The following is a 113648-nucleotide window of genomic DNA, read 5'->3' on the forward strand; positions in this document are numbered from 1 at the left end:
CGTCGGAACAGATCGTGATGTTTCGGTCTTGTTCTGGTGGCGAAACCCTTGTGTTGCAGGGCTTTCGCGTTCAGGCACTCCCTTGGTAAGGGAGAGGTCGAGAGTTCAATCCTCTCTCGCAGCACCAGTTTCCTTACATTTCGCAGGCGTTTGGCACCCGAGCTGGGGATGGCTGCGGCGACGGGATCGCCTATTGCTCGATGGGCGCGGCTCTGCGCTGCCCGTGCCGCGGCACGCAATGCGTTTCCGGCGCGTCGGCGCCGATCGGCGGGCTCCGATCGGGCCACCGCAACTCTTCGGGCCGGGGCGCTGATCGCCAGGGGTGAAGCGGGGGTCTTCGCTCGGGCGCGGAACGAAGCCAGATGGCCAAGCCGAGCCGACAGACAGGTCTGCTGAGAACGATCAACGTCGATGTCGAGTAGCGCGGGCCCGGCTGATCGTCGGCCGATGCGGCTGCGGCGAACTCTCCAGATTAGCCGGGCATGCGTTCTAGGCTACAGTTTCATTTCCGTCCAAACAGGTATTCTGTAAGCCGCGGGAAAGTCTCGTTCCGCATTCTGGGTACGCCAACTAACCTTAGCGTGAAGCCTTCGAGGTCTCGCGCACTATGCGGTGACTCCTCGTGCGGTTCTCCATCAAGACAAAGCTTGCCGGCTCTTTCGGCGGCGTTCTCGTTCTTCTCGCGGTATCCGGCATCCTTGGGGTGTCGAGCCTATCCCAGACCAGCGCGATGCTCACGCAATTCGCCGACGGTCCGTTCAAGCAGGTCGAACTCGCCAAGTCGTTGCAGGAAACCGTCACGGACGCCCGGCGGGCGACGCTGCGGCTCCTCCTCGGATCGTCTTCGGAGGCGGGCTTGCAGGCCAAGGCCGACCTCAAGGCGGACTGGCAGGCCATCGATCAGCTGGTCGACCAGCTTTTCAGCATGATGTCCGAGGCCGACAGGCAGGCCTCCGGCGACATCGAAGCGATGATGGCCGACCTCAAGGCAGCCGGCGCGGAAACGGCGGCCCTGGCCGAATCGGCGAACCCGACGGCCGGCAACGTCGCCATGAGCGCGACCAAGCCCGGCTCCGACGCGTTCCTGTCCGCTTCGGCCGAGCTGCGCGGCGCCATCCTCGATCAGGGCGGGGCTGAGGCCCTCGCCGCGCTCGCGCTCCTGTCGGAGATCCAGACGGACGTCCTTCGCAGCCGGACCTCGGCCATCGCGTCCGTCGTGCGAACCGATCCGGAACAGATCCAGCGGATCAAGGACGATCTCGGCGAGCTCTTCGCCACGGTCGACGCGCGGTTCGAACAGTTGGCCCGCCTGCCGGCGGTCCAGCGCAGCCGCGATCTCGTGGAAACGACGCGGGCGGCCTGGGCACAGCTGCAGGCCGCCGAGGCCGAGCAGCTCGCCTACGGCGTCAACAACTATTTCGGACGCGCGCTCGAAGCCAACGCGACGAAGTTCGCGCCCTTGTCGGCCAAGCTCAACGAGCGCCTGGAGGCCGTCAACAAGCGGGCCGCCGAGATCGCCGACGAGTTCCTTGCAAAGGCCGAGAGCAGCTACGCCTCGACGCGCAACCTCATGGTCGCGCTCGCGCTCGCCGCCCTGGTGGCGGGCGCGTCGGCCGCGGCCTGGCTGTCGCTCTCGATCGGCCGGGGCTTGAACCGTGCGGTGCGGCTGGCCGACGCCATCGGCTCGGGCGACGTGTCCGAGCGCGTCGAGGCCAAGGGCAGCGACGAGATCGGCGATCTCCTCCGCTCCATCAACGCCATGAGCGAGAAGCTGTCGCACATCGTCTCGGGCGTGCTCGGCTCGGCGGCGCAGGTCGCCTCGGGCTCGCGCCAGTCGGCGGCGACGGCCGAGCAGCTCTCGTCAGGCTCCACGGAGCAGGCCGCCGCCTCCGAGGAAACCTCGGCCGCCGTCGAGGAGATGACGGCGAACATCAAGCAGAACGCCGAGAACTCGGCGCAGGCCGAGAAGATCGCCGCGCTTTCGGCCGAGAGCGCCGATCGCAGCCGGCAGGCCATCTCGGGTTCGCTGGAGGCCATGCGATCCATCGCGGAGCGGGTGCGGGTCGTCCAGGAGATCGCCCGCCAGACCGATCTCCTGGCCCTCAACGCCGCCATCGAGGCGGCGCGCGCGGGCGCCCACGGCAAGGGCTTCGCGGTCGTCGCTTCGGAAGTGAGGAAGCTGGCCGAGCGTTCGCAGGCCGCCGCGGCCGAGATCGGCGACTTGTCCGTCGAGACCCTGCAGGCGGCCGAAGAGGCCGGGCGCATGTTCGACAGCCTCCTGCCCGACATCCGGCGCACCGCCGAGCTCGTCTCGGAAATCTCCGCCGCCTGCCGCGAACAGTCGATCGGCATCGAGCAGATCAACCAGGCCGTGGTCCAGCTCGACCAGGTGACGCAGGCCAATGCCGGTGCGGCCAACGAGATGACCGCGACGGCCGAGGCGCTGTCGGGCGAGGCGATGAGCCTCAATGAGCGCGCCGGCTTCTTCAAGCTCGACGGAGCGCCGCAGGTCAGCGCGCCTCGCACCGCGTCGGTTGCGAGCCAGGACTTCCCGTCCGCGGCGGTTCGCTCCGGCGACGCCCGAGCGCTTCAGGCACAGGCGGCGCGCTTTGCCGGCGGCCGCTCCGCGGCGGCCGAGCCGAGGCAGCCCGCGAAGGCCGCAGCGGTGAGGGGTGTCAGCCTCGATCTCGACGATGCGGGCTTCGAGCGCATGAGCGGCTGAGACGGCCACCCGGTCTTTCTCACCCGGACACCGGGACAATGGCCGGGCGTCCCGGATCGGGCGCCCGGCCGAGTTGGCTCCGTAATTTGCGGCCTCACGGTCGGGAACTGGGATCCCGCCACGGTCTTTCTCTTGGGGCACCGATCTCAAGGGAGGTCACGATGAAACCGATCATCACGGCGGCTCTCGCCGCCGCCGCCTGCTTCGCGTTCCAGGGCGCCGCGTCCGCGGCTTGCTCGAACGAGACCACCGCCTCGATCGCGGGCGGTACCGGGGAGGCGATATCCAAGGACGGCCAGCACACGCCGCTGGAAACGGATGCGAACGCGCCCGGCGTGACGCAGTCGCAAGGCGGCACCACCACCAACATGGAGCAGGCCGAAGCCAGCGCGTCCGGCGCCGTATCTAAGGACGGCTCGACCATGCCGCTCGCCGAAACCAAGGGCGGCGGCGACGTGGCCGTGGCCATGTCCGACCAGGATGTCGCGGCTCAGCAGAACGGCGACCCGACCGCCGCCGCCACCGCGCAGCAGGAAACCTGCACGAACTGAGGTCGATCGCGCCGCCGGCGACGATGCGCACCACACTGTCCGGCCCACCCGCCGGGCAGTGTTTGTGTGCCCGCCTGCGAGCCGATGCCCGTTCTGCTCGTTCGGGCGGATCGACGACTCCCCTGCGCGTTGTGTCGCATGCCCTCTCCCGCCCATCGACGGAACACCCCTGATTGATATGTCTCCCTTCGCGTCAACTCGGCGCGGGGGTTGCTCAAGGGGGAGTGCGATGACCAGGTGGCTCTTGATCGGCGCCTCGCTCGCCGCGATCGGATCGGCGGGGCTCTCGACGCTGGCCGCTTCGGCGCAGACGCCGGTGACGCTGACCTTCGCGGCCCATTACAACGACGCGCAGATGGCGCCGCTCACCGCCTGCTTCCGCGCCTACGAGGCGCAGAATCCGAACGTGACGATCGTCTACCAGCAATCCAAGATCGAGGACTTCCTCCAGACGCTGCAGACCGCGCGCATCGCCGGCAGCGCGCCCGACATCTACAACGTTTATTCCATCTGGGGCGCCAAGCTCGTCGGCGACGGCATCCTCGCCGAGCCGCCGGAGGACATGGTCCGCTTCGTGGAGGACAACTACGAGCCGACGACGGTGCGCTCGGCGACGGTCGAGGACGCCGTCTGGGGCGTGCCAGCGGAAGTCAGCCTCTACCTCCTCGTCTACAACAAGAAGCTGTTCGCAGAGGCCGGCATCGACGAGCCGCCCCGCGACTGGGCCGGGGTCCTCGCCGCGGCCGAGAAGATCGCCAGGCGCGACGACCTCGGCAAGGTGACGACGGCCGGCTACGCCTTCGGGCCGACGGTCGCCAACGCCACGCACCCCTTCCGCACCCTTCTCCTGTCGAAGGGCGTGCCGCTGTTCAACGACGACCTGACCGGCACCAACCTCGCCGACCCCGCCGCGGCCGAGATCCTGTCGGGCGAGGCGGAGCTGTTCAAGCGCGGCCTCACCAGCGCCTCCAACGTGGTGCGCGACTTCCCCTCGGGATCGGTCGGCATGATGATCGCCGCCAACTGGTTCGAGCAGACGCTTCGCGAGGGCCTGGGCGAGGCCTTCGACGACACCGTCGGCGTCGCGCCCATTCCCGGCGGGCCGGACTGGAAGACCTACCAGTACTCCTTCTACCAGGCGGTGGACGCGCAGAGCCCGAACGCGGACGAAGCCTGGAAGCTGATCCGCTGGCTGAACGAGCCGCGCGAGGCGAACAAGCGCTCCTGCACCGGCGACATGCTGATCGCGCTGGGCTCGCTGACCGCCAACCGCGCCGACATCGCGGCCTCGAACGCCGAGCTCGGCGACGCCTTCTCCACCCCTTACGTCGAGGCCCTGTCGAGCGGGCGCGCCGTGCCGGACCCGAACATCCGCCAGACCGCGGAGGCCGACAAGGTGCTGCGCACCGCCATCGAAGAGGTCTGGCTCGGCCGCATGGACGCGCCGACCGCGCTGGAGCAAGCCGACGAGGCGATCTCGGCCCTCCTCGCCGAACCGTTCTGAGAGCGCGCCCCGACGCGGACGCCGCTCCATGATCCTGTCCCGGCGCGCGACGCCCTACCTCCTCCTGGCGCCGGTGCTCCTCTTCGCGGCGGTGTTCTTCCTCGTTCCCGTCCTCTTCTCGCTGGGCCTGTCCTTCTTCTCCTGGAACTCGCTCGGGCGCCCGCGCTTCGTGGGCGCCGCCAACTACGCCTATCTTTTGACCCGCGATCCCCTGTTCTGGACGACGCTGCGCAACACCGCGCTCTTCGTCGGGGGCACGATCCTCGTCGGCGTGCCGCTCGCCATGGCGCTCGCGGTCGCGGTCCGGCGCAGCCGCAGGCGGGCCGTCTGGCGCTCGCTCTACTGGTTGCCGGGCGTCACCAACGTCGCGGCCGTCGCCTATGTCTGGCAGTCGGTGCTGGCCGACCCCTACGGCCTCCTCAACCGGACGCTGGCGCTGGCAGGCATTCCCGGTCCCGCCTGGTTGTTCGATCCGGGCACGGCGATGCTCGCCACGATCCTCGTCTTCGTCTGGTTCCATGTCGGGCAGGACATGCTGCTGCTGTCGGCCGCGCTCGACCAGGTGGACGAGGACTGCGAGGACGCCGCGCGCATCGATGGGGCAAGCCCCTGGGAGGTGTTCCGCCACGTGACGCTGCCGCTCCTCAAGCCCGCGCTCCTCTTCGTCACGCTGTCCAACCTCGTGAAGGGCGTCGGCTACTTCGCGCTGATGCTGGTCCTGACCGGCGGCGGGCCGGTCAACACGACCAACGTCGCGGCCCTCCACATCTACGACCTCGCCTTCGGCCAGCTGAAGCTCGGGCTCGCCGCGGCGGCCGCCTGGCTCCTCCTCGTCGCGGTCGCGCTGGTCGCCTTCGCGCAGCTCGCCTTCATGCGTCGCGGCGGGCTGGAGGCCTACGGATGACGCTCTCGACGCTGGCCGAGGAAGCCGTGCCCTCGCGAAGCGCCGCGGCCGACGCGTTCCGCGCCCGGCCCGGCGTCCGGCCGCGGCCGTGGCTGCGGGCCGGGCGCTTCACGGCGCTCTCGCTCGGCGGCGCGATCATGGTCGCGCCCTTCATCGACATGATCCTGGGCGCCCTGCGCTCGCCGGCCGAACGCCTGGCGCGCCCGCCGGTCTACGTGCCGGCGGACCCGCAATGGGAGAACTTCGCCGCCGTCTTCCGCGATTTTCCGCTCGGGCTCTGGCTGTTCAACAGCTTCGCTGTCACAATCGCGATCACCTGCCTTCAGCTCGCCACCAGCACCACCGCGGCCTACGCGCTGGCGAAGTTCCGCTTCCGCGGGCGCGACCTGATCCTGAAGTTCGTCGTGGTGGCGCAGGTCTTCCCCTTCTTTCTCCTGATCATCCCGCTCTTCATCGTGCTGCGCTACTTTCCGCTCGCCGGCGGCAACGACCTTCTCGGCCAGGGCGGCACCGGGCTCCTCGACAGCTATGCCGCGCTGATCCTGCCCTTCGCCGTCTCCTGGTACGGCGTGTTTCTCATGCGCCAGTTCATGATCTCGGTGCCGGACGAGCTGATCGACGCCGCGCGCATCGACGGGGCGGGGGAGCTGCGCATCCTCTGGTCGGTGGTGCTGCCGCTGGTGCGCCCGGCGCTTCTGACGCTCGGCATCTTCGTCTTCATCTACCACTGGAACGAGGTGGTCTGGACGCTGACGGTGACGCGCACCTCGCCCGGCCTCCAGACCGGCCCGGTCGGCATCCACCTCATGCGCGGCGCCTTCGATTCCGAGCGCGACCTGTCGCTCCAGCAGGCGGCGATCGCCGTCACCGTCCTGCCGGTGATCGTCCTCTTCCTCGCCCTCCAGCGCTTCTACGCGCGAACCTCGGGGATGAAGGCCTGACGCCTCATCCCGCGAGAACGTGCGCGACGTGGTGCGCTTCCGGCTCGCGATAGAGCGGGTAGAGCGGCCCCACCGCCCACGCGACCGCCGCGACGTCGAGCATCGGCACGCGGCCGCCGAAGCGCTCGATCGCCTCCGGCGTCAGGCGCACGGGGCGGAGCGTTTTGCTTTCCTCGCCGAAGCGGACGAGATCGCTGCCCATCTCCAGGAGCTTGCGCGCGCCGCGCTCGCCGATGCGGTTGTAGCTCATGGTCTCGACCTCCAGGCCCGGCACGATGACCTTGGCGACGCCGACGCCCGATCCAGGCGCGCCGTCGATCGCGAGGATGTCGAAACCCTCCCGCTCCAGGCGCTGGCGCGCGACGCGGCCGCGCTCGCGGGTGGTGGCGAGGTTCGCCTCCGGCAGCTCGGTGAAGCGCTTCGTCGTCCGGCGCGAGAAGACGCTGTCGGACAGCGCCGCCTTCAGCCCCTCCGGCGGCATGGTGGCCCAGGCGGTCATCGCCTCCAGCGCCCGGTTCTCGCCGGAAACGAGGCTCGGCATGGCGGCTTCGAGGAAGCGATCGAGGAAGCCGTCGGGCGCGACGCGCCGCGCTTCTTCGATGGGCCCATGTGCGTAGGTCTTCCTCACCCGCGCCGAGCAGAATTCGAGGATGGCTTTCCGCAGCGCGACGTTGCGGTCGGGATCACAGGCCTCGCCGCAGGCGGACAGCATGATCGGCACGCGCGGACCCGAGCCCTCGCGGTCGAAGCCGACGACGTAGAGGTTGGCGAGGCCGAACTGGTCGCTGGCGAACTTCGCCATGACCTCGATGCCGAGGGCGTCGAGGCGCGCGAGGAGGCTTGCCACGTCCGGCGCCAGCCCGTCCGACAGGTCCAGCACCACGCCGCGATCGAGGGCGCGGAAGACGAGGCCGTTGCCGTCGCGCTGGAGGAGTTCGAGGAGGCCGTGGCCGATCGCCCAGTCGAGGTCCGGCCCCGCGCCGAGGCCGTTGGTGATCAGCGGCGTGAAGGGCTCGTAGTTCGCCGGCAGCTCGAAGGAGTCGGTCGCGCCGAGATCCGCCGGCACCAGCACCGGCTCGCCGGTCGATACGCGCCGCGCCTCGATCCAGGCGAGGGGCGTGTCGCGGCCGACCGGGCTGCCGGCCGGCAGGCAGAGGGTGAGGGGATCGGCGATGCCGCTCGTGCCCACCCTGCCGACGAGGTCGGCATAGCTGCCCATGCGCTTGTCCGTCTTCATCAGCGTCAGCGTCGGCAGGATCGCCTCGGCGATCTCCGCGAGCGCCCCGATGATCGCCGTGCCCTCGTCCGCCCCGTAGCCGTAGCCGGAGGGCATGTTGCCGGGCATCGTGGGGTCGTCGAGGAAGAGCGACACCTTCCAGGCCGGCACACCCGTTCTGTCGAGCCCCTGCAGCGGAAAGCCGACGAGGCGGCCGGGCGGCAGCGCCTCGACATAGGCGCGCGCGGCGTCGGGCAGGTCGGCCGGAAGATCGTGGGTCGAGGCTTGCATGAGGGGGCAGGGTCTCCGGGGCGGAATGGGTTCGAACGCCCCTGCAACTAGCGCCCGCCGCCATCCGAACCGCGCCATGCGACGCAACACCGCTGCGAGAGCGGCCTTGGTGCGGGAAGGGGCCGCGCGGTGCGGCCCGTTCCTCTTTTCTCGGCGGGTCGGGCTCGAAGGCCCGCCGCCCGCTCGATCAGCGCGAGGCCTTGTAGAGTTTCTGCGCGATCTCGAACATTTCCTCCGGCGCGTAGTCCGGCGTGAAGGCGGAAGGCACGCCGGTCAGCTGGTGGATCTTGCCGCCCTCCGGCATGCCGTCGACGACCTCCAGCTCGCCGGGCGGATCGTCGGGCAGGGCCACCTCGCCGTTACCCCAGATGCCGGCCATTTCCTTGTAGTCGCTCGGGCTGAACGTATAGAGGCGGCGGTGCGAGCCCTCGTCGAGGTACTTCTGGCACTCCGGGATCTTCGACAGCGGGATGTTCGGGGTGGGCAGGAACTTGTCGAGGTCGACGCCGGTGATCTTCTTCAGCGCCAGTGCGTAGGCATGCGCGTGGACCGAGCCGCGCACCAGGAGATAGCCGCAGACCTCGCGGCCGGTCGGGTCGGTCAGCGTTTCGTAGACGCGCAGCTTGTGGAGGCGCGCGCCGCATTCGAGGTGGAAGTTGTGGAGGAGGTCGACGACGACGTTGCCCGTCGTCGTGACGAAGTCGTTGTTCCACGACGCGCCGTTGGAGTTCACCGGCATCGCGCCGCCGCCGCCCGACAGGAAGGCCGCGGCGAGGCGCATGTCCTTCATGTCCTCGAAGGGCGCGCCCGAGATGTCGCCGCCGTCCTTCTCGTCGCCACCGGGCTTGTCCGGTCCGTTGGCGAGCATGGCGACGCCGTTGGAGACCAGTTCGACGTGGCCGAGTTCTTCCGCCGTGATCGAGGCGACCAGGCTGTAGAACGGCTTCAGCTTCTCCTTGGATCGGAAATTGAAGCTCTGGAACATGTAGTTGCCCAGAGTGGACATCTCGCCGTACTTGCCTCCGAGCAGCTCCTGAAGAGCCGCGGCGGCATTGGGGTCGGCTCGCTTGGGTGCCGGCAGTTCTGCCTGCAACTTGTCGACGCGCATGAACATGGATACATCCTTCCATTGTGAGCGTGCCGACCCTTAGCTAGATGCAGGCTCTCCACCCAACAGGCGCAGCCGTCCGCTCATTCATTGGCTGAATGACGAAGTCGCCGGCAACCAAGCGCGCGGTCCCGCTGCGCCGGGCTCGGGATGTGCGGCGGGCTCCAGGGATCGGGCGTCGCCATGTCCGGCCTTTTCAGGGAACGTCCGGATGCTCCTTGATCGGCATGTCGTCGGTGGGCGTCACCGTCTGGCGCTCGATCATGCGGTGGACGCGCGGCCGGCCGGGGCCGCGATGGAGTGACAACAAGCGTTCGTTGATCTCGGCGTCGGCCTTGGTGCGGCGCATGTTGTGGCGCACGTACTCGACCCAGGTCGGCACGTGATAGGTCTCGGTCCAGGTGCCGGGATTCTCGAGGTCGCGCAGCAGCGCCCATTGCCGCGCCCCGTCGCGGATGCGCACGCGCCGCCGGTCGGCCATCACGGCGAGGAAGGCCGGCACGTCGGCCTGGTCGATCTCGTAGTCCACCATGACCATGATCGGGCCGCTGCGCGAGCGCAGCTCCAGGCGCACCTCCGGCTCGCGGAACTGGTCGAGCGGATCGAGATCGAGCGCGAGAAGCGGCGGAATGGCGAAGCGCAGGCCGACCAAGGCCCCGACGGTCAGGAAGCCGCCCGCGACGATCAGCGCCCGGCTCGGATCGTAGGCGTCGGCGAGAAGGCCCCAGATCCAGCTTCCCGCGGCCATGCCGCCGAAGGTCGCGGTCTGGTAGATCGAGAGCGCCCGCCCCACCACCCAGCGCGGCGTCGAGAGCTGGACGGTAACGTTGAAGAGCGACAGCGCCAGCACCCAGGACGCGCCCGCCGGCAGGAGCGCGAGGCAGGTGAGCCAGGTCTGCCGGCTGTTGCTGACGAGAACCGCGCTGAGCGCGAAGGCGACGAAGGCGCCGCGCGCGATGACCTCGCTCGTGTACCGCTCGCGCAGGCGCGTGTTCATGAACGCCCCGCCGATGGCGCCGACGCCGAAGCTGCCGAGAAGGATGCCGAAGGTCGCAGCGCCCCCGGAAACGAGGTCGCGCGCGACGAGCGGCAGGAGCGCGAGGATCGAGATCGCGCCGAGCCCGAACAGGAAGGCGCGCCCGATCACCGTCACGAGGTTGGGCGACATGGCGACGAAGCGGATGCCCGCCGACATGGCCAGCTGAAAGCTTTCCCGCGGCAGGGGGCTCGGGGCGCGCCGCCGCGTCCAGCGGGTGAGCGCGAGGATGAGCGGCGCGTAGCTCACCGCGTTCAGCGCGAAGGCGCCGGCCGCCCCGACCGAGGCGACGATGAAGCCGCCCACCGCCGGCCCGATGCTGCGCATCAGGTTGAAGGCCATGCTGTTCAGCGTCACCGCGGACGGGATGTCCGAGCGCGGCACGAGGTCGCCCATGGACGCCTGCCAGGACGGATTGTGAAGCGCCGTGCCGCAGCCGATCAGGAAGGTGAAGAGGAGGAGGAGCCAGGGCGTGATCCAGCCCTGGATCGCGAGAACGGCGAGGGCGACGGAGGCCGTCATCATCAGCGACTGGGCCACCAGCATCACCGTGCGCCGGTCGAAGCTGTCGGCGAGCGCCCCGGCGGCGAGCGAGAAGATCATGATGGGCAGCGTCGTCGCGGTCTGGACGAGCGCCACCATGTCGTCGGAATCGGCGATGCTCGCCATCATCCAGCCGGCGCCGACGGCCTGGATCAGGCCGCCGAGGTTGGACACGAGGACCGCGGACCAGAGGAGGCGGAAGTCGGCGCTGCGAAAGGGCTGAAAGAGCGAGGATCGTTGGGACAAGTCGCGATGCTGGGGCAGTGGCACTGAAGAAGCACCGATTCTAGGGCGCAAAGCCCGGCGCTGCCGCCCATCCGCGCAAAGAATCGCCTGGCGTGAGCAGCATGCCGCTCCGGGGCCCGGTCCGGTCGCGGCTCTCGACCTTGCGGGCGCGGCGAGGAACGCCTGCTTCCTCCGGCCAGTTACGCAGCTTGCCATCCATTCGGGACCCAAGCCATGTCAGACGACGACAGCGAGCCGCAGACGATCGTCGATCCGCGCGACGCGGCGGAAAGCGTCGGGCTCGTCTACGTGTCCGACGAAGAGCCCGGCATCCGGCGCCGCAAGGCCGGCAAGGGCTTTACCTACGTCAAACCCGACGGGGCGAAGGTGAGCGACGAGAAGACGCTCGCGCGCATCCGCTCGCTGGCGATCCCGCCGGCCTATACCGACGTCTGGATCTGCGCCGACGAGAACGGCCACGTCCAGGCGACCGGCCGGGACGCCAAGGGGCGCAAGCAGTACCGCTACCATCCGAAGTTCCGCGACGTGCGCGAGGGCGTGAAGTTCGAGCACGTCATGGACTTCGCCCGCAGCCTGCCGGCCATCCGCAAGCGGGTTTCGGAGCATATGGCGCTGCGCGGCCTGCCGCGCGAGAAGGTGCTGGCGACCACCGTGCATCTCCTGGAAACCACGCTGATCCGCGTCGGCAACGACGGCTACGCCAAGGAGAACAAGAGCTACGGCCTGACGACGCTGCGCGACGGCCACGTCAAGGTCGAGGGGGCGGAGCTGCGCTTCCGCTTCAAGGGCAAGAGCGGCAAGGCCTGGAACCTCAAGGTCAACGACCGGCGCGTGGCCAAGATCGTCAAGGCCTGCCAGGAGCTGCCGGGCCAGGAGCTCCTGCAATATGTCGACGAGGCGGGTCAGACGCGCGACGTGACCTCGGCGGACGTCAACGCCTATCTGAAGGAGATCACGGGCAAGGACATCACGGCCAAGGATTTCCGCACCTGGGCGGGAACGGTGCTCGCGGCCATGGTGCTGCGCGAGTTCGAGGCCTTCGACAGCGCCGCCAAGGCCAAGAAGAACGTGCGCGCCGCCATCGAGAAGGTCTCGGCGCGCCTCGGCAACACGCCGACCGTCTGCCGCAAGTGCTACGTCCACCCGGAGATCCTCAGCACCTATCTCGACGGCTCCCTGCTCCTGGAGATCAAGGAGGAGGTCGAGGAGGAGTTGCGCGGCGACATCAGCGGCCTCAAGCCGGAGGAGGCGGCGGTGGTCGGTCTCCTGCGCGCCCGGCTCGCCGCGGAAGTGCCCGAGGCGAAGGCCGCCTGAGGCGCCCGGCGCTTCAGCGCGCGGCGACAGGCTGCAGCAGCAGGGCGACGAGAGTGGTCCAGCCGGTCTGGTGCGAGGCGCCGAGCCCGAGCCCGGTCTCGCCGTGGAAGAACTCGTGGAAGACGATCAGCTCCTCGTTCTCCGGACCGCCGCGCGGTGCCGGCCCCCCGAGCGCCTGCCGGATGCCGGCCGCGTCCTTCAGGAAGAGGGCGCACAAGCGCCGCGACACCTCGTCCGCGACCGCGCCCAAGCTCGCCATGCGCCCCGAGCCGGTCGGGCACTCGACCTCGACGGCGTCGCCGTAGAAGCGCTCGAACTCGCGAAGCGCCTCGACGATCATGACGTTGATCGGCATCCAGACCGGCCCGCGCCAGTTGGAATTGCCGCCGAAGATGCCCGACGTCGAACAGCCCGGCTCGTAGCCGACCTCGAAGCGCGTTCCGTCGCGCTCCAGGACGAAGGGCGCGGTTCCGTGCGCCTTGGACAGGGAGCGCAGGCCGAAGGGCGACAGGAACTCGGCCTCGTCCAGCATCCGCGTCAGGAGCGCCGTCATGCGGTGGCGTCGCAGGAGCGACAGGAGGAGGCGCGCGTTTTTGCCCGGTTCCTCGTAGCGCGACACCTGGCCCGTCAGGTCCGGACGGTGCGCGAGCATCCAGCCGAGGCGGCGGGCGAAGCCCGGATGGCGCGTCGCCGCCTCCGGGTCGAGCACCTCCACGGCGCAGAGCGGGATGAGGCCGACGAGCGAGCGGAGCCGGAGCGTGTCCTCGCTGCCGTCCGGCAGGACCAGCGCGTCGTAGAAGAAGCCGTCCTCCTCGTCCCACAGGCCTCGCCCGCGGTCGGTCGCCGTGCCCTTCTCCGATTCCGGTGTGCCGACATGCGTCATGGCCGAGGCGATGACGAGGAAGTGCTCGAAGAACTTCGTCGCGACGTCCTCGTAGACCGCGTTTCGCCGGGCCAGCTCCAGGGCCATGCGCATGAGGTTCAGCGCGTACATGGCCATCCAGGCCGTGCCGTCCGCCTGCTCCAGGAAGCCGCCGCCGGGAATGGGCGCCGAGCGGTCGAAGACGCCGATGTTGTCGAGCCCGAGAAAGCCGCCCTGGAAGAGGTCGCGACCGGCCGAATCCTTGCGGTTCACCCACCAGGTGAAGTTGATCGCCAGCTTGTGGAAGAGCCGCTCCAGGAAGTCGTGGTCCGGCTCGCCGGTCATGGCGGCGTCCATCCGGAACACGCGGAGTGCGGCGAAGGCCTGGATCGGCGGGTTGGCGTCGGCGAAGTTCCACTCGTAGGCCGGCAGCTGCCCGCTCGGATGCATGTACCATTCGCGGGTGAGGAGCAGGAGCTGCGCCTTGGCGAAGGCGGGGTCGATCGCTGCCGCCGCCATGGCGTGGAAGGCGAGATCCCAGGACGCGTACCAGGGATATTCCCAGGTGTCGGGCATCAGGATCACATCGGCATTGTTGAGGTGGGTCCAGTCGGCGTTGCGGCCGCGCCGGCGCTCGGGCGGCGGCCGGGGCTCGGCCGGGTCGCCGTCGAGCCAGTGCTTCACGTTGTAGCGGTAGACCTGCTTCGACCAGAGGAGACCGGCGAGCGCCCGGCGCTGCACGAGGCGCGCGTCTGGATCGGCAATGTCGCGCTGAAGCGCCGCGAAGAACGCGTCCGCCTCGCTTCGCCGCTCGGCGACGAGGCGGTCGAAGGCCGCCGTGTCCCGAGCCGGCGCGTCGGCCGGCGCCAGGCGGTAGCGCAGGACGAGCCGTTCACCGGGCGCGAGCGCGTGGACGGACAGCGCCGCGCACTTGGTGCCGCTCGCCGGCAGGGGCGTCGCTCCGCCGCCGACGATGTGGTCGTTGATCGCGTCCTTGAAGGCGCCTTCGGGTCCGGTGCCGAACAGCCGCCGGGCATTGGTCTCGTTCTCGCAGAACAGGAACCGCGCCGCCTGGAGCGCCTCGAAGCGCAGCTCGGGCATGGCGGGGTGGACGGCGCGAACCGCGCGCTCGCCGTCGGACGCGATCCGGGGCTTGGCCGCGCCGTCGCGCCAGCTCCAGGTGTTGCGGGCGACGAGCTGGGGCAGGACGTGGAGCTGCGCCGCCTCCGGACCGCGATTGACGACGGTGATCCGCATGAGGATCTCGTCGGGCGAGGCCTTGGCATAGTCGACCGAGACGTCGAAGAACCGGTCCTCGGCAAGGATGCCGGTATCCTCCAGCTCGTATTCCGGAGCGTCCGTCCCGCGCCGGCGGGCATTCTCGGCGACGAGGTCGTCGTAGGGGAAGGGCTTGTGCGGATAGCGGTAGAGCATCCGCTGCCAGGCGTGGCTCGGCACCGCGTCGAGGTGCCACCAGAGCTCCTTGGCGTCCTCGCCGTGGTTGCCCTCGGTGTTGGACAGGCCGAACAGGCGTTCCTTGACGATCGGGTCGGCGCCGTTCCAAAGTGCGAGCGACAGGCACCAGTGCTGGTTCTCGTCGCAGAAGCCGGCGATGCCGTCCTCGCCCCAGCGATAAGCGCGGGAGCGGGCGTGATCGTGGGGAAGATAGGTCCAGGCGTCCCCACCGGGGCTGTAGTCCTCGCGCACCGTTCCCCATTGACGCTCGGCGAGGTACGGGCCCCAGCGCCGCCAGCCGTCCTCGTCCGCCCGAAGCAGCCGGCCGCCCTCGACCGTCTCGAAGATGGGCGCGCGCCCGCCGGCAGGGATCAAGCTCGGTCCTCCTCGGCCCTTGTCGGCCGGAGGGGCCGCGACACGGTTGCTTCGCCGCGGACCACCGATCGCCACGGCGATGCACGCGGCGCGATCATGCATTGCCCCGCGCGCGTTTCAAGCGTCGGCGCCCCGTTCGTCGGGCGGCTCCGGCAGTCGGACCCTCAGCCCGCCGTGCCGGCCGCCCCGGGCCTGATCGCCTCGATGCGGATCGTGTCGAGGGTGAAGCTTCCGTCGGCCTCGACGGCGAAGTGGCGCCGGCCTTCCTCCGACAGCTGGTGCTGAAGGAAGCGGATGGCGTTCGCCGCCACCTCGGGCGTGCGCATCCGCGCGATCCAGACGGGGAAGTCCATGCGCAGCCGGTGGAGCGACAGGTGCCGCAGCTCCAGCCCGGCAACCTCCACCATCGCCGCCCATTCGCGCGCGCCGTAATCGCGAACGTGCGAGGGATCGCGCAGCAGCTCGACGGCCTGGAGATGCGTGTCGAGGAGGGGCACGCCCGGCGAGGAAACGTCGGAGGCGAGAAACAGGCCTCCGGGCGCCAGCACCCGCGCGGCCTCGCGCAGGCCCGCGGCGGCGTCGCTCCAGTGATGGGTGCTGAAGCGCGTGGCGACCACGTCGAAGGATCCCGCCTCGAAGGGCAGCGCCTCGGCCCGCGCCTGGCGCGTCTCGATGGTGCGAAGGTCCCGGCGCTCCGCTTCCGCCGCCACGGCCGCCAGCATGTCGGCGGACAGGTCGCAGGCGACGACCCGCCCCGCGTGAGGCCCGGCGCGGTAGCTGACATGGCCGCCGCCGCAGCCGAGGTCGAGCGCGGAGGCCGGACGAACGGCCGCCAGCCGCGCCTCGATCCAGTCGAGGTCCTCGCCCGCGGCATGCACCGCGCTCGTCACATAGGCCGCGGCCTGCGCGCCGAACTGGCGCCGCACCACGCTCGAATGGGTCTCGCTCATCGCCACGTCTCCATTGGTCGTTTCGGACGAGTCGTCCGCGTCTCGGTCGAGCGCCAGGGCGGCGCCGATGTCTTGTTTTCGCGTCTCATCGCAGTCCCCGCGAGGCCATATCGAGCCCGAGAAGCAGGAGGCCAAGGAGGAAGGCGCGGCGAAAGGCGATCAGGCTGACCCGGGCGCGGATCCTCTGCCCCGCGGCCATGCCGAGAAGGGCCGGCATGATCGCCAGGAGCGAGGCGGACCAGTTCCCGCCGGCGAGGCTCCCGTGCCAGGCGAGTCCCAGCGCCAGCGCCAGGGTCGAGACCGTGAACGACAGGCCGAGCGCCTGGACGAGGTCGTCCCTGCCGAGGCCGAGCGACTGGAGATAGGGCACCGCGGGCATGACGAAGACGCCCGTCGCGCCGGTGACGATCCCCGTCGTCAGGCCGACGACCGGCGAGGCGACCGGTTCCCAGGCCTCGGGCAGCCGGAAGGGGCGGACAATCAGCGTGACGGCGGCGTAGAGGACGAGCGCGATCCCGAGCGCCCGCGTCGTCAACGCCGGTTCGCCGCCCGCGAGCAGCGCCGAGCCGGCAAGCGTCCCGAGCGTGATCGCCGCCATCATCGGCCAGAGCCGCCGCGCCAGGGTGCCGAGACGCGGACCCGCCAGCAACTGCCAGAGATTGGTGACGAGCGAGGGCGCGAGCAGGAGACCGGCCGCGGCGAGCGGCGACAGGAGAGCGCCGAGGATGCCCATCGCGACCGTGGGCAGGCCCATGCCCGTCACGCCCTTGACGATGCCGGCGAGAAAGAAGGTGGCGCCGACGATGGCGAGGAGGGGCAGGGATAGGGACAGGTCCATGAGGTCACTTCGACCGACCGAGCGCTCGCGCGCAATTCGGAAAGAACGGCCTCAGGCTTCGGCTGGTCCGAAGGCTCGTTCCGTGCGAGCGTTTCCTTCATGCGCTTCGACCTGCCTGATCTTCGCTTGTTTCTCGCCGTCGTGGATGCCGGCAGCATCACCCACGGTGCCGCGGCCGCCAACCTGTCGCTCGCGGCCGCGAGCGAGCGGCTGCGCGACATGGATCTCGCCGCCGGCGTGCCGCTTCTCCTGCGCGGCCGCCGCGGCGTGTCGCCGACCCGCGCGGGCGACGCGCTCGTTCATCATGCGCGCCTCGTCCTGCGCCAGGTCGGCGCCATGCAGGCCGAACTGTCGGACCATGCGCGCGGCTTCCGGGGCTCCGTCCGGCTCCTGGCGAACTCGGCGGCGGTGGCGGGCTTCCTGCCCGAGCGGCTCGGCTCCTTTCTCGTGCGCCATCCCGGCGCGGACATCGACCTTTCCGAGCGGCCGAGCACGGAGATCGTCAAGGCCGTGGCCGGAGGCCTGGCCGAGATCGGCATCGTGTCGGACTCGGTCGAAACCGGAAGCCTGTCGGCGCAGTTCTTCGCCACCGACCGCCTCGCCGTCGTCATGGCGCGCGACCATCCGCTGGCTGGCGGGCGCCGGATCGCCTTCGCGCAGGTCGCGGGCGAGCCGATGATCGGCTTCGACGGCGCCCTTCAGGTCCATATCCGCGAGCAGGGGGAGCGCATCGGCTGCCGCGTGCGCCCGCGGATCACCCTGCGGACCTTCGACGGCGTCTGCCGACTGGCCGCCGACGGGGCGGGGATCGGCATCGTGCCGGAGACCGCCGCCCGGCGCGCCCGGCGCAGCATGCCCTTGGCCGCCGTGCGGCTGACCGACCTTTGGGCGACGCGGCGGCTGATGCTGTGCTCGGCCTCGCCGGACGGGCTCGAGCCGCTGCCTCTCGCTCTCCTTCGCCATCTGGCGGGGCGCAACGGCGACGCGCGCCCACCCGCCGGCGCCACCCCGGACGCCGCACGATCCTCCATCTGAACTGGAGGATCGTGCCGGAAACATTCCGAAACAGAACAACACCATAAGACATGGATGTTCCGGATCTGTTCATCCGAAGTTCACCCGTCCGGCGTCATTGTCGATGTCAAGGACGAGGCCGAAGAAGAAGTCGGCACCGGTCCGGGAAAGACTGATGGAGTTCAAGATGCGGAAGATCGTACTTGCCGGTTTCGCGCTGCTGTTCGCAGCCTCGCCCGTTCTGACCGCGGTGGATGCTTCGGCGCAGAGCCGCTGGCACACCGAGCGCCAGCTGCGCGAGGAGCGCCGCGAGCTTCGCGACGCCCGCCGCGACGTGCGGCGTCTGGAGCGCCAGCTGGACCGCCGCGACGACCGGCGCCATGCCCGGCCGGCCTGGGTGCGCAAGGGCGGCCGCTATGCCGGCGGCGGCGTGGTGGTCCGCGACTACCGGCGCTACGGTCTCCACGCGCCGGGCCGCGGCCAGCATTGGGTGCGCGTCAACAACGACTACCTGCTCGTCGCCGCGGTCGGCGGACTGATCGGTGCGATCATCGCCGGCCGCTGATCAGGCGGGAACGGGCGCCGTGCGGGCGGTCTCGGGATCGAGGCCGCCCATCTCGCAGATCCGCGTGAACTCGGCTTCCATCACCGGCTGGACGGACAGGCGCGAATTGTTGACGAGCACCATCTCCCCGAGCGCCGGCTCGGCCTTGATCGCTTCGAGCGTCACCGGTTTCGGCACGGCGCAGACCGCGGCGATATCGACGCACTCCCAGGCCGTGCCCGGCGCCGTGGAATCGGGATGGGCGGGGGCCGAGACCGCCACGATCCCGACCACCGCCTTGCCCTCGTTGGAATGATAGAAGAAGCCGCGGTCGCCGACGCGCATCTCGCGCATGAAGTTGCGGGCGCCGTAGTTGCGCACGCCCGTCCATTCCGTGCCCTTGGCGCCCTCGGCGACCTGCTGTTCGAAGGACCAGGTCGAGGGCTCGGACTTGAAGAGCCAGAAGCGCATCGGGCCGCTCACGCCTTCGGGTTCTTGAGAGCCCAGTTCCAGCGGCGCACGCTCACCGCGGCGAAGAGGCCGGCCTTGGCATAGGGGTCGTTTGCGGCGATCGCGCGGGCGGCCTCCTCGCTCTCCGCCTCGACGACGACCATGCTGCCGACCGGGTCGCCCGCCTCGTTCAGGAAGGGGCCGGCGAAGGCGAGGCCCTCGCCGAGGCTGGCGAGGTAGTCGAGATGGGCGGCGCGCGTGTCCTTGCGCAGCGCCAGGGCGCCGGGCTTGTCGTCGCAGAGAAGGGCGAAGAGCATCGAGAGGTCCTTTGAGGCTGGCGGAAAAGGGTCAGTCGGTTTCGCGCTTCAGCGGCCGGGCGAGAAGCGCGCGCGCCGCCTCGTCGACGGTGAGGCGGTTGTCGAGGATCGCCGCGACCGTTTCGACGATCGGCGCCTCGATGCCGGCCTCGCGGGCGAGACGGGCGGCGATGCCGGCGGAATAAACGCCCTCGGCGAGCTTCAGGCCGGACAGGTCGTCGCCGCGCCCGAGCGCAGCGCCGTAGGCGAAGTTGCGCGATTGCGGCCCGGAGCAGGTCAGCACGAGGTCGCCGAGGCCGGACAGGCCCATCAGCGTTTCCGGCCGCCCGCCGAGCGCCTGGCCGAGGCGGCGCAGCTCGACGAAGCCGCGCGTGACGATCGCGGCGAGCGCCGAGGCGCCGAGGCCGCGGCCCGACACGATTCCGGCGGCGAGCGCCAGAACGTTCTTCAGGGCGCCGCCCGCCTCGACGCCGCGGATGTCGGCGGAGGCGTAGCAGCGAAATCCCTCGGCCGAGAGCCATCGCGCCGCCTCGTCGGCGAGCGGCTCGGTGCCGGCGGCCACCGTGACGGCCGTCGGCAGGCCGCGCGCGACGTCGTCGGCGAAGCTCGGCCCGGACAGGACCGCCACCCGCGCATCCGGAAGCTCCTCGGCGACGATGTCGGAGGCGAAGCGGCCGGTCTCGCGCTCGATGCCCTTGGAGCAGACGACGGCGAGGACGCCGGGGGCGAGGCTCGCACCGCGCGCCCCGCGAAGGGCGGCGCGCAGCGCCTGCGCCGGAACCACGAGAAGGAGGATGCCGGCCGCGGTGGCCGCGCCGGCAAGCTCGCCGGAGACCGCGAGGTCGGGCGACAAGCGGATGCCGGGCAGGTAGCGCTCGTTCGCCTGCGCTTCGCGGATGCGCGCCGCGGCCGCGCCGTCGCGTGCGACGAGCGTCACCGTTCGGCCGTCGCGGGCGTAGAGGTTGGCGAGCGCCGTGCCCCAGGCGCCGGCGCCGAGAACGGCGATCGACGGAGCGGGGGCCGCGTCGCTCATGCCTTGGCTCCGCGCTTGCCCGAGCCGACGAGGGGCGCGGCGGCGGCGTCGAGCGGCCAGCGCGAGCGCACGGCCACGTCGAGCGGATCCGTCATCCCGGCCTCCAGCCGCTCCAGCCCGGCATAGGCGATCATCGCGCCGTTGTCGGTGCACAGCGACAGCGGCGGGGCGATCAGCCGCATGCCGGCGCGTGCCGCCTCGGCCTCCAGGCTCGCGCGGATCGAGCGGTTCGCCGCGACGCCGCCGGCGACCGCGATGACCGGTTCGGCAAGGTCCGGAAAGGCCTCGCGGAAGCGGCGGCAGGCACGGCCGACCCGATCGGCGAGGACGTCGACGGCGGCGGCCTGGAAGCTCGCGCAAAGGTCCGAAACGTCCCGCTCGCTCAAGGGCGCGGCCGCGCTCGCCGCCTGGCGCAGCGCCGTCTTGAGGCCGGAGAACGAGAAGTCGAGCCGCGCCTCGCCCTTCAGCGGGCGGGGCAGGGGAAAGCGGCGCGGATCGCCCCCTTCGGCCGCCCGCTCCACGTTGGGGCCGCCGGGATGGGGCAGCGACAGGAGCTTGGCCGCCTTGTCGAAGGCTTCCCCCAGCGCATCGTCGATCGTCGTGCCCCAGCGGTGATAGCGCCCGAGTCCCTCGACGAGGAGGATCTGCGTGTGGCCGCCCGAGACGAGAAGGAGAAGAAACGGATAGTCGACCGCGTCGGTAAGTCGGGGCGTCAGCGCGTGGCCTTCGAGGTGGTTGACCCCGACGAAGGGGCGGCCGAGCCCCAGCGCCATCGCCTTGCCCGTCGATGCGCCGACGAGAAGGCCGCCGACGAGGCCGGGCCCGATCGTCGCCGTGATCGCCGACAGGTCGCGGGGGGCGATGCCGGCCTCGCCGAGCGCCGCCGCGACGATCGCGTCGATCGCCTCGACGTGGGCGCGCGCGGCGAGCTCTGGCACGACGCCGCCATAGGCCGCGTGCTCGTCGACCTGCGAGCGCACGACGTTCGACAGGATGCGCGCGCGGCCCGCCGCGTCCCGGCCGATCACGGCCGCGGCGGTCTCGTCGCAGCTCGTCTCGATGCCGAGGATGAGGGTGTCCGTCACGGGCGGGCTCGAACTCGAAGAAGTCGTCGGTGTGATGGGGCGGACATAGCGAGCCGCGGCACGCCGCGCCAGCCCGGGCGGCACGGCGGGGCAGAAAACCGGCCCTCGCGGGTTCCGCCGGACGCCGCGGGGGATTAAATGGGCGATCACAGCACTCGCATTCGAAAGGCAGGCCCGCCACGATGGCCGCAGGATCGTCCGACCTCATCCGCATCGGCACGCGCGGCAGCCGCCTCGCGCTCGCCCAGGCCCACGAGGTGCGCGACCGCCTCGCCCGCGCGCACGGCTTGAGCGAAGCGGACTTCGAGATCGTCGTGATGTCGACGGCCGGCGACCGCATCCAGGACCGGCCGCTTTCCGAGGTCGGCGGCAAGGGCCTCTTCACCCGCGAGATCGAGGACGCGCTTCTGACAAACCGCATCGACCTCGCCGTGCATTCGGCCAAGGACGTCGCGACCATCCTGCCGGACGGGCTCGTCCTGTCGGCCTTCCTGCCGCGCGAGGACGTTCGCGACGTGTTCGTCGGGCGCGCCGCGCGCCGCCTCGCCGACCTTCCCCACGGGGCCGTCGTCGGATCGGCCTCGCTGCGGCGCCAGGCGCAGGTGAAGCGGTTGCGCCCGGATCTGAAGCTCGTGATCTTCCGCGGCAACGTCCAGACGCGCCTCGCCAAGCTCGAGGCCGGAGAGGTCGACGGCACGCTTCTGGCGCTCGCGGGCCTCAACCGGCTGGGCCTTGCCGAGGTCGCGACGGAAATCCTCGACACCGCCGATTTCCCCCCCGCACCCGGCCAGGGCGCCATCGCCGTCGAGAGCCGGGCGGGCGACGCCCGGACCGCAGCGCTCGTCGCCCCGATCCACCACGCGGAAACGGGCACGGCGCTGACGGCCGAGCGCGCCTTTCTCGCGACGCTCGATGGCTCCTGCCGCACCCCGATCGCCGCCCATGTCCGCCTCGACGGAGCCGGCCGGCTCGACTTCCGCGGCTTGATCCTGACGCCCGACGGCGCCACGGTCTTCGAGACGCGGGAGGAAGGGCCGGCGGCCGAGGCCGAGGCGATCGGGCGCCGCGCCGGCGAAAGCCTCCTCGCCGAGGCCGGGCCGGACTTCTTCGCCGGATGGGCGGCCGGCGCGATCCGGCCGATCTGAACGATCGTGGGCGCGACCGTTCTCGTTCTGCGCGAGGAAGACAGCGCCCGGCGCACCGCCGACCTCCTGCGCCGGCGCGGCCACGCGCCCGTGTGCCTGCCGCTGGAGCGGATCGAGGCGACCGGCGAGCCGCCGCCGCCGGGAGCGTGGAGCGGCTTCTGCATCACCAGCGCCCACGCGGTCGCGCCATTGGCCGGGCGCTTCGCGTCGGATCCACGCCCCGTCTTCGCCGTCGGAGAGGCGAGCGCGAAGGCCGCGCTGGACGCGGGGTTTCCGGCCGTTCTCGCCGGACGCGGCGCGGCGGAGGATCTCGGCGCCGATGTTCTCGCGCATCTCGGCGCGGGGGGCGGACCGCTCCTCTACGCCGCCGGCGAGCCGCGCACCGGCACCCTGGAAGCGGGCCTTCAGGCCGCCGGCCTCGGCTTTCGCGCCTGGGATGTTTACCGGACGGTCGCGCTCGAACCTAGAGCCGAGGCCTTCGCCGCTTCGGGCGCAGCGCGGGCGAACGCGGTCCTCGTCCTGTCCGTCGGACAGGCCACCGGCCTCCTGCGCCTGTTTCATCGCCTGCCCGGCACCGGTCCCGGCGCCCTGCTCTTTCTGTGCCTGTCGCCCCGCATCGCCGCTGCGCTCGGGCCCCTCGGCGCAGGCCGGACGCGCGTTCCGGCAGCGCCCCGGCTCGACGCGCTTCTCGACCTCGTCGATGCTTGAGCGCGACGAGCCCGTTCGCACCTGTTCAAGGCGCTCCTCAGGCTCTAGTTCTGGGGTCCTGCGGCGCGGCGGCGGCGCGCGAACGTTCTGCGATTCGCGCGCCGCCGCGTCGAACCGACCCATCCGAGCGCGGCTTCGCTTGAACAACGGGAGGACTCCGGGATGAACGATCGAGAGCGCCGCTCCCGGCCCAAGCGCACGCCCGCGACGATCGACCTCGTAGCGGAGAAGAAGGATCCCGTGGCGAAGACACCGGAACAAAAGTCGGGCGGCGCCGAAGGCGCGGGCCGCGGCACGGCAGGCCCGGCCAAGCCGGCCGATGATCGGTCGGCAAGCGCCGTGAAGTACAGCTCCGCCACGATCGGCGACGCGAAGTCCGGCAGCGCGCCTGCCGCGCCGCAGGCTTCCGCACCGCCGTCGACCACGGCGACGGCATCGGCATCGGCATCGGCCGCCAAGCCGGCGGCGCCGGCCAAGCCGGGTGCGGCTCCCGCCTCGCCGCCCGCCTCCGGGGCCAAGGCGAGCCCGCAGGCTGCCTTCGCGGCCGAGGAAGGGCTGAGCCCGTCGTCCAAGCCGGCGACGCCCGTCGCCGGTTCGCCATCCGCGACCGCAAAGCCCGCGGCGCCCTCCGCGGCCGGCAGCGCATCCGGCGCCAAGCCCGCGTCCGCATCCGCTCCGGCGTCGTCGACGGCCAGTGCTGCGCCCTCACCGGCGACCAGTGCTTCCGGCCCTGCCACGAAGGCGGGCGAGCTGCGTGCCGGCAAGCCGTCCGGTGCCGCCACCGGGGCTCCGGCCGCGACCGGCACCGGCGCCGGTGCCGCCGCTGCGGTCGCCGCCGCGGGTGCCGCGACGAGGCCGGGCCTGTCGCTCGAAACGGCGCGCTCCGGCTCGGCCGGCGGTGCGGCCATGGCCGCGCCCGGCACAACCTCGCCGTCGGCATCGCCGGGATCGACCGCAGGCGGATCGACGAGCGCGGCGGCCAAGCCCGCCGCCGCCGCGCCGCGTCCGTCGTCGACGCCCGCTTCCGCTTCGACCCCGAGCCACGGCCATTCGCACGCGCATGATCACGGCTCCGGCGGCGGTTTCGGGCGGGCGCTCGCCGGCGGCGTCATCGGCGCGGTTCTCGCGCTCGGCGGCGCGGCCGCCCTTCAATATGCCGGCGTCCTGCCGGCCGTCGCGCCCCAGGCCGCGAGCCCGGCGCCGACCGATGCCGGCGACACGGCCGGCCCTTCGCCCCAGGCGCTCGCCGACCAGATCGAGCAGCTGCGCGGCCAGATCGCCAGCATCGAGGCGGCGGGCACCGGCGGAACGCCGCAGTCGGCGACCCAGCCGGCGGTCGATCCCGCGCAGCTGACCGCGCTCGACCAGCGCCTCGCCGCGCTGGAGTCGGGCGCCAATGCGGGCCCGGAGGCGCGCAGCGCGGCCGAGGCGGCGAGCCAGGCCGCGGCCGCGGCCCAGACCACCGCGACCGAAGCGCGCGACGCGGCCGGCGCCGCGCAGCGCCAGGCGGAGGCGGCGCAGGGCGCAGCCGAGGCCGCGCAAGGGGCGGCGACGGAGGCGGGCAACACCGCCCGCGCCGCGCAGGAGCTCGCCAACGCCACGGCCGGCGCAGTGCGCAACGCGCAGGACGCGGCCAACAACGCGGGCGCCGCCGCCGGCCGTGCCCAGGAAGCGGCCGAGGGCGCGCGGGAGGAGGCGACGAGCGCGATCGCCGGGCTCGAAACGCGCGTCGCCGCCGTCGAGGAAAGCAACCGCGAGGCCGGCGTCGCGCTGGCCGCCGCCGGCCTCAAGGCCGCGGTCGACCGCGGCGGCCCCTTCATGAGCGAGCTCGAAACCTTTGCCCGCACGGGCGGGGAGGGGGCGTCCGCCGCCACCGACCGCCTTCGGGGCTTCGCTGCCGACGGCGTGCCCTCGGCGCAGGCGCTCGCCGCCCGCTGGCCGGAGGTGGAGCGCGCGATCCTCGCCTCCGAAGCACCGCCGAGCACGGCGCCGGTCTCCGAGCAGATATTCTCCGGCCTCCAGGGCCTCGTCTCCGTGCGGCCCTCCGGCGCCGCGCCGGCCGGAGAGACCGGCCTTGCCGCCAGCACGTCGCGGCTCAGCGCCGCCGTCGAGGCCGGCAACTGGCGGGGCTGGCTCACCGAATGGCAGTCGCTGCCCGAGGCCGCCAAGCAGGCCTCGGCCGACTACCAGCGCGAGGTCGAAGCGCGCGTCGCCGCCGACGAGGTGGTCGGCAACGCGCTCGGCAGCGTCCTCGGGGGCGATGGCGCGGCTCCGGCTGCGCCCGCCGCCGGCCAACAGGGTTGAGGACACCACACGATGCTTCGGATCCTCTCCTTCTTCCTGCTCGTCCTCGTCGGCGCGCTCGTCTTCTCCTGGCTGGCCGACAATCCGGGCACGGTGTCGCTGAACTGGCTCGGCAACGAAGTCCAGACCAGCGTCACGGTGTTCATCATCGTGCTCGCCCTCTTCGTTCTCGCCGTGCTTCTCGCGGTCTGGCTGATCGGGCTCCTGTTCAAGACGCCCGGCTCGGTCGGCTCGTGGTGGAGCGGGCGCAAGCGTGACCGCGGCTACGCGGCGCTGAGCCAGGGCATCATCGCGGCCGGTGCCGGCGACGCCGTGCTCGCCCGGCGCATGGCCAAGCGTTCCGAGAAGTTCCTCGGCGCCCGCCGCGAGCCGCTGGTGCGCTTCCTCGACGCGCAGACCGCGATGATCGAGGGCGATCACGCCCGCGCCCGCTCGGCCTTCGAGCAGATGGAGCGCGATCCCGAGACGCGTCTCCTGGCGCTGCGCGGCCTCTACCTCGAAGCCGAGCGCACCGGCGACTCGACCGCGGCCCGCTACTATGCCGAGCGCGCCGCGCGCGTCGCCCCGCAGCTTCCCTGGGCGGGCGGCGCGGTGCTGGAGGCCAAATCCGTCGAAGGCGACTACGAGGGCGCGCTCGCGATCCTCGAAGCCCGTCGCGAGGCGCGCCTCATCGACCGCAACGAGTCCAAGCGCATGCGCGCCGTGCTCCTCACCGGCAAGGCGATGGACCTCGCCGAGAAGGACCCGGCCGCCGCCAAGACCGCGGCGGTGGAGGCGACCAAGCTCGCGCCCGACCTCGTGCCGGCCGCGATCGCCGCGGCGCGCGCGATGTTCCGGCTGGGCGACCTGCGCGGCGGCTCGAAGATCCTGGAAACGGCCTGGACCAACTCGGCCCATCCCGAGATCGCCGACACCTACGTCAACGCCCGTCCCGGCGACAGCGTCGCCGACCGCATCAAGCGCGCCGAGCGGCTGCGCGACCTCAAGCCCGGCAACGTCGAGAGCCACATGGCGCTCGCCCATGCCGCGCTCGACGCGAGAGACTTCGCGCTCGCCCGGCGCCAGGCGCTCGCCGCCGTCGCCGCCGAGCCGCGCCAGAGCGGCTATCTTCTTCTCGCCGACATCGAGGAAGAGGAAACGGGGCAGATCGGGCGCGTGCGCGAGTGGCTCGCCCGCGCGATCCGCGCCCCGCGCGATCCCGTCTGGATGGCCGACGGCTACGTCGCCGAGCACTGGGCGCCGGTCTCGCCGGTCACCGGCCGGCTCGATGCCTTCCAATGGAAGGTGCCGCCGGAGCGGCCGAGCGGCGCGCTCGGTCCGGTGATCGAGAACGCGCCCGGCGACGAGGCCAAGACGGTGGGTGGCGGCGGCGCGATCGCGCACGAGGCCGCCCCGGCCGCCGGCACGGGCGCTGCCGCTGGCACCAACGGCGCGGCCAAGGTCGCGGTGCCCGCGCCCGACGCGCCCGACGCCAAGGCCGGCAAGTCCGCCGTCGAGGCGACGGCGGCCACCCGGACGGGAGCCGCGGCCTCCGTCCCCGCCGGCGAGCCCGCACCGGCTCGCGCCTGACGGCGAGGGTCCAACCCCGCACCGCCGATTGCTGAGCGATCGCCCCGTTCGGGGGAGATCGGACCCAGCCAGCCAACGATCGGAGGGTTCGGCGCGATCGGAGGTTTTTGCATTGCGGCGGAACTTGCGGCAGAACAGGTGAGCGGGAGCAAACGTTTCCCGCTCACCTGTTCCACGCGTCACGTTTCGGACCGACCGATGTTTGAGGCCGTCAAGGAGTTCCTGCGCACGCTGAGCGGCGAGGAGGGCGCCCGCGGCTTCGGCCGCGACGGCAACGACGACCCGCGCGTGGCGGCCGCCGCGCTGCTCCACCACGTCGCCGAGGCCGACGGCGTCGTGTCCGGACCCGAGCGCGCCCGGCTGAAGCGGATGCTCGCGGAGGCCTACGGTCTCAGCGACACCGAGGCCGCCGCCGTGACCGCCGCGGGCGAGAAGGCCGACGCCGAGGCGGTCGACCTCTACCACTTCACCTCCGTCCTCCTGCGCCGGCTCTCGGCGGAGGAGCGGCTGGCCTTCGTCCAGCTCCTGTGGCGGGTGGCCTATGTCGACGGCGGCGTCCACGAGCTCGAGGACAACATCGTCTGGCGCGTCTGCGAGCTCCTCGGCGTCTCCACCCGCGACCGGATGATCGCAAAGCGCAGCGCGGAAGACCGCCTCCGGGAACGAAGCGAAGGCGCATGACGGACTCCCCTTTCGAGCCGCCGGACCACGACGCCGGGGAGGCACCCGTCGATCCCGTGCCCGGTCCGCCCCGCTACAGCCTGGAGGATCCCGGCGACGATCGTCCGGTCCTCGTGGTGCTGCATCAGGAAAGCTCGACGCCCGGCCGCGTGGGGCAGGTGCTCGCCCGGCACGGCGTTCCGCTCGATATCCGCCGTCCGGTGCTCGGCGACGCGCTGCCCGACACCCTCGACGCGCATCGCGGCGCCGTCGTCTTCGGCGGCCCGCCGAGCGCCAACGATCCCGACGCGCATCTCCGGGCGGAGGTCGACTGGATGGCGGTGCCCTTGACGGAGAACCGTCCGTTTCTCGGCATCTGCCTCGGCGCGCAGATGCTGGTGAAGCATCTCGGCGGCACGGTCGGCCCGCGCCCCGACGGGCTCGTCGAGGTCGGCTACTACCCGATCCGCGCCACGCCGGCAGGCCGGCGCCTCGTGCCGCATTGGCCGGAGATGGTCTATCAGTGGCACCGCGAGGGCTTCGATCTGCCGCGCGGGGCGACGCTTCTCGCCGAAGGCGACTGGTACCCGAACCAGGCCTTTGCCTACGGCGACAACGCCTTCGGCATCCAGTTCCACGCCGAGCTGACGCTCGCCATGATGCACCGCTGGACCGTGCGCGGCCACGAGCGGTTGACGCTGCCGGGCGCGCAGGGGCGGCGCCAGCACTTCGACGGCCGCGCCGTCTACGACGCGCCGGTGCTGCGCTGGCTGGAGGAGTTCCTCGCGCGCATCTTCGGGCGGCGCGTGTCGTGACCCGCCGCGTCACCACGGTCGGCTTCGACGCCGACGACACGCTCTGGCAGAACCAGACGCATTTCGACGCCGCCGAGGAGCGCTTCGTCGCGGCGCTGGAGCGCCACGCGCCGGCCGATCTCGTCGCGACGCGCCTCCACGCGGCCGAGCGGCGCAACCTGCCGCTCTACGGCTTCGGGGTGAAGGGCTTCATCCTGTCGATGATCGAGACGGCGGTGGAGATCCTCGGCGAGCGCACGCCTCACGCGCTGGTGGCCGAGCTTCTCGCCACGGGCCGCTCGATGCTCGATCATCCCGTCGAGCTCCTGCCGCACGCCCGGGAGGCGGTGGAAGCGCTGCGGGGCGCCGGGGGCGTGCGCCTCCTTCTCGTCACCAAGGGCGACCTTTTCCACCAGGAGCGCAAGCTCGAAGCCTCGGGCCTCGCCGATCTGTTCGACGGCGTCGAGATCGTCAGCGACAAGACGGCGCGCACCTATGCCCGGATTTTCACCGCCCACGGCGACGGGGCGGAGCGCGCCCTCATGGTCGGCAACTCGCTGAAGTCCGACGTCCTTCCCGCGCTCGAGGCCGGCGCCTTCGCCGTCCACGTGCCGCACGAGCGGCTCTGGGCCTTCGAGGCGGCCGAGGAGCCGACCGGCCACGCCCGCTTCCGGCTGATCCCCGATCTCGGCCACCTGCCCGGCATCCTCGCCGAGATCGGCTGACCCCCTTATTCCGGCGCGGCGAGCCGCCGGACGCGGCGCAGCTGCGGGAACATCCAGGCCCAGAGTCCGGCGACGCCCATCGTCAGCGCGCCGCCCACCGCCACGGCCGGCACCACGCCGATAAAGAAGGCCATGACGCCGGCGCGGAACTCGCCCAGCTCGTTGGAGGCACCGACGAAGAGGAGGTTGACGGCGTTCACCCGCCCACGCACCTCGTCCGGCGTCCAGAGCTGGATCAGCGTTTCGCGCACATAGACCGAGATCATGTCCGTCGCGCCCATCAGCGCGAGCGCCAGGATCGACAGCCACGGCGCGGTCGACAGGCCGAACACCACCGTGAAGGCGCCGAACAGCGCGACGAAGCCGAACATCACGATCCCCGCATGGTCGCGCACGGGATGGGCCGCGAGCCAGGCCGCCATGGCGAGCGAGCCGACGCCGGGCGCCGCGCGCAGCAGTCCGAGGCCGAACTCGCCGACATGGAGGACGTCGCGCGCATAGGCCGGAAGCAGGGCCACCGCGCCGCCGAGCAGAACCGCGAAGAGGTCGAGCGTCACCGCGCCGAGCACCACCGGCTGTCGGCGGATGAAGCGGAAGCCGGCAGCGACCGTTTCCAGCGTCACCGGCTCGGGCGCGGCTCCTTCCGCGGCGACCTCCGCGTCGCGGGCCGTGCGGCCGATCATCAAGGCGAGAACGGCGCCCGCGACGAACAGGACGAAGCCGGTGGCATAGGCCGTCTCGGCGGCGTGGCCGTAGAGGAGGCCGCCCGCGACCGGCCCGACGATGGTCGCGATCTGCCAGGAGGAGGAGTTCCAGGCGACTGCGTTGGCGAGCTCGTCGCGCGTGACGAGGTTGACGACGAGCGACTGCGAGGCCGGTCCGAAGAAGGCGCGAGCGGCGCCGATCCCGACGAGCACGACGAAGACCGGCACCGGCGAAACGAGCCCGTGGATCGTCAGGAGGAGGAGCGCCAGGGCGCCGACGCCTTCCAGCGCGCTGGAGCCCGCCATGATCAGCCGGCGCGACCAGCGGTCGGCCGCCGCCCCGGTGAACAGGAACAGCGCCAGAGAGGGCAGGAACTGGCAGAGGCCGACGATGCCGAGGTCGAGCGTCGATCGCGTCAGGTCGTAGATCTGCCAGCCCACCGCCGTCACCACGATCTGGACAGCGAAGGAGGAGGCGAAGCGGGCGAGCCAATAAGCGCGGAAGCGGGGATTGCGGAAGGCTGCGAACCGGTCGTCCACCGGAACGGGCGAGGCGCCGCCGCCCGGCGCGGAGCCGGTCCGCTCGTCGATGATGTCGTTCAAGGCGAAGGAACTCCGAAGGATCGGACCGCCGCGGCGCGGCACGGGCGAGGGCGGAGCGGCGAGCACAGGCGCAGCGTGGGCCGTCGAAGTCAAGGCCGGGCGGCGGCTTGGGGGTGCCGGCCAGCCCGGCGCAAGCCGTTTGAACGATGGATGGCTACACGTGCGGCTGCGACGTGTGCCGCGGGCAACCTCCTGTTTCGAGGACCGGTTCGGATGCGCATGACCATCAAGGCGAAGCTCGCGGTGGCCTTCGCCGTCGTCCTGCTGCTCTTGGGCCTTGCCGGCTATGCCGGGACCGCCGCCTTGTCGCGGTCCAATGCCGGCATGATGGCATTCTCCCAAGGGCCCTTCGTCCAGGTCGAGAACGGCCTCTCGCTGCAGCTGCATCTCGCCGACATCCGGCGGATCCTCCTGCGCATCCTCGTCACCAGCGACCCGCAGGAAACGGCGCAGCTGAAGGACGAGATGAACGCGGCCTGGAGCGGCTTCGACAGAAGCCTCGCCGCTCTGTCCGGCCTCGTGGGCGGCCAGGATCAGGCCCTGTTCTCCGAGGTCCAGTCGCTCGCCGGCGAGGTCAAGACGGTTTTCGGCGAGGCGATGGAGCTCGCCGACAATTCGGACGCGCTCGCCGGCAGCAACGCCATGATCGCGACCGCGCCGGGCGCCGCCGCCGTCACCGACGCCGCCGGCCGGTTGCGGGCGGGCCTGGTGTCGGCTGCCGGACCCGAAGCCGCCACGGTCCTCCAGCAGCTCTCGGACGTCGAGATGGGCGCCATGATGATGCGTCTCCACGCCGTCGCCGCCGTGGTGAGCGTGACGGACACGGACATCGAGCGCGCGAATGCGCGCCTGACGGCGGCGTCGGAGAAGGCGAAGAAGAGCCTCGCCGCCTTTGCGGCCAGCGCCGTCGGGCAGCGCCGCGCCGACGGCGTCGCCGCGCTCCGGACGGCCTGGGACAAGCTGGAAGCGGAGGCGCGCGAGCAGCGCGACTACGGCCAGAACAATTATTACGGCCGGATCACGGAGATCAACCGAACGAAGCTCGGACCCCTGTCGGACGAGCTGAACGCGCGCCTCGACCAGGTGACGGCCGCCGCTCGCGAGGCCGGCTCGGCGGCGGTCGCCCAGTCGGCGACGAGCTTCGAGACGACGCGCTGGATGTTGATCGCCCTCGTTGCCGGCTCGCTCGTCTTCGGCGCGGCGGCGGCGACCTGGATCGCCCTGTCGATCGGCCGCGGCCTGACCCGCGCGGTCCGGTTCGCCGACGCGATCGGTGCGGGCGACGTGTCGCAGCGGGTGGATGCGAAGGCGCGCGACGAGATCGGCGACCTCCTGCGCTCGATGAACGCCATGAGCGGCAAGCTGTCCCAGATCGTGTCCGACGTTCTCGGCTCCGCCGCCCAGGTGGCGTCGGGCTCGCGCCAGTCGGCCCAGGCCGCCGAGCAGCTCTCCTCCGGCTCGACCGAGCAGGCGGCGGCGTCGGAAGAAACCTCGGCCGCGATCGAGGAGATGACCGCGAACGTGCGCCAGAACGCCGAGAACGCCGCCCAGGCCGAGACCGTCGCCACCCAGGCCGCGGCGAGCGCCGAGAAGAGCCGGCAGGCGATCACAGGCTCGCTGGAAGCCATGCGCTCGATCGCCGAGAAGGTGCGCGTCGTCCAGGAGATCGCCCGCCAGACCGATCTCCTGGCCCTCAACGCCGCCATCGAGGCGGCGCGGGCCGGCACCCACGGCAAGGGCTTCGCGGTCGTCGCCTCGGAGGTGAGGAAGCTCGCCGAGCGCAGCCAGCAGGCGGCGTCCGAGATCGGCGAGCTGTCCGCGACGACGCTGAGCGTCTCGGAAGAGGCCGGCCGTCAGTTCGACGCTCTCCTGCCCGACATCCGCCGGACGGCCGAGCTGGTGGGCGAGATCTCGGCGGCCTGCCGCGAGCAGTCGATCGGCATCGAGCAGATCAACCAGTCGATCGTGCAGCTCGACCAGGTGACGCAGGCGAACGCCGGCGCGGCGAACGAGATGACGGCGACGGCCGAAGCGCTCTCCGGCGAGGCCTCCAACCTCAACGAGCGCGCCGGCTTCTTCAAGCTCGACGCGGGGGCGCGGGCCCAGGCCATCGGCCGGATGGACGCGCGCGCGGCCGACGAGGCGCCCGCGGCGGCCGCTGCGCAGGATCCCGGCCTCGGCATTCGCGCCCTGCAGGCCCGGGCGCAGGGCTTTGCCGCCCGGCCGGCATCGGGCCGCCCTGCCGCCGGACAGGGTGGCACGGCCCTCGACCTCGATGGCGAAGCCGGCTTCGAGCGTCTCAGCGGCTGAGTGGGTCGCGCACCGGCGACCGCCGAATGGCCCCGCCGCGCTTCCACGTCGCGGAAGTTTCGCGCGGGTCCGTCAGGGCGGGAGAAGAATGGCTTTCCCGATCACGTCGACAGAAGGAAATGCTGTTTCTCTACTGTTCCGATAGAATGATGGAATCCTATGTCGGCTGTAACGATGCTGACGAGGATGGGCTGGATGACCGCGATTGCCGGACGGGCCGAGACCGACGCTCCCGCGTTGATCGGAGCCGTGAGAAACGCGGAGCCGGGTGCCGGCCTGCGCCTGGCCATGCGCCGCCTCGTGGGCGGCGTGTCGGTGGTGACCGCCGGCCGCGGCGACGAGCGCACGGGCGCGACGGTCACCTCGGCCCAGTCGCTGTCGCTCGATCCCGAGACCATGGTGGTCTCGATCAACAAGACCTCCTCCACCTGGCCCGTGATCGCTCGCAGCCGCGCCTTCTGCGTCAACATCCTGGCGGCCGAACAGCAGGCGGTCGCCGACCGCTTCGCCGGTCGCGGCGGCCTCAAGGGCGCCGCGCGCTACGAGGGGGCGTCCTGGTACGAGCTCGTCACCGGGTCTGCGGCGCTCCACGGCGCGCTCGCCGCCATCGACTGCGAGGTCGCGACGATCGTGGAACACGGCAGTCACGCGCTGATCCTCGGCGCGGTCCGGGCCGTGGTGCTCGGCGAGCCGGGAGCCGCCCTCGTTTATGCCGACGGGCGCTACGGCACCCACGGCTGAGCGGAGCAAGGCCGCGGGCGTGCTTCGGTCCCGCCTCCCGAGCGGCCGTCCGATGAAACCGATCGGCGCGCGTCACGCAACGCGCGCGCCATAGGCCGGAAACACCGGCCGCCTAACCCTCCGACCAACAAGGCGAATCCGCACCGTCCAAGCTCGGGCGGGCGAGAAGCACGCCAGGGCCGGAGTGTTCCGCAGTGAGTTCCTTTCCGATCGACCCCCATCTGGCGCTCGACCTCGGCGCCAGCGCCGCGCTGCTCGGCGTCGTCGCGCTGGCGCGCCGGCTCCTGGCCGTCCGCATCGCGGCGCGGGCGGGGCCTGCGGCAGGCGGCGCGCCGCTCCCGCTGATGCGCCTTCGCCTCGGCTGCGGGCTCGTTTTTCTTCTCGGCTTCGTTTTGATCTGGTTCGACGAGCTCCAGTCGCTGCTCTGGTCGTTCACCGCCGTCGCTGCAGCCTTCGTGATCGCCACGAAGGAACTGATCCAATGCGTCACGGGCGCGCTGATGCGGGCGGCGGGCGGCAGCTTCCGCGTCGGCGACGTCGTCGAGATCGACGGCGTCTACGGCCGGATCGTCGCGCACGGCCTTCTCGCGACCACGATCGCGGAGATGGAGAAGGGCTCGTCGGGCGGACGCCTGACGGGCCGGCGCATCGTCGTGCCCAACAGCCGCCTCTTCGCCGCCGACCTGCGCGTTGCCGAGGAAGCGGGCGCGGCGCTTTCGCCGCTCAGCTTCCACCTCGTGATCGACCCGCACGTCTCGACCCAGAAAACGGTCGCCTTCCTCGAAGCCGCGCTTCAGCGCTTCTGCGAGCCCTTCTCGGCCGCGCGCGAGGCGATGAACGGCGCGCCGCCCCTCGTCACCCTCGAAACGACGGAGCTTGGACGGGTGCGCCTCGACGTGAGTTGCCTCGTGCCGCCGCCGGAGGCCGTCGCCTTCGAGCGGGAGATCAAGATGGAAGTGCTGGAATGGCTCTGGGCGCAGGCCCAGGCGCGTCAGATGCGCCCGGCCGGCGAGGCGCGCTTCGTGGCCGTCAACGACCGCCCGGCTCGGGCGGCCTGAGCCGTTCGTCGCCTCGATGCGTGGGGACGCGAAACGTTCGAACCGGCGGGGCGGCCGTTGGGAGCAGCCGCTCCGCCGGTTCGAGGCGTGGACCCGGAAGACGGCGGAACCGCCACAGGCTCTTCCGCTCGCTTCGCAGCGTCAGGAGGCCACGAGAGCGACGACGGCGCATCCCCCATTCAGGGGAGGCACGAAATCGCTGACAAACAAATATTAACCAAACCGGAACTTTTGCCACCGGCCCCTCGTTTGCAACCGATCATCGAGAGGAAGGGGAACGGACTGATGCGGACGTCCGAAATCGTGCGGGCTCTCGAAGCCGGATTGATCACGGCCACCGAAGCGGTGGAACAAGCCATGGCGGACAGCCTCGACGATCTCTACGAAAGGGCCGCGAGCGAGACGCCGACCTGGGGACGGGCGGCGGATCAGGCCCGGTTGCCGCTGCGGCGCTGACGGCCGCAGGCATCAGCCTCCAGCGTCGTCGTAGCGTGCGAGGGCCGCGACTCCGGCTGCGGTGATCTCGTAGCGCCCGCGTTCGATCCGGACGAACCAGCCGTACACGTTACGCTGGAGGATCGCGGCGGCACGCGGGCTCGCGGCGGCGAGGTCGCGCGGGGCGAGCTGCCCTGCGGCCTGCAGCATGCGGGCGCAGGCGATCGCCTCCTGGCGGTAGGCCGTCATCACCGGCACGCGCGAACCTCCGCCGACCGCGGGATCGCCCCGGCGGCGGCGATGCTCGGCGACCAGCCGCGAGCGTCGGCGCGGATCGCGCCGGGGCATCGGCGCGTCGGGGCCGAGAAGAACATGGACCCGGTCCGCAGCGTCGACGCCGAGAAGGCCGAAGCCGAGGCGGCGGCAGAGCCCGCGAAAGCGCGCGTCGCTTTCGCGCCCCTTGCCGCGCGGGCTCAGCCGGGCGGCGAGCCAGACCTCGTCGCAGGCCGTCGCACGGTCGACGCCCTGAAGCACCAGCTCGAGGTTGAAGGCGCGCTTCAGCTCGCAGATCACGACCACGGGCGGCTCACCGGCCGAGAGCGCGAGAAGGTCGCAGCCCCCGACCTCGCCTTTCACCTCGAAGCCCAGCCTCTCCAGGAAGCGCTTGACCGGCGCGTAGAGGCTGGTCTCGGGCGCCACGGCAAGCGGGGGTGCCTTCATCGGCCGTCACCTGACCGAAACGTCGCGGCGGAGCGTCGCGCCCGCTCGTCCGGCGTCCTGTCCCATCCGCGATGCGCGGCGCGGACGGGGATCGGCGATGCCTTCATCGATCCGGCCGTTTCACCATTTGAAGATCAGCGCGGCCCCGCAGGCGATGAGGGCGAAGCCGGCGAGGTGGTTCCAGCCGAGCGACTCCTTGAGGAACAGGACCGAGAAGCCGGCGAAGACGACGAGGGTGATCACCTCCTGCATCGTCTTCAACTGAGCCGCGGAATAGACCTCGTGACCGATGCGGTTCGCCGGCACGGCGAGGCAGTATTCCAGGAGGGCGATGCCCCAGGACACGAGCACCACGATCCAGAGCGGCGCGGTCGGATAGCGCAGATGCCCGTACCAGGCGAAGGTCATGAAGACGTTGGACGCGATCAGCATGACCACGGGCGCGACGTAGGGCGACATGGCGGGTTCTCGAAACCAAGGACGAAAGGGGAAAAAAGACATGGGCGGCGCGCCGAGGCGAGCGCCGCCTTCAGGTCAGAGCTGGAGGTCCTGCCAGGGGACGCGGATGGTGCATTCGAGGCCGTCCGGCGCGAAGCGCAGCTCGGCGCCCCCGTCGGGCGCGTAGGACAGGCTGCGCGCGATGACGCTGCGCCCGAAGCCCCTGCGCACCGGCTCCGTGTGGATGCCGGGACCGCCGCTTTCCCGCCATTCCAGCGTCAGCTCCTCCGCCTCGCGATCGAGATGGCCGCTGACCGCGATGCTGCCGCCGAGCGTCGACAGCGCGCCGTATTTCGCGGCGTTGGTCGCCAATTCGTGCAGCACGAGGCCGAGGGCGGTCGCCGCGCGGGGCGATACCCAGATGTCGAGGCCGGTCATGGCGAGGCGGCTGTCGCCGGCCGGGACGTAGGGTGCGAGCTCGGCGGCGACGACGTCGCCGATGAGGAGGTTCGCCCAGGACTTCTCGGCGAGCAGCGTGTGGGTCGCGGCGAGCGCGTGGATGCGCCCGAGAAAGGCGCGGCGGAAGCCCTCCACCGTGTCCTCGGACGAGGCCGTGCGGGTGCAGATCGACACCACCAGCGCCAGCGTGTTCTTCACCCGGTGGTCGAGCTCCTTCATCAGAAGAAGCTGGTGGCGCTCGGCCTCCTTGCGCTGCGTGAGGTCGACGAGCGTCACGACGCAGCCGCGGATGTCGTCGCCCGAGACGATCAGGGGCGCCGCGCTGACGAGAAAGCTCCGCTGCGCCGGCGCCTCGCCGAGCGAGGCCTCGATGCCCTGGATCATGCCCCCGCCCACCGCCATGGCGATGAGGTCCTCGCCGGCCGGCAGGCCGGTCATCTCGGGCACGATCAGCGGATAGGCCTCGTCGAACATCCGGCCGACGGGCACGTCGGCGCAGAGCGCCAGGCCGGAGCGGCTGACATGGGTGATCCGTCCGTCCCGGTCGCAGACGACGACCGCCTCGCTTGCCGAGGCGATCACCGCGCGTGCGAGGCGTTCGGATTCCTCGACGGACGCGGCGCGCTGGCGCTCGGTGAAGTCGGCGGCGGTGAGGGCGAGGCCGAAGGTCGGCCCGAGCCGCAGCGGCGCGGCGGACAGGAGCAGCAGCCGCTCCTCGTCCCCGACGCCGGCGCGGAACTCGGCGGAGGCGCGCCCTTCGCGCCCGCGCCGAAGAAGCTCGCGCAGCTGGGGCTCGGCCTCCTCGCCGAGCGCCGCCGTGAGCCCGCTCTCCTGGAGGTCCTCGACGCTCCGGCCGAGCAGCGCGCAGAGCGCGGTGTTGGCGAAGAGCAGCCGGTCGCCGTCGTCGAGCGCCGCCGCGCCGATGTCCATCGCCTCCATGAAGACGCGATAGGGCTCCGGGCCGGCTTCGAGCGTGAAGACCTCGTCCGGCCGGTCGGGCCGCGAGCCGCCGATCACAAGGGCGTCGACCTCGCCCTCGCGGATGGCGCGCAGCGTTTCCTCGGCTTCTTCCAGCCGCCGGCGAAGGCTCGCCGTCTCGACGTTCATGTCGATGTCGAGGCCCGTCCCGGGCAGGGGCGCGACGCCGCTCACGCTTCGTTCACCGACAGGCTCACGAGCACCTTCTCGGTGTCCGACAGGTCGCCGATCAGCTTGCGCATGGGGGTGGGCAGCTCGCGCACGAGGGTGGGGATGGCGACGATGTTGTGCTCTCGCGCCAGGTGCGGCGCGGTGCGCAGGTCGACGACCTCCACCGCGTAGCGGCCGGGGAAGTGCTCCTCGCAGATGCGCTCGAGGTTGCGGATGGCGGCGAGCGACTTCGGCGTCTGGCCCGCCACGTAGAGGGTCAAACGGATCGGACGCTGGGGGTCCTGGCTCACGTCCTGGTGCTCCGCCGCTCGGGGATCAACGCCACCATCTCCATCATCGGCCCTTGCGTGCCTCCACCATGCCGGAGGCGTCCGAGACCGCCTGACGGACGTAATCCTCTTCGCTGCGCACCAGCGCGTCCAGCTCCGCCTCGTCGGCCTCGATCTCGGCCTGCAGGGCCTCGATCTGGCTCAGCGCGCGCCGGCGGCGGTGGTCGACATCCCGCTGTCGGCGCGCCGCCTCGTCGCGTCGCACCGCTTCGTTGCGGCGCTCGCGGTTCTCTTCGGCGCGCCGCGCCGCGCCGGTCAGCGCCACGCCTTCGCCGACATAGGGCGGCAGGAGCCGCAGGCCCGCCTCGCTCATCAGGAATTCGCGCACCTGGTTGGAATGCGCGATGCCGCGCGCCTTCAGGAGATAGAGTTCGCGGTTGAACTCGCCACTGGCTTCCCGGTTGAGGAGCAGGATCCAGGCATCCATCAGCGAGGACAGGCCCGCCTCCGTCTTGGCGAGGTCGGTGGAGGAGGCGAGATGCGTGAAGACGCCGGTGATGCCCTCGACCTTCAGGTAGTCGACGATGCGCAGGAGCATGGCCTGCACCTCGAGGGGATCGCCCGAGTCGATGAAGGCCGAGATCGGGTCGAGCACGACGAGCCGCGGCCGGCGCCGGGCGATCTCGCGCAGCATGATCGCGAGGTGCATCTCCAGGCTGTAGAAGGTCGGGCGCGTGGCGACGTGGTGGAGGAGCCCCGCCTCGATCCAGCGACCGAGATCGATGCCGATCGAGCGCATGTTGCGCACGGTCTGCTGGGCGGACTCCTCGAAGGAGAAGTAGAGCGCCGTTTCGCCGCGGGCACAGGCGGCATCGGCGAAGGCGGCGGCGATCGAGCTCTTGCCCGAGCCCGCCACGCCCGACAGGAGGATGCTGCTGGCGCGGAAGAAGCCGCCCCCTTCCAGCATGGCGTCGAGGTCGGGCACGCCCGTCGAGATGCGCTCGTCGTAGACGTGATGGTCGAGGCCGAGCCCGCTGACCGGCAGGACCGAGAAGCCGTCCTCGTCGATCAGGAACGGATACTCGTTCGTCCCGTGCGCCGTGCCGCGATACTTCACGATGCGCAGGCGCCGGGTCGAGACCTGGTTGGTGACGCGGTGGTCGAGAAGGATCACGCAGTCGGAAACGTATTCCTCCAGCCCCTGGCGCGTCAGCGTGCCGTCGCCGCGCTCGCCGGTGATGACCGCGGTGACGCCCTTGTCCTTGAGCCAGTCGAACAGGCGCCGGATCTCGGCCCGGAGGATCGCCTGGTTGGTGAAGGCCGAGAACAGGCTTTCCACCGTGTCGAGGACGATGCGCTTGGCGCCGACCTGGTCGATGGCGAGCTCCAGGCGCAGAAACAGGCCCTCGAGATCGAAGTCGCCGATCTCGGCCACCTGCGAGGCGTCGATGGCGATGTGCTCGATGAGGATCCGCCCCTCCTCGATGAGGCCGTCGAGGCCGAAGCCGAGCGAGGCGACGTTGGCGACGATCTCGGAGGGGCGCTCCTCGAAGGTGACGAAGACGCCGGGCTCGTTCTCCTCGCGCGCGCCGTGGATCAGGAAGGTGGAGGCGAAGAGCGTCTTGCCGCAGCCGGCCGAGCCGCAGACGAGGGTGGGCCGACCCGTCGGCAGGCCACCGAGCGTCAGCTCGTCGAAGCCCTCGATGCCGGTCGCAGATTTCTGGATGCCTTCGCCGGACGCCATAGCCGCTGATCCCCCGTCGTCCGGTGCCGTGTCGGAACGGGCTCTTAGAGGACGGCGCGGCCCTTGCCAATGCGCCGGAAGCGCGATCTCTCAGCCGGCCGCCCGTCGCGCTCCCACCGCGCCGAGGCAGGCGTCGGCGAAGGCGAAGGCGTCCTCGACGAGGCAGGCGGAGCAGGCGAAGCGCTCGGCCACGGCGCCGCAGCGGTGCGCGGGCCGGTCGCACTGGTGGCCCAGCGCCTCGGCGTCGGCGAAGATCTCGTCGGCTGACGCGCGATCGCGCAGGCGCACGTCGTCGAAATGGGCGAGCCATTCGCGCGCGATCTCGCCGCGCATGCGCTGGCGCAGCGCGTTGGCGACGGCATCCTGGATGTCGTCGACGTCGAAGGGGCGGATGCTGCGGTCGACCATCACGGCCCGCGTCAGCATCTGATAGGGGGTCGCCGGCGTCTTCAGGCTGTCGAGCCAGATCGTCTCGATGAGGCCGTCGACGTCCTCGGGGATGCTGCTCGCCTCCACCGTCCTCTTCTCCTGGAATGGGATCCGGGATCGCCAAGAGCCCGGCCGCACCCTTTGCGTTTACGATACGAAGCTTGGCCGACCATTGCGCCTCACCAGCCGAGGGGCGCGTCGCGCGGCGGCGCGAGCGCGGGCAGGCGCGGGCGAAGCGGTCCCGGCGGCCAGGCGAGGCCCGAATGGGGGACGACGCCGCGGTCGAGAAGGGGGCTGGCGAAGGGATCGCAGGCGAAGGCGTCCGGCCAGCGCGCCAGGAGCATCCGGCGCGCCCGCTCGGCGAGGAGGCCGGTCGCATCGAGGCGCGGCTCCTGTCCGTCCGGCCAGGACAGCCGAGCGTCGGGCGTCACCACCAGGCGGCGGCCGAGCGCCTGGAGCTTCAGGCACAGGTCGATCGCCGCCCCGTCCGCCGGGAAGAGCTGCGCGTCGAAGCCGCCGACCGCCTGGAGATCGCTGCGCCGCGCCAGGAGGCAGGACGCGCCCGTGGCCGAAGCCTGGCGCGCGACGGCGAGCCCGTCGCCGTAGCCCGCTTCGCCGAGGAGGCTGTCGCAGAAGGCGGACGCGACGCGGCCGGACGGGCGCAGAACGAAGCCGGCCTCCACCACCAGCCCGTCCGCCGCGACGATCACGGGCGCGACCGCGCCGACGTCCGGGTCGGCCATGCGACCGATCATCTCGTCGAGGAGGTCCGGCGTTTTGGCCCGCAGGCGCGCATCCAGGAGAAGGACGAGGTCGGTCTCGGCCGCGGCGCAGCCCCGGTTCAGCCGCGCGGCGAGCATCTCGCGCGGCGCCGGCTCGGCGAGAGCGATGCCGTCGAGCGCGAAGCGGCGGTTCTGCGCCGCCGATACGCCGGCCGCCACGAGGACGAGGCGGGCGCGCCGGCGCGCGCGGACGGGTTCGAGCGCCGCGATCGCGGCGTCGAGCCCCGCCTCGCCGCCGCCGAGCCGCGCCGCGTCGAGGACGATCGTCGCGCTCGTCGGCCCGGCCTCGCGCCGCAGGCGGAGGGCCGGCAGGGCGAGGTCGGGCCGCGGCTCGGTCCGCGCGGCGAGGCCGCGGGCGGTCAGAAGGCTGCGCGCGGCTTCGCCGAGGGGCGCCGTCATGGCGGACGCGTCGAGCTCCGCCATCGCCAGTCGGGCGGCGAAGCCGGGGACATGGAGATGGGAGCGGCCGCGCGGGGCCTCCTCGGCGAGGGGGGCGAGAAACAGCGAGAACAGGCTCGCCGCCCCGCGCCGCGCCGCCTTCAGCGCCGCCGTCCGGCGGATGGCGAAGGCGAACTGCGCGGAGGCCTGTTCGAGGAAGCGCTCGGCATCGAAGGCGGGAAGCGCCAGCGGCACCGTCGCTCCATCCTCCATCCCGAGAAGGAGGTCGCCATAGGCGACAACCGCCGAGGGCTCGGCCGCGAGCGCGGCGCAGAGCCGGCCCGCCGCGCCCGGCCGCAGCGCGGCGCCCGCGGCGAGGCAGAGGATCGTGCCGCAATCGGCGGCCTCGCCCTCCAGGAAGGCGAGAAGGTCGGCGGCCGCGAAGCGCGCCGGGCCGGCCTCGTCGGACAGGACGCCGCCGATCCAGGCCGCGTGCCCCGCGAGGTTGGCCGCCGCGAGCGTCTCGTCGGCCGCCTTGCCGTCGCCGACCACCATGACGGCGACGGAGCGGCCGGGCGCCGGCACGCCGGCCGAAAGCGGCATGAAGCGCGCTTCCCAGGCTTCCAGGGCCGAGAAGGGAACGGCGTCGGGACGGGCGAGATCGACGAGCCGGCCGCGCGTCGCTTCGCGCCCGAGCGGCCCGGCCCGGCCCGCGAGCTCGGCTTCCAGCCCGTCCGCGAAGGCGATCACCGTCATGGGACTGCCGGACAGCGCCCGGCCGTTCTGGCGCACCTCGACGCGGCGCGCGGTGCCGTCCGCGAACTCGCGGGGGAGGGCGATCGCGAAGCCCGCGGCGACGCGGCCGTCCGGCGCGCGCCGCCAGCCGTCCGGCCGGGCGCCGGCGACGCGCTGGCCGTCGATGACGGCGTCGACCAGGGGGACCGCGGCGCCGTCTCCCGGCCGAGGCACCCAGCCGCGCAGCACGAGCCCGCCGCTCCATTCGACGAGCCCGAGCGACGCGCCTGATCCCGAACCGGCCGGCGGGTCGGCCGCGACCTCGACGGGCGCGCAGGCGCCTTCCGGCAGATTGGCGAGCCGCACGCCGATGCGCCGGGGCGTGCCGATGCTCGCGGGGTCCAGCGCGAAGCGGAAGCCGTGGCAGCCGTCGCCGATCCCCGAGGCGAGAAGGCCGGCCTCGAAGCGGTCGGCGCGCCGAAGCTCGGTCGGCCAGTCGTCGAGCAGGAGCTCGACCACGAGCCGGCGCTCCGGATCGGCCGGGTCGAAGGCGTGGCCCTCCACGCCCGCGCCGGTGCGCACGGCCTGGAGCTGCAGGCCGTCGGGACGGGAGGGGGGAGGAAGAGGCTGCGGTTCGGCGGCGTCCAGGGGCGGGGCGGAGACGGCTGCGGCCAGCGCCAGCCGCTTACGGCGGGCAGCGACCAGCGAACCAATCGACGATCGCGAGGGCGTGTCCCGTGTCATGGGCGTTCGGTTCCGGGATGAAGAGGTCGGGATCGGTCGCATCCGCGCCGGCCGCCGCGCCGGGCAGGCCGAAGCGGCGGCAAAGGCGCGCGAAGCCCTGCGGGTCCGGTGCGCCCGGCGGCAGGACGAGGGCGCGAAGGCCGAGAAGCGCGAGGCGGAAAGCGTCGTCCGACCCGCCGTCGAGCGGCCCGGCCACGATGACGTTGCCCCGGCCGATCAGCGCGAGATCGTCGAGGAAATGGCCGAGAAGAACGAGGCGCGCGTCGGGCCGGCGGCGGCGCAGGGCGGCGGACAGGGCGGCGGCGAGAGCATCCGCCGCGCCCGAGGGGGCGGGCGACACGAGCCCGAGCGAGAGCGGCGCGTCGGGCGGGTAGGCGAGGGCCTCCGGCGCCGGCCCCGGCTCCGGTGGTTCGGGCTCCGGCAAACGGGTCGGGGCGCGCAGGGCGTCCGCGATCGCCTGCCGGGCCGAGGCGAGCGGATCGGCCGCGACGAAGGTCGCGCATTCGGTCTCGATGCCGGGAAAGCGGGTGCGCAGGACGCGCAGGTTGCGCGCGACGAGCACCGCCTTCTCCGCCCCGAAGGAGCGCGAGCCGTGATGGATGACGAAGACCGACGGGGCGCAGACGTTGCGGAAGCCGTGCTCGCGCGCCCGAAGGCACAGCTCCATGTCCTCGAAGTAGCCGCGCCCGTAGATGCCGGGCAGGCCGCCGACGGCGGCGCGGCAGTCGTGGCGCACGAAGAGGCAGAAGCCGGTGCCGGTGGGCATGTCGACGAGGCGGCCGTCATTGACCCGCGCCGCCGTCTCGTCGATCCGCGCGGCGAGCCCGGGAGAGGGCGCGTCGCTGCCCGGTGCCGGGAAGCTCGCATATTCCCCGTTGTTGGAAAGGGGCGTCACCGTGCCGATGTCCGCCTCGGCATAGGCCGCGCCCGCCAGCCGGTCGATCGCGCCGGGGGGAAGAAGGGCGTCGGCATTGAGAAGGAGGATGTCCGCCCTTCCCGCATCCTCCAGCCCGCGCCGCACCGCGCCGGCGAAGCCGAGATTGCGCGCGCTGCGCTTCAGCTCGATCATGCCGCGCCCGGCGAGCGCGTCGAGGAGGAGCTTCAGCTTGGGATCGGGCGAGGCGTCGTCGACGACGACGAGGCGGCGGTTCGGCCGCCCCTCGGTCTCGGCGACGGCTGCGCGCAGGCAGTCCTGCGTCGCCTCGAAATCGGCGAAGACCGGAACCACCACGACGAGCGGCGCGCGGGCCGGAATCTCGGACGGCGCATGGAGCGGCGCGGCAGGCGCGCGCTCGCCGCGGCGGCTGCGGGGATGAAGCGGGCAGTCCGCGACGGCGGCGTTCCCCAGCCGCAGCCGGGCTGTGCGCGCGCTCTCGGCGTCGAGCCGGGCATCGATGCGCGCGCCCGCCGACCCCGGCGGCAGGAAGGGCAGCGGGTCGGCCGCGTCGGTCGCGAGCCGCAGGCGGTCCGGACCGGCGGGGCCGTGGATCTCCAGAACGGGCGTCGACCCGTCCCCATCCGCCCAGGCGGCCCAGCCGGTGAGGCGCCCGTCGACGAGGTCGAGCCGGAGAACGCCTCGTTCGCCGGACCGGAAGAGGTGGGCGAGCGCGTCCTCGACCTGGGCGGCCTGCGCTTCGGGGCTGTCCAGGAGGCGGAGGGCGGCGGCGTGCCGATCCGCGGCCTCGCCGAGGCGCAGCAGGGCGGAACTGGCGACGGGGTCGAGCGGGTCGGCGTCGAGCGCCCGGTCGAGCTCGGCCCGCCAGAGCGGCCAGCCGCAAAGCCGGCCGGCCAGGGCCCGGATCGCCCGGTCGGCGGGACCCGGCGGCTCGGCAAGTCGGCAGCGATGATCGGCGAGTTCGAAGGCGCGCGCGGCCTGGCCCGCGCGAAGGAGCCGCGTCGCCGCCAGGACGAGCGCCTCGGCGTGGCGGCCGCGGTCGTCCAGCGGAAGATCCTGCCACGCCTCGCTGGGGGTCATGTCGTCAGAACGGTCTCCGTGAGCGCGGCATCTTCGCCCGCCTCGCTTTCCCCGACCTGATGCTCTTCACCCTTCGCTTGCCATGGCGCGAGGCTTCGCTTGCCGCTGGGCGGAGGCGCGCGCATGGTCTTGGCTGACGATCCTCGCGCCCTTCGAAGCCCATGAGCCAGACCGACGACGACACCCGATCCGACGACGGCTCCGGCACGGACGGCTCGTCCGATTCCAAGGACCGCGGCGGTTCCAACTCGAGCGCCGGCGGCGGCAACCACGCCGCCGCCGTGATGATGACCGGTGGCATGGCCGCGACTGCCTCGACGGCGTCCGCGACGGGCAGCGCCGCGGCGGCGACCACCGCCTCGAACGGGCGCGGCGGTAGCCGGAGCGAGTCCGGCGGCTCAGGCGAGGGCGCCTCCGGCGACAGCGGCTCGGACGGCGCGACGAGCGCGGGTGCGGAGGCCGGTGCCGGAGGAGCGCCGGGCGCGGCGCCGGGCGGCGGCGGAAATGCCGGTGCTGGGGGTGGCGCGGGCGGCGTCGGCGCGAGCGGACCGGGTGCCGGCGGCATTGCCGGAGCATCGGGGAGCGCTCCGGGAGGCGGCGCACCGGGCGGCGGAGCCGCGGCAGGACCGCGAGAGGGTGGCGGCTCGAACGGTTCGGGCGAGGCCGGAGGCGCCGCCGCGGCAGCCCCGTCGGGCGAGGGCGGCTCCTCCTCGGGCTCGGCGTCGGGCGAAGGCGGAGGCTCCGCCGAGGCGAGCGACCAGGCGGAGGCCGCGGGCGATGCCGGCGGATCGGGCGCGGCGTCCGGATCCGGAACCGGAGCGGGAACCAGCGCCGCCGACGCCGCGGAGGCGGCCACGAGCGGCCACACGTCCGGCGCGAGCCCCGGCGCTGCGTCGTCGAGCCCGGGCGGCATCGGCGGGAGCGAGGGCGCCGCATCCGGTTCGGGCGGCGCGTCCGGTTTCGGCGGATCGTCGTCGGCGTCTTCGTCGCTCGGCGTCGGCGGTGCCTCCGGCATCGGCGGCACGGGCGGGCCGTCCGGCAGCGGAACGGCGCCCGGCTTCGACTTCCAGGCCGGACCGGTCTGCTTTCTGCCGGGCACGCTGATCGCGACGCCGCAAGGGGAGCGTCCGGTGGAGGCGCTTCGGCCGGGCGACCTCGTTCTCACGGCCGACGGCGCGGTTCATGCCGTGCGATGGCTCGGCGTCCAGACGCTCGCGACGCGCGGCGCCGATCCCTTGCGCGTCGCGCCGATCCGCATCCGCGCGGGCGCGCTCGGATCCGGCCTTCCGGCACGCGACCTTCGCGTTTCCGCCGACCACGCGCTCGGAATCGGCGGCATCCTCGTCCATGCGGGCGCGTTGGTGAACGGGCTCACGATCCTGCGCGAAACGCAGCTGCCGCCCGCGCTTACCTTTCTCCACGTCGAGCTCGACGTTCACGCCCTGCTTCTCGCCGAAGGCATGCCGGCGGAAAGCTTCGTCGACAATCCCGAGCGCTTCGCCTTCGACGAGCGGCCCGAGCATCCGGGGCCGCCGGTTGCCGAAATGGACCGGCCGCGCGCCAAGTCCGCCCGGCAGGTGCCGCCCGCGATCCGCCGCCTCCTCGCCGAGCGCATGGAGGCTCTCGGGATTCAGCCGCTCGCCGCCTGAGCGGCCCTGTCGTCGCGCTGCGGCCGTGTCCGGCCGAAGGCGGTGCGGCTCCAGTGGCGCTCCGTCGCCTTGTAGGCGCCGAGGCAGTGGATGGCCGCGAAGGCGAGCACCTCGTGGCGGTCGAGGATGCGGCAGTCCGTGATCATCTCGGGACGCTCGGCGAGAACCTGTGCCGCCGCTCGGGTGAGGAGCCCCGGCCCGGTCGCCAGCCAGAGGATGTCGGTGTCGCCCCGGTTGACGGCCTCGACGCCGAGCGCGAGGGCGCGGGCGATCACCGGGTGGCCGGGCGCGGCGGCGAGGATGTTGTTGCCGAGCGAGCCGAGATCCTCCTGATAGGCGAGGAAGCCGTGGCCGCCGTCGAGGAGCGGCGCGACGTCCCGTAGGCACCGGTCGTCGGCATCGGCGTAGATGCCGCCCTCCTCGCGCAGCAGCGCGAGGCGGAACAGGTCCGCCTTCATCGCCGGCTCGGCCACCCGCTCGAAGGCGGCGAGCACGGGCGCCCCGCATCGCCGATCGAGAAAGGCGCGCGCCTCCGCCTCGCTCCACAGGTGGTATGGAGTGCCGGGATGATGCGCCCGCCAGCTCTCGAGGTATTCGGCGAGGTCGGCCGGGGGCGAACCCTCGTCCCAATATTGATGGATCGCGAGCGGAATCGCGCGCGGGCGCGGCGCTGCGGGCGCGGGGGCGAGGCGGCCGGCGCGTCGGTGCTCGACGAAGAAGCCGATCGCCGTCGCCGTGTTGTCGGGTCGCTCGCGCACGATCGCGGCGAGGCGCGCGAGCCGCGCGTCGACGGGGAGGGCGCGGGCCGCCGTCAGCGCCGCCACGACCTCGCCGTCCATCCGGAACTCGTCGAGGATCTGGCCGTAATGGCTCTGCGACGGGTTGGCCGACTTGCCGCGCAGCCGGTTCGCGGAGGCCTCCAGCCGGGCCAGCGCAGCGAGTTCCGCGCCCGCGCGGTCCAGGTCGAGGTCGAGCATGGCGGCGTGGACGAGGCGCTGGCGCGCCCAGCCGTCGCCCGGCAGGAGGCGGGAGGCTTGTCCGGCGGCGTCGGCCGCGGCGGAGAAGTCCCAGCGGGCGGCGTGAAGCAGGGAGCGCGCGACGAGGATGCGCCCGCGCTCGGCCTCGCTGCGTGGCCGCGCCGCGTCGAGCGCGGCCGCCGCGTGCTCGAACTGCCCGGCCTCCATGTCCGCCAGCGCGGCGGCGAGGCGCAGGCCGAGATGATGGGGATGGGCGCCGAGCGCCGCCGCGATGCGGGCGCGCGCTTCGCCCGTCCGGCCCCGGAGGCGCTCGACCTCGGCGCGGGCGAGGACGATGTCGGGACGGGCGCCGAACTCGGCCTCGGCGGCCGCGAAGCGGGCGAGCGCGGCCCCCTCGCGGCCGAGCACCGCCTCGATCCGCCCTGCCGCGAGCGCCGGCCGGAGCCGCGACGGATCGGCCGCGCGGGCGCGATCGAAGAGGGCGAGGGCGACCTCCGGCTCGTCGCGGATCAGCGCGCGGCGCGCCTCGGCCTCCAGACGCGCGGGCGCCTCGCGGCCGAGCGCCGCCGCCTCGGCGAGAAGGCGCTCCGCGTCTGCGTCCTCGCCGCTCCGGAAGCGGTCCTCGGCCGCCTCGACCAGTGCCTCGACATGCGGCGGCCAGCGGCGGGCCACGGCCTCGAAGGCCTCGGCCGCCGCGCCGAAATCGCCGGCCTCGCGATGGAGCCGGGCGGCGAGCATGGCGGCGTTGCGCGCGCGGGGGGATGACGGCGGGACCCTGGCGAGGAGCGCGCGGGCGGCCTCGACGTCGCCGCCCTCGGCAAGGTCGCGGGCGAGTTCGATCTCGGCGTGCCACTCCGCCGGATCAGCCTCGATCGCGCGCAGGAGCAGACGGCGCGACGCCTCGCCCTCGCCCCGCTCGCGGTGGATGGCAGCCTGCCCGACCAGCGCCCAGTAGAAGCCGGGCCGGGCGGCGAGGGCCCGGCCGTAAAGTTCCTCGGCCTCCTCCAGGCGGCCCGCTTCGCGCCGGAGGTCGCCGAGGATCAGGAGCGCGCGGGGATTGGCGGGGTCGATCGCGAGGGCGCGCGACAGCGCGTCTTCGGCGGCCCGCGGTCCCTCGCTGCGCCGCCGCTGGGCGCCGAGCTCGGCATGGAGCGCGGCGGTCGCCTCCGGTCGCTCGCCGATGCCGGCGTGGAGCGCCCGGGCGGCGGCGGGCTCGCCGAGCGCGAGCCATTCGGCGGCGACGGCGAGCCGCGCGGTCTCGTCGCGCGCGTCGCGGCCGGCCTGGCGCAGATGCGCCGCGGCGAGGTCCGCCCGGCCCGACAGGCGCGCGGCCTTCGCGAGGCCGAGAAGCGCCGCGCCGTGCCCGGGACGCTGGACGAGAAGGCGGGCGAAGCGCCCTTCCGCCGCTTCCAGGCGGCCGAGCGCGAGGAGCGCGTCCGCCTGGGCTGCGAGAAGGGCGGCGTCGTCCGGCGCGAGAGCGAGGGCCGCTTCGAGGTGATAAAGCGCGCGCTCGCTCTCGCCGCGCGCCATGCAGGCGGCGGCGCGGGCGCGGTGCGCGGGCAGGAAGTCCGGACGGATCGTGACGAGCGCCTCGAAGGCAGCCTCCGATTCGGCCACGCGGCCTCGCGCCGCGAGCTCGGCTGCGAGGTCGAGCGCGAACCAGGGATCGGCCGGGCGCAGGAGCGCCGCCGCGCGCAGGAGGGCGAGGGTGTCCTCGCTCCGCCCCTCGATGCGGGCGATCTGGGCGAGCGCGCGCAAGGAATGGGGCAGCGGGGTGGCCTCCGCGAGGTCGCGAAACGCTTCCGCCGCCTCCGCCGGCCGACCGAGCGCGGCGAGCTCGGTTCCCGCGTCGTGGCGGTTCCACAGGTCGCGCGCGTCGAGCGCGGCCGCCGCGCGGAAATGGCCGAGCGCCGCCTCGCGGTCTCCGGCCGCGCGAGCGGCGAGGGCGAGGGTGCGGCGGGCGGGCGCGAAGTCGGGCGCGTCCCGGGCGAGCGCTTCCGCTTCCGCGGCGGCTTCGCCCGCGCGGCCGAGCGCCACGAGCTCCAGCGCCGCGTCGTTGCGCGTCCAGCGGTTCGCCGGATCGAGGGCGAGCGCCTCGCGGAAGCGGGCGAGCGCCGCGGCGCGGTCGCCGGCCGCGCGCGCCGCGAGCCCCGCGCGCCGCGCCGCGTCGAAGGTCTGTGATGAAGCGGGCGACGACATGGCGGGAGCGGTGCGCGGGAGCGGAGTGCCGCCCAGTGTCGCGGAAAAGGGTTAAGCGTTCAGGATCGTGTCCCGGAAGCGGAGCTGCTCGACGCCGTCGATGCTGGCGCTGTAGCCGTCGCCGAAGGTGACGAGGGTGCTGGAGCCGTCGTGCGAAACGTGCGCGTCGGCGAAGGCGCGGTCGGCGAAGAGCACCGCGTCCTCGCCCCCGCCGCCCGAGATCGTGTCGTGGCCGGTGCCGAAGGCGGCGATCGAGAAGAGGTCGGAACCGTCGCCGCCCATGACGCTGTCGTTGAGGCCGAAGGTCAGGAAGTGGTCGTCGCCCGCCCCGCCGGCATAGGTCCCCCAGCCGCCCGGCGAACCCGTGATGATGTCGTTGCCCTCGCCGCCGAAGACGGAGGCGCGCCCGCTGGATACGTCGTGGAGCCCGATCGTGTCGTCGCCCGCGCCCCCCAGGATGGTGGCGTCGCCGCCATAGGCGTCGACCCGGATCGGCACGGGCGAGGCCGTCGCGTCGATCAGCGCGTGCCCGCCCGTCGCGGCGATCGTGTCGCCGAAGGCGTAGACGGTGGCGTGCTCCCCCGTTGAGTGGAGCGAGGCGAAGCCGCCGTGCAGCGTGTCGAAGCCGCCCGAGGACAGGACCGAATCGCCCGCGCCGGCCGCGACGTGGACCTCGCCCGCCGTGGGGGCGGGGGCGGGGGTGTGCGACGGGCCGGCCGATGCGCCCCAGAGCGTGTCCATCCCCAGCCCCGACGCAAGGGTGTCGCCGCCGGAGGCGAGGAGATGGCCGTCCGGCATCTCGATGCCCGACAAGGGCTCCGAAACGAGGGGATCGCTCGCGTCAGCCGGAGCCGCGGCGGGCTCCGGAGTGACGAGGCCGGTGAGACTGCCCGGCTCGGGCTGATCCGCGTCGATCGGCGCGGCGTGGCCGGGCATCGGGGCGGGATCGCTTCCGGACAGGAGAAGCGAGGCGTCGTCGCTGGGCGCCACCGGCGACCCGGTGTCGGCGGGCAGGCCGAGATCGGCGAGGAGCCGGGCGATCGCGTCGTTGGCGTCGGGCGAAAGGACCGAAAGAGCCTGCGTGTCGGCGCTGGTGTAGATCTCGGCCATGGCCCGGCCTTAGCCGCCGGCCTGGGCGGCCGGATGCGCCCAGGACGCAGCCTCCGCCGCGGGTGGTGGAGCGCGGCGGAACACGCGCAGCCGGCCGGGCGCCCGCGGGGTGGGGGCCGCTTCCGGCGCCGGGGCGGATTCGGCCGGCAGGCTGGCCGCGGGCACGAGGTCGAGGCGGAAGCCAACCAGCGGGTCGAGAAGGCAGGGGCCGGTCAGCTCGATCTCGCGTCCGGCCCGCGTCAGCGTCGGCGCGCCGAGAAAGGCCGCTTCCGCGTCGAGGGCGAGCCCCGCCGCCGCGTCGGGCCGCACGCGCAGGCGGATGCCGATCAGCGGCTGCGCCTTGCCGCGCGAGCCGGCATAGCTGCCCGCCGGGAACCAGCCCGTCCAGCCGCCGCTGCGCCCGCCGGTCGCGACCTGGTACTCGACCGGCAGGCTGCCGGCGAGCGGGCGCACCTCGATGCCTTCGATGCGCCCGGGCGCGCCGGGACCGCAGATCCAGTCGCCGCGGGCGGCCTGGAGGTCGCCGCGCAGCGAGACGTGGGCGGACAGGATGAATTCGGCGCCGCCCTCGGGCAGCGGACGGCGCGGCGCCGGCAGCTCGGCGGCGAAGGCCGGCCGCGGCGCCTCGACGCGCTTCAGCTCGATCTCGGCGGCGAGGCTGCCGCCGGGGATCGTGGCGCGCAGCGTCAGCTCGATCTGCCCGTCCGCTTCCGCCATCACGACGATGCCGGCGCCCGGTCCCGACAAGCGGCCGAAGGGCTCGCCGGGCGCGCAGACGAGAAACAGGCCGGACGAGGCGCCCGTCACGTCCGCCAGCGGCGGCGAGGGCGTGCGCAGCGCCGGGTTGGAGGTCCAGCGATAGGTCAGCGTGTGGAGGCCGCGTTCCACGCTTAGGACTGCTTTGCGTTCACCCTCGATCACGGCCGGCCTCGAACCCCTGTCCGGCGACCTTTGCGCCCTCAGGGTTCATGGCGGGTTTACGGATGGGGCGGGATCGGGGCAGGGGCGAGCCCTTCCGGTCGGATGGGTGAATCTTTGGCTAAAGAATTGTAAGATCAACTGACTATCGGCGCCGGCTTGTCCGGATCGGCGATGCTTGGTCAGCTTCGGGAAAGATTGCGCCACCCTTTCGGCTCAACCGTAAACTGACAGGCAAGGTTCGCCCGTTAGCGTTAATCAAACGCCTTTCGAGGGAAGTTGCCGAGATGATCCGGGGAAGTATCGAGCTGGTCACCAACGATATGATCCAGGGGTGGATCGTGTCCGAGGATGGCAGGATCCGGGATCGCACGCTGCTTGCCTTCCACGGCGACGACTGCGTCGGGGCGGGGCGCGTCAACACCTTCCGCGCCGACCTGGCCGATGCCGGCATGGGCGACGGCCATTTCGGCTTCGCCTTTCCGATCTCGGTGGCGGGCGAAGCCGTCGCCTCGGTCGTCCTGAAGCTCGAGGGCTCGGACGCGATCCTTCTCCAGAAGGGCGCCGTCGTCACCGCCGCGGGGGTGCCGGTCCGCGATCTCGGCCGCGGCACGGTGCGCGAGCGGCTCGGCTCGCTGAAATGGGCGCTCAAGCACGGGCGCATCTCGCAGGGCGACTTCGACTTCCTGCGCATCCTCTGGTCGACGGGCGTCTACGAGCGCGGGCTCGTACGGCGCAACGCGGCCGACGACGCCGTGGTCGACAAGCCGGCGGCGGTCGCGGCGAGCCTCCTCGAAGCCTATCTCCAGGCCGACGTCGAGATGGCCGTCGAGCGCGTGCGCAGCCCGGCCGATTTCGCCCGCGAGATCGCCCGCATCGCGGGCCGCCAGGGCGGCGCGCCGATCCTCGCCGTCCACACCCGCGAGCGCGCCGTGCTGCGCGTTCTCGAAGGCAGCCACGTCCAGGACGGGACGGCGGAGGGGAGCGGCCGCGTGTCGCACTTCGTCGATTATCCGCTTTCGCCGGAAAACCTCGTCGTCATGGACGCCCGCGTTTCGGCCGAGCTCCTCCTGCCCGAAGGCGCGGCCCTCGACCTGATGTCGGCCCTGCCGACGCCGGCCTGAGCCGGGCCGGCCGGGCCTCGCTTTCCGGCCGCGCCTGCCTGCCTTCCCGCCTGATCCATGCTCCAGCTCGCCGTTCCCGCCGATCATCACGCCGCCGACCTCGCCGGGACCCGGATCGGGCGCTGGCGCGGGGCGGTGGAGCGTTTCGAGCCCTTTCAGGGCATCGAAGGCTGGGCGCTGGCGCTCGATGCGCCGGACGAGGGGGTCGAGCTCGAATTGACCGTGGGCGAGGACGCCTTCGCGCTCGCCGTCACCTTCGAGCCGCGCCCCGACCTCGCGCCGCTTCTCGGCTTCGAGGGCGCCTTCGGCTTCCGCTTCGGTCCCGAAACCTTCGCGCGGCTTGCCAGGCTCGCTCCGCGTCGCCGCGCGCTGCCGGTCGGCGTGCGAGTGTCGGGCACGGACCTCTTCCTGCGCGCGCCGCAGAACCGGGCGCCGAGCGTCGCCGAGCTGGTGGAGACGTGGCAGAGCGCCGTCCTGGGCGCCCTGAAGCCGCCCGAGCGCCAGCTCGGACGGGGCGAGCGCCTGCTCGCGCGCCTCGCCGAACTGCGCGTCGGCGCCGAAGCCCTCGCCGCCCGCCCGCTGCGCCCGCATTCCGACCACGACGTCGGTCAGATCGATGGCGTTTATCCCGGCGCCGACGGCCAGGTCTGGCTCGTCGGCTGGATGAAGCGCGGCGTCGAGGCGGAAGCGCCCGCCGTCATCGTCGATCGTCGCAAGTTCCCCGCGGGGCTCGCCCTCCTGCGCTACGAGCGGCCGGACCTGCCGACGAGCGCGGTCGGCATCATCGGCCTCATGGACACGAACTGGCCGCCCGCCCCGGCGATGAAGGAGGGCTTCGTCTTCCTCGGACGACAGGGCACGCACCACCTGCGCATCGGCGCCCACACCCGGATCCTGCGCGGCGACGCCTTTCTCGCGGCCTATGCGCAGGTCCAGTCCGTGGCGCCGGGCGGGCCGGCCGAAGCCTTCGCCGCCATCCTCCATTCCGGCGCGAACTGGCTGCCCGGCAACGCCGCCGCGACGGGCCTTGCGGCCGAGAGCGGCGTCGACCGCCTCCTGATGCTGCCGGGCTTCGGCTGCTTCGCGGAAGGCTGGGCGGTGAGCCCGGCCAAGCGCGTCGAAACCTTCCACATGCGGCTCGGCGATTGCGTGCTCGTGGCGGAGGAGGGGGCGACCACCTTCCGGCCCCGGCCGGACCTCCAGCCCGTCTTCGGCGGCACGGCCTCGCCGGTGGCGCGCGCCGGCTTCCAGGCCGTGCTTCGCGGCGGGCTGCCGGTCGATGCCGGCGGCGCGCCGCTCCTGCGCGTCGTCCACGACGACGGCACCATGGCGGTGAGCCGCGTCGAGCCGAAGGTCCTGCGCCGGCTCGACCTCGTCGGCGACGGCGAGGAGGTGCTGCGCCTGTTTCCGGCGGTGCGCCTCGAGCCCTTCTGGCGCGCCTTCCTCGCCGCCGCGCGGCGAAGCCTCGCCGAGCGCCTGCGCGAGCCGGCGATCCAGGCGCTGGCGCCGGCATCCCGCATGCTCGTTCTGCGCCTGCCGGGCGAGCCGTCCAACCTCGCGCTCCTCTTCGACCGGCTCGCCGCGGAGGCCGACGTCCTGCCGGCGGATGCGGGCATCGCGCTTCTCGCCGATCTCGGCCGCGGGCGCGGCGAAGCGCTGCTGCGCTTCCACGACCTCAAGGCCGCCCTGCCGAACCGGCCGCTCTCGCTCCTGTTCCTCGCCCACGAGGACGACGCGCTCGGCGAGTTGCCGGACATCCTGTCGCGGCTCGGAGCCGAGCGCTTCGTGCATCTCGGCCGCGGCCTCGTGCCGACGGCCGAGGGCTGGGCGGCGATCGGCGCCGCGCTCGCCCGGCGCGGCCACGGGCTCGACTGGCTGGAGGTCGTCGACGATCTCGGCCGGCCCGACCGCGTCGACGGCGCCTTCACCGCCGCCGCCTTCGGCTGGTCGGCCGCATCCTTCCTGCAATGGAGCGTGTCGGCGCCCCGCTTCACCCGCGGCCTCCACCGCGAGAGCGGCCTGCCGCTGAACGAGGCCGGCGAGCGCCGCGCGCCCGGCGCGGCGATGCGGGTCGAGCGCCCGCGCGCGTCGCGCCTCGCCGACATGGTGGACGAGGACCTCCTCGCCGGACGGGACCGCGCGCCATGATGCTCGGCCCCGTCCTGCGCCCCGGCCAAGCGCCCGGCCTCCTGCCCCAGCGGCTCGCCGTCGTCTCCCACAGCCATCCCTCGATCTCGAAGGGCGGCGCCGAGATCGCGGCCTATGCGCTCTATCGAGGCCTGCGGGACGTCGGCGTCGACGCGATCTTCGTCGGCGCCTGCTCGGTGGCCGACCGCGGCCGCCTGGCGCTGGGCTCGGCGAACGAGTTCGCCGTCTTCGTCGAGCCGGAGCGCTACGACCACTTCTTCCATCTGGCGCCGCGCGGGGTCTCCGAGCAGCTCGTCGACATCCTCCTGCGCGAGCGGATCGGGCTCGTCAGCTTCCACCACTTCTTCAATCTCGGCCTCAACACGCTGCGCGCCGTGCGCGCGCTGCCGGGGCTCGCCGCCTTCCTGACGCTCCACGAGTTCCTCGCGATCTGCCAGAACCACGGGCAGATGATCACCCGCCAGACGCAGAGCCTCTGCGAGCGGGCCACGAACGAGAGCTGCGTCGCCTGCTTCCCCGAGCACATGCGCAGCCAGTTCACCCTGCGCCGCGACACGATGCTCGGCGCCTTCGGACGCTTCGACGGCTTCGTGTCGCCGAGCCGCTTCCTCGCCGAGCGCTTCATCGAATGGGGCCTTCCGCCCGAGCGCACCACCGTGATCGAGAACGGCCTCCTGTCGCCGCCCGAGGCGGCGCCGCCGCGAAAGGGCGAGGTGAGCCGGACCTTCGGCTTCTTCGGCCAGATCAACCCCTTCAAGGGCGTCGACGTCCTTCTCGACGCCGCCGACCTCGTCGCGCGCGATCCGGCCCTCTCGGCCAGCCTGCGGCTGCGCATCCACGGCAACCTCGTCGGCCAGTCGGAAGCCTTCACCAAGCGCTTCGAGGAGGCGCTGAAGGTCCATCCCTTCCTCAGCTATGCCGGCCCCTACAACAATGCCTCCGTCCACCGGCTGATGGGCGAGTGCGACTACGTCGTCATTCCCTCCAAGTGGTGGGAGAACTCGCCCGTCGTTATCCAGGAGGCCTATTCAGTCGGCGTGCCGGTGATCTGCACCGGCATCGGCGGCATGGCCGAGAAGGTGCGCGACGGCGTTTCGGGCCTCCACTTCCGCCTGGGCGACGCGGCCGACCTCCTGCGCGCCATGCGGATCGGCGCGGACCCGCGCAACGCCGCCCATCTGCGCGCCGGCCTGCCCGCGGCGCCCAACGCGCTCGACATGGCCGAGCGCTACCTCGCCTTCTTCGGCTCGGCGCTCGCCGGCCGCCAAGCGGCGGCGCGCGATGCCGGCATCGCCGCATGATCCGCGGCCACATCGACTTCGTGTCCCGCGCCCGCGTCGAGGGCTGGCTGTTCTCGGAGCGGCTGAATCTTGCGGGCGCCAGCGTCCTCGCCTTCGTCGACGAGGCCTGCGTCGGCGGCGGGCGGATCGAGCTCTTCCGCCAGGATCTCCTGGATGCCGGCCTCGGCGACGGGCGTGTCGGCTTCGGCTTTCCCGTCATGCTGGAGCCCTGGCAGGATCCGCGCGCCCTCGACGTCCGCCTGGACGGCGGCGCGATGCGCCTCGCGCAGGGGCAGGCCTGTCTCGTCGCGCGCGACAGCCTCGGGGAGGACCGCAGGCGCCAGGGGCGCGAGCCGGGCTCGCTGTCCTGGATGCTCGCCCGCGGCTGGCTCTCCCAGCCGCGCTACGAGACGCTGCGCATCCTCGGCGAGTTCGGCGTGCGGGTGGAGGCGCTGCGCATCGCGGCGCCGATCCGCGACCTCGACGCCGTGACGGAGGAGATCGCGCTTCTCGCCGCCGAGATCTGCGAGCTCGCCCTCCTACAGCCGGTCGAGCTGGAGATCCGCGAGAACCTCGGCGCCGGCGCGCTCGACGCCATCCGCCGCGAGGTGCGCGCGGCCTTTCCGCACGCGCCGCCGGTCGCCGGGCTCTGGTCGCCGACCTCCCAGCTCATCCAGGTGGTCGAGGGCTCGCATCGCGACGGCGCCTCGGCGCGCGGCGAGGGCGCCGTGGAATACGGCTATGGCGGCCGGCAGCTCCTGATGCTCGACCTCGACGCGCGCGCGCGCCTGCCCGAGCGCCCGAGCCCGCGCTTCACCGCCTTCGTCCCCCACCCGCCGGGAGGCGCCGCGCGATGATCGCCGAGGATCCGAGGCCCCTCGCCGGGGAGATGATGACGACCCGCATCTACTCGCCCTTCGCCTATCCGCTGCCGCGCTCCGTAGCCGTCGTGCCGGTGGCGGCGGCCGAGGGCGAGCGGCTGGCGGGAAGCTTCCCGATGGTCTGGCGGCGCGGCGCCCGGGGACCGGACCTCGTCGTGCTTCGCAGCCTCCTCGGAGAAGGCGCGGGCTTTCCGCCGGGAGCCGACCGGGCGCTGGCGCTCCTGCCGCTCGTTCTCCAGGCCTATCCCTTCGTGCGCTCGGAGGAGCCCGGCGCACGCGTCATGCTGGACGCGGCGCTGCCCGACGAGCCGACGGATGCCGGCGCCACCGTCACCGGCCCCGACGGGCGCCCCTCGCGCGGCACCGAGCTGCGGCTGCGTGCGCTCGCGCTCTTCGGCCAGGATCGCGAGCGAACCGCCGCGATGAGCCGGGCGCTCGACGCCGCCGGGCTCCTGGAGCCCTGGCCTCTACGCTTCGATCTCGGCCACGGCCGGCGCTGCGCCATCGAGGACCTCCTCGTCGTCTCGCCCAAGGCCTTCGCGACGCCGGCGCTCGGCTCCGTCCTCGCCGCCTTCGGGGTCGGGGCCGCCCGCCTTCTCGGCCAGCACCGCCTGTCCTTGTTCCGCGCCGGTGCGCTTCTCGCCGCCGCGCAAGGCGCGGTCGCCGCGGACGTCGCGCGGGGAGGGACGGCGTGAGCCTCGCCGCCCAGCCCCTGGCGCGCTTCGCGAGCGCCCGCGCCCGTGCGCCTGAGGGCTACGACTTCGCGGCGGCGGCGGGCTGGCTGCCGCTGAACGACACCGAGTTCCACCTGACGGCCCATCATCTGCCGCTCTCGGTGCGGATTCTTGCCGGCGCGCCGCGCCTCGGCTTCCTTATCGCGCGCGACTACCCCGCGATGCCCCCCGTGGACGAGGCCGGCCGGTGGCGGGCCGGCTACATGCCGATCGCGCTGCGCACCTTTCCCTTCGCCCTCGCCGCCGCCGCGCCCGGTGCACGGCCGATCGACGAGATCGAGGTCGCGCCGGAGGGCGCCCATCTCCTCGGCGCGGCAGGCGTTCCGGTCTGCCTCGATCCGGCCGCCGGCACGCTTGGGCCCGAACTCAACGCCATCCGCAACACGCTCCTGATGATGCGCGGCGGGGGGCAGCGCTTGTCGCGCGCCCTCGACCTCCTGCGCATCGCCGGGCTCCTTGCGCCGCTGCGCGGCCTTCGCGACGAGGCCGCGGCCGACCTCACCGTCGATCCCGAGCGCTTCGCCGCGCTCGACGCGGACCACGTCGCGGCGCTGGCGGCGGAGTCCTTCCTGCCGCTGGATCTGGCGACCGCGCTCCTGTTCTCGCGCCGCCACCTCCAGCCCGACCGGCTGCCGCTGCCGGGATCGGCGCGGGAAGCCCAGCATGCCGGCGTCGCCACGCCGGCCGAGGCGATCCTCGTGCCGCCGCGGGCGGAGGCCATGGACCTCGTCCTCGCCAGCCTCGAAGCGCTCGACTTCGCCTTGGATGCCAGCGACCTTTTCGACGGGGAGGGCGCGGACTGGCCGCCGCTGGACGGCGCGGAACCGTCCGCGCAAGGCGCCGCGGATAAGGAGGCTGAAGCGCCGCGCGCCGTCGCCTGACAATCCCTGCCTGCCCCGAAGGACGGTTCGTGTTTCCCGCCAGCCCGCTCAGGACCGTTCTCAACGTCGGCAGCGGCCCGGCCAACCCGCTGAAGCTCCACGCCGCCTTCCGGCGCGAGGGTTGGCGCGAGATCCGCCTCGACATCGATCCCGCCGTCGCGCCCGACATCCTCGGCTCGACCGCCGACATGCGCGGCCTCCTCGCCGACGGGAGCGTCGACGCGGTCTGGTCCTCCCACAACATCGAGCACCTCGCCGCCCACGAGGTGCCGGGCGCGCTCGCCGAGATGGTGCGGGTCCTAAAGGACGGCGGCTTCGCGCTGATCACCTGCCCCGACGTCGAGGCGGTCGCCGCGATGATCGTCGAGAAGGGCCTCGACGCGATCGCCTACCAGTCGCCCGCCGGGCCCGTGACGCCGCTCGACATGCTCTGGGGACACGGCGCCTCGATCGCGGCCGGCCACGCCCACATGGCCCACCGCACCGGCTTCACCGTCCAGCGCCTCGCCCGCCTCGCGCTCGCCGCGGGCTTTGCCGAGGTGCGCCTCGCCAAGGGCGTCCTCGACCTGTGGGCGCTCTGCCTGACGCCGGGCTGCGACCCGGCCGCCCTCGCGCCGCTCTTCGAGACCACCGCGCAGGCGAGCCTCCTCGCCGCCGGCCCGGAGGAGGCGGAGGATCCGGGGCCGCCGGCGTGAAGGTCCTCTTCGTCCACAACAACTTCCCCGCCCAGTTCCGCCACGTCGCCGCGCGGCTCGCGCGCGACCCGGCCAACGAGGTGCGCGCCATCGGCGCCGACACGGCGCGGGCGCCGCGCGGGGTCCAGCTCAGCCGCTACGCCTTCCGGCCCGCGGCGTCCGCCGAGACGCATCCCTTCGCGCGCCGCTTCGACCTCGAATGCCGCCGCGCCGAGCAGGCGCTCTACGCCGCCTCGATGCTCGGCGCCGAAGGTTTCCGGCCGGACGCGATCCTCGCCCATGGCGGCTGGGGCGAGGCCCTGCCGCTGCGCTCGGTCTGGCCCGACGCGCGCATCCTCAACTACTGCGAATATTTCTACCGCGCCCGCGGCTCGGACGTGAACTTCGACCCGGAATTCCCGAGCCTCGGCATCGACGGCCTCGCGGGCCTCTCGGCGCGCAACGCCATGAACCTCCTGGCGCTCGCCGACGCCGATCTCGGCGTCGCGCCGACGCTCTGGCAGCGCTCGACCTACCCGGCCGAGTTCGCCTCGAAGATCCGCGTCGTCCACGAGGGCGTCGACACCGAGCTCGTCGCGCCCGATCCCGCCGCCACCTGCCGGCTGGAGGACGGGCGGACCGTCGGGCGCGACGACGAGATCGTCACCTTCGTCGCGCGCAACCTCGAGCCGCTGCGCGGCTACCACGTGCTGATGCGGGCGCTGCCGGCGATCCTGAAGGCGCGGCCCGCCGCGCGCGTCCTCGTCGTCGGCGGCTTCGGCGTGTCCTACGGCCAGCGCCCGCCGGCGGGAAAGACCTGGCACCAGATCTTCCTCGACGAGGTGGCCGGCGAGATCGACGCCTCGCGCGTCCATTTTCTCGGCCACCTGCCCTATGGAAGCTACCTCGACGTCCTGCGCGTCTCGGCGGTCCATGTCTACCTCACCTATCCCTTCGTTCTCTCATGGTCGTGCCTGGAGGCGATGGCTGCGGGCTGCGTCCTCGTCGCCTCCGACACGCAGCCCGTGCGCGAGGTGATCGCCGACGGGGAGAACGGCCTCCTCGTGCCGTTCCACGCGCCGGAGCGCCTCGCCGAAACGGTGATCGGCGTGCTGTCGGAGCGCGAGCGCCACGCCCGGCTCGGCGCGGCGGCGCGGCGGACGATCGTCGAGCGCTTCGACGCCGAGAGCGTCTGCGTTCCCGCCATGATGCGGCTGATCCGCGGCGCCTCGGCACCCGGCGAGGGCGCAGAGCCCGGCACCTGGCCGATGGGCTGAGCGCGCCCGGCGCAAGCCCCGATCCGACAAGGCGATTTATCCTCGCCGCCACGACCGCAGAAGGCTCCGACGAACGATGCGCGCAGCTCTTGTCAAATATTCCGGGCGCCGCCTCAACAATCACGAGGCCGTCTGGTACGACATGCCCTTCCGCTCCACGCTGGAGGACTATTACAACACCGGCGACATCTGCGTGTACGATTCCACGCTGCGGCTGGTGAAGTACAGCGCGGGCGTCGCGCTTAACATCGACGAGCCGGTGACGGACGGCGTGCTGGAGCGCATCCGCGCGTCCTGCGACTTCATCCTCCTGCGCGGCTCGAACTACATCCACGAGCAGATGGACTGGGGCCACTTCCTGTCCTGGATCGAGGCGCTCGACCTGCCGGTCCTCGTCATCGGCGTCGGCGCGCAGGCCGAGCGCGAGCGCGCGATCGTCCTGCCCACCGAGAACCGCCGCGTCTGGCAGGCCATCGCTGACCGCGCGCCCTCCATCGGCGTGCGCGGCGCCTTCAGCGCCGAAACGCTGCACCGCAACGGCATCCACAACATCGAGATCGTCGGCTGCCCCTCGCTCTTCCGCGGCCTCGACCGGTCCTTGAAACTGCGCCATGCGCCCGACGGCCCGCGCCGCGTGACCTTCTCGCTGCGCCGCGAGGTCGGCTCGACCTACGCCCTCGACCCGGCCGCCTTCCAGGCGACGCAGAAGCGCATCATCGCCAAGCTCGCCCTCGTCAGCGACCTTTACCTCTCCTGCCACGGCGAGCCGGAGGAGAAGGCCTTCTTCTTCCGCGCCCCCCGCCACATGGACAAGGCGAGGGCCGAGCTCGTCGCGCAGGGCTGGTTCGACGAGGTGACCGGCCGCGTCCTCCAGGACCTCTACGAGCGGCGGCTCTTCTATGTCGGGGCGCCCGGCGACTACGACGTCTACGCGGCCCAGTTCGACGCGGCGCTGGGCTACCGCGTCCACGCCGTCCTGCCGGCGGTGGCCGTGGGCGTGCCGGGCGTCCTCTTCTCCTACGACACGCGCTCGCGCGAGCTCGCCGAGACCTTCGACCTGCCGATCTACTCGCCCGAGGAGTTCGAGCGCCAGACCCTTGGCGAGGCCCTCGCGCCCCAGCGCTTCGACCGCTTCCAGGCGTTGTTTCCCGAGCGCTACGACCGCATGAAGGCCTTCATCGAGAAGAACGGCGTGCCCACCCGCATGTGACGCCGCGCGGCGGCAGCCCGCGCGGCGCTTGAGCGTCTTCCGGCACCGCTTGCACCGGCCCGCGGGGTCGGTTCATAGGCGGGCCGGTACGAGTTCCGAGCGCCTGCGCGTCCAACGCGAAGTCTTTACGCATTTGGCGCAAGGTCGATCCCCGGGAGCGCGTCGCAGGGCGCCTCCCCAGAGGAGATCGGACGGAAGCGCCGCACGCCGTGAGACAGCCCGCCAGCCACGCGCCGCAGACGCGGCGCCGGTCCGCCCGGACCGGCGGTCCGGTCGGCGCGCGCTCCGGTCGGCCGGTCGGCGGGGGAGGGCGGCCGTGAACCCGGTGCTATCCTCGCCGCTCCTCGGAATCGTCCGCGGCTTCTCCTACGGCTACGCCGCGCTCTTCGCCTTCGGCTTCTTCTTTCCCTTCCTGTTCATCGCCCTCTCGCTCGTGCCGATGGGCATCATGGAGCGCGTCGGCACCAGCCGGAACCCCTCGACGCTGGTGACGCTGATCGTGATCGGCGTCGTTCTCACCGTCACCTACACGCTGCTCGAGATCGTGCGCGGCCAGGTGCTGGAGCGCATGGGCACCGTGATCGACCAGCGCCTGACGCGCGTCTGCTTCGACGCCTTCAACCGCGGCAAGGCCGGTGGCGAGGGCTCGCCCGCCCAGGCGCTCGCCGACCTCCAGACGGTGCGGCGCTTCCTGTGCGGCCCTTCGCTCTCCGCCCTCATCGACGCCTTCTGGTCGCCGCTGTTCGTGGCGGCCATGTTCGTCATCTCCGCGCCCTTCGGCTTCCTGATCCTCGGCCTCGTCGCGGTCTCGGGCCTCGCCTCGCTCGCCACCCATTACGGCGTCGCGCGCCACCTCCAGGCCGCCCAGCGCTGCGACATGGAGGCGAGCGAGTTCGGCCTCGCGGTCTCGCGCAATGCCGAAACGCTGCGCGTCATGGGCATGCTGCCCTGGCTGACCGAGCGCTGGTACGCCCTCCACAAGGACGGGCTCGGCTGGCGCAGCGCCGCCCAGACCCGGGCGGCTCGCATCAGCCTCGTGCCGCGCATGGCGCAGAACGGGCAGATGGTGATCGTCTACGGCGTCGGCGGCTTCCTGTTCCTGGAAGGGCAGATCCACATCGGCGTCCTCCTCGTGGTGCTGATGCTGATGATGCGGGCGCAGGGACCGCTCCAGCACGTCATCACCAACTGGAACTCGTTCCAGTCCTTCGCGCTCGCCTCGCGCCGGCTCGACGCGCTGCTTCGCGCCGTCGAGAGCGCGCCGCGCCACCTCCAGCTGCCGATCCCGCAAGGGGCGCTCGCCGTCACCCGCCTCATCGGCGGCCCGGGCGGCATGGAGAAGCCGGTGATCCAGGACGTGTCCTTCGTGCTGCAGCCCGGCCGCACACTGGGGATCGTCGGTCCGAGCGGCGCCGGGAAGTCCTGCCTGACCCGTCTCCTCGTCGGCATCTGGAAGCCCCGGCGCGGCACCATCGTCTTCGGCGAGCAGGACCTGTCGCACTGGAACCAGGACGATCTCGGCCGCTTCATCGGCTACGTGCCCCAGGATGTCGAATTCCTGCCCGGCACGGTGGCCGAGAACATCGCCCGCTTCGATCCCGCGGCCACGAGCGAACGCATCCTCGCCGCCGTCGAGGACGCGGGCATCCACGACATCATCCGCGGCCTGCCCAACGGCTACGCCACGCGCCTCGGCCCCGGCGGGCACACGCTGTCCGGCGGCCAGCGCCAGCGCGTCGCGCTCGCCCGCGCCCTCTACGGAAACCCGCGCCTCGTCGTCCTCGACGAGCCGAACTCCAACCTCGACGCCGGCGCCGAGCAGATGCTCGGGCGCACCATGCGGTCGCTGCGCGACCGGGGCACGGCCGTGATCGTCGTGTCCCACCGCGTCAGCCTCCTCGGCTTCTGCGACGACATCCTCGTCCTCAACGAGGGCGCGGTGCAGGCGCTGGGCACGCGCGAGCAGATCTTCGCGCGCCTGCCGCGCTTCCGCGGCCAGCCCACGGCGCCCGTGATCGAGCTCGAGCGGGCCGGGGCGAGCGCGGCTTGAGCGCGATCCTCGCCCATCCCGGCGCGGCGGCGCTCCTCGCCGCGCCCGAGCCCGCCACCGACTGGCGCGCCTCGCTCCGGCTCGGCTATCTCGTCCTGTTCCTGACGGTGGGCCTGTGCGGCGGATGGGCGGCGCTCGCCCACATCGATTCCGCCGTGGTCCTCCAGGGCAGCTTCTCCGTCGAGGCCTATCGCAAGACGGTCCAGCACCTGGAAGGCGGCATCGTGTCCGAGATCCTGGTGCGCGACGGCGACCGGGTGGAGGAGGGACAGACGCTGATCCGCCTCGATACCACGCGCTTCGAGGCCGCCGCCACCGCCGCATCCCTCGCGCTCGCCAACGCGCTCGCGACCGAGGCCCGGCTCGGCGCCCAGCGCGACATGGTCGACTACGTCGTCATGCCGGAAGAGGTGGCGAGCCTCATCGGCCCGCTCGGCGACCGCGGCGAGATCGACGACAACAACCGCGAGTTCGAGATCCGCCGCCTCGTCCTCGCCTCCTCGCTGGAGCTCCTGGAAACCCAGATCGGTCAGGCGAAGAACGACGTCGAGCAGGCCGGGCTCGACGGCGAGTCGGCCGGGCGCCAGCTCGACTCGATCCGCAAGGAGCTCGGCTCGGTGAAGCCGCTCCTCGCCAAGGGGCTCGTCGCCATGAGCCGCGTGACGGGTCTCGAGCGCCAGAAGGTGCAGTTCGAGAGCGCCGTGTCAAAGGCACGAGCCGAGGCCGAGAAGGCGCGCAACAAGATCGAGGAGCTGCGCCTGCGCATGGAGGGGATGCGCCGCGATTACCGGCAGGAGGCCTCCAAGGGCCTCGTCGACCTCGCCCGCGAGATCGCGCGCCTGCGCCAGGAGCGGCAGGTGGCGCTCGACATGCTCGGCCGCTCGGCGATCCGCTCGCCCGTCGCCGGCACCGTCCAGTCGCTGCGCGTCTTCACCGTCGGGGGTGTGATCCGCTCGGGCGAGCCGCTGCTCGACGTCGTGCCCGACACCGACCGCTTCGTGGTGAAGGGCCGCATCCCGCCCTCCGACGTCGATCGGCTGAAGAAGGGCATGGACGCCAACGTCAATCTCGGCGCCCTGATGAAGTACCGCCGCGAAACGGTGCGCGGCACGCTCACCTACGTCTCGCCCGACGCGGTGGCCGACGCCAATCCGAGCCTGCCGCCCTCCTTCGCCGTCGAGGTGACGGTGGCGCGCGAGGCCGTGCCCGAGGACATCCGCGACCGCCTTCAGGCCGGCATGGACGCCGCCGTGATCATCCCGACAAAGGGGCGCAGCGTCCTCCAATATCTCCTGGCGCCCGTCCTGGAGAACCTCGACGAATCCCTGCGCGAGCGCTGACCGGTCCTGCCCATGCGCGCGCTCGTCGTCGCCCACGGCCATCCCGACTTCGGCGCAGGGGGCGGCGAGATCGCCGCCTACGGGCTGTTTCGGGCGTTGCGCGCCCATCCCGGCGTCGAGGCGGCGGACTTCCTGGCCCGCACCGCCGAGCCGCGCTTGGTCGTGGGCGGCGTCGGGCGCTTGCGCGAGAACGAGTACCTCGTCCGACGCGACACCGCCGACTGGCTGCGCCTCGCAGCCGCGCCGGACGAAGCGCGGGCCGGCCGGCGCCTGCCCGACCTCCTCGCGGCGCTCCGGCCGGACGCCGTGTTCGTCCACCACGTCGCCCATCTCGGTCTCGGGCTTCTCGGCGAGATCCGGGCGAGCCTGCCGGCCGCCCGGATCGTCCTGACGCTTCACGACTTCCTCGGCATCTGCGCCCATCGCGGCCTGATGGTGACGGCGGGCGAGGCGCCGGCGCTCTGCGAGGCGGCCGCGCCCGAGCGCTGCCGCGCCTGCCTGCCAAGCCACCCGACCTCGGCCTTCGCCGAGCGGCGCCGCCTCGTCCTCGCCGCCTTCGCCCGCGCCGACCGCTTCGTCGCGCCCTCCCGCTTCCTCGCCGGGCGTTACCGCGACTGGGGGCTGCCGCTCGAGCGCCTCGCGGTGATCGCCAACGGCACCGAGCCCGCCGAGCCGCTCCCGCTCGGATCGGGCGAGCCTCTGCGCCTCGGCATGTTCGGCCAGCTGCGGCCGGAAAAGGGGTTGCACGTCCTTCTCGCCGCGCTCCACCACCTCGCGGGACCCGAGCGAGCGCGCCTGCGCCTCGTCGTGAGCGGCAGCCGGCTGGAGGCGCAGGACGGGATCTATCGCGAGCTGGTGCGCCGCCTCGCGGAGCCGCTGGAAGGGGAGGGCGTCCTGTCCTGGCGCGGCGCCTACGGGCGAGGCGAGCTGGCCGCCCGCATGGCGGAGATCGACCTCGTCGCGGTGCCCTCGACCTGGTGGGAGAACGCGCCGCTGGTGATCGGGGAGGCCTTCGCGCACGGCCGGCCGGTGCTGGCCATACGCCGCGGCGGCATGGCGGAGATGGTGCGCGACGGCGTCGACGGGCTGCTCGTGGACGACGGGGGCGCGCCGGCCTTCGCCGCGGCGATCCGGCGCTTTCTGGCCGATCCGGAGCTCGCCCGAGGCCTTGCCCGCGGCATCCGGCCGCCGCCGACCCCCGCCGACATGGCCGAAACCTATCTGGCCCTCGCCCGCGGCATCGCTTAGATGCGGGGCCTGAGCCGAAGGACGATGGAATGCAGCAGCTGGTGGCCGGCCGGAACGATCTGACCGACGAGGAATGGGAGGCGCTGCACCGCCTCGACCGCGGGCAGCCGGAGGCCGGCCTCGTGCCGCAGACGATGCGCGACCTCCTGGTCGGCTACGGCCTCGCCGCCAAGCGCCGCGGCGGCGCCGTCGGGGTCAGCGAGGCGGGCAAGCGCCTCATCCACAAGCACCGCGTCGAGACCTGAGCCCGGACGCGGCGGGTCCGAACAGGCCTCAGCCCTTGGCGCGCTCGACGTAGGAGCCGTCGGCGGTCATGACGACGATCTTGGTGCCGGCGCTGATGTGCGGCGGCACGAGGGTGCGCACGCCGTTGGACAGCACGGCCGGCTTGTAGGAGGACGAGGCCGTCTGGCCCTTGGTCACCGGCTCGGTCTCGGCGACCTCGAAGACGACGCGCTGCGGCAGCTCGATCGAGAGCGGCACGCCGTTGTGCTGCGAGACCTGGACCGCCATGCCCTCCTGGAGGTAGGGCGCCTGGTCGCCGACGACGTCCGGGGGCACGGCCACCTGGTCGTAGGTCTCGGGGTTCATGAAGTGGAACCCCTCGTCGTCGGAGTAGAGGAAGGTGTGCTCGCGGTCCTCGACAAAGGCGCGCTCGACCTGCTCGGTGGTGCGGTAGCGGTCCGAGACCTTCACGCCGTCGACGATGCGGCGCATGTCGAGCTGGGTCACCGGCGTGCCCTTGCCGGGATGGATGTTCTCGGCGGACAGGATGACGTAGAGCTTGCCGTCATCCCGCTCGACGACGTTGCCCTTGCGGAGCGTGCTGGCGATGACCTTCACCACGGCGTGGAACCTCGAACTGCTGATCGTTGATTTTCGCGGCGGCGCCGCGACTTGACGCTTCGCCTAAACCATCTGGCGCCGGACCGCCAGTCGGGGCTATGCCGCTCCCCATGATCCAAGCCTCGCCCTGGTGGCGCCCCCACGTCCATGCCGACCGCCGCCCGCGTCTTCTCGCCCGCAACCGCATCGAGGCGGCGGTGCGCGGCTGGTTCGCGGCCCGCGACTTCGTATCCGTCACGGCGAGCGTGCTCCAGGTCTCGCCCGGCAACGAGGCGCACCTCGCCGCCTTCGAGACGGCGATCGCCGCGCCGGACGGTCGCCGCGCGCCCCTTTACCTCCACACCTCGCCGGAGTTCGCGGCCAAGAAGTTGCTCGCCGCCGGCGAGACGCGCCTCGTCTGCCTCGGCCCCGTCTTCCGCAACGGCGAGCGCGGCGCGCTCCACCATCCCGAATTCGCGATGCTGGAATGGTACCGCGCCGGCGAGACCTACGAGGCGCTGATGGCCGACTGCGCCGCGCTCCTCGCGCTGGCCGCCGAAACGGCGGGGGCGACGAGCTTCGCCTTCCGGGGCATGGAGGCCGATCCCTTCGCCGCGCCCGAGCGCCTCACCCTCGCCGAGGCCTTCGACCGCTTCGCCGGCATCGATCTTCTCGCCACCGTCGCGCCGTCCGGCGAAACGGACCGCGAGGGCCTCGCCGCCGCGGTTCGGGCGGCCGGCATCCGCACGGCGCCCGATGATACCTGGGCGGACCTTTTCAGCCGGGTCCTGACGGACAAGGTCGAGCCGCGGCTCGGGCAGGGGCGGGCGACGATCCTGTGCGAGTATCCCGTCCCCGAGGCGGCGCTCGCCCGCGTCAGCCCCCGCGATCCTCGCGTCGCCGAGCGCTTCGAGCTTTATGCCTGCGGCGTCGAGCTCGCCAACGCCTTCGGGGAGCTGACGGACGCGGCCGAGCAGCGCCGCCGCTTCGTCGCCGAGATGGACGAGAAGGAGCGCGTCTACGGGACCCGCTATCCGCTCGACGAGGACTTCCTCGCCGCCCTCGGCGAAATGCCCGAGGCGAGCGGCATCGCGCTCGGCTTCGACCGCCTCGCCATGCTGGCGACGGGCGCGCGGCGCATCGACGAGGTGATCTGGACGCCGGTCGCCGACCCCTTCTCCTGACCGAACGCGGCCTTATCTCGGCCCCTCCACCGGACAACAGGAGGGACGCGTCATGCTGACGACCCGCAAGCTCGGCACCCAGGGGCTCGAAGTCTCGTCGCTCGGCCTCGGCTGCATGGGCATGAGCCAGTCCTACGGCGCCTTCGACGACGCCGAATCTATCGCGACGCTGCACCGGGCGATCGAGCTCGGCGTCACCTTCTTCGACACGGCCGAGGTCTACGGCCCCTTCGCCAACGAGGAGCTTCTCGGCCGCGCCTTCGAGGGCAAGCGGGACGGGATCGTCATCGCGACGAAGTTCGGCTTCGACATCAAGGACGGAAAGACCACCGGCACCGACAGCCGGCCCGAGCACATCCGCGCGGTGGTCGAAGCCTCGCTGAAGCGGCTGCGCACCGACCGCATCGACCTCCTTTACCAGCACCGCGTCGATCCGAACGTGCCGATGGAGGACGTCGCCGGCACGGTCGGCGAATTGGTGACGGCCGGCAAGGTGCGCTTCTTCGGCCTGTCGGAAGCGGGCGTCGCCAACATCCGCCGCGCCCACGCCGTGCATCCCGTCTCCGCGCTGCAGAGCGAATACTCGCTGTGGGAGCGCAACCTCGAGCCCGAGATCATCCCGGCCCTGCGCGAGCTCGGCATCGGCCTCGTGCCCTTCAGCCCGCTCGGCCGCGGCTTCCTCACCGGAACGGCCAAGCGCGGCGAGGAGTATCCCGAAGGCGACCACCGCAGGAACGACCCGCGCTTCCAGGGCGCGAACTTCGAGGCCAACATGCGCGCCGCGAAGACCGTCGGCGAGATCGCGGACGCGCACGGCGCCAAGCCGGGGCAGGTGGCGCTCGCCTGGCTCCTCGCCAAGGGCGACGACATCGTACCCATTCCCGGCACTAAGCGCCGGACCTACCTGGAGGACAATGTCGCGGCCGCCGACCTCGCGCTGTCGGCCGACGAGGTGGCCCGCCTCGACGCGGCTCTGCCGCCGGAAATCGTTTCCGGCGCGCGCTACACGGAGCGGCAGATGGCGATGGTGGATCGGTAGGGCGGGGCACAGCCGACCCTCATCCGCCTGCCGGCACCTTCTCCCGAAACGGGAGAAGGGAGGGCACCTCTTTCGGCTGGGGTCGGCTCGCCTCAGCCGTAGCTCGACACCGGCGCGCGGGCGATGGCGGCGATGTTGAGGAGGCCGCGCACGGACACGCCCGCCGTCACGATGTGGGCGCGGTTGCCCATGCCCATCAGGATCGGCCCGACTTCCAGGCCGTCGGCGACGGAGCGCAGGATATTGCGCGCCGCGCCGGCCGCGTCGGCATTGGTGTAGATCAGGACGTTGGCCGGTCCCTCCAGGCGCCCGTCCGGGAAGAGGCGCTCGCGAAGCACGGGATCGAGCGCGGCGTCGGTGTGCATCTCGCCCTCATATTCGAAGTCCGGCGCCCGCGCGTCGAGGATCGCCAGCGCCTCGCGGGCGAGGCGGCCGGGGCGCGAGTCGAAGTTGCCGAACTGCGAGGAGGAGCAGAGCGCGACCTTGGGCGTGATGCCGAAGCGGCGCACGTGCCGCGCCGCGCCGATCACCGTGTCGGCGATCTGCTCGGCCGTCGGCTCGACGTGGACGTGCGTGTCGCCGACGAAGAGCGGGCCCTTGTCGAGGATGATCAGCGACAGCGAGCCGATCGGACGCAGATCCGGCGTCGACAGGATCTGCCGCACGTCGTTGAGGTGCCGGAAGTACTCGCCGATGGTGCCGCAGATCATCGTGTCCGCCTCGCCCCGGTGCACCATGACGGCGGCGATGGCGGTGGTGTTGGTGCGGATGATCGTCTTGGCGAGGTCGGGCGTCACGCCGCGCCGGCGCATCAGCGCGTGGTAGCTCGACCAGTAGTCGCGGAAGCGGCTGTCGTTCTCGGGGTTCACCAATTCGACGTTCTGCCCGGGCCGAAGGTTCAGCCCGTCGCGCTCGATGCGGGATTCGACGACGTCCGGGCGGCCGATCAGGATCGGCGCGCCCATCCCCTCCTCGACCAGCGCCTGCGCGGCGCGCAGCACCCGCGGCTCCTCGCCTTCCGCGAAGACGACGCGGCGCTGCGAGCTGCGCGCCGTCTCGAAGAGCGGGCGCATGATCAGGGCCGAGCGGTAGACCTGGCCCTGGAGCTTCTCGCGATAGGCGTCGAGGTCGAGCGGGCGCGTGGCGACGCCGCTCTCCATCGCGGCCTTCGCCACCGCCGGCGCGATGGTGGACAGGAGCCGCGGATCGAAGGGCTTGGGGATGAGGTAGTCCGGCCCGAAGGTCAGCCGCTCGCCCTGATAGGCGAGGCCGACTTCCGCCGAGGTCGTGGCCCTGGCGAGGCCCGCGATCGCCTCGACGCAGGCGACCTTCATCGCGTCGTTGATCTGCGTCGCCCCCACGTCGAGCGCGCCGCGGAAGATGAAGGGGAAGCACAGGACGTTGTTGACCTGGTTCGGATAGTCCGAGCGGCCGGTGGCCACCAGCGCGTCGGGCGAGACCTCCTTGACGAGCTCCGGCATGATCTCCGGCGTCGGGTTGGCGAGCGCGAAGATGATCGGCGCGGGGGCCATCTTCGAGACCATCTCCTGCGTCAGGAGGCCGGGGCCCGACACGCCGAGGAACAGGTCGGCGCCTTCCATGGCCTCGAGCGTCGTGCGCATGTCGGTGCGGATGGCGAATTCGCGCTTCTCGGGCGTCAGGTCGTTGCGCAGGTCGTGCACGACGCCTTTGGAATCGAGCATGGTGATGTTCTCGCGCTTGGCGCCCATCACCAGGAACATCTTCAAGCAGGCGATGCCCGCCGCGCCCGCGCCGAGCGCGACGATGCGGATGTCGGCGAAGTCCTTGCCCGAGACCTTCAAGGCGTTCAGCGCGGCCGCGGCCGCGACGATTGCGGTGCCGTGCTGGTCGTCGTGGAAGACCGGGATCGTCATGCGCTCGCGGCAGATCTGCTCGACGAGGAAGCAGTCGGGCGCCTTGATGTCCTCGAGGTTGATCGCGCCGAAGGTCGGCTCCAGGCGGCAGACGAGCTCGGCGAGCTTCACGGGATCCGGCTCGTTCACCTCGATGTCGAAGCAGTCGATGCCGGCGAACTTCTTGAACAGGACCGCCTTGCCTTCCATCACGGGCTTGGAGGCCTGGGCGCCGATGTTGCCGAGCCCGAGAACGGCCGTGCCGTTGGAGATCACCGCGACGAGGTTGCCCTTGGCGGTGTAGCGGCGCGCGTCGGCGGGGGTCTTCTCGATCTCCAGGCACGCCTCGGCGACGCCCGGCGAGTAGGCGAGGCTGAGGTCGCGGCCTGTCGCCATCGGCTTCGTCGCGCGGATCTCCAGCTTACCGGCTTTGGGAAACTCGTGATAATCGAGCGCCGCCTGCCGGTCCGCCGCCTTCTTGGCCTCGTCGAACGCCATGTCCGCTCCCCCCTCGGTTGTTCATGACGGGGACTCCCGCCCCGTGGTCGAAGTTGTTGGTTGCCACCAAACAGCGCCCGGCATCAAGGCCCCGGGCACCGTTTCGCGCGCGCGCGAAACCCGGTATGACTTCCGGTTGGGAACCATCGCTTCGTTGCCAGCCGGGCGCGATGCAGCCCGGAGGCGGGAAGCATGACGAAACGGGGGAAGGCCGGTGCCGGCCGCATGGGGCTCGCCGCTGCGCTCTGGGTGGCGGTCTCAAGCCTTGCCGGCACGACCGCCGAAGCCGCCACGCGCATCGAATGGTGGCACGCCATGACCAACGCCAACGCCGCGCTGGTCGAGAGCCTCGCCGCCGACTTCAACGACGCGCAGGACGTCTACCAGGTCGTTCCCGTCTACAAGGGCACCTACGCCGAAACGTTGCAGGCGGGCCTGTCCGCTTTCGCGGCCGGCGAGCCGCCGGCGATCCTCCAGGTCTTCGACGTCGGCACGGGCGTGATGATGCAGGCCGAAGGGGTCGTGAAGCCGGTCGCCGAGGTGCTGGAGGAGGGCGGTTACGCCTTCAACGCGTCCCAGTACCTTCCCGCGGTCGTCAGCTATTATTCGCGGCGCGACGGGACGATGCTGTCCTTTCCCTTCAACTCCTCCTCGCCCGTCCTCTACGTCAACCGCACCATGCTGGAGGAGGCGGGCCTCGATCCCTCCAAGCCGCCGCGAACCTGGGCGGAGCTCTTCGCCGCCGCCCGCCGCGTCGTCGCGTCCGGCGTGTCGGACTGCGGCTACACCACGACCTGGCCGGCCTGGATCCACCTGGAGAACTTCGCCGCCTGGAACGACGTGCCCTACGGCACGCGCGAGAACGGGCTGGCCGGAACCGACGTGAGCCTCCAGATCGACGCGCCGATCTTCGTGCGGCACTTCGAAGAACTGGCCGCTCTCGCCGCCGACGGCGCCTTTCGCTACGGCGGGCGCAACGCCGAGGCGCTGAAGCTCTTCACCACCGGCGAGTGCGCCATGCTGACGGAATCGTCCGGCGGCCTCGGCGAGATCGCGCAGTCCAAGGTCGAGTACGGCATCGGCCAGCTGCCCTACGACGAAACGGCCGAGGGCGCGCCGCAGAACACCTTCCCGGGCGGCGCGAGCCTTTGGGTGCTGAACGGCCGGCCGGAAGCCGAGTACAAGGGCGTCGCCGAGTTCTTCCACTACCTGTCCTCGACCGAGACGCAGGCGCGTCTCCACCAGGAGTCGGGCTACCTGCCGGTGACGATGGCGGCCTACGAGACCTCGATGGAATCGGGCTTCTACGAGGAGAACCCGGGCCGGCGAATCGCCATCATGCAGATGATGCGCCGCGAACCGACGGCGAACTCGCGCGGCGTGCGCCTGCCCAACCTTCCCGAGGTCCGCGAGATCGAGAGCGAGGAGATCGAGGCGCTCCTGGCGGGCCGCAAGACGCCGGCGCAGGCGCTCCACGACGCTGCCGAGCGCGGCGACGCGGCGATCGCCGCGGCCAATGTCCGGGCGGAAGCGGCGCGTCCCTGACGGGTTCGGGCGCGTCGATGCAACCGGAGCTTCATCGGTGCTCGCCATCGTGCCCGCGACGGGCTAGGACTTCGGGATTGGAGAGGCCGCGCCCGGCTGGGCACCCCGACGCGGCCCCCGCTCCGGAGGATAACAAGTGACCGTCGCGTTTCGCCGTCTCGTTCTGCCCGCCGCCCTCGTGCTCGGCCTCGCCGTTGTGCCCGCGCTCGCCCAGTCTCCCGCTCCGTCGGCCTCGTCCGATGCGGCCGCCCCGCCCGTCGCCGCCGGCAAGGGCGACGAGCCCGGCATGATCGCCGGCCTGTGCGGGGTGCAGATGAAGAGCATGACCCCGCTCGCCTGCAAATGCCTTTCCGAGCGCGCGATGATCGACCTGTCGGCGCCCCAACGCGACTACCTCGTCGCCACCGCCGTTTCGCCCCCCGTCGCCGACCGCATGCTGGCGGACGGGCGCGTCGGCCGCGGCGACCAGGAGATCATCTTCACCTTCCTGGACCGGACGTCCGACGCCTGCGCCAGCGGCATCTTCGTCGCCCCCGCGGCCCCCACACCCACACCCACACCCACACCCACACCCGCCGCGCCTTCGGCCTCGCCCGCGCCGCCGGCCGGCAACTGACGAACCGGACGCCGCTTCGATGATCCGCCCCGTCCGCCCATGGTGAAACGCGCGATCGGCCGGCTGGCCGCGACGGGACGGGGCGGCTGGCGGCGGGGCTGGTTCGGGATGAAGCGGCGGCTGCGGCTGCTCGGCGAGCCGATGATCCTGCCCTTCACCGGCCATGCCACGCCGCGGATGCTGTGGCTGAAGGGGCGGGTCCTGGAGGACGAGGGCGTCGTCGGCGCGCCGCCGCCGCGCTCCACCGCCGCCGAGCTCTGGCGCACCTTCCTGCGCTACGAGACGGACGAGATCGCCGGCGCCCGCGTCGCCTACGAGGGGGCGGGGACGAGCGGCACCTTCACCGTGGCCGACGACGGCTACTTCCAGCTCCGCCTGCCGAACCCGGACCTGTCGGCCGCGCGCGACGGCTGGATGTCGATCGAGCTGACGCTTCTCGACGCGCCCGGCTATCGCCTCCCGGCGGAGCCGGTGCGGGCCGTCGCGCGGGTCCGCGTGCCCGGCCCCGCGGCGCGCTTCGTGGTCGTCTCGGACATCGACGACACGATCATGCATACCGGCGCCGAGGAGATGCTGCGCAACTGGCGCATCGTCATCTCCAACTCGCCGCAGACCCGCGTCGCCTTTCCCGGCGTGCCCGAATTCTACCGGGCGCTGGCGGACGGGCCGGACGGCGTGCCCGACGCCAACCCGATCTTCTACGTCTCCTCCAGTCCCTGGAACCTTTACGACCTCGTGGAGGGCTTCCTCCACTTCAAGGGCATCCCGAAGGGCCCAATCTTTCTGCGCAACCTGTCGCGCGACTGGATCGACTGGCTGCGCCGGCGCCATTCCGCCCACAAGGAGCCGGCGATCCGCGACCTTCTCGCCGCCTATCCCGACATGCCCTTCGTCCTGATCGGCGACAGCGGCCAGCGCGACGCGGAGATCTACGCCCGGCTCGCCGCCGAGCACCCCGGTCGCATCCGTGCCGTCCACATCCACGAGGTGCGCCCCGTCGGTGCCGGCCGCGACGTCGAGGAGCACCTCGCCCGGATCGACGCGCTCGGCATCCCGGCGACGCTCGGCGCGACGCTGGCGAGCGCCGCCGATTGCGCCGAGGCCCTCGGCCTCGTCGCGGCGGGATCGGCCGAGCGCGTGCGCCGCGCCATGGCGGCCCGCGCGGAGGTGCCGGCCGGGCGGGACGCGGGCGTCGCGATGGCCGCGGCCGACGAGGCGAAGGCCGGTCCGAGCCGCTGACGGGCCGAGGTCCCGCGACAAATTCGAAACGATCGTTCTTTCAAACGATTCGAGGCGGCGGCGCGGCATTCTTGGCGGTTGGCGTTTGCGCGCCGCACCATTATGTTCCGAACGATTCCAAACAAGGAGCGTGTTGGAAGGCCGCCAGCGGCCGTGCCGACGCGCCCCGATCATCTGGTCATCTGGGCACCGGGACGCAAAAGCATGGTCGAGCTCACCCTGCCGAAGAATTCGAGGGTCACCAAAGGCAAGGTGTGGCCGAAGCCGGACGGCGCCAAGAACGTGCGCGAGTTCGGCATCTATCGCTGGTCGCCGGACGACGGCGAGAACCCGCGCGTCGACACCTTCTTTGTCGACCTCGACGATTGCGGGCCGATGGTGCTCGACGCCCTTCTCTGGATCAAGAACAACGTCGATTCGACGCTCACGCTGCGCCGCTCCTGCCGCGAAGGCATCTGCGGCTCCTGCGCGATGAACATCGACGGCTCGAACACGCTCGCCTGCACGATGGGCATGGACGAGATCAAGGGGGCGGTGAAGGTCTACCCGCTGCCGCACATGCCGGTCATCAAGGACCTCGTGCCGGACCTCACGCTGCCCTACGCGCAGCTGCGCTCGATCGAGCCCTGGCTGAAGACCGAGACGCCCGAGCCGGAGAAGGAGTGGCGCCAGAGCCACGAGGACCGCGAGAAGCTCGACGGCCTCTACGAATGCATCCTGTGCTTCTGCTGCCAGACCTCCTGCCCCTCCTATTGGTGGAACGGCGAGCGCTATCTCGGGCCGGCGGTGCTGCTCCAGGCCTATCGCTGGATCATCGATTCGCGCGACGAAGCGACGGGCGACCGGCTGGACGGGCTGGAGGATCCCTTCAAGCTTTATCGCTGCCACACCATCATGAACTGCACGCAGACCTGCCCGAAGGGCCTGAACCCGGCGAAGGCCATCGCCGAGATCAAGAAGATGATGGTCGAGCGCCGCGTCTGACGCGCCTCGACGCCGCGGCGGGCGCGCGTCCCGCCGCCCCGCCCGTCAGTTGGTCAGGCTGACGGGCTTGTGCTCGATCTCGGCATTGGTTTCGAGCATCACCACGACCTCGCCCGGCTCCGTCACCCAGCGCTCCCCGTCATGGAAGGCGAAGTCCGCGAGCGTCAGCTCGAAGCGGATCTGCGCCGATTCGCCGGGCTCGAGCGCGACGCGCCGGAAGCCCTTCAGCGAGCGCACGGGCCGGGTGCGGCTCGCCACGGGATCGCGGACATAGAGCTGGACGACCTCGGCGCCGGCGCGCGTGCCGGTGTTGGTGAGCCGCGCGCTGATCTCGATGCGGTCGGTCAGGCGCGGCGGCACCACGATGTCGCTGAGGGCGAAGCGCGTGTAGCTGAGGCCGTGGCCGAAGGGAAACAGCGCCTCGTTGCGCGTTTCGCGGTAGCGCGCGCGGTAGTCCTGGACCCCGTCGGCGGAGGCGGGACGCCCGGTCGGCTTGTGGTCGTAGAAGTAGGGCTGCTGGCCGCTCTCGCGCGGAAAGCTGACGACGAGCTTGGCGGACGGGTTCACGGCGCCGAACAGGACGTCGGCGATGGCGTAGCCCGCCTGCGAGCCGAGGAACCAGGTGGCGAGGATCGCCGGCGCGTCGCGCACGGCGCCTTTCAACGCGAGCGCGCGACCGTGCCGCAGAAGGACGATCACCGGCTTGCCCGTGGCGGCGACGGCGTCGGCGAGCGCCTGCTGCGGCTCGGGCAGGACGATGTCCGTGCGCGACTGCGCCTCGCCCGACATCCACTGCGCCTCGCCGACTGCGAGGAGAACGAGGTCGGCCGCCTTCGCCGCCTCGACCGCCGCCTCGATGCCCTCCGGGACCGGCGCCTCGATGCCCGATCCGCGAACGACGTCGACGGCGAGCCCTCGCGCGCGAAGCCCGTCCGCGATCGACACGTTGAGCTTCGGGTCGGCCATGAAGGCCCAGGTCCCGACGACGTTGTCGCGATCGTCGCCGAAGGGGCCGATCAGGGCGATCCGGCCGGGATCGGGCTTGAGCGGCAGGAGATCGCCCTCGTTGCGCAGGAGCACGATCGAGCGCGCCCCGGCCTCGCGCGAGAGCGCCTGGAGGGCGGGCGTCGCGACGCGGCTCGTCTCCGCTGCCTCGTCGATCGAGCGGAAGGGATCGTCGAAGAGGCCGACCGCCTCCTTGAGCTGGAGGACGCGCCGCACGGCTTCGTCGAGCCGGGCGAGCGGCACCTCGCCGCTCGCCACGAGGTCGGGCAGCCAGCGATTGTAGAGGTCGGACTGCATGGACATGTCCATGCCGGCGAGAAAGGCCTTCTTCGCCGCGTCCCGGCCGTTCTCGGCATAGCCGTGGGCGACAAGCTCCTCGTCGGCCGAGTAGTCGCCGACCACGAGACCGGAGAATCCCCATTCCTCGCGCAGGATGCCGGTGAGGAGCCGCCGGCTCCCCGAGGCCGGCACGCCCTCGACGTCGTTGAAGGCCGACATGATCGTCGCGACGCCCGCCCCGATCGCCGCCTGGAAGGGCGGCAGGTGCGTTTCGCGTAGGGTTTCCTCGGAAATGTCGACGGTGTTGTAGTCCATGCCGCCCGACACCGCGCCGTAGGCGGCGAAATGCTTGGCGCAGGCGGCAAGGCTCGTCGGGGCCCGAAGCGAGCGGCCCTGGAAGCCGCGGACGCGGGCCGCCGCGAGGATCGAGCCGAGATGCACGTCCTCGCCCGATCCTTCCGCGACGCGGCCCCAGCGCTGGTCGCGGGCGACGTCCACCATCGGCGCGAAGGTCCAGTGGATCCCGAGCGCGCTCGCTTCCGTCGCCGCCGCGCGGGCCGTGCGCTCGGCGAGTTCGGGATCGAAGGCGCAGGCCTCGGCGACGGGAAGGGGGAAGATCGTCTTCAGCCCGTGGATCACGTCGGCCGCGAAGATCAGCGGGATCTTCAGGCGCGAGCCCTCCACGGCCGCCCGTTGCGCTTCGCGCGCCCCGGCGACGCCGACGCCGTTGAACAGCATGCCGATCTCGCCGCGGCGGATGCGGGCGAGCTGCTCGCGCGCGCCGCCCTCGGGCAGGTTCGGGTTGAAGGCGATCCCGCTCGGCCGGATCTGGTCGGAGAAGCAGGACAGCTGGCCCGCCTTCTCGGCCGGCGTCATCGCGGCGATCAGCGCTTCGATCCGGTCCGAGCGGGCGAAGGCCGAAGCGGAGGGTGGCGAAAGAACGAGTCCGGCCAGGGCGGCTGCGGCCTTGAGGACGTCGCGGCGAGGCAGGTGACGAACCATGGCGGCTCCTGCGTTGCGTGTCGCGGTGCCGACATCCTCCCGTTCGGCGCCGCGGCCGACCTATCGCGGCGCAGCGCGGAAGGAAAGGGGGGATGTTCGTCAGCCGGCCCGGCGGGGCGGCAGCAGCCGGCCGATCGCGCGGCTCAGCGCGACCGCCAGGAACAGGCCGAGACCCGCGCCGGCCAGCTTTCCGCCGAGGTCGATCCAGCGCGCGTGCCGGTCCGGCAGGACGAGCTGCAGGGCTTCCAGGGCGCAGGCCGCGCCTGCGAGGAAGAGGGCGAGGCGCAGCGGCCGGCGCGGATAGGCGAGGCCGAGAAGCAGGGCGAGCAGCGCGAAGGCGCCGACATGCTCGAGACCGGTGCTGGCGATGTGCGGGCGCAGGCCGATCGGCGACAGCGTCGCGAAGGCGATGAAGCCAAGACCGCCCCAGCCCAGGATCGCAGATGTCATGCCAATCATCCGTCGCACGACCGGGCCGCTCGCAGCCGGCCGTTCGATCCGAGCCGGCGCCTTCGGCAATGCAGCACGGTTGAACGGAAAGGGTTGAGTTTGTATGAAGACGGCCTGTCCGCGGGCCCGCCGCCCGGCCGCCCGATCAGGAGCCGAATGCCGCTTTTCGACGTTCTTCCGCCCGACCTGTTCAAGCCCCTCGCAGCGTCGTCGCGGCGGCTCTATGCCGACCTGCTTCTTCATCTCTACCACCGCACCTTCGAGCTCTCGGCCGAGGCGCCTCGGCGCGCCGACGTCATGCGCGAGATCGGCGACTTCGCCCAGCGCTGGGAGGAGGCGAACGGGCCGGGCGCGGCCGGCGACGAGTTGCGCGGCACGCCAGCCGAGCGGGCGCGGGCGCTCTACGGCCGGCTCCTGGAGACCGGCTGGCTCGCCGAGCACCGCGACCGCTACGTCCGCCTCGTCGACCTCGATCCCGACGCGAGCGGCCTTCTCCACCTCCTGTCGCAGATCGAGCGCGGCGAGACGCGCTCATACGGCGGGGCGGTGCTGGGCGTCCTGTCGGGGCTGGAGAGCGCCGCGGGCAACCCGCGCGAGCGATCGGAGAACCTCGCCAACGCGCTCTCCGGCGCCACCGACTTCATGGCGCACATGCGCACGGTCGCCGCCTCGCTGCGCAAGGTGGAGGAGCGGATCCTGCGCCAGCAGTCGCTGCGCGACATGTTCCGCCACTTCTTCGAGGACTTCGTCGAGCGGCACCTGATCCGCGACTACAAGACCCTCCACACCAAGGACAATCCGTTCCGCTTCCGCGCCGCGATCATCCGCCAGGCGAACCGCATGGCCGAGGACCACGAGCTCCTGAGCGAGCTCGGCGAGGCCGCGACGCGCGAGGGCCGCGTGTCCGATCCCGTGACCGGGCGCCAGCGGGCGCGCGAGTCGCTCGCGCAGATCGTCGCCGTGTTCGAGGCGACGGAGGAGCACCTCGCCGCCATCGAGGCGACGGTGGCGCGCATCGAGCGGCGCATCGTCAACACCGCCCGCTACATGGACCGCGTGACGCGGCGCACCGAGGTCGGCATCGCCGAGGCGATCCAGGCGCTGGCGCGGCTGTCCGACGAGGTCGTGGACGTGCGCCCGGCGCTGGTGCTGCGCGGCCTGCCGCTCGGCCCCGCCCACATCCCGGCGCCCCGCCGCGAGAAGCTGCCGGTCCCGCCCGGCATCGTGCGCGAGGTGTCGCGCGATCCCGCCACCATCCTCTACGCCCGCGCCAAGGAGGAGTACGTGCGGCGCACGCGCGTCACCGCCCCGGCGCTCAGCGCCTTCGTGGACAAGGCGCTGGCGGGGCGCGAGGCGGTGCGCGGCAGCGAGATCCCCGTCGCCAGCGTCGACGACTTCGTCGCCTTCCAGCGCCTGCGCGAACTGCCCTCGATCTTCGGCGGCGCCCTCATGCGGACCTATTCGATCGAGATGCTGCCCGAGCGCTGCACCAATCCCTGGATCTCGTGCCAGGACTTCGTGATCCGCCGCCGGCCCAAGGAGAAACGCGCCGATGCAGCGTGAAACCGACGAGTTCCGCGACATCGTCGAGGGCGACTGGAAGGGCGGCCACGTCGCCGGCCGCCGCCCCTCGGCCGACGAGATGACCCGCACGCTGCAGGTGCTGCTGACGCGCCAGTGCGTCTACGCCCACACGCCGGGCCTGGGGCGCACCTACGAGATCCTGCGGGCCTACCCGACCTTCTTCTCGCGCTATTTCGGCACGCTCGGCTACGAGCTGGTGATCTCGGCCCGCGACCAGATGGTGGCGCTCGCCGTGCCGCCGGGCGAGGCGCGCTACGACAGCGTCTACGAGCGCCTGAGGAAAGACGAGACGATCGTGCTCCTGGCACTGCGCCTCCTGTGGGAGGAGGGCATCCGCGAGCACAATGTCGGGGAGGCCGGCACCGTCGAGACGACCACCGGCGACCTCGTCGACCGGATCGGCGTGCTGACGGGCGGGGCGCCCCCCGACGAGAACCGGCTCGCCGACATCATGCGCCTGTTCCAGCGCCACGGCGCGGCGCGCGTCGGCGCGCGCGATCCCGTCCGGCGCGTGTCGCAGCTCGCCATCCTGCCGGGCGTCGCGATCCTCGTGCCCGACGCCTATGTCGAGGACATCCTTCTCTGGGCCGCCTCGCCGGGCGCCGCCGAAGCCGCGCTGGCGAAAGGCGCGGCGGACGCCGCCTGAGCCGCGCCGCCCCCTTCTCTCCGAGCCGCCCCGGCCGCGGGCGCGACGCGCGACACCGTTCGCGCCGCTTCTTGGGACCATGACCGCATGCACAGCCTCAGCCGCATCTCCCTGTCGAACTGGTACCTGATCGACGCCAAGGACATCGACATTTCCGGCGAGGCCGCGCTGATCGGCCCGACTGGGGCGGGCAAGTCCTCGATCCAGGACGCGATCCAGACCGTCATCACCGGCGTCAACCAGAACCGGCTGAACCTCAACGCCAGCGCCAGCGGGCGATCCTCGCGCTCCGTTCTCGAATACTGCCTCGGCATGACCGGCGATCCCTCGGAAGGCGGGCGGCCGCTGCGCTCGGCCTGCGAGACGGTGATCGCGCTGACCTTCCGCGACGAGGAGACCGGCGAGCCCGTCACCGTCGGCGTCGCGCTCTCGGCGCGCTCGGGCGACAGCCGCGAGGAGGTGCTGTCGCGCTTCATCATTCCCGGCTGCGCCTACTCCGTCGACCGCGCCCGGCGCCGCGTCGGCACCGCCACGATCATCGCGCCCTGGGCCGAGATCGCGAGCGGCCTTCGCAAGGCCTTTCCGCGCATGGAGGAGTACAAGACCTCCGCCGAGCGCTTCACCGCCGACATGCTGGCGCTGATGCGCGGCGGCTCGGGGCCGGCGCCCAACGCCAAGCATTTCCTGCGCGCCTTCTCCAACGCGCTCGCCTTCAAGCCGATCTTCGACCCGACGCTGTTCGTTCGCGACTTCGTGCTGGAGCCGGACCCGCTCGACGTCGAGCGCGTGCGCCGCTCCATTGCCACCTGGCGCGAGCTGGAAGGGGTGATCGCCGACGTCGAAGCCAAGCTGAAGAAGGTCGGGCGCATCCACGAGCGCTTCGCCGGCTGGGGCCGCGCGCGGCTCGACGCCGACGGCTATCGCTGGCGCTCGGCCGCGGCCGATGCGCGCCGCGCCGCGCACGAATGGCGGGCGGCGAAGAAGACGCTCGACGGCCACGCCGCCGAACTGCAGCTGGAAAAAGGGGTGCTGGCCAGCCGGCGCGAATGGATCCGCGCCTGGGACGAGGAGATCCGCTCCAAGCAGGCGCTCGTCGCCGCGGCCGGCGGCGAGTCGCAGCTGCGCCAGATCAAGGCGGAGGCGACGCTCGCCGGCCGCGACCTCCAGGAGGCCGAGGCCGCCTGGACGCGCCTGCGCCGCGCGCTCGCCGACCTCGCGCGCCTCGCGCCCCTCGTCGAGGCGCCGCGCTCCGGGGAAGCGCGAGCCGTCGACGCCGCGCGCCAGGCGCTCGCGCTGATGCCGGACGGGATGGCGCTCCACGACGCCGTGCGCGGCCGGGGCGAAACGCTCGCCGCGCTCATCGCCGAGGCGCGGCTCGCCGGCGACTGGAGCGCGAGCCTCGACGAGCGGGCCGACACCGCCGCCATCGAGGCGCGGCGGCTCGCCGAGGATCTCTTCCGCCTGAAGGAAGCGCCGACCCGCACGGGCGGCGGCGCGCCGCTCTCGCGCGAGGCGCTGAAGCTCCTTTCGGCCCTGAAGAGCGCGGGCATTCCCGCGACGCCGCTCTGCGACGTCGTCGAGGTCGCCGACCCATCCTGGCAATATGCGGCGGAAGCGCTTCTCGGGCGCGGCCGCGAGGCGATCATCGTCGAGCCCGCGCGCCTCAATCAGGCTTTCGACCTGATGTGGAGCGACCGCAACGCCTATGCCGGCTGCACGCTGGTGAAGACCAGCGCGACGCGCTCGACGGCGCTCACCCCGCCGGCCGGCAGCATCGTCGAGGCGCTTAAGACCAGCGACCCGCACGCCCGCGCCTTTCTGTCGGTCCGCATCGGCGCCTTCCGCAAGGCCGAAACGGACGCCGAGCTCGACCGGCTGGAGCGCGGCGTCATGCGCAACGGCAAGACCTCGTCGGGCATGGGCCTTTCCGTCCAGCGCGACCTGAAGGATCTCCTCTTCGGCCGCGGCGGCGCGTCGGTGCCGGCCGACAACTCGGCCAACGACCGCGCGGTGGCTCGCCTCGAGGCCGAGGTCGCGGCGGCCCGCGAGAAGGCGAAGATCCTGCGCGAGGCCGCGCGCCTCCTGCCGCGCATTCTCGACGCGCTCGCCGCCGAGCCCGGCCCGCTCGACATCGAGCACCAGGTGACGAACGCGCGCCTGCGCCAGGCGGCGCTGGAGCGCGATCGCCATGCCGTCGAGGAGAACGACGCGGCGAGCCTTCGCGCCGAGCTCGCCCACATCCGCGCCGAGCGCGACGCGCATGCGCAGGAGCTGGCGGAGGAGGTCGAGCCGAAGATCGAGCGTCTCGCGGCTCTCGTGTCCCACGCCCGCACGCGCCTCGGCGTCGCCACCGCCACGCTGAAGACGGCCCTCGGCCTTCGCCGCAAGGCCTGGGCGCTGATCGAGAGCGATGCGATGCGGGACCTGCGCTCCCTCGGTTTCAAAGGGCCCGAGGGCGAGCCGGCCGCGATCCTCGCCGAGTTCCGCGCCTCCGTGCGCGAGCGCGAGGCCGCGGGCGGGGACGTGCGCTCCTGGTTCGCGATGCTTCGCAACGAGGCGCACGCCGCCGCCGACAGGGCCGAGACCGAGGCGCGGCGCGAGCAGGTGGCGAGCCTGCGGGAACTCGCCGACTACGCCGCGCAGTGGAACGTGACGGTGCCGGTGATCGAGGCCGACAGCTTCGTGGCCGGCGCGCGCTGGGTCGCCGAGGAGCTGGCGCGGCTCGACGGCAACGAGCTGCGCGGTTATCGCGACACCTGCGCCCGGGCGGCCGAGGAGATGCGCCGCATGATGCGCGAGGATCTCCTCGCGCGCCTGTCGGAAAAGCTCGGCAAGGTCGCGGACCGCCTCGACGCGCTCAACCGGCTCCTGGAGCGCCACCGCTTCACCGGCCAGACCTACGCCTTCACCCACGCCGTCGACGGGCGCTTCTCCGGCATGCGCGACCTCGCGCTGAAGGCGGCCCAGGGCGAGCTGACCGACGCCGTCTTCGAAAGCTCGATGGACGAGGTCGAGGCGATGATCGAGGGCGCGGAAGCCGCGGCAGATCTTGCCGACTACCGCCGCTACTTCACCTTCGAGATCGTCATGACCGACGCCAAGGGCGGGCGCACGACGCTGTCGAGCCGGGCGGTGAAGGGCTCGGGCGGCGAGGCGCAGGTGCCCTTCTACGTCGCCATCGCCGCCTCGCTGGCGTCGGCCTACTATCCCGGCCATCTCGGCGGCGGAAAGCCGAAGGGCATGGGCCTCGCCCTTTTCGACGAGGCCTTCAACAAGCTGGACGTGCCGAACACGCAGGCGCTGCTGCGCTTCTTCCGCGAGATGGGGCTCCAGCTCCTGATCGCCGGTCCGGAGGACAAGCGCGCGACCTTCACCGAGGTCCTCGACACCATCGTCCTCGTCAACAAGTCGCTCGACGGCAAGTCCGTCTTCATCGACACCGAGCATCCCGGCGAGGCGGCCAAGGCCGCGCTCGCGGAACTCAATCCCGACCACCGCGGCGTCGAAGGGTTTCGCGCCGCGGCGGAGTAGGAGCTACCGGATGCCGGCGCCGCGTCGCACGGCGAGCGCGACGCCCGCCCAGTCGACGTCCTCGCCCTCGTTGGCGATGGCGTCGAGGAGGTGGTCGCGCACGACCCCCAGCACCGGCATCGGCACGCGGGCCTTCGCCGCGGCGTCGGCGACGAGCGTCATGTCCTTGAGCCCCAGGGGCGCCGCGAAGCCGGCCGGCTTGAAGCGGTCCTCGACCAGCATCGCGCCGTAATTGGCGTAGACCGGCGCGCCGAAGATCGTGCCGGTCAGCACCTCCAGGAGCTGGGCGCGCTCGACGCCGCTCTTCTCGGCCAGCGCCATCGCCTCGGCGAGCGACTCGACCGCGGCCATGATCATGAAGTTGCCGCTGATCTTCACGACGTTGGCCGCGGACGGCTTGTCCCCGAGCGGGAAGACCCGCTGCCCGATCGCCTCGAAGAGCGGGGCGCAGCGTTGGAGGTGTTCCTCCGGTCCCGCCGCCGCCACGAAGAGCTTGGCCGCCTCCGCCGCGGGCGGGCGGCCGAAGACCGGCGCCGACACGTAGGCGCCGCCATGCGCCTGCGTCAGCCGGTCGGCGAGAGCCGGGCTGATCGTGGAATGGCCGACATGGAGCGCGGGCGCGTCCGCGATGCCATTCTCGCCGAAGACCACGCCCTCGACCGCCTTGTCGTCGGCGAGCATGGTCATGACGACGTCGCCCTGCGCAGCCTCGGCCGGCGTCGCGGCGCGCTTGGCGCCCGCGGCGACCAGTGCCTCGTCGCGGCCGGGGCTGCGGTTCCACACCGTTACCTCGTGTCCCGCCTTGACGAGATTGCCCGCCATGGCGCGGCCCATCTGCCCGAGCCCGATGAATCCGACCTTCATGTTCTTCTTCTCCTCCGATGGCGCCAGGCCCGCGTGTCGCCGGCCGTTTCCCGGGAAACCTTTCCCGAGCGGCGATAGTTCAGCCGTGAACGGATCGATCTGGGAGCCGAACGATGATCGCCAGCCCGCAGCGCTACACGCCGGACGTCGAGACCATCAAGCCGGACGAGAAGGAGACCGTCGAGGGATTGATCCATGCCTTCGACGCGATCCTGGAGCGCACCGCCGAGGATTACGGCCACGCCGTGCGGTCGGTCCACGCCAAGTCCCACGGCATCCTGGAGGGCGAGCTGATCGTCGACGAGGGCCTGTCCGCCGAGCTGGCGCAGGGGCTCTTCGCGCGCCCCGGCGCCCACAAGGTGTTCCTGCGCATGTCGACAAATGCCGGCGACATCCTGCCCGACGCCGTCTCGCTGCCGCGCGGGCTCGCGATCAAGGTGCTGGACGTCGAGGGGGCACGCCTGCCCGGCGCGGAGGGCACGGCCCAGGATTTCGTCATGGTCAACGGCAAGGTCTTCCAGGCCAGGACCGCCGACAAGTTCCTCGGCAATCTCAAGCTGCTGGCGGCCACGACGGACCGGATAGAGGGCACGAAGACGGTGGTCTCCTCCGTGCTGCGCGGCGTCAACAAGGCGCTCACGGCTGTCGGCATCGAGAGCCCGGCCGTCGCCTCGCTCGGCGGCGCGCCGAACGTCGAGCCGCTCGGCGAGACCTACTACTCGACGACGCCGTTTCGCTACGGCGACTACATCGCGAAGTTCAGCATCGCCCCGGTCGCTCCCGCCATGAAGGCGCTGACGGGTGAGGAAATCGACGTCGCCGGACGCGAGAATGCCATCCGCGAGGAGGTGCAGAAGGAAATGCGAACCCTCGACGCGCAGTGGGAGTTCCGCGTCCAGCTCTGCCGCGACCTCGGGCGACAGCCGGTCGAGGACCCGACCGTCGAGTGGGACGAAGCCGAGGCGCCCTTCCAGCGCGTCGCCACCATCCGCGCGCGGCCGCAGGACAGCTGGGACCCGGCGCGCGTCGAGAAGGTCAACGAAGAGATGCGCTTCAGCATCTGGACCGGCATCGCCGACCACCAGCCGCTCGGCAACATCAACCGCGCCCGCCGCGAGCCCTACCGCCACTCCGCCGATTTCCGCGCCAGGTTCAACGGCTGTCCCTATCACGAGCCGGCAGGTCGATCGGACTGAGGGAAACGGCACCCGATCGCATCGACCGAACGCGTGCCGCTTCCGGCCCGTCCAGACCGTGACGTCGGGAACGCCTCAGCGCTCGCCGCGATGATAGGGCTGCATCAGCGCCTGGGGCACGCGGGCCCGGCGGGCGACGAGGACGAGGGCGAGGATCGACAGGAGGTAGGGCGTCATCAGGAAGACCTGATAGGGCACGACCCCGCCCGCCAGCGGCTGAAGGCGCAGCTGGAAGGCGTCGAAGAGGGCGAAGAGGAGGGCGCCGAGAAGCGCCCGGCCGGGGCGCCAGGAGGCAAAGACGACGAGCGCGATCGCCACCCAGCCGCGCCCCTGCACCATGGTCGGGAAGAAGGAGTTGAAGGCCGCGAGCGTCAGGAACGCCCCGCCCAGCGCCATGACGGCGCTGCCCGCTACGACGGCGCCGATCCGGATGCGGATCGGGTCGAGCCCTTGCGCCTCGGCCGCGTGCGGGTTCTCGCCGGTCAGCCGGATCGCGAGCCCGAGGGGCGTTCGCGCCAGTATCCAGGCGAGGGCAATGGCAAGGAGGATCGCGAGATAGGTCGGCGCGGTCTGCGCGAAGAGCGTCGAGCCTAAGAAGGGAATGTCCGACAGGGGACCGAAGTCAAGCGGCTGGAAGGGCTCCACGGTCGGCGGCGTGCCGGAGACGGGGACGGCCAGGCGGAAGAGGTAGTAGGACAGGCTCGAGGCGAAGAGCGTGATGCCGAGGCCGGCGACGTGCTGCGACAGGCCGAGCGGCACGGTCAGACCAGCGTGGAGGAGGCCGAAGGCGGCGCCCGACAGGGCCGCGACGAGGAGGCCCGTCCAGAGCCCCGCGCCGGAATAGACCGCGAGCCACCCCGCCATGGCGCCGAAGGTCATGATGCCCTCGATGCCGAGGTTCAGCACGCCGGCGCGCTCGCAGAGGAGGGCGCCCAGCACCCCGAAGATCAGCGGCGTCGCGATGCGCAGCACCGCCGCCCAGAGGCCGACCGAGCCGAGGATGTCGATGGTCGTCTGCATCGGGTTCAGCCTCGCCGCAGACGGTAGGAGGAGAAGAAAAGGGCGAGGAGCATGGTCAGGAGGCAGAGCGCGACGGTGACGTCGGCGATGAAGCTCGGAACGCCGAGCTGCCGCCCCATGGCGTCGGAGCCGACGAACATGGCGGCGGCGAAGAGCGCGGCGATCACCGCCCCGAGCGGCTGGAGGTTGGCGAGCATGGCGACGACGATGCCGAAATAGCCGAAGCCGGGCGACAGGTCCGTCGAGACATAGCCGCGATTGCCCATGACCTCGACGGCGCCGGCGAGCCCGGCGAGGCCGCCCGAGAGGAGCGCGACCTTCACGAGCGTCCGCCCGATCGGCACGCCCGCGAAGGCGGCGGCGCGGGGTGAGAGGCCGGCGGCCTTGGCTTCGAGGCCGAAGACGAAGCGCGACTGGACGAGGTGGACGAGGATCGCGGCGCCGACCGCGATGACGAGCCCGAGATGGAGGCGGGAGCGCTCGACGATCTTGGGGAGCTGCGCGTCGGCGAGCACCGGCACGGAGCGGGGCCAGCCGAAGGCGAGCGGATCCTTGAGCGGCCCCTCCACCATCATCGAGACGAGAAGCACGACGACGAAGTTGAGGAGGAGGGTTGTGACCACCTCGTCGACGCCGAAGCGCAGGCGCAGCGCCAGGGGACCGAGGAGGAGGAGGGCGCCGGCGAGCGCCCCCGCGACCAACAGGAGGACGGCGAGGAGCGGGCCGGGCAGTCCGAGCGGGTTGGAGAAGCCGAGGGTGACGACGGCGAGCGCTCCCAGATAGAGCTGCCCCTCCGCGCCGATGTTCCAGAGACGGGCGCGGAAGGCGACGGCGACGGCAAGGCCCGTCAGGATCAACGGGCAAGCGCGCAGCAAGGTTTCCGTCGCTGCGAGGCGCGAGCCGAAGGCGCCGACCGCGATGGCGCGGAAGGCGTCGAGGATGGGCGCGCCGGCGAGCGCGATGAGGACGCCCGCGAGTGCCAGTGCGACGGCGACGGCGATCACCGGCGACAGGACCACGAGAGCCAGGGGGCGCGTTTCGCGCCGCTCGACGATCATGCCGCGGCCCGCCCTAGGTCCTCGCCCGCCATCATCAGGCCGAGCCGGCGCGCGTCGAGCCCGGCGGTCGGCACCGTGGCGGAGAGGCGGCCGGCATGGATCGCGACGGCGCGGTCGGCGAGGCGCAGCACCTCGTCGAGATCCTCGGAGATCAGGAGGATGCCGGCGCCGCGCTCGCGCGCTTCGAGGAGCCGGGCGTGGACGCCGGCGATCGCGCCCTCGTCGAGGCCGCGCGTCGGCTGGGCGCAGACGAGGACGGGCGGATCGCCGTCGAGGTTCCGGCCGAGGATGAGCTTCTGCATGTTGCCGCCGGAGAGGAGCCGAATGCGCTTGTCGGGCGCGGCGCCCCGGATGTCGAAGCGCTGAACGAGATGCGCCGCAAAGGCGCGCGCCGCCCCGCGACGGACGAGGAAGCGGCCGGAAAAGCGCGGCTCGCGCAGGCGCTCCAGCACGGCGTTCTCCCAGAGCGTGAGGTCGCCGATCGCGCCTTCCGCGTGGCGATCTTCCGGCACGCGGCCGAGGCCGCGGCGGACCATGTCGCGCGGGGAGGGACGCGCGGGCGTCTGCCCGAGGATCTCCACCGTCCCGGCGCTCGGCGCTTCCAGCCCGAAAAGGATGTCGGCCAGCGGCTTCTGCCCGTTGCCGGAAACGCCGATGAGGCCGAGGATCTCGCCGGCGTTGAGCGTGAAGTTCGCGCCGTCGAGAAGCGTGCGCCCGCCGCGGCGCAGCGTCAGGTCGCGCGCGACGAGCACGGGGGCTCCGACGGGGCGCTCATGGCGCTCGGGCCGCTCGACGCGGCGCCCGACCATCAGCTCCGCCAGTTCCTCGCGGCTGGTCTCCGCGCTCGCGCGCATGCCGACCATCCGGCCGCCGCGCAGGACCACGACGCGGTCGGCGCCCGTGAGGACCTCGCCGAGCTTGTGCGAGATGAAGATGACGGACAGGCCTTCCTTCGCCATCAATCTCAGCGTCGCGAAGAGCGTTTCGCCTTCCGCGGGTGTCAGGACGGCCGTCGGCTCGTCGAGGACGAGAATGCGCGCGTCGCGAAAGAGGCTCTTCAGGATCTCGACCCGCTGTGCCTCGCCGACGGAGAGGTCGCCCACCCGCGCGTCTGGATCGACCGCGAGGCCGAAGCGGGTGCCGAGCTCGCGCAGCCTGGCGCGCGCGGCCGGGAGGCTCAGCGACAGGCCGGAGAGCTTGGCCGTGCCCGCGACGACGTTCTCGATCACCGTGAGATTGGGCGCCAGCGTGAAGTGCTGGTGCACCATGCCGACGCCGGCCCGGATCGCCGCGCGCGGCCGGCCGGAGGCGAGCGGCTCGCCGAAGACGCGGACCTCGCCCTCGTCGGCCGAATAGTGGCCGAAGAGGACGTTCATCAGCGTCGTCTTGCCCGCGCCGTTCTCGCCGAGCAGCGCGACGATCTCGCCGCGCGCGAGGACCAAGTCCACGCCGTCCAGCGCCGTGAAGGCGCCGAAGCGCTTGGCGATGCCAGTCATCTCCAGCGCCGGCGCGGTCCGCGATGTCATGGGCGGAGCGGCTTACTTCGGCTCGCTCATGTCGACCGCCACCTCGAAGGCGCCGCTCTTGATGGCCTCGCGCTTGGCCTCCATCTCGGCGATCGCCTCGGCCGGCACCATGGAGGCCGTGAAGGCGATGTCGTTGCCGCCTTCCTTCATCAGCGAGTAGGGCGTGTAGTTCTTGCCGGTCGGGTTGCCCGCCGTCTTGTCGGCCAGAGCCGCGGCGAGGATCGGGTCGAAATTCCACACGGCGTTGGCGAAGACGGTGTCGGGATAGCGCGAGGTGTAGTCGGTGAGCGAGCCCACCGCCTTGATGCCGCGCTCCTTGGCCGCGTCCGCCGTGCCGATGCGCTCGCCGAACAGGATGTCGGCGCCCGCGTCTATCTGGGCGAGGCCGGCTTCGCGCGCCTTGGGCGGATCGAAGAAGGTGCCGATGAAGCCGATGAGGTGCTTGGCGTCCGGCCGCGTTTCCGCCACGCCGGCGCGGAAGGCATTGATCAGCATGTTGATCTCGGGGATCGGGATGGCGCCGACCGCGCCGACCGTTCCCGTCTGCGTCATGCGGCCCGACAGCATGCCGGCGAGATAGGCCGCTTCGTGGTTCCAGGTGCCGAAGGTGCCGAAATTGTCGCCGGTCGGCTCGCCCGACGAGCCCATCAGGAAGGCGACGTCGGGATATTCGGCCGCCACCTGCCGCGCCTCGTTCTCCACCGCATAGGCCTCGCCGACGACGAGAACCGCGCCGCCTTCGGCATATTCGCGCATGACGCGGGGATAATCGTTGGCGCTGACGCCTTCGGAGAAGACGTATTCGATCGTGCCCTTCTCGGCGGCGGCCTGGAGGGCGGCGTGGAGGCGCGAGTTCCAGGCGTTCTCGACGGGCGAGGCGTGGACGCCCGCGACCTTCGGCTTGACCCCTTGCGCGAAGGAAGGCCGGCCGAGCGCGAGCGCCCCGAGGGCGAGAGCCGAGCCGGCGAGGACGTGGCGGCGGGTGAGGTGGACGGACATGGGCGATCCTCGAAAACAAGCCGGCGGGCGGGAATGACCGCGCAGACATGACGCAATGCCCATTTCGCTGTCAATCAGCCTTGCTGCCCGTTCACCGCTCAATTCGCTCGGTGGCCTTCGGCTCATCCTGCGGCGCGCGGCGCGTAGGACGCCTCGTCCACCGCGCCCGGCCGGCCGGGCAGGTCGAGCCGGAACTGCTTCGGCTCGGCGCGGGAGACGACCTTGCCGTTCTTCACCACGAGGAGCCGGTGCGCCTTCAGCCGCAGCGCCTCGATCGGGTCGGCCGCCTGGAGGAGCACGAAGTCGGCCCGGGCGCCCACGTCCAGCCCGTAGCCGTCGAGGCGCATGGTCTTCGCGCCGTTCACCGTCACCGCGTCGAAGAGCCAGCGCAGCCCCTCGCGCGAGGTCAGCGGCAGGGCGTGCGCGGCCATGTGCGCGACCTCCAGCATGTCGCCGGAGCCGAGCGGGTACCAGGGGTCCATGACGCAGTCGTGCCCGAAGGAGACGTTGACCCCCGCCGCGCGCAGCTCGGCGACGCGGGTGAGGCCGCGGCGCCGGGGATAGGTGTCGTGGCGCCCCTGGAGCGTGATGTTGATGAGCGGGTTCGGGATGACGTCGAGCTCGGCCTCGGCGATGAGGGGGATGAGCTTGGAGGCGTAGTAGTTGTCCATGGAATGCATGGAGGTGCAGTGCGAGGCGGCGACGCGGCCCTTCAGGCCGAAGCGTAGCGTCTGAGCCGCCAGCGTCTCGACGTGGCGCGAGAGCGGGTCGTCGGTCTCGTCGCAGTGGATGTCGACCGGCAGGCCGCGCTCGGCCGCGAGCCGGCAGAGCGCCTCGAGGCTCGCCGCGCCCTCCGCCATGGTCCGCTCGAAGTGCGGGATGCCGCCGACGATGTCGAGGCCCATGTCGAGCGAGCGGGCGAGGAGCTCCACCGCGCCGGCGGAGCGGAAGTAGCCGTCCTGCGGAAAGGCGACGAGCTGGAGGTCGATGTAGGGCTTCACCTTCTCGCGCACCTCGATCATCGCCTCGGCCGTGCGGAGCGTCGGGTCGGATACGTCGACGTGCGAGCGGATGAAGAGGAGGCCGCGCGCCACCGCGAGGTCGCAGTAGCGAAGCGCGCGCTCCACCATCGCCTCGACGGTGAGGATGGGCTTCAGCTCGCCCCACAGCGCGATACCCTCCAGCAGCGTGCCGGACTGGTTCATCCGGGGGAGGCCCAGCGAGAGCGTCGCGTCCATGTGGAAATGCGGGTCGACGAAGGGCGGCGAGACGAGGCGCCCGCCGGCATCGATCACCTCGCCGACCTGTCCCGCCTGCGCCGCGATGCCGGCGCCGATCCCGACGATCCGCCCGTTCTCCACGGCGACGTCGATGCCGGTGCGCCCGTCCGGAAGGGCGGCGTTGGACAGGATCAGGTCGGGCATGGGTCGTCTCCTCGGGGCATCGGTGTGTCGCCCATGCCTTAGCTTCGGGCGGGGCGCCGCGAAAGGGAGGCTTGCCAGCCGAAATCCTGCGCCGCATCATCGATCCCATGCATGAGACCACCGCTTCCGTTTCCCGGCCGCGACAGCACCGCCGCTTCGTCGCTTCCGCGCGCACCAGCCTGCCGAACTGGCCCGAAGCGCCGCCGCCGCTCGACGAGGCAGGGCGCGGCTTCGTGCTGGTGGGCACGGGCCGCGGCGCGGGCGCCGTGCTGGACGGGTGGAGGGCACGGGCCGGGGATCGCCCCGTCCTCGCCTTCCGCGACGAGGATGCGGGAAGCGCCGATCGCGCGGCAAGCTGGCTCGAACCGGCGCTTGGGCAGGCGCGGACCGGTTGGCGGCTGATGCTCGCGGGGGCCGCTGCCGACGTCCTGCGCCTGTCGGCCATCGCGCGGGGCGCGGGCCTGATCGAGGCGGAGATCCGCGCCTTCGCGGTTCGGGCGGGCACCTCGCCGCTCGTCTGCGTCCATTGCAGGACCGGCTTCGAGGCCGAGGGCGAGCCCGGCGACGAGGTCGACTGCCCCGGCTGCGGGCTGCGGCTCGTCGTCCACCAGCATCTGTCGCGCCGGCTCGGCCGGCTCGCCGCCTTCGTCGCCGACGCGGAAGGCGGCAGGCCGTGATCGCCGGTCCCGGCCTGTCGCTCGTCGTCGACGCCGTCGTCGACGTCGCGCCGGGCATCCGCTCCCTTGTTCTGCGGCACCCCTCGGGCGGGGCGCTGCCCTCCTTCGTGCCGGGCAGCCACCTGCCCGTCTTCTGCGGCGAGGGGCGCACCAACAGTTATTCGCTGACGGGGGAGGGCGGCGCGCCCGAGGCTTACGCGATCTCCGTTCACCACCGCCCCGACGGGCGCGGCGGCTCGGCCTTCATGCACGCGCTGCGGGTCGGCGATCGCCTCGCCTGCGGCCTGCCGCGCAGCGCCTTCGCGCCGGTCGTCTCCGCCCGGCATCACCTGATGATCGCCGGCGGCATCGGCATCACGCCGTTCCTGTCGCACCTGCGCGCCGCGAAGTGCTGGGGCCGCAGCGCGAGCCTTCTCTTCGCCGTGCGCGACGGGGCGCCCGTCCCGCACGAGGCCGAGCTGGACGCGCTCTGCGAGGACTGGCGCGTGCTGCGCGGCCGGGCCGCGATGGCGGCGGCGGCGGAGGCGGCGCTCGTCGACCAGCCGCTCGGCACGCACCTCTATGTCTGCGGCCCCGAAGCCATGATCGAGGACGTCCTGGAGCGCGCGGCGCGCGCCGGGTGGCCGGCGGAGCGCTGCCATGCCGAGCGCTTCGGCGCCGTTCTTCCCCCCGGCGCGCCCTTCGAGGCGCTGCTGCGCCGCTCCGGTCGGCGGATCGCCGTTTCGGCCGATGCGAGCCTCCTCGACGCGGTGGAGGCCGCCGGCATTCCCTGGCCCTCGCTCTGCCGCCAGGGCGTGTGCGGCGAATGCCGCATGGAGGGCGTCGAGGGCACGATCCTCCATCGCGACCACTATCTCTCGCCGGCCGAGCGCGAGGCCGGCACCTGCCTGATGCCCTGCGTCTCGCGCGGCGCGGACCTCCTCACCCTCGATCTTTGAAGGCTTGGGCCCATGACCCCCGACGAGGCGCGCCTCAGCCGCTTTCCCTGGCCCTTCACGGGCGACGCCTATCGCTACAGCGCCAATGTCGAGCCGGCGCCCAAGCTCCGCCGCACGCCGGTGGGCGCGTGGGGCGGCTCCGTCCTCGACGTCGACGCGGATTACGAGGCCGAACTCACGGAGCGCGCAGCCGTTCTCGCCCGCGATCCCTCCCGCCACGTCGAGCTGCCGCACATGCGCGCGGCGACCTGGGACGCGCTCGCCTGGGGCCTGCGCGAGCTCGCCGCGACCTATCCCGAGACGATGAGCCTCCGCGCGACGGGGCGCGACCTCGTCTGGACAAACGGTCGCCTCGGCCTGGTGCAAGCCTTCCGCCTCGGCGACGAGGACAGCCTGCCGCTGCCGCCGCTGCGCTTCCTCGCCAGCCAGATCCAGGAGGACGTCGTTCTTCTCGACCAGCGCGAAGGCCAGCTCTTCGCCGATGCCGGCTGCGTCACCTTCGCGTCGAACTGGTCGATGGCCTTCGATCTCGGCATGTCCTTCCGCGAGATCCACGGCCCCGTGCCGCACGACTTGGCGGACGGGGCCATTCCGCGCGCCGAGCAGTTCCTGATGCGGCTTCAGCCGGGCGAGGTCTTCCGCCGGATCAACTGGACCTCGACCGCCGGCCACCGGCTCGACACCGCGCTCGACAGCTACCACGAATGGGGGCCGTCGCGCCGCGCCCTGGCGACAGACGATCTCGCCGAGGTCTTCCACATGCGCAACGAGGTGCAGCACCTCGTCCGCCTGCCGGAAAGCGGGGCGATCATGTTCCTGATCCGCACCTACCTCCTGCCGCTCGGCGAGATTTGCCGCGTGCCCGAATGGCGCCGACAGTTCGCCGCTGTGCTGCGGACGCTTCCCGAGGACATCCTCCAGTACAAGGGCCTGACGGCGCTGCGCCCGCGCATACTCGCCGTTCTCGAAGCGGAATCCGTCGAGGCGGCGTGAAACGCAGCCGCCCATCGACGCGTTGACCGAGCCGCCACGCGCTCTTCAACCCGTGCATCAGCGCCGCGATGGTGCCGCCGAAACGCCATAGAGACGGCGCAAGACTGTGCGCGTGCGTCGCTTCGGCTCCGGCCGGGGCGCGACGCGTCGCCTCGGAACCGTCCGGCGCGGCGCCGATCCTCGAACCCATCCGGACACGAGCCTTTCCATGCAGAGCGCGCTTCACGGCCTGGCGACGGCCTTCTTCTCCTTCGTCTACGCCTTTCTGGGGCTCATGATCGGGGCGTGCTCCGGCTTCATTCTTCTGAAACTGGCGCAGGGGACTCTCGGCCTGTCCGACTCGGTGACGGCCGTGCTCCAGCTCGCCGTCGCCGCCTGGGCGATCCTTCTCGCGGTTCTAGCGGCCGCGGCCTACGTCAAGACGTCGAAGAACGAGCGCTTCGTCGCCTGAACGCGGGTGCGCCGCCACCCGTCTTCCTGACCCTTCGGAGACTTCGATCCCATGCCGCCGAAATCCGTTCTCAGGGCCGCCCTCATCGCCGCGCTGCCGCTCGTCGGCGCCTGCTCGACCCTGCAGTCGGAAAGCCGCGCGCTGGCGTTCAGCCTGTCGCCCTATCCGTCCGTCGATCCGCGGATCCTCGAATATTACGGGCAGCTCGACGACGGCACCTTCGTGATCCCCGCGATCGATCCGAAGATCGTCGCGGAGCGCAACATCCGCCAGGAGGTCGACTTCCGGACCGACGAGCCGCCGGGCACGATCGTCGTCGACCCCTACGGCCATCACCTCTACCTCGTGATGGCGGGCGGCCGGGCGATGCGCTACGGCGTCGGCGTCGGCAAGGCGGGCTTCGCCTTTGCCGGCAAGGCGACGGTGGCGCGCAAGGCCGAATGGCCGCGCTGGACCCCGACGCAGAACATGCTGCGCCGCGAGCCCGAGCGCTTCCGCCCGCACGCCGCGGGCGTCGACGGCGGCCTCGGCAATCCGCTCGGCGCGCGCGCCCTCTATCTCTATCGCGGCGGCCGCGACACCTATTACCGCATCCACGGCACCAACGAGCCCTGGACCATCGGCAAGTCGGTCTCCTCTGGCTGCATCCGCATGTTCAACCAGGACGTCATCGACCTGGAAACCCGCGTGCCGACGGGAACGCGGGTGCTCGTTCTCGACGCGCCCTACGAGGGCGGGGCGGACGTGGTCTGAGGCGCTCTCCATCCCATCGTCCCGCCTCCAACCGGGATGCGCATCGGAGACAGGCATGAAGATCAGCGCCCGCAACCAGCTCAAGGGCAAGGTCGTCGAGATCAACAAGGGCGCGACCACCGCCCATGTGCGCATCGAGGTCGCCGGCGGCGCGATCGTCACGGCCTCGATCACCAACGAGGCCGTGGATGCCCTCGGCCTGACGGTGGGCGGGGACGCCTATGCCGTGGTGAAGGCATCCGACGTGATGATCGCCGTCGACTGACGGCTCACCGCAAGGCTTTGCCGAAGGCCTCCATGCTCGCCGCCTTCAGCGTCGTGCTGGCGCCGGGCTGCTGGGGCAGGCGGAAGATGCCGGCCTCCACGGCGGCCGGCTCCTCGAAGTGGTCCTTGATCCAGGGGATGTATTCCAGGATCGTCGAGGCGGGGTGCCAGTAGCTGAGGTGCACGTGCACCTGGCTCATCTCGCCGGCATGCGGCACCACCGGCAGGCGGTGGGCGAGGGCGAGGTCGGCGACCTGGATGTATTCGGTGATGCCGGCGAGCCGTGTCACGTCCGGCTGGACGTAGGACAGCGCTCCGGCATCGATGAAGGTCCGGAAGGCGTCGAGCGTGTAGAGCTGCTCGCCGAGCGCGACGGGGATGCTGCTGGCGCGGGCGAGCGCCGCGTGGCTCGCGACGTCGTCGTACCACATGGGCTCCTCGAACCAGAAGATGTCGAGGTCGCGAGCCGCGTGGACGAAGCGCAGACAGGTCGGCAGATCCCAGCGGCCGTTGGCGTCGATGGCGATGCGGACCTCGGGCCCGACGGCGGCGCGCACCGCTTCCAGGCGGCGGATGTCGGCGAGCGGGTTCTCGTGGCCGACCTTGACCTTGATGCGGGTGAAGCCGTCCTTCTCCACCGCGCCGCGGACGAGGCCGAGCATGGTGTCGAGGTCGTAGGAGAGCCAGCCGATATCGGTGTTGTAGGCTTCGAGCCGCTCGGTGCGCCTGCCCCCGAGCAGCGCCCAGAGCGGCAGGCCGGCCGTCTTGGCGGCGAGGTCCCACAGCGCGACGTCGACGGCCGCGAGCGCGAGATGCGTGATGCCGGCGCGCCCGACCCATTGCAGGGCGGGGTGGCGGGCGAGCTTGGTCCAGAGTCGCGAGCGCTCGGTGGCATCCTCGCCGATGAGGAGCGGGGCGTAGGCGTCGGCGATGCAGGCGGTGATCAGCCGGTCCGAGGCGAGGTGGGCGTGGGTGCCGGTGAAGCCGTAGCCGACGAGGCCGTCCTGCGTGACGATGCGCGTTCCGACGACGCCCCAATGCGTCACCTGATGGGTCGAGTCGGCGATGGCGTTGCCGGTGACCGGCAGGTGGACGATGAAGGGCTCGACGGCGGCGATGCGCATGCGATGTTCGGCTTTCGGATGGGGTGAGCGGGTCAGGCGTCGAAGGCGAGCTGGACCTTCACCACCGCGCCGGGCGTCGTCTCGATGAGGTCGAAGGCGGCGGGCGCCTCGTGTGCGCTAAAGGTCTGGGTGATCATCGCGGAAGCGTCGAGCCGGCCGGCGTCCAGCCATTCCACGACCTGCGGGATCAGGCGGCGGTTGAGGCGCGAGCCGACGAGCGTCAGCTCCTTGCCGACGATGCGCTGCTGGACGAGGGGGGAGGGCTCCGGCGAGAAGCCGAGGAGGCCGATGCGGCCGGCAGGGGCGACGACGTCCAGCGCCTCGGCGAGAAGGGCGGGGACGCCGGCGCCGTCGATGACGACGGTCGGGCCGAGGCCGTCCGTCTCGCCGGCGACAGCCGCCGCGACGCTCTCCTTCGCCGAATGGATGACGCGGGTGGCGCCGAGCGCTTGCGCGCGGGCGAGGCGCTTCTCGTCGATGTCGGCGACGATGACGCGCGCGCCGTGGAGCCGCGCCACCTGGAGCACGGTCAGCCCGACCGTGCCGGCGCCGTAGACGAGGACGCTGTCGTCCGCGCCGCAGCCGGTGCGCTCCAACACGTTGGCGGCCACCGCGAAGGGCTCGGCCATGGCGGCGACCGACAGGGGCATGGCGGCCGGCAGCTTCACGGCGTTGGCGGCCGGCAGCAAGAGTGCCGAGCGGAAGCCGCCGTCGCGATGGACGCCGAAGACCTGGAGGTTTGCGCAGACGTTCGGCCGTCCGATCCGGCAGGGATGGCAGCGGCCGCAGGAGACGACGGGGTCGGCGACGACCTTGTCGCCGACCGCGAGGGCGGAGACGCCGGCGCCGAGCGCTTCGACCGTGCCGGCGAATTCATGGCCGATGATGCGGGGATAGACCGCGAAGGGGTTCGAGCCGTGGAGGATGTGGAGGTCCGAGCCGCAGATGCCGGCGCGGGCGACCCGCATCCGGATCTCGCCCGGTCCGGGCTCCGCCGGCGGCGCGTCGCGGAGGACGAGGCGGTGCGGGGTTTCGACGGCGACGGCCACCATGGTCCGGTCCTTTCGCGGGTCAGGGCGCGGGGCGGCGCGATGCGCCGCCCCGGAAAGCATGTCAGCGGATGAGGCCCATCTGCGTCGGCAGCCAGAGCGTGACGGCCGGGATGAAGGTGATCACGAGAAGCGCCAGGAAGAGCGGCACCAGCCAGGGCAGGATCGCCATGGTCGTTCGCTCCACCGACAGCTTGGCGACGCGCGAGAGCACGAAGAGCACCATGCCGAGCGGCGGGTGGAGAAGGCCGATCATCAGGTTGAGCGTGATGATGAGGCCGAAATGCACCGGGTCGATGCCGAGCCGCTGCGCGATCGGCAGGAGGATCGGCACGATGATGGTGATCGCCGCGATGGTGTCGAGGAAGCAGCCGATGACGAGGACGAGGATGTTGACGAGGATCAGGAAGACGATCCAGTTGTCGGTGAAGCCGAGGATCGCGTCGCTCATCAGCTGCGCCGCCTGGCTGACGGTGAGAAGCCAGGCGAAGACGGAGGCGGCGGTCACGATGAACAGCACCGAGGCCGTCGTCTCGATCGTGTCGAAGCTCGCCTTGGCGAGGCTCCGGAAGGTCATCGAGCGGTAGCGCACGAGGCCGAGGAAGAGCGACCAGATCACGGCGGCCACCGCCGCTTCCGTCGGCGTGAACCAGCCCATGGTCATGCCGCCGATCAGGATCACCGGCGTCATCAGCGCCATGACGGCCGAGAAGTCGTAGTACCAGTCGAGCGCGACGAGGGCGACGAGCGCGATCAGCACCGCGAGGTTCAAGGACAGGCCGAGCGTCACCATGACGTAGACCGCGATCGGGAAGGCGGCGACGACCAGGATCTCGATCGAGGCGGCCACGAGCCGGCGGATCTCGAAGGGCGCGTCCGAGCCCCAGCCCTTCTTGTAGGCGAGCCAGGCGACGGTGATCATCATCATCAGCGTCATCACGACGCCGGGGATGATGCCGGCCATGAACAGCGCGCCGATCGAGACGTTGGCCATCATGCCGTAGATCACGAAGGGCAGGGACGGCGGGAAGATCGGCCCGAGCGTCGCGGACGCCGCGGTGACGCCGACCGCGGCCTCCACGGGATAGCCGTGGTCCTTCATCGCCTTGATCTCGATCGTGCCGATGCCGGCGGCATCCGCGAGCGCCGTGCCCGACATGCCGGAGAAGATCACCGAGCCGATGATGTTCACCTGGGCGAGGCCGCCCTTCATCCAGCCGACGAGCGCGACGGCGAAGGAATAGATGCGGCCCGTGACGCCTGCGATGTTCATCAGGTTGCCGGCCAGGATGAAGAAGGGGACGGCGAGGAGCGGGAAGCTCTCGACGCCCGCGATCATGCGCTGGGCGATGATGATGTCGGGCGCGACGCCGTAGGCGAGGAGGTAGAGGCCCGAGGCCACGAACATGGAGATCGCGACCGGCAGGCCGATCAGCATGAGAACGAGGAAGGCGCCGATGAGAAGCAGCATGAGCGTCAGACTCCCAACCCGTCGAAGGCGCCGGGGCGCTCGAGCACGGAATAGCCGCGGCGCCAGTTCTTCCACGCGACCTGGAGGGAGCGCAGGAGCATCAGCACGAAGGCCGCGAAGACGGTGTAGAAGATGATCGAGCGCGGCAGGTCGATCGTGACCATGCGCTCGCGCGAGACGATGTTGACGTAGCGCCACAGAAGCACGCAGGCATAGGCGAAGAAGCCGATGCGGATGAGGTCGACCAGCGTCGAGAGCAGGCGGCCTACCTTGTGCGGGATGTAGTGGTAGAGGACGTCCACCTGGATGTGGCGCGACAGACGCACGCACAGGACCGCGCCGACGAAGACGACGACCACGAGGCAGTTGATCGCGATCTCCTCGGTCCAGGCCAGGCTGTTGTTGAGGACGTAGCGGGTGAAGAACTGCAGGAAGACGCAGAGCGCCATGCCCCAGAAGACGGCGAGGCCGACCCAATCCTCCACCGCGTAGACGGACAGGTCCGGCGGCCCCTGATCCTCCTCGAAGGCCTGGGCGAGCTCTTCGCCGGTGACGGGCGTGTGCGGGTTTGCGGACATGACGGATCTCCCGCGGGCGGCGCGTGGCCGTCCGTCAACGATGGCTGGAGAAGGGGCGGGGCGAGGATCGGCCGGCGGTTCGACTGCCGGCCGATCGCTATTATGAAGCCGACTTACTGGATCGCGCGGATCGCGTCGTAGTCTTCCTGGCGGTAGCCGTACTTGTCGAGCGGCGCATTCTCCTGGACCGCCTTCTCGAAGCTCGGCTTGTCGACCTCCGACACGTCGATGCCCTGCTTGCGGAAGGTGTCGACGAGGGCGGCCTCGCGCTCCTGGACGATCTTGGTGGCGCGGGTGGCCGCCTCCTGCATCACCTCGGTGAAGATGGCTTTGTCCTCGTCGGAGAGCGAGGCCCAGCGGCTCTGCGAGACGATCGTGTTGAGGTGGTCGGTGATGTGGCCGGTCAGCGCGATGTGCGACTGCACCTCGTAGAACTTCTTGGCCTCGATCGTGGTCAGCGGGTTCTCCTGCGCCTCGACCGTGCCGTTCTGGAGGGCGAGGTAGACTTCCGCGAAGGCGATCGGCGCGGTGTTGGCGCCGCAGGCCTGGGGCATGGCGAGATAGGCCGGCACGTCGGGCACGCGCATCTTCACGCCGTTGAGGTCGGCGCAGGTCTTCACCGGCTTGTTCGCCGTGGTGTGGCGCGTGCCGTAATAGGTGACCGCCACGATGTGGTGGCCGGACTCTTCCTCGTAGCCCGCCGCCAGCGCCTTGAAGACGTCGCTCTTGGTATAGGCGAGGAGGTGCTCGGGGTTGCGGAAGATGTAGGGATAGTAGGTCACGCCGATCGGCGCGAACTCGCGCGCGGCGAACGACGAGCCCGAGATGATGATGTCGACGGTGCCGAGCGTCAGGCCCTGGTTGATGTCGGCTTCCTTGCCGAGCTGCGAGGCCGGGTAGACCTGGATCTCGTAGCGCCCGTCGGTGCGCTTCTTGATCTCTTCGGCCGCCCAGAGCGATTCCGTGTGGAACGGCTCGGTGACCTCGTAGACGTGGGCCCAGGACAGCTTGGTCTGGGCGAGCGCCGCCGGCGCGCCCAGGGCGGCGGTGGCGGTCAGCGCGGCGAACGCGCTGATGAGGGTGCGTCGTGCGAGTTTCATGCGGTTTCCTCCCGTTGCTTTCTTGATTTGGAACGCTTGGGCTCGTTGCCCGCGCCCTCGGCGTCTCCCTCGCCGAAACCGATCTGGAACCGCTTCTGCGATTCCTGAAGATGATGCCGCATCGCCGCTTCCGCGGCCGCCGCGTTTCCGCTGGCGATCGCGTCGCGCACCGCCCGGTGCTCGGCATGGGCGAGGCGCCAGCTCGCGTCGTTCTCGAAGTACCGCGACAGGCGCTCGAAATAGGGGGTCATGCGCTGGTCGAAGAGCTCGCCCACGAAGCGCACGAGAACGGCGTTGCCGAGAATGCCGGCAACGGCCACGTGAAAGGCGCGGTCGAAGCCGATCGTCTCGGCCGACGGATGCGGGCCGTTCTCCATGCGCGCCAGGACCGCGTCGAGCGCGGCGATCTCGGCGGCGCCCGCCAGGCCGGCGGCCTCGCGGGCCACCGCGCTCTCGACGATCTCGCGCGCGCCCAGGACCTCGAAGGGGCCTTCCATGCCGGCGGGCACGCTGGCCTCGGCCTGCGGGGGCTTCGCCACGTAGATGCCGGAGCCGACGCGGATGCGGATGCGCCCTTCCACCTCCAGCGCGATCAGCGCCTCGCGCACCGTCGGGCGCGAGATGCCGAGCTGCTCGGACAGTTCGCGCTCGGTCGGCAGGCGGTCGCCCACGGCGTATTCGCCGCTCTCGATTACCGAGCGCAGCTGGTCCGCGACCTGACGGTAGAGGCGACGCGGCTCGATGGCTTTGAGGGACATGGTCTCGTGAGCCCCTCCCAAGGCGCCGCGACCGGCCAATTGATCTGACCAATTGACCGGCACTCTTCCCGAAGTCGTGATCGGCGTCAAGACGTCAGCGAGCCTGACCTTTCGAAAACCGCGCCCGCTCCTCAGCTCAGCCGCAGGAAGGCGGCCGTGTCCGGGTCGATGGGAACGCCGTTCGCCCGCCGCTCGGCCTCGACCGCCCATTCGCGGTCGCCGGGCGCGAGGATCGGGCCGGCACCCTCGGCGGCGGGGCTCGCCCGCAGCGCGTCGAGATAGGCGCGCATGCCGGCCTCGAAGACGGCCGTTCCGCCGAAACGGGCGGGATCGATGGCGAGCACGAAATGGCCCATGCCGCGCGGCGTCGCGATGTCCTGCGAGCCGACCATGGGGATGAAGGCGTGGTCGAGCGTGGCGCCCGTCAGGATGGCCGAGAACAGCGTCGCGACGCCGGCGAGCGCCGCGCCCTTGAAACCGTAATCCGCCCCGCCGAGGGGCAGGAGCATCTCCGCGGCCTGCGCGTCGCGGGTCGGCACGCCCGCCGCGTCCGCCGCGACGTTTTCCGGCAGCTCGCGCCCGAGCGAGCGGTAGAGGAGGACGCGGTTCTGCGGGATCGAGGACGTCGCCATGTCGAGGAGCCAGGGGCGGGAAGCGCCCGCGACCGGCGCGGCGAAGGCGAGCGGGTTGGTGCCGTGGAAGGCCTTGGCGCTGCCGAACAGGGCGACGATCGAATCGGCATTGGTGGTGGCGAAGCCCACCATGCCGGCCTCGGCGATGGCACGCGCATAGGCGCCGGCCGCGCCGAAATGCGAGGAGCGGGTCGCGCCCACCGCCCCGACGCCGCTCTCGCGGGCGATCTCCACCGCGGCCTCCGCCGCGCGATAGGCCGTGAGGTGGCCGAGCCCGTCGTCGCCGTCGAGCATCGCCGCGGCCGGGCCCGTGCGGGTGAGCTTCACGGCGGGGCGCGGATTGACGCGCCCGCCCTTCAGGACCCGGCAGTAATGGGCGACGAGGCGTGCGCCGTGGCTGTCGACGCCGAGAAGCGAGGCGTGCATCAGCGCCCTGACGCACGCCTCGACCGATTCGTCCGACGCGCCGGCCTCGCGCAAGCTTTCTTCCAGGGCGCGGGCGAGAACGCCCGCCTCGACGATGATTGGGTCCATGCCTTCATTCCTTGCATCGCGCCCGGCCGCGAGAGGGGCCAGGCGGCGAGCAGCCTTCTACTCCTTCACGGCGCCCGTCATCGAGGAAACGTAATAGTCGACGAAGAAGGAGTAGAGGATCACCACAGGCAGCGAGCCGATGAGGGCGCCGGCCATCAGCGAGCCCCACTCGTAGACGTCGCCGCGCACCAGCTCCGTCAAGACGCCGACCGGCACCGTCTTGTTCTCCGACGACTGGATGAAGGTCAGCGCGTAGATGAACTCGTTCCAGGCGAGCGTGAAGGCGAAGATGCCGGCGGAGATCAGGCCGGGCACGGCCAGCGGCAGGATCACCCGCGTCAGGATCTGCCAGCGCGTCGCCCCGTCGACCAGCGCCGATTCCTCCAGCTCGAAGGGGATCGATCGGAAGTAGCCCATCAGCAGCCAGGTGCAGAAGGGGATCAGGAAGGTCGGGTAGGTCAGGATCAGCGCGAGCCGGCTGTCGAAGATGCCGACCTGGAAGACGATGAAGGCGAGGGGAATGAAGAGGATCGAGGGCGGGATCAGGTAGGCGAGGAAGACGAGGAGCCCCGTCACCCGCGCGCCGGTGAAGCGGATGCGCTCGATGGCATAGGCCGCGAAGACGGACGCGGCGAGCGCGATCACCGTCGAACAGACCGAGACGATCACCGTGTTCCAGAGCCAGCCGGGATAGGAGGTCTCGAAGAGGAGGTACTTGATGTGGTCGAGCGTCGGCCCGACCACCCAGAAGGGCGAGTGCGCGGCGTAGTTCGTCAACTGGTCGTTCGGCTTCACCGCGGTGATCGCCATCCAGTAGAACGGGAACAAGAGCACGAACATGAAGCAGAACAGCGGCAGCCAGACGACGAGGATGCGCCGGGCCAGCGTGTCGTGGTGCGACATGCCGACGACGTCGTCGGTGAGGTGCCCGCCGGCGGGCTCGGAGGCGGTGGTGGACATGTGGCTCAACTCCGTCGGTTGCGTCAGTCGCTGCCGCCCTGCTGCCATTTGCGGCGTTGCAGGCCGAAGAAGCTGAAGAGGATGGCGGCGAGGAGGAAGGGCACCATGGCCACCGCGATGGCCGCGCCCTCGCCCAGCGCGCCGCCGGGAATGCCGCGCTGGAAGGACAGCGTCGCCATGAGGTGCGTCGCGTTGACCGGCCCGCCCTTGGTCAGGACGTAGATCAGCTGGAAGTCGGTGAAGGTGAAGAGCACCGAGAAGGTCATCACGACCGCGATGATCGGGGTGAGCAGCGGCAGGGTGATGCGCCGGAAGCGCTGCCAGGACGTCGCTCCGTCCAGCGCCGCCGCCTCGTGCAGCGAGGCCGGGATGGTCTGGAGGCCGGCGAGAAGCGAGATCGCGACGAAGGGGATGCCGCGCCAGACATTGGCCGCGATGACCGAAAGCCGAGCATTCCAGGGGTCGCCCAGGAAGTTGATCGGCGCGCTGATCAGCCCCGCCTGCATCAGCACCCAGGAGATGATCGAGAACTGCGAATCGTAGATCCACCAGAAGGCCAGCGCCGACAGAACCGTCGGCACCACCCAGGGCAGCAGGATCACGGCGCGGAAGAAGGTCTTGAAGGGCAGGTTCTCGTTCAGGATGATCGCGAGCCAGAGGCCGAGCGCGAACTTCAGGATGGACGCGATCGCCGTATAGAACAGGGTGTTGAACACCGAGAGCCAGAAGACCCGGTCGCGGAAGAGGTATTCGTAGTTCTCCAGCCCGATGAAGACGCCGGGCCGCCCAATCATCGTGTCGGTGAAGCCGAGCCATGCCCCGAGGCCGAGGGGATAGGTGAGGAAGCAGAGCAGGAACACGGCCGCGGGCAGCATGAACAGGAGGCCGAGCCCGTTCCGGCTCTGCGACAAGCGCTCGAAGAAGGAGCCGCGGGACGCGCGCGTTGCGCGGGGCGGGGGAGCGGCGGACACGGACATGGGCGATCCTCTCGCGGCAATTCTTACGGAGGCGGTACGATGACGCTTCGCCCTTCTCCCGCTGGCGGGAGAAGGTGCCGGCAGGCGGATGAGGGTGGCTCATTGCAGACGGGGCGCTTGGCGAGGTTCTTCGCTGGCCGCTTCGCGGCCGACACCCTCACCCGCCTCGCTCCGCTCGGCACCCTCTCCCGCAAGCGGGCGAGGGGGAGGCGCCTCATCCGATCGAGGACGAGGCACCTCGTGCAGTCGTCAGACCCGGTAGTACCGGTTCGCACGCCGCTCGGCGTTCGAGATCGCGTCCTCCGGCGAGGACTGGCCCGTCACCGCTTCCGCGTACATGTCGACCAGCACGTAGTCCGCCATGACGCCCGCGGACGCCGCACCGAGCGGCCCGGCATAACCGTTCGGGCGCAGGCTCGCCGACGCCTTGGCATAGGCGGCGTGGATCGGGTTCGAGGTCCAGACCGGGTTCGATTCGAAGGCCTTCAGCGGCTGGCAGCAATAGGCGCTGGCGCCCTGGATCCAGGCGTTCATGTTGTCCGGCTGGAAGATGAACTGGAGATAGGCCTTGGCGGCTTCCGGATACTGCGTGTGGCGGAAGATCGAGATGGTCGAAGTCTGGTGCAGCTCGACCGACTCGCCGACCGGGCCGATTGGCAGGTTGGTCGAGCGCATGTCGTCGGCGATCTCCTTCATCGCCGGATCCTTCAGCGCCGCGTAGTAGACGGAGACGCCGTTCGCGGTCAGCGAGACCTGGCCGGCCAGGAAGGCGCGGTTGTTGTTGACGTCCTGCCAGCTCTCGGTGCCCGGAATGAAGGTCTTGTAGAGCTCCATCGCGTATTTGACGGATTCCAGCGTTTCCGGGCTGTTGATGACGACGGCGCCGTTCTCGTCGACCATCCGGCCCCCATGGCTCCAGAGCAGCCAATGGGCGTAGTTGTTGCCGTCGCCGACCGCCTTGCCGTGCGGGAAGCCGGCGGGCGTGCCCTTGGCCTGGAGGCCCTTGCAGAGCTCAAGGAAGCCGGCCGTGTCCTTCGGGAACTCGGAGAAGCCGGCGGCCTTCATGTGGCTGTCGCGGTAGACCACGGCGTTGCCGATGGCGCAGAGCGGCAGGGCGATGAAGCTGTCGCCGCGCCGGGCATAGGACTCGATGCCGGGATACCAGCCGCCGTTCGCCGCGCCGATCGAGGTGCCGAGGTCGGTCACGTCGACGAGCTTGTCCGGATACTGCTGGGGATCGTCGAACCAGCTCATCACCATGTCCGGGCCGGAGCCGACGTTCGCCGCGACGGCGGCCTTCGGGCGCACGTCCTCCCAGCTTTCCTTGTCGATGCGGACCTGGACGCCCGTCGCTTCCGTGAACTTCTGGGTGATGGCGAGGAAGGCTTCCTCCTCGGCCGGCACGAAGGGCACCCAGCGCAGGAGCCGCAGCGAGGCGCCGGACTCGGGCGTGAAGGTCGGCGCGGCGCCCTGCGCGAAGGCGCGGGCCGCGAAGGGCAGCGTCAGGCCGAGACCGGCGGTGCCGGCGAGAAAGCGTCTGCGGTCGATCATGATGGTTCTCTCCTCCCAGAGGCGGAATGGGTCTTTCGTCGTCCGGGCGGGATTCCGCGGCCCGCCGGCCGTTTGGCTGGATGGTCGGGGCTTCAGAGCCGCACGCCCGTCCCCGCGTCGAAGAGGTGGACGGCGGCAGGGTCGATCGAGACGTCGATCCGCTCGCCGGGCTTGACGCTCAGCCGCTCGCGGAAGACGCAGGTGACGTTGCTCGCGCCGATGCGCCCGAGCACTTGGCTCTCGAAGCCGGTCGGCTCGATGACGATCACCTCCATCGGGATCGGGCCACCGAGGTGGATCGCCTCGGGTCGCGCGCCGTAGACGAGGTCCGTTCCCGGCGTGCCGCGATGGCCGGGGGCGAGCGGCAGGACGATGCCGTCGCCGGTCACGAAGCGCTGGCCGTCGGCCGGGTCGAGCCGGCCGTGCAGCATGTTCATGGCGGGCGAGCCGATGAAGCCGGCGACGAAGAGGTTGTTCGGCCGGTCGTAGAGCTCCAGCGGCGCGCCGATCTGCTCGATGCGCCCGTCCTGCATGACGACGATCTTGTCGGCCATGGTCATGGCCTCGATCTGATCGTGTGTGACGTAGACCGTCGTCGTCGTCAGGCGCTGGTGGAGGTTCTTGATCTCGGTGCGCATCGAGACGCGGAGCTTCGCGTCGAGGTTCGACAAGGGCTCGTCGAAAAGGAAGACCTGCGGATCGCGCACGATCGCCCGGCCCATCGCGACGCGCTGGCGCTGGCCGCCCGATAGCTGGCGGGGATAGCGGTCGAGGAGGTGGGACAGGCCGAGGATCTCGGCCGCCGGTTTCACCTTGGTCTCGATCTCGGACTTCGACGCGCCCTTCAGCGTCAGCGAGAAGGCCATGTTGTCGGCGACGCTCATGTGCGGATAGAGCGCGTAGTTCTGGAACACCATGGCGATGTCCCGGTCCTTCGGCGGCACGTCGTTGACCGCGCGCTCGCCGATGCGGATCTCGCCGCCCGAGATGTGCTCGAGCCCGGCGAGCATGCGCAGGAGCGTCGACTTCCCGCAGCCCGACGGGCCGACCAGGATGACGAACTCGCCGTCGTCGATATGGACGTTGACGCCCTTGATGACGGCGTGGGCGCCGAAGCTCTTCCTGACGTCGACGAAATCGACTGAAGCCATGCCCGGTCATTCCTCCCGAATGATTTGCACTGCGTATCCATGTCCCGGCCGCGGCTCTCCCGTGCCGCAGGCCGGGTGACTTTTGCCTATCCCCGGCCGACGAAGGGCATCTTGGTCGCCATGATGGTCAGGTTGAGGATGTTCGCCTCGGGTGGCAGCGAGGCCATGTGGACCACGGCGCGCGCCACGTCGGCCGGGTCCATGGTCGGCTCGGGCGCGATCCGCCCGTCGGCCTGGAGGACGCCGCTCGACATCTTCGCCGTCATATCGCTCGCCGCGTTGCCGATGTCGATCTGGCCGCAGGCGATGTCGAAGGGGCGGCCGTCGAGCGCCGTCGCCTTGGTGAGGCCGGCGATCGCGTGCTTCGTCGCGGTGTAGGGGGCCGAGTTCGGCCGCGGGGTGGAGGCCGAGATCGAGCCGTTGTTGATGATCCGCCCGCCGCGCGGGTTCTGTTGCTTCATCAGCCGGAAGGCGCCCTGCGTGCACAGGAACGCGCCGGTGAGGTTGGCGGACAGGATCGTCTGCCACTGATCGAAGGTGACCTCCTCGATCGGCACCGGCGGCACGTTGGTGCCGGCATTGTTGACGAGGAGGTCGAGCCGCCCGAAGCGGCGCTCCACCTCGTCGAACAGCGCCTCCACCGCCCGGGGATCGCCGATGTCGGCGGGGATCGCCGCCACCCGCTCGCCGCCGAGCGCTTCTGCCACCTCCTCCAGGACGCCCGCGCGCCGGCCGGTGATCGCGACCGTCCAGCCGGCGCCGTGAAGCGCGGTCACGATGGCCCGGCCGACGCCGGTGCCGCCGCCCGTGACGAGCGCGATGCGGGAGGGGGAGGCGTCATTCATGCGGAACTCTTGGCTGTCTTGGCTTCGGGAAGGCTCGCGCCCGACAGGGCAGCGTAGACGCGGGCGAGCGAGGCGTCGTCGGCGGACCCCATGCCCGAGCCGCTGGCGGCGAGGAACATCTGCAGCGCGGCCGCCGAGAGCGGCACGGGAAAGCGGGCGGTGCGCGCCATGTCCTGGACGATGCCGAGGTCCTTCACGAAGATCTCGACCGCGCTCTTGGGCGCGTAATCGCCGTCGAGGACGTGCGGCACGCGGTTCTCGAACATCCAGGAACTGCCGGCCGAGGCGGTGATCACCTCGTAGACCCTGTCGAGGTCGAGCCCCTGGCGCGCGGCGAAGGCGATCGCCTCGCAGGCCGCGGCGATGTGGACGCCGGCGAGAAGCTGGTTGATCATCTTGAAGGCGGCGCCCTGGCCGGGGGCCTCGCCGAGCTCGTAGACCTTGGCCGCGATGGCGTCGAGCACCGGCCGCCCCCTCGCGAAGGCCGCGGAGCCGCCCGAGGCCATGACGGTGAGCGCCCCTTCCGCGGCGCGGACCGGGCCGCCGCTCATCGGTGCGTCGAGGTAGTGCCGGCCGGTGGCTTCAAGCTTCGCCGCGAGGCGCCGCGCGATGTCCGGATCCATGGTGGCGCAGGAGACGAAGACGGCGTCCGGCGCCATCGCCTCGGCCACGCCCTCCGGCCCGAAGAGCAGCGCCTCGGTTTGCGCCGCGTTGACGACGACGCAGAGGACGATGCAGGCCCCCGTCGCCGCCTCGCGGGCGCCCGCCGCCGTCCGTCCGCCCTCCGCGGCGAAGGCTTCGGCCGCAGCGGACATCGGATCGAAGCCGACGACATCCAGGCCGGCGCGCGCGATCGATCGCGCCATGCCGAGGCCCATGGACCCGAGGCCCAGGACGGCGACGCGCCCGACGGGCGGCGCTGATGACACCGCGCTTTCCATTCGACCTCCCCGCTGACCCGGCCACCGTCTCCCTCGGTGATGTCGCCGGCCGCCCTCGTCGCTCAAGGACCGGATGAATTTGTAGGTCGGTTTCCCTCAGTGTTTCAACCGGGCGGACGTGATTTCAATAGTATTATTTTCACAGACAACACCATTTTAGGCGCAAGCGTCAGCGTATCCTCCGCGGGACGCGGAAGATGAGGCGCAGACCTGACGCTTCGGCGACGATGTCTAATCTTTGAACATCGTCATCCATCCCAGGCCTTCGTCGGTGGTGCTGCGCGGACGGTACTCCGCGCCGAAGAAGCCGTCATATCCGGCCGCGCCCAGGGCGGGCAGCAGCCGGTCGAAGGCGACCTCGCCCTCGTCCGGCTCGGCCCGCGAGGGGACGGCGGCGAACTGGACGTGGCCGACGATCGCGCGATGCGCCTCGAAACGTCGGAGAAGGTCGCCGCCCATGATCTGGAGGTGATAGCAGTCGAACATCGCCTTGACCGACGGCCGGTCGAGCTCGGCGACGATTCCCGCCGCCGCCTCGATCGTGCCGAGAAAGTAGTCCGGCGCGTCGCGCGCGTTCAGCGGCTCGATCAGGACGCCCATGCCGGCGGCCTCCGCCCGGTCGGCCGCGTAGTCGAGGTTGGCGAGAAAGGTCTCGCGCGCCCCGGACGCGCCCGCGGCAAAGCCCGCCATGACGTGGACGGCCCGCGCGCCGACCGCGCGCCCGTAGTCGAAGGCCTGGTCGATCGCGGTTCGGGCTTCCGCCTCGCGGCCGGGCAGGGCGGCGAGCCCGGTCTCGCCGGGCCGGCCGCGCACCGTGTTCAGCCCGAGCATCGGCAGGCCCGTTTCCGTCAAGGCCGCGCGCACGAGCCTCGCGTCGACCTCGTAGGGCCAGTGACACTCGACGGCCTCGAAGCCGGCGGCCTTGGCGCGGCGGATCGCGTCGGGCAGGGGAATCTCGGTCCACAGGAAGCCGAGATTGGCGGACAAGCGGATCATGCGGACCACTCCACGTCGAAGCGCGACACGATGCGGCCGACCTCCTCGCCGGACAGGAGGCGCGGATCGCTCCCGCGCGTCAGCAGCGCGAGTTTGGCGGTGGCCTCCAGCTCCTCGGCCGCGTTGACGGCGGCCTCCAGGTCGCGGCCCGCGACGACCGGGCCGTGATGGGCGAGCATCACCGCCGAGCGCTTGCCGGCGAGGCCGCGGATCGCGCCGGCCATGGCCGGATCGCCGGGCACGAAGAAGGGCAGGAGCTTCACCCGGCCGAGCTGCATGATCGAATAGGCGGTCAGGTGCGGCAGGAGGTCGTCCGGGTCGAGGCCGGGCATCAGCGACCAGGCCACCGAGTGGCAGGAATGAAGGTGCACCACCGCGCCGGTCACGCCGCGCGTCTCGTAGAAGGCTTGGTGTAGCGGCATTTCCTTCGTCGGCTTATCGCCGGAGAGAAACGTGCCGTCCGGTGCGAAGCGGCTGAGCCGCGCGGGATCGAGCCGGCCGAAGGAGGACCCCGTCGGCGTGACGAGAAGCCCGCCGTCCTCGGTGCGCACGGAGATGTTGCCGGTGCTCCCATGCGTCAGGCCGCGCTCGAAGAGCGAGCGGGCGTGAGCGCAGATCGCCTCGCGCAAGGCCGCCTCTGCGCTCACGGCGCCTCTCCCCCGAGGACGGCGAGGGCTTCGGCGAAGAAGTCCGGCCCGCCGAAATTGCCGCTCTTCAGCGCGAGGCGCAGCGGCCGGTCGGCGGCCCTCAAGGCGGGCACGCCGGGCGCGATCTCTGGGCCGATGGCGAGCGCCGACAGGCCGAGCCCTTCCACGACGGCGCCAGAGGTCTCGCCGCCCGCGACGACGAGGCGGGATACGCCGCCCGCCTCCAGCCGCCGCGCCAGATCGGCGAAGAAGGTCTCGATCGCCGCCGCCGCGCGATCGCGCCCGTGGCGCGCCTGCGCCTCGGTGACGACCGCCGGGTCGGCCGAGGAAGCGGCGAGGGGGACCGCGCCTTCGCCGATCCGCTGGAGCGCCCAGGTCGCGGCGGCCTCGCCCGTCATCTCGCCCGACAGAAGCGCGTCCGGGGTCACGTCGAGCACCGGCGCCGATTCGCGGTAGCGCCGCACCTGCTCGCGCGTCGCGCCCGAACAGGAGCCGGACAGGATGGCCGCCGGCCCCGGCGCTCCCTCCCACGCAGCGCCGCCGCCCGAGAGCAGCCCGCCCGCGCGGAAATTCTCCGGCAGGCCGAGCGCGATGCCCGAGCCGCCGACGAGGAACTGCATGCCGGCCGCCGCGCGCCCGATGCTCACGAGATCGGCGTCGCGGATCGCGTCGACGACGACGAGGCGGCGGCCGCCCGCAGCCTCCGCCTCGACGGCGCCGCGCAGCGCGTCCGGCCCCGCCGCCACCGTCGCGAAGGGCACGTGGCCGACGCCGGCGATCGTTTGCGGCGCCAGCCAGCGGCGGATGTCGGCGTCGCGCATCGGGGTCAGCGGATGGTTCTCCATGCCGCTCTCGTCGAGCAGCCGGTCGCCCACGAAGAGGTGGCCCTGGTAGAGCGTGCGGCCGGTCGCGGGAAAGGCCGGGCAGACGATGGCGTGAGGCGCGCCCAGCCGCGCCATCAGCGCGTCGGCGACGGGGCCGATATTGCCTTCCGGCGTCGAATCGAAGGTCGAGCAGATCTTGAACAGGATCTGCCGGCAGCCTTGCGCGAGGAGCCAGTCGAGCGCCCGCAGCGACTGCGCGACGGCCGCGTCCGCCGCGATCGTCCGGCTCTTCAGCGCGACGATGCCGGCCTCGACGCCGGGCTCGGCCGGCGCCTCCGGCACGCCGCAATACTGCACCGTCCGCATGCCGCCCTTGGCCAGCGTGTTGGCAAGGTCCGAGGAGCCGGTGAAGTCGTCGCCGATGCAGCCGAGAAGCATGGCCGTCAGACCCTCGCCGTTCCGCCGAGCT

Annotated in this window: 99 protein-coding genes (1 of these 99 running past the window's edge); 49 read left to right on the plus strand and 50 right to left on the minus strand. The window is 71.7% G+C overall.

The window, feature by feature from the left end; all coding sequences use genetic code 11:
- Positions 1 to 622 precede the first annotated feature (622 nt).
- The 5 genes from FZN60_RS21525 (at position 623) to FZN60_RS21545 (ending at position 6622) form a co-directional block, all read left to right on the plus strand.
- Positions 623 to 2722 (plus strand): HAMP domain-containing methyl-accepting chemotaxis protein, encoded by a 2100-nt coding sequence (locus tag FZN60_RS21525; protein ID WP_158875578.1) that lies wholly within the window; start codon positions 623 to 625, stop codon positions 2720 to 2722.
- A gap of 161 nt (positions 2723 to 2883) precedes the next feature.
- Positions 2884 to 3273, plus strand: coding sequence for a hypothetical protein (locus FZN60_RS21530; protein ID WP_158875579.1), 390 nt, complete (start codon positions 2884 to 2886; stop codon positions 3271 to 3273).
- Between the two features lie 229 nt (positions 3274 to 3502).
- Positions 3503 to 4777: an extracellular solute-binding protein gene (locus tag FZN60_RS21535; protein ID WP_158875580.1), complete on the plus strand. Its 1275-nt coding sequence runs from the start codon at positions 3503 to 3505 to the stop codon at positions 4775 to 4777.
- A gap of 28 nt (positions 4778 to 4805) precedes the next feature.
- Positions 4806 to 5681, plus strand: a complete 876-nt coding sequence (locus FZN60_RS21540) for a carbohydrate ABC transporter permease (RefSeq protein ID WP_158875581.1) — start codon at positions 4806 to 4808, stop codon at positions 5679 to 5681.
- Positions 5678 to 6622 carry a carbohydrate ABC transporter permease gene (locus tag FZN60_RS21545; RefSeq protein WP_158875582.1) on the plus strand — a complete coding sequence of 315 codons (945 nt, stop codon included), beginning with the start codon at positions 5678 to 5680 and terminating at the stop codon, positions 6620 to 6622. Before FZN60_RS21540 ends, FZN60_RS21545 begins: the two co-directional genes overlap by 4 nt.
- A 4-nt stretch (positions 6623 to 6626) precedes the next feature.
- On the opposite strand, the gene FZN60_RS21550 is transcribed toward FZN60_RS21545, so the two are convergent.
- The 3 genes from FZN60_RS21550 to FZN60_RS21560 all read right to left on the minus strand — a co-directional run bounded on the left by FZN60_RS21550 (position 6627) and on the right by FZN60_RS21560 (position 11062).
- Positions 6627 to 8129: a YcaO-like family protein gene (locus FZN60_RS21550; protein WP_158875583.1), complete on the minus strand. Its 1503-nt coding sequence runs from the start codon at positions 8127 to 8129 to the stop codon at positions 6627 to 6629.
- A 187-nt stretch (positions 8130 to 8316) separates the two neighbouring features.
- A complete protein-coding gene (locus FZN60_RS21555; RefSeq protein ID WP_158875584.1) occupies positions 8317 to 9243 on the minus strand; it encodes a manganese catalase family protein in 927 nt (308 codons plus the stop codon).
- A 190-nt stretch (positions 9244 to 9433) separates the two neighbouring features.
- The gene (locus FZN60_RS21560; protein WP_246727045.1) at positions 9434 to 11062 is read right to left on the minus strand and encodes an MFS transporter; all 1629 of its coding nucleotides are present in this window, start codon (positions 11060 to 11062) and stop codon (positions 9434 to 9436) included.
- A gap of 213 nt (positions 11063 to 11275) precedes the next feature.
- Here FZN60_RS21560 and FZN60_RS21565 point away from each other — a divergent pair, with 213 nt between their 5' ends.
- Positions 11276 to 12376, plus strand: coding sequence for a DNA topoisomerase IB (locus FZN60_RS21565; RefSeq protein ID WP_158875586.1), 1101 nt, complete (start codon positions 11276 to 11278; stop codon positions 12374 to 12376).
- A gap of 13 nt (positions 12377 to 12389) precedes the next feature.
- Here FZN60_RS21565 and FZN60_RS21570 read toward each other — a convergent pair whose 3' ends face one another.
- The 3 genes from FZN60_RS21570 to FZN60_RS21580 form a co-directional block, all read right to left on the minus strand.
- Positions 12390 to 15068 carry an MGH1-like glycoside hydrolase domain-containing protein gene (locus tag FZN60_RS21570; protein ID WP_422570001.1) on the minus strand — a complete coding sequence of 893 codons (2679 nt, stop codon included), beginning with the start codon at positions 15066 to 15068 and terminating at the stop codon, positions 12390 to 12392.
- A gap of 164 nt (positions 15069 to 15232) precedes the next feature.
- Positions 15233 to 16018 (minus strand): class I SAM-dependent methyltransferase, encoded by a 786-nt coding sequence (locus FZN60_RS21575; RefSeq protein WP_158875587.1) that lies wholly within the window; start codon positions 16016 to 16018, stop codon positions 15233 to 15235.
- A gap of 85 nt (positions 16019 to 16103) precedes the next feature.
- Positions 16104 to 16856 (minus strand): sulfite exporter TauE/SafE family protein, encoded by a 753-nt coding sequence (locus tag FZN60_RS21580; protein WP_158875588.1) that lies wholly within the window; start codon positions 16854 to 16856, stop codon positions 16104 to 16106.
- A gap of 99 nt (positions 16857 to 16955) precedes the next feature.
- Here FZN60_RS21580 and FZN60_RS21585 point away from each other — a divergent pair, with 99 nt between their 5' ends.
- Both FZN60_RS21585 and FZN60_RS21590 read left to right on the plus strand, forming a co-directional pair.
- Positions 16956 to 17891, plus strand: coding sequence for a LysR substrate-binding domain-containing protein (locus FZN60_RS21585; protein WP_158875589.1), 936 nt, complete (start codon positions 16956 to 16958; stop codon positions 17889 to 17891).
- A 154-nt stretch (positions 17892 to 18045) separates the two neighbouring features.
- A complete protein-coding gene (locus FZN60_RS21590) occupies positions 18046 to 18435 on the plus strand; it encodes an RcnB family protein (RefSeq protein ID WP_246727052.1) in 390 nt (129 codons plus the stop codon).
- Here FZN60_RS21590 and FZN60_RS21595 read toward each other — a convergent pair whose 3' ends face one another.
- The 4 genes from FZN60_RS21595 to tsaD are packed head-to-tail and all read right to left on the minus strand — an operon-like array spanning position 18436 to position 21299.
- Complete coding sequence (locus FZN60_RS21595) at positions 18436 to 18885, minus strand: EVE domain-containing protein (protein ID WP_158875674.1); 450 nt, start codon at positions 18883 to 18885, stop codon at positions 18436 to 18438.
- 8 nt (positions 18886 to 18893) lie between these two features.
- Entirely contained in the window at positions 18894 to 19181 is a 288-nt protein-coding gene (locus FZN60_RS21600) for a YciI-like protein (RefSeq protein ID WP_158875590.1), read from the minus strand.
- A gap of 31 nt (positions 19182 to 19212) precedes the next feature.
- A complete protein-coding gene (locus FZN60_RS21605; RefSeq protein ID WP_158875591.1) occupies positions 19213 to 20214 on the minus strand; it encodes an NAD(P)H-dependent glycerol-3-phosphate dehydrogenase in 1002 nt (333 codons plus the stop codon).
- Positions 20211 to 21299 carry a tRNA (adenosine(37)-N6)-threonylcarbamoyltransferase complex transferase subunit TsaD gene (gene tsaD / locus FZN60_RS21610; protein WP_158875592.1) on the minus strand — a complete coding sequence of 363 codons (1089 nt, stop codon included), beginning with the start codon at positions 21297 to 21299 and terminating at the stop codon, positions 20211 to 20213. Before tsaD ends, FZN60_RS21605 begins: the two co-directional genes overlap by 4 nt.
- 182 nt (positions 21300 to 21481) lie before the next feature.
- Here tsaD and hemC point away from each other — a divergent pair, with 182 nt between their 5' ends.
- Both hemC and FZN60_RS21620 read left to right on the plus strand, forming a co-directional pair.
- Positions 21482 to 22444 carry a hydroxymethylbilane synthase gene (hemC, locus tag FZN60_RS21615; RefSeq protein WP_158875593.1) on the plus strand — a complete coding sequence of 321 codons (963 nt, stop codon included), beginning with the start codon at positions 21482 to 21484 and terminating at the stop codon, positions 22442 to 22444.
- A gap of 6 nt (positions 22445 to 22450) precedes the next feature.
- The gene (locus FZN60_RS21620) at positions 22451 to 23152 is read left to right on the plus strand and encodes a uroporphyrinogen-III synthase (RefSeq protein ID WP_158875594.1); all 702 of its coding nucleotides are present in this window, start codon (positions 22451 to 22453) and stop codon (positions 23150 to 23152) included.
- 44 nt (positions 23153 to 23196) lie between these two features.
- Here the strand turns inward: FZN60_RS21620 and FZN60_RS21625 are convergent, their stop codons facing one another.
- A complete protein-coding gene (locus FZN60_RS21625) occupies positions 23197 to 24135 on the minus strand; it encodes a hypothetical protein (protein ID WP_158875595.1) in 939 nt (312 codons plus the stop codon).
- On the opposite strand from FZN60_RS21625, the gene FZN60_RS21630 reads away from it, so the two are divergent.
- From FZN60_RS21630 to FZN60_RS21650, 5 genes are all read left to right on the plus strand, one after another.
- Positions 24059 to 25456: a COG4223 family protein gene (locus tag FZN60_RS21630; RefSeq protein WP_158875596.1), complete on the plus strand. Its 1398-nt coding sequence runs from the start codon at positions 24059 to 24061 to the stop codon at positions 25454 to 25456. The genes FZN60_RS21625 and FZN60_RS21630 overlap by 77 nt on opposite strands.
- Positions 25457 to 25468: 12 nt before the next feature.
- Entirely contained in the window at positions 25469 to 27025 is a 1557-nt protein-coding gene (locus FZN60_RS21635) for a heme biosynthesis protein HemY (RefSeq protein ID WP_199266622.1), read from the plus strand.
- A 198-nt stretch (positions 27026 to 27223) separates the two neighbouring features.
- Positions 27224 to 27706 (plus strand): tellurite resistance TerB family protein, encoded by a 483-nt coding sequence (locus tag FZN60_RS21640; RefSeq protein WP_158875597.1) that lies wholly within the window; start codon positions 27224 to 27226, stop codon positions 27704 to 27706.
- A complete protein-coding gene (locus tag FZN60_RS21645; protein ID WP_158875598.1) occupies positions 27703 to 28500 on the plus strand; it encodes a glutamine amidotransferase in 798 nt (265 codons plus the stop codon). Before FZN60_RS21640 ends, FZN60_RS21645 begins: the two co-directional genes overlap by 4 nt.
- Entirely contained in the window at positions 28497 to 29204 is a 708-nt protein-coding gene (locus FZN60_RS21650) for an HAD family hydrolase (RefSeq protein ID WP_158875599.1), read from the plus strand. Before FZN60_RS21645 ends, FZN60_RS21650 begins: the two co-directional genes overlap by 4 nt.
- A 5-nt stretch (positions 29205 to 29209) precedes the next feature.
- On the opposite strand, the gene FZN60_RS21655 is transcribed toward FZN60_RS21650, so the two are convergent.
- Entirely contained in the window at positions 29210 to 30502 is a 1293-nt protein-coding gene (locus FZN60_RS21655) for an MFS transporter (protein WP_246727059.1), read from the minus strand.
- 222 nt (positions 30503 to 30724) lie between these two features.
- Between FZN60_RS21655 and FZN60_RS21660 the strand changes: the two genes are divergently transcribed.
- The 4 genes from FZN60_RS21660 to FZN60_RS21675 all read left to right on the plus strand — a co-directional run bounded on the left by FZN60_RS21660 (position 30725) and on the right by FZN60_RS21675 (position 35076).
- Positions 30725 to 32821, plus strand: coding sequence for a methyl-accepting chemotaxis protein (locus FZN60_RS21660; RefSeq protein WP_158875601.1), 2097 nt, complete (start codon positions 30725 to 30727; stop codon positions 32819 to 32821).
- Between the two features lie 195 nt (positions 32822 to 33016).
- On the plus strand, positions 33017 to 33562 hold the full coding sequence (locus FZN60_RS21665; RefSeq protein WP_158875602.1) for a flavin reductase family protein: 546 nt from the start codon (positions 33017 to 33019) through the stop codon (positions 33560 to 33562).
- A gap of 194 nt (positions 33563 to 33756) precedes the next feature.
- Positions 33757 to 34620, plus strand: a complete 864-nt coding sequence (locus FZN60_RS21670; RefSeq protein ID WP_158875603.1) for a mechanosensitive ion channel family protein — start codon at positions 33757 to 33759, stop codon at positions 34618 to 34620.
- Positions 34621 to 34905: 285 nt separating this feature from the next.
- Positions 34906 to 35076, plus strand: coding sequence for a hypothetical protein (locus FZN60_RS21675; protein ID WP_158875604.1), 171 nt, complete (start codon positions 34906 to 34908; stop codon positions 35074 to 35076).
- Positions 35077 to 35088: 12 nt separating this feature from the next.
- Here FZN60_RS21675 and FZN60_RS21680 read toward each other — a convergent pair whose 3' ends face one another.
- From FZN60_RS21680 to FZN60_RS21715, 8 genes are all read right to left on the minus strand, one after another.
- Positions 35089 to 35775: a DUF2161 domain-containing phosphodiesterase gene (locus tag FZN60_RS21680; RefSeq protein ID WP_158875605.1), complete on the minus strand. Its 687-nt coding sequence runs from the start codon at positions 35773 to 35775 to the stop codon at positions 35089 to 35091.
- A gap of 120 nt (positions 35776 to 35895) precedes the next feature.
- Positions 35896 to 36234, minus strand: a complete 339-nt coding sequence (locus FZN60_RS21685) for a DMT family protein (RefSeq protein ID WP_158875606.1) — start codon at positions 36232 to 36234, stop codon at positions 35896 to 35898.
- Positions 36235 to 36309: 75 nt separating this feature from the next.
- The gene (locus FZN60_RS21690) at positions 36310 to 37824 is read right to left on the minus strand and encodes a sensor histidine kinase (RefSeq protein ID WP_246727055.1); all 1515 of its coding nucleotides are present in this window, start codon (positions 37822 to 37824) and stop codon (positions 36310 to 36312) included.
- On the minus strand, positions 37821 to 38111 hold the full coding sequence (locus FZN60_RS21695) for a circadian clock KaiB family protein (RefSeq protein ID WP_158875607.1): 291 nt from the start codon (positions 38109 to 38111) through the stop codon (positions 37821 to 37823). Before FZN60_RS21695 ends, FZN60_RS21690 begins: the two co-directional genes overlap by 4 nt.
- 43 nt (positions 38112 to 38154) lie before the next feature.
- Positions 38155 to 39834 (minus strand): circadian clock protein KaiC, encoded by a 1680-nt coding sequence (gene kaiC, locus FZN60_RS21700; RefSeq protein ID WP_158875608.1) that lies wholly within the window; start codon positions 39832 to 39834, stop codon positions 38155 to 38157.
- 90 nt (positions 39835 to 39924) lie between these two features.
- Positions 39925 to 40350 (minus strand): hypothetical protein, encoded by a 426-nt coding sequence (locus FZN60_RS21705; protein WP_158875609.1) that lies wholly within the window; start codon positions 40348 to 40350, stop codon positions 39925 to 39927.
- A gap of 92 nt (positions 40351 to 40442) precedes the next feature.
- Positions 40443 to 42902, minus strand: a complete 2460-nt coding sequence (locus tag FZN60_RS21710; RefSeq protein WP_158875610.1) for a glycosyltransferase — start codon at positions 42900 to 42902, stop codon at positions 40443 to 40445.
- A complete protein-coding gene (locus FZN60_RS21715; protein ID WP_158875611.1) occupies positions 42844 to 44877 on the minus strand; it encodes a glycosyltransferase in 2034 nt (677 codons plus the stop codon). The genes FZN60_RS21710 and FZN60_RS21715 overlap by 59 nt, the downstream gene beginning before the upstream one ends.
- A gap of 161 nt (positions 44878 to 45038) precedes the next feature.
- On the opposite strand from FZN60_RS21715, the gene FZN60_RS21720 reads away from it, so the two are divergent.
- Positions 45039 to 46526, plus strand: a complete 1488-nt coding sequence (locus FZN60_RS21720; protein ID WP_158875612.1) for a Hint domain-containing protein — start codon at positions 45039 to 45041, stop codon at positions 46524 to 46526.
- On the opposite strand, the gene FZN60_RS21725 is transcribed toward FZN60_RS21720, so the two are convergent.
- Genes FZN60_RS21725 through FZN60_RS21735 form a run of 3 tightly spaced genes read right to left on the minus strand, consistent with a single transcriptional unit; the run spans position 46508 to position 51700 of the window.
- Positions 46508 to 49702, minus strand: coding sequence for a tetratricopeptide repeat protein (locus FZN60_RS21725; protein ID WP_158875613.1), 3195 nt, complete (start codon positions 49700 to 49702; stop codon positions 46508 to 46510). The genes FZN60_RS21720 and FZN60_RS21725 overlap by 19 nt on opposite strands.
- Before the next feature lie 51 nt (positions 49703 to 49753).
- Entirely contained in the window at positions 49754 to 50812 is a 1059-nt protein-coding gene (locus tag FZN60_RS21730; protein ID WP_158875614.1) for a calcium-binding protein, read from the minus strand.
- A gap of 9 nt (positions 50813 to 50821) precedes the next feature.
- A complete protein-coding gene (locus FZN60_RS21735; protein WP_158875615.1) occupies positions 50822 to 51700 on the minus strand; it encodes a hypothetical protein in 879 nt (292 codons plus the stop codon).
- Between the two features lie 317 nt (positions 51701 to 52017).
- Here FZN60_RS21735 and FZN60_RS21740 point away from each other — a divergent pair, with 317 nt between their 5' ends.
- The 13 genes from FZN60_RS21740 (at position 52018) to FZN60_RS21800 (ending at position 66822) form a co-directional block, all read left to right on the plus strand.
- Positions 52018 to 52854, plus strand: coding sequence for a hypothetical protein (locus tag FZN60_RS21740; RefSeq protein WP_158875616.1), 837 nt, complete (start codon positions 52018 to 52020; stop codon positions 52852 to 52854).
- Positions 52855 to 52911: 57 nt separating this feature from the next.
- Positions 52912 to 55002 carry a hypothetical protein gene (locus tag FZN60_RS21745; protein ID WP_158875617.1) on the plus strand — a complete coding sequence of 697 codons (2091 nt, stop codon included), beginning with the start codon at positions 52912 to 52914 and terminating at the stop codon, positions 55000 to 55002.
- A complete protein-coding gene (locus tag FZN60_RS21750) occupies positions 54999 to 56303 on the plus strand; it encodes a glycosyltransferase (RefSeq protein WP_158875618.1) in 1305 nt (434 codons plus the stop codon). The genes FZN60_RS21745 and FZN60_RS21750 overlap by 4 nt, the downstream gene beginning before the upstream one ends.
- On the plus strand, positions 56300 to 57139 hold the full coding sequence (locus FZN60_RS21755) for a hypothetical protein (RefSeq protein ID WP_158875619.1): 840 nt from the start codon (positions 56300 to 56302) through the stop codon (positions 57137 to 57139). The genes FZN60_RS21750 and FZN60_RS21755 overlap by 4 nt, the downstream gene beginning before the upstream one ends.
- The gene (locus FZN60_RS21760; RefSeq protein WP_158875620.1) at positions 57136 to 57858 is read left to right on the plus strand and encodes a SapC family protein; all 723 of its coding nucleotides are present in this window, start codon (positions 57136 to 57138) and stop codon (positions 57856 to 57858) included. The genes FZN60_RS21755 and FZN60_RS21760 overlap by 4 nt, the downstream gene beginning before the upstream one ends.
- Positions 57855 to 58778, plus strand: a complete 924-nt coding sequence (locus tag FZN60_RS21765) for a SapC family protein (RefSeq protein ID WP_158875621.1) — start codon at positions 57855 to 57857, stop codon at positions 58776 to 58778. Before FZN60_RS21760 ends, FZN60_RS21765 begins: the two co-directional genes overlap by 4 nt.
- 29 nt (positions 58779 to 58807) lie before the next feature.
- Complete coding sequence (locus FZN60_RS21770) at positions 58808 to 59473, plus strand: class I SAM-dependent methyltransferase (RefSeq protein ID WP_158875622.1); 666 nt, start codon at positions 58808 to 58810, stop codon at positions 59471 to 59473.
- On the plus strand, positions 59470 to 60729 hold the full coding sequence (locus FZN60_RS21775; RefSeq protein ID WP_158875623.1) for a glycosyltransferase family 4 protein: 1260 nt from the start codon (positions 59470 to 59472) through the stop codon (positions 60727 to 60729). Before FZN60_RS21770 ends, FZN60_RS21775 begins: the two co-directional genes overlap by 4 nt.
- A 76-nt stretch (positions 60730 to 60805) precedes the next feature.
- Positions 60806 to 61939: a polysaccharide pyruvyl transferase family protein gene (locus FZN60_RS21780; protein ID WP_158875624.1), complete on the plus strand. Its 1134-nt coding sequence runs from the start codon at positions 60806 to 60808 to the stop codon at positions 61937 to 61939.
- Positions 61940 to 62255: 316 nt separating this feature from the next.
- Positions 62256 to 63989, plus strand: a complete 1734-nt coding sequence (locus FZN60_RS21785; RefSeq protein WP_158875625.1) for a type I secretion system permease/ATPase — start codon at positions 62256 to 62258, stop codon at positions 63987 to 63989.
- On the plus strand, positions 63986 to 65329 hold the full coding sequence (locus FZN60_RS21790; protein ID WP_158875626.1) for an HlyD family type I secretion periplasmic adaptor subunit: 1344 nt from the start codon (positions 63986 to 63988) through the stop codon (positions 65327 to 65329). Before FZN60_RS21785 ends, FZN60_RS21790 begins: the two co-directional genes overlap by 4 nt.
- Positions 65330 to 65341: 12 nt before the next feature.
- Positions 65342 to 66577 carry a glycosyltransferase gene (locus tag FZN60_RS21795; protein ID WP_158875627.1) on the plus strand — a complete coding sequence of 412 codons (1236 nt, stop codon included), beginning with the start codon at positions 65342 to 65344 and terminating at the stop codon, positions 66575 to 66577.
- A gap of 29 nt (positions 66578 to 66606) precedes the next feature.
- On the plus strand, positions 66607 to 66822 hold the full coding sequence (locus FZN60_RS21800) for a hypothetical protein (RefSeq protein ID WP_158875628.1): 216 nt from the start codon (positions 66607 to 66609) through the stop codon (positions 66820 to 66822).
- Positions 66823 to 66850: 28 nt separating this feature from the next.
- Here FZN60_RS21800 and efp read toward each other — a convergent pair whose 3' ends face one another.
- Complete coding sequence (gene efp / locus FZN60_RS21805) at positions 66851 to 67420, minus strand: elongation factor P (RefSeq protein ID WP_199266625.1); 570 nt, start codon at positions 67418 to 67420, stop codon at positions 66851 to 66853.
- Between the two features lie 113 nt (positions 67421 to 67533).
- On the opposite strand from efp, the gene epmA reads away from it, so the two are divergent.
- Positions 67534 to 68586, plus strand: coding sequence for an EF-P lysine aminoacylase EpmA (gene epmA / locus FZN60_RS21810; protein WP_158875630.1), 1053 nt, complete (start codon positions 67534 to 67536; stop codon positions 68584 to 68586).
- 52 nt (positions 68587 to 68638) lie between these two features.
- The gene (locus FZN60_RS21815) at positions 68639 to 69625 is read left to right on the plus strand and encodes an aldo/keto reductase (protein ID WP_158875631.1); all 987 of its coding nucleotides are present in this window, start codon (positions 68639 to 68641) and stop codon (positions 69623 to 69625) included.
- Between the two features lie 92 nt (positions 69626 to 69717).
- Here the strand turns inward: FZN60_RS21815 and FZN60_RS21820 are convergent, their stop codons facing one another.
- Positions 69718 to 71997, minus strand: coding sequence for an NADP-dependent malic enzyme (locus FZN60_RS21820; RefSeq protein ID WP_158875632.1), 2280 nt, complete (start codon positions 71995 to 71997; stop codon positions 69718 to 69720).
- 225 nt (positions 71998 to 72222) lie between these two features.
- Between FZN60_RS21820 and ugpB the strand changes: the two genes are divergently transcribed.
- The 4 genes from ugpB (at position 72223) to FZN60_RS21840 (ending at position 76381) form a co-directional block, all read left to right on the plus strand.
- Positions 72223 to 73542, plus strand: a complete 1320-nt coding sequence (ugpB, locus tag FZN60_RS21825) for a sn-glycerol-3-phosphate ABC transporter substrate-binding protein UgpB (protein ID WP_158875676.1) — start codon at positions 72223 to 72225, stop codon at positions 73540 to 73542.
- A 136-nt stretch (positions 73543 to 73678) separates the two neighbouring features.
- On the plus strand, positions 73679 to 74158 hold the full coding sequence (locus FZN60_RS21830) for a hypothetical protein (protein ID WP_158875633.1): 480 nt from the start codon (positions 73679 to 73681) through the stop codon (positions 74156 to 74158).
- 39 nt (positions 74159 to 74197) lie between these two features.
- The gene (locus FZN60_RS21835; protein WP_158875634.1) at positions 74198 to 75397 is read left to right on the plus strand and encodes an App1 family protein phosphatidate phosphatase; all 1200 of its coding nucleotides are present in this window, start codon (positions 74198 to 74200) and stop codon (positions 75395 to 75397) included.
- A 204-nt stretch (positions 75398 to 75601) separates the two neighbouring features.
- Entirely contained in the window at positions 75602 to 76381 is a 780-nt protein-coding gene (locus tag FZN60_RS21840; RefSeq protein ID WP_158875635.1) for a succinate dehydrogenase iron-sulfur subunit, read from the plus strand.
- A 45-nt stretch (positions 76382 to 76426) separates the two neighbouring features.
- On the opposite strand, the gene FZN60_RS21845 is transcribed toward FZN60_RS21840, so the two are convergent.
- Both FZN60_RS21845 and FZN60_RS21850 read right to left on the minus strand, forming a co-directional pair.
- A complete protein-coding gene (locus tag FZN60_RS21845) occupies positions 76427 to 78667 on the minus strand; it encodes a glycoside hydrolase family 3 N-terminal domain-containing protein (protein ID WP_158875636.1) in 2241 nt (746 codons plus the stop codon).
- Positions 78668 to 78766: 99 nt separating this feature from the next.
- On the minus strand, positions 78767 to 79117 hold the full coding sequence (locus FZN60_RS21850; protein WP_246727057.1) for a VanZ family protein: 351 nt from the start codon (positions 79115 to 79117) through the stop codon (positions 78767 to 78769).
- A 156-nt stretch (positions 79118 to 79273) separates the two neighbouring features.
- Between FZN60_RS21850 and FZN60_RS21855 the strand changes: the two genes are divergently transcribed.
- The 3 genes from FZN60_RS21855 to FZN60_RS21865 all read left to right on the plus strand — a co-directional run bounded on the left by FZN60_RS21855 (position 79274) and on the right by FZN60_RS21865 (position 84878).
- Entirely contained in the window at positions 79274 to 80680 is a 1407-nt protein-coding gene (locus FZN60_RS21855) for a Wadjet anti-phage system protein JetA family protein (RefSeq protein WP_158875637.1), read from the plus strand.
- Positions 80670 to 81347 carry a DUF4194 domain-containing protein gene (locus FZN60_RS21860; protein ID WP_158875638.1) on the plus strand — a complete coding sequence of 226 codons (678 nt, stop codon included), beginning with the start codon at positions 80670 to 80672 and terminating at the stop codon, positions 81345 to 81347. Before FZN60_RS21855 ends, FZN60_RS21860 begins: the two co-directional genes overlap by 11 nt.
- A gap of 87 nt (positions 81348 to 81434) precedes the next feature.
- Positions 81435 to 84878, plus strand: a complete 3444-nt coding sequence (locus FZN60_RS21865; protein ID WP_158875639.1) for an SbcC/MukB-like Walker B domain-containing protein — start codon at positions 81435 to 81437, stop codon at positions 84876 to 84878.
- 3 nt (positions 84879 to 84881) lie between these two features.
- On the opposite strand, the gene FZN60_RS21870 is transcribed toward FZN60_RS21865, so the two are convergent.
- The gene (locus FZN60_RS21870; protein ID WP_369413065.1) at positions 84882 to 85841 is read right to left on the minus strand and encodes an NAD(P)-dependent oxidoreductase; all 960 of its coding nucleotides are present in this window, start codon (positions 85839 to 85841) and stop codon (positions 84882 to 84884) included.
- A 14-nt stretch (positions 85842 to 85855) separates the two neighbouring features.
- On the opposite strand from FZN60_RS21870, the gene FZN60_RS21875 reads away from it, so the two are divergent.
- Complete coding sequence (locus FZN60_RS21875) at positions 85856 to 86938, plus strand: catalase family protein (protein ID WP_158875641.1); 1083 nt, start codon at positions 85856 to 85858, stop codon at positions 86936 to 86938.
- Between the two features lie 75 nt (positions 86939 to 87013).
- On the opposite strand, the gene FZN60_RS21880 is transcribed toward FZN60_RS21875, so the two are convergent.
- From FZN60_RS21880 to FZN60_RS21900, 5 genes are all read right to left on the minus strand, one after another.
- A complete protein-coding gene (locus FZN60_RS21880; protein ID WP_158875642.1) occupies positions 87014 to 87958 on the minus strand; it encodes an ABC transporter permease in 945 nt (314 codons plus the stop codon).
- A 5-nt stretch (positions 87959 to 87963) separates the two neighbouring features.
- Positions 87964 to 89016 (minus strand): ABC transporter permease, encoded by a 1053-nt coding sequence (locus tag FZN60_RS21885; RefSeq protein WP_158875643.1) that lies wholly within the window; start codon positions 89014 to 89016, stop codon positions 87964 to 87966.
- A complete protein-coding gene (locus FZN60_RS21890; RefSeq protein ID WP_158875644.1) occupies positions 89013 to 90542 on the minus strand; it encodes an ABC transporter ATP-binding protein in 1530 nt (509 codons plus the stop codon). Before FZN60_RS21890 ends, FZN60_RS21885 begins: the two co-directional genes overlap by 4 nt.
- 12 nt (positions 90543 to 90554) lie before the next feature.
- Positions 90555 to 91541: a BMP family protein gene (locus FZN60_RS21895; RefSeq protein ID WP_158875645.1), complete on the minus strand. Its 987-nt coding sequence runs from the start codon at positions 91539 to 91541 to the stop codon at positions 90555 to 90557.
- A gap of 122 nt (positions 91542 to 91663) precedes the next feature.
- Complete coding sequence (locus FZN60_RS21900) at positions 91664 to 92965, minus strand: amidohydrolase family protein (protein ID WP_158875646.1); 1302 nt, start codon at positions 92963 to 92965, stop codon at positions 91664 to 91666.
- A gap of 71 nt (positions 92966 to 93036) precedes the next feature.
- Between FZN60_RS21900 and FZN60_RS21905 the strand changes: the two genes are divergently transcribed.
- The 6 genes from FZN60_RS21905 (at position 93037) to FZN60_RS21930 (ending at position 97042) form a co-directional block, all read left to right on the plus strand.
- Positions 93037 to 93642, plus strand: a complete 606-nt coding sequence (locus FZN60_RS21905; protein ID WP_158875647.1) for a dimethylamine monooxygenase subunit DmmA family protein — start codon at positions 93037 to 93039, stop codon at positions 93640 to 93642.
- Positions 93639 to 94580, plus strand: coding sequence for a PDR/VanB family oxidoreductase (locus tag FZN60_RS21910; protein WP_158875648.1), 942 nt, complete (start codon positions 93639 to 93641; stop codon positions 94578 to 94580). The genes FZN60_RS21905 and FZN60_RS21910 overlap by 4 nt, the downstream gene beginning before the upstream one ends.
- A gap of 12 nt (positions 94581 to 94592) precedes the next feature.
- On the plus strand, positions 94593 to 95573 hold the full coding sequence (locus FZN60_RS21915) for a heme-dependent oxidative N-demethylase family protein (protein WP_158875649.1): 981 nt from the start codon (positions 94593 to 94595) through the stop codon (positions 95571 to 95573).
- A 208-nt stretch (positions 95574 to 95781) separates the two neighbouring features.
- Entirely contained in the window at positions 95782 to 96024 is a 243-nt protein-coding gene (locus tag FZN60_RS21920) for a hypothetical protein (RefSeq protein WP_158875650.1), read from the plus strand.
- Between the two features lie 51 nt (positions 96025 to 96075).
- On the plus strand, positions 96076 to 96777 hold the full coding sequence (locus tag FZN60_RS21925) for a L,D-transpeptidase (protein ID WP_158875651.1): 702 nt from the start codon (positions 96076 to 96078) through the stop codon (positions 96775 to 96777).
- A gap of 55 nt (positions 96778 to 96832) precedes the next feature.
- On the plus strand, positions 96833 to 97042 hold the full coding sequence (locus tag FZN60_RS21930) for a TOBE domain-containing protein (RefSeq protein WP_158875652.1): 210 nt from the start codon (positions 96833 to 96835) through the stop codon (positions 97040 to 97042).
- Positions 97043 to 97046: 4 nt separating this feature from the next.
- Here the strand turns inward: FZN60_RS21930 and FZN60_RS21935 are convergent, their stop codons facing one another.
- The 17 genes from FZN60_RS21935 to denD all read right to left on the minus strand — a co-directional run.
- Positions 97047 to 98165 carry a mandelate racemase/muconate lactonizing enzyme family protein gene (locus FZN60_RS21935; protein ID WP_158875653.1) on the minus strand — a complete coding sequence of 373 codons (1119 nt, stop codon included), beginning with the start codon at positions 98163 to 98165 and terminating at the stop codon, positions 97047 to 97049.
- Between the two features lie 32 nt (positions 98166 to 98197).
- Positions 98198 to 99217 (minus strand): Zn-dependent oxidoreductase, encoded by a 1020-nt coding sequence (locus tag FZN60_RS21940; RefSeq protein ID WP_158875654.1) that lies wholly within the window; start codon positions 99215 to 99217, stop codon positions 98198 to 98200.
- A 61-nt stretch (positions 99218 to 99278) separates the two neighbouring features.
- Complete coding sequence (locus tag FZN60_RS21945; protein WP_158875655.1) at positions 99279 to 100685, minus strand: TRAP transporter large permease; 1407 nt, start codon at positions 100683 to 100685, stop codon at positions 99279 to 99281.
- Positions 100686 to 100690: 5 nt separating this feature from the next.
- Positions 100691 to 101263 carry a TRAP transporter small permease gene (locus tag FZN60_RS21950; RefSeq protein ID WP_158875656.1) on the minus strand — a complete coding sequence of 191 codons (573 nt, stop codon included), beginning with the start codon at positions 101261 to 101263 and terminating at the stop codon, positions 100691 to 100693.
- Between the two features lie 113 nt (positions 101264 to 101376).
- Entirely contained in the window at positions 101377 to 102363 is a 987-nt protein-coding gene (locus tag FZN60_RS21955) for a sialic acid TRAP transporter substrate-binding protein SiaP (RefSeq protein WP_158875657.1), read from the minus strand.
- Positions 102360 to 103121, minus strand: coding sequence for a FadR/GntR family transcriptional regulator (locus tag FZN60_RS21960; protein WP_158875658.1), 762 nt, complete (start codon positions 103119 to 103121; stop codon positions 102360 to 102362). The genes FZN60_RS21955 and FZN60_RS21960 overlap by 4 nt, the downstream gene beginning before the upstream one ends.
- Before the next feature lie 131 nt (positions 103122 to 103252).
- Entirely contained in the window at positions 103253 to 104287 is a 1035-nt protein-coding gene (locus FZN60_RS21965; RefSeq protein WP_158875659.1) for an Ldh family oxidoreductase, read from the minus strand.
- A 57-nt stretch (positions 104288 to 104344) separates the two neighbouring features.
- Entirely contained in the window at positions 104345 to 105247 is a 903-nt protein-coding gene (locus FZN60_RS21970; protein ID WP_158875660.1) for a carbohydrate ABC transporter permease, read from the minus strand.
- Positions 105248 to 105270: 23 nt separating this feature from the next.
- Positions 105271 to 106122 (minus strand): carbohydrate ABC transporter permease, encoded by an 852-nt coding sequence (locus tag FZN60_RS21975; RefSeq protein WP_246727062.1) that lies wholly within the window; start codon positions 106120 to 106122, stop codon positions 105271 to 105273.
- Positions 106123 to 106473: 351 nt separating this feature from the next.
- Positions 106474 to 107778 (minus strand): ABC transporter substrate-binding protein, encoded by a 1305-nt coding sequence (locus tag FZN60_RS21980; RefSeq protein ID WP_246727063.1) that lies wholly within the window; start codon positions 107776 to 107778, stop codon positions 106474 to 106476.
- An 89-nt stretch (positions 107779 to 107867) separates the two neighbouring features.
- The gene (locus FZN60_RS21985; protein ID WP_158875663.1) at positions 107868 to 108926 is read right to left on the minus strand and encodes an ABC transporter ATP-binding protein; all 1059 of its coding nucleotides are present in this window, start codon (positions 108924 to 108926) and stop codon (positions 107868 to 107870) included.
- Positions 108927 to 109012: 86 nt separating this feature from the next.
- Positions 109013 to 109771 (minus strand): SDR family oxidoreductase, encoded by a 759-nt coding sequence (locus tag FZN60_RS21990; protein WP_158875664.1) that lies wholly within the window; start codon positions 109769 to 109771, stop codon positions 109013 to 109015.
- Positions 109768 to 110712, minus strand: coding sequence for an L-threonate dehydrogenase (ltnD, locus tag FZN60_RS21995; RefSeq protein WP_158875665.1), 945 nt, complete (start codon positions 110710 to 110712; stop codon positions 109768 to 109770). The genes FZN60_RS21990 and ltnD overlap by 4 nt, the downstream gene beginning before the upstream one ends.
- Positions 110713 to 110943: 231 nt before the next feature.
- Complete coding sequence (locus FZN60_RS22000) at positions 110944 to 111708, minus strand: hydroxypyruvate isomerase family protein (protein WP_158875666.1); 765 nt, start codon at positions 111706 to 111708, stop codon at positions 110944 to 110946.
- Positions 111705 to 112355, minus strand: coding sequence for a 3-oxo-tetronate 4-phosphate decarboxylase (gene otnC / locus FZN60_RS22005; RefSeq protein ID WP_158875667.1), 651 nt, complete (start codon positions 112353 to 112355; stop codon positions 111705 to 111707). Before otnC ends, FZN60_RS22000 begins: the two co-directional genes overlap by 4 nt.
- Entirely contained in the window at positions 112352 to 113617 is a 1266-nt protein-coding gene (gene otnK / locus FZN60_RS22010) for a 3-oxo-tetronate kinase (protein ID WP_158875668.1), read from the minus strand. Before otnK ends, otnC begins: the two co-directional genes overlap by 4 nt.
- Positions 113618 to 113622: 5 nt before the next feature.
- Positions 113623 to 113648, minus strand: the 3' end of a protein-coding gene (gene denD, locus FZN60_RS22015) for a D-erythronate dehydrogenase (protein WP_158875669.1). 964 nt of this gene lie beyond the right edge of the window; 26 of the gene's 990 nt are visible here — the last part of the coding sequence; the start codon falls outside the window, past its right edge; the stop codon is at positions 113623 to 113625.

The sequence above is a fragment of the Antarcticirhabdus aurantiaca genome (assembly GCF_009765365.1).
Taxonomy (GTDB): Bacteria; Pseudomonadota; Alphaproteobacteria; order Rhizobiales; family Rhizobiaceae; genus Antarcticirhabdus; species Antarcticirhabdus aurantiaca.

Excerpts from the sequence above, each read along its gene's own strand:
- FZN60_RS21530 (WP_158875579.1), top strand. The coding sequence starts at position 2,884 with ATGAAACCGATCATCACGGCGGCTCTCGCCGCCGCCGCCTGCTTCGCG.
- FZN60_RS21535 (WP_158875580.1), top strand. The coding sequence starts at position 3,503 with ATGACCAGGTGGCTCTTGATCGGCGCCTCGCTCGCCGCGATCGGATCG.
- FZN60_RS21540 (WP_158875581.1), top strand. The coding sequence starts at position 4,806 with ATGATCCTGTCCCGGCGCGCGACGCCCTACCTCCTCCTGGCGCCGGTG.
- FZN60_RS21545 (WP_158875582.1), top strand. The coding sequence starts at position 5,678 with ATGACGCTCTCGACGCTGGCCGAGGAAGCCGTGCCCTCGCGAAGCGCC.
- FZN60_RS21550 (WP_158875583.1), bottom strand. The coding sequence starts at position 8,129 with ATGCAAGCCTCGACCCACGATCTTCCGGCCGACCTGCCCGACGCCGCG.
- FZN60_RS21555 (WP_158875584.1), bottom strand. The coding sequence starts at position 9,243 with ATGTTCATGCGCGTCGACAAGTTGCAGGCAGAACTGCCGGCACCCAAG.
- FZN60_RS21565 (WP_158875586.1), top strand. The coding sequence starts at position 11,276 with ATGTCAGACGACGACAGCGAGCCGCAGACGATCGTCGATCCGCGCGAC.
- FZN60_RS21575 (WP_158875587.1), bottom strand. The coding sequence starts at position 16,018 with ATGAGCGAGACCCATTCGAGCGTGGTGCGGCGCCAGTTCGGCGCGCAG.
- FZN60_RS21580 (WP_158875588.1), bottom strand. The coding sequence starts at position 16,856 with ATGGACCTGTCCCTATCCCTGCCCCTCCTCGCCATCGTCGGCGCCACC.
- FZN60_RS21585 (WP_158875589.1), top strand. The coding sequence starts at position 16,956 with ATGCGCTTCGACCTGCCTGATCTTCGCTTGTTTCTCGCCGTCGTGGAT.
- FZN60_RS21590 (WP_246727052.1), top strand. The coding sequence starts at position 18,046 with ATGGAGTTCAAGATGCGGAAGATCGTACTTGCCGGTTTCGCGCTGCTG.
- FZN60_RS21595 (WP_158875674.1), bottom strand. The coding sequence starts at position 18,885 with ATGCGCTTCTGGCTCTTCAAGTCCGAGCCCTCGACCTGGTCCTTCGAA.
- FZN60_RS21600 (WP_158875590.1), bottom strand. The coding sequence starts at position 19,181 with ATGCTCTTCGCCCTTCTCTGCGACGACAAGCCCGGCGCCCTGGCGCTG.
- FZN60_RS21605 (WP_158875591.1), bottom strand. The coding sequence starts at position 20,214 with ATGAGCGACGCGGCCCCCGCTCCGTCGATCGCCGTTCTCGGCGCCGGC.
- hemC (WP_158875593.1), top strand. The coding sequence starts at position 21,482 with ATGGCCGCAGGATCGTCCGACCTCATCCGCATCGGCACGCGCGGCAGC.
- FZN60_RS21630 (WP_158875596.1), top strand. The coding sequence starts at position 24,059 with ATGGCCGCGCCCGGCACAACCTCGCCGTCGGCATCGCCGGGATCGACC.
- FZN60_RS21635 (WP_199266622.1), top strand. The coding sequence starts at position 25,469 with ATGCTTCGGATCCTCTCCTTCTTCCTGCTCGTCCTCGTCGGCGCGCTC.
- FZN60_RS21640 (WP_158875597.1), top strand. The coding sequence starts at position 27,224 with ATGTTTGAGGCCGTCAAGGAGTTCCTGCGCACGCTGAGCGGCGAGGAG.
- FZN60_RS21645 (WP_158875598.1), top strand. The coding sequence starts at position 27,703 with ATGACGGACTCCCCTTTCGAGCCGCCGGACCACGACGCCGGGGAGGCA.
- FZN60_RS21660 (WP_158875601.1), top strand. The coding sequence starts at position 30,725 with ATGCGCATGACCATCAAGGCGAAGCTCGCGGTGGCCTTCGCCGTCGTC.
- FZN60_RS21665 (WP_158875602.1), top strand. The coding sequence starts at position 33,017 with ATGACCGCGATTGCCGGACGGGCCGAGACCGACGCTCCCGCGTTGATC.
- FZN60_RS21675 (WP_158875604.1), top strand. The coding sequence starts at position 34,906 with ATGCGGACGTCCGAAATCGTGCGGGCTCTCGAAGCCGGATTGATCACG.
- FZN60_RS21680 (WP_158875605.1), bottom strand. The coding sequence starts at position 35,775 with ATGAAGGCACCCCCGCTTGCCGTGGCGCCCGAGACCAGCCTCTACGCG.
- FZN60_RS21685 (WP_158875606.1), bottom strand. The coding sequence starts at position 36,234 with ATGTCGCCCTACGTCGCGCCCGTGGTCATGCTGATCGCGTCCAACGTC.
- kaiC (WP_158875608.1), bottom strand. The coding sequence starts at position 39,834 with ATGGCGTCCGGCGAAGGCATCCAGAAATCTGCGACCGGCATCGAGGGC.
- FZN60_RS21710 (WP_158875610.1), bottom strand. The coding sequence starts at position 42,902 with ATGACACGGGACACGCCCTCGCGATCGTCGATTGGTTCGCTGGTCGCT.
- FZN60_RS21715 (WP_158875611.1), bottom strand. The coding sequence starts at position 44,877 with ATGACCCCCAGCGAGGCGTGGCAGGATCTTCCGCTGGACGACCGCGGC.
- FZN60_RS21720 (WP_158875612.1), top strand. The coding sequence starts at position 45,039 with ATGAGCCAGACCGACGACGACACCCGATCCGACGACGGCTCCGGCACG.
- FZN60_RS21725 (WP_158875613.1), bottom strand. The coding sequence starts at position 49,702 with ATGTCGTCGCCCGCTTCATCACAGACCTTCGACGCGGCGCGGCGCGCG.
- FZN60_RS21730 (WP_158875614.1), bottom strand. The coding sequence starts at position 50,812 with ATGGCCGAGATCTACACCAGCGCCGACACGCAGGCTCTTTCGGTCCTT.
- FZN60_RS21740 (WP_158875616.1), top strand. The coding sequence starts at position 52,018 with ATGATCCGGGGAAGTATCGAGCTGGTCACCAACGATATGATCCAGGGG.
- FZN60_RS21745 (WP_158875617.1), top strand. The coding sequence starts at position 52,912 with ATGCTCCAGCTCGCCGTTCCCGCCGATCATCACGCCGCCGACCTCGCC.
- FZN60_RS21750 (WP_158875618.1), top strand. The coding sequence starts at position 54,999 with ATGATGCTCGGCCCCGTCCTGCGCCCCGGCCAAGCGCCCGGCCTCCTG.
- FZN60_RS21755 (WP_158875619.1), top strand. The coding sequence starts at position 56,300 with ATGATCCGCGGCCACATCGACTTCGTGTCCCGCGCCCGCGTCGAGGGC.
- FZN60_RS21760 (WP_158875620.1), top strand. The coding sequence starts at position 57,136 with ATGATCGCCGAGGATCCGAGGCCCCTCGCCGGGGAGATGATGACGACC.
- FZN60_RS21780 (WP_158875624.1), top strand. The coding sequence starts at position 60,806 with ATGCGCGCAGCTCTTGTCAAATATTCCGGGCGCCGCCTCAACAATCAC.
- FZN60_RS21795 (WP_158875627.1), top strand. The coding sequence starts at position 65,342 with ATGCGCGCGCTCGTCGTCGCCCACGGCCATCCCGACTTCGGCGCAGGG.
- FZN60_RS21800 (WP_158875628.1), top strand. The coding sequence starts at position 66,607 with ATGCAGCAGCTGGTGGCCGGCCGGAACGATCTGACCGACGAGGAATGG.
- epmA (WP_158875630.1), top strand. The coding sequence starts at position 67,534 with ATGATCCAAGCCTCGCCCTGGTGGCGCCCCCACGTCCATGCCGACCGC.
- FZN60_RS21815 (WP_158875631.1), top strand. The coding sequence starts at position 68,639 with ATGCTGACGACCCGCAAGCTCGGCACCCAGGGGCTCGAAGTCTCGTCG.
- FZN60_RS21820 (WP_158875632.1), bottom strand. The coding sequence starts at position 71,997 with ATGGCGTTCGACGAGGCCAAGAAGGCGGCGGACCGGCAGGCGGCGCTC.
- ugpB (WP_158875676.1), top strand. The coding sequence starts at position 72,223 with ATGGGGCTCGCCGCTGCGCTCTGGGTGGCGGTCTCAAGCCTTGCCGGC.
- FZN60_RS21835 (WP_158875634.1), top strand. The coding sequence starts at position 74,198 with ATGGTGAAACGCGCGATCGGCCGGCTGGCCGCGACGGGACGGGGCGGC.
- FZN60_RS21840 (WP_158875635.1), top strand. The coding sequence starts at position 75,602 with ATGGTCGAGCTCACCCTGCCGAAGAATTCGAGGGTCACCAAAGGCAAG.
- FZN60_RS21845 (WP_158875636.1), bottom strand. The coding sequence starts at position 78,667 with ATGGTTCGTCACCTGCCTCGCCGCGACGTCCTCAAGGCCGCAGCCGCC.
- FZN60_RS21850 (WP_246727057.1), bottom strand. The coding sequence starts at position 79,117 with ATGACATCTGCGATCCTGGGCTGGGGCGGTCTTGGCTTCATCGCCTTC.
- FZN60_RS21855 (WP_158875637.1), top strand. The coding sequence starts at position 79,274 with ATGCCGCTTTTCGACGTTCTTCCGCCCGACCTGTTCAAGCCCCTCGCA.
- FZN60_RS21860 (WP_158875638.1), top strand. The coding sequence starts at position 80,670 with ATGCAGCGTGAAACCGACGAGTTCCGCGACATCGTCGAGGGCGACTGG.
- FZN60_RS21865 (WP_158875639.1), top strand. The coding sequence starts at position 81,435 with ATGCACAGCCTCAGCCGCATCTCCCTGTCGAACTGGTACCTGATCGAC.
- FZN60_RS21875 (WP_158875641.1), top strand. The coding sequence starts at position 85,856 with ATGATCGCCAGCCCGCAGCGCTACACGCCGGACGTCGAGACCATCAAG.
- FZN60_RS21880 (WP_158875642.1), bottom strand. The coding sequence starts at position 87,958 with ATGCAGACGACCATCGACATCCTCGGCTCGGTCGGCCTCTGGGCGGCG.
- FZN60_RS21885 (WP_158875643.1), bottom strand. The coding sequence starts at position 89,016 with ATGATCGTCGAGCGGCGCGAAACGCGCCCCCTGGCTCTCGTGGTCCTG.
- FZN60_RS21890 (WP_158875644.1), bottom strand. The coding sequence starts at position 90,542 with ATGACATCGCGGACCGCGCCGGCGCTGGAGATGACTGGCATCGCCAAG.
- FZN60_RS21895 (WP_158875645.1), bottom strand. The coding sequence starts at position 91,541 with ATGTCCGTCCACCTCACCCGCCGCCACGTCCTCGCCGGCTCGGCTCTC.
- FZN60_RS21900 (WP_158875646.1), bottom strand. The coding sequence starts at position 92,965 with ATGCCCGACCTGATCCTGTCCAACGCCGCCCTTCCGGACGGGCGCACC.
- FZN60_RS21915 (WP_158875649.1), top strand. The coding sequence starts at position 94,593 with ATGACCCCCGACGAGGCGCGCCTCAGCCGCTTTCCCTGGCCCTTCACG.
- FZN60_RS21920 (WP_158875650.1), top strand. The coding sequence starts at position 95,782 with ATGCAGAGCGCGCTTCACGGCCTGGCGACGGCCTTCTTCTCCTTCGTC.
- FZN60_RS21925 (WP_158875651.1), top strand. The coding sequence starts at position 96,076 with ATGCCGCCGAAATCCGTTCTCAGGGCCGCCCTCATCGCCGCGCTGCCG.
- FZN60_RS21930 (WP_158875652.1), top strand. The coding sequence starts at position 96,833 with ATGAAGATCAGCGCCCGCAACCAGCTCAAGGGCAAGGTCGTCGAGATC.
- FZN60_RS21935 (WP_158875653.1), bottom strand. The coding sequence starts at position 98,165 with ATGCGCATCGCCGCCGTCGAGCCCTTCATCGTCCACCTGCCGGTCACC.
- FZN60_RS21940 (WP_158875654.1), bottom strand. The coding sequence starts at position 99,217 with ATGGTGGCCGTCGCCGTCGAAACCCCGCACCGCCTCGTCCTCCGCGAC.
- FZN60_RS21945 (WP_158875655.1), bottom strand. The coding sequence starts at position 100,685 with ATGCTGCTTCTCATCGGCGCCTTCCTCGTTCTCATGCTGATCGGCCTG.
- FZN60_RS21950 (WP_158875656.1), bottom strand. The coding sequence starts at position 101,263 with ATGTCCGCAAACCCGCACACGCCCGTCACCGGCGAAGAGCTCGCCCAG.
- FZN60_RS21955 (WP_158875657.1), bottom strand. The coding sequence starts at position 102,363 with ATGAAACTCGCACGACGCACCCTCATCAGCGCGTTCGCCGCGCTGACC.
- FZN60_RS21960 (WP_158875658.1), bottom strand. The coding sequence starts at position 103,121 with ATGTCCCTCAAAGCCATCGAGCCGCGTCGCCTCTACCGTCAGGTCGCG.
- FZN60_RS21965 (WP_158875659.1), bottom strand. The coding sequence starts at position 104,287 with ATGGACCCAATCATCGTCGAGGCGGGCGTTCTCGCCCGCGCCCTGGAA.
- FZN60_RS21970 (WP_158875660.1), bottom strand. The coding sequence starts at position 105,247 with ATGTCCACCACCGCCTCCGAGCCCGCCGGCGGGCACCTCACCGACGAC.
- FZN60_RS21975 (WP_246727062.1), bottom strand. The coding sequence starts at position 106,122 with ATGCTGCCCGCGGCCGTGTTCCTGCTCTGCTTCCTCACCTATCCCCTC.
- FZN60_RS21985 (WP_158875663.1), bottom strand. The coding sequence starts at position 108,926 with ATGGCTTCAGTCGATTTCGTCGACGTCAGGAAGAGCTTCGGCGCCCAC.
- FZN60_RS21990 (WP_158875664.1), bottom strand. The coding sequence starts at position 109,771 with ATGAATGACGCCTCCCCCTCCCGCATCGCGCTCGTCACGGGCGGCGGC.
- ltnD (WP_158875665.1), bottom strand. The coding sequence starts at position 110,712 with ATGGAAAGCGCGGTGTCATCAGCGCCGCCCGTCGGGCGCGTCGCCGTC.
- FZN60_RS22000 (WP_158875666.1), bottom strand. The coding sequence starts at position 111,708 with ATGATCCGCTTGTCCGCCAATCTCGGCTTCCTGTGGACCGAGATTCCC.
- otnK (WP_158875668.1), bottom strand. The coding sequence starts at position 113,617 with ATGCTTCTCGGCTGCATCGGCGACGACTTCACCGGCTCCTCGGACCTT.